The following is a 115343-nucleotide window of genomic DNA, read 5'->3' as shown; positions in this document are numbered from 1 at the left end:
AGCAAGACTTATTGTTTTCCAGCCAAGTTGATTTAATGAGTTTGGTAGTGTGTGGAATTCAGAAATCGGTTCATGCAGCCTACAAAGCAAGAGCTGCGAACTTAATAGTGAGTAGTACTGCACTATATAAAAAGCTCTCTGGCGTGGAACTGGGCGTGAGTCAGGCGTTAGTTAGACAAACAGCAAGCCAATTGCAGTTGCTCATTCAAAAAATGGCAGGAGAACAGCCAAATCCACTACCGGGATATCAACACAGAATTGTTGATGGGACTTGTCTAGGTGCCACAGACCATCGACTAGATGCAATTCGGTTATTTGCAGCTAAGGCTCTACCAGGGAAAGCGATAGTTGTGTCAGATCCACTGTCAAAGCTAGTAATAGATATTTTTCCCTGTGTTGATGCTCATGCCCAAGAGCGTAGTTTATTTGATGATGTACTTTTGAGTGTCAAAGCAAATGAAGTTTGGAATGGAGACCGAAATTTTTGTACAGCCAAGTTTCTGTTTAGGATTGCAAACCAACAAGCTTTTTTTGTGGTTCGTCAACATGGGTCGTTAGGTTATCAACAACTCTCGCAATTAAAAGCTGTAGGTCACACAGATACAGGCAATCTATTTGAGCAGGAAATCGAAATTAATTACGACGGTAATTTGCTGAAATCTCGCCGGATTTTGCTGAAATTGTTCAAACCAACCCGAGACAAGGAATGGGAAATCGCCATTTTGACCAATTTACCCTCTCATGATGCGGATGCTGCAAAAATTGCTGAATTGTATCGTAATCGCTGGAGCCTGGAGACTCTTTTTCAAACTGTAACTGAGAATTTTCACGGCGAAATTCAAACCTTAGCCTATCCCAAAGCAGCTTTATTTTCATTTTCGATGGCATTAACAACATACAACATTCTTGCTACTCTCAAAGCTGCCTTAGGATCTGTACATGGAGTCGGTAAAATTGATGCTAGCTTGTCAGATTTCTATTTAGTTGATGAAATTACTGGCACTTACCGGGGAATGATGATTGCAATTCCAGCCGTCCATTGGCAAGCATTTGAGACCTTTTCTCTTGAGCAAATGGTGTTGGTTTTGCAAGATTTAGCAGCCAGAGTCGAACTTAAATGTTTCCTCAAGGCGATTCGAGGGGTAAAGAAAAAGCGAGAACCTTTAATAGTTGACAGCAAACATCGTCACGTTTCTACTGCGCGACTTTTAGATACCCATCAGAATACTCAAAACAAAAGCTAATATTTCTGGTTTTGACTTAAATCGCCTGGAGGATAATTCAATGCACTTTCATGTCTGCTGCAAACGGCTTTATGCTTTAGAAATTAGTCAGGGTAAGGCTTTTATTAATTATCTCTTACTAGTTCATTTGTTCGCGTTGAAAGGGCTGGGTGGGCATTGCCCACCAGATGAGGGTTTCGGTGAGCATTGCCCACCCTACTCGCTCGCTTTTAATCTTTAATTTGTAAGATTGGTAGCACTTTTTGCTTTAACAATTTAACTAAAGCTGGTTCCATATATTCATATTCATCCGGAATATTCAAACAGATAACTCGCTTATCTTTGAGAAAGGGCTGAAAATTTTTGGCTAGTTTTTGTTTATGGGTTTTTTCCATCACAAAAATGATATCAGCCCATGCGATCGCTTCTGTGGAAACTGGTACTTCTGCATAGCGATCTAACCCTGCTGAGTCTGTTTCTAGCCCTTCATATTCAGAAAACACAACCTCAGCAGTAGGGCTGCGCAATCTATTTTGGCTACATAAAAATAAAAGCTTCTTCATTAATTAATATTTTAAACCACTATAGCAGCCATGACAAAGACTTCAGGCTATTGCTGCTCAATCATTTAATTTAAAATCAGAAATTCAAAATGCTATAAACTATACAACAAATACTCTTGTACTCACTGGCTAACGCCAATTTATGCAAACGCTGCTGAACAATCGCTATCAAGTTATTCAGACTTTGGGGGGCGGTGGATTTGGTGAAACTTTCTTAGCAGAAGATACCCAAATGCCCTCCAAACGTCGCTGTGTCATTAAACAACTCAAACCGATTCATAACAACCCGCAGATTTACCAACTCGTACAAGAACGGTTTCAAAGAGAAGCAGCAATTTTAGAAGACTTGGGCGGTTCTACTGACCAGATTCCGACATTGTATGCTTATTTTCAGTCAGAAGGGCAATTTTATGTAGTTCAAGAGTGGGTTGAAGGGCAAACTCTTACAGTCAAAGTGCAACAGCAAGGATTGTTAAGTGAAAGTGCAGTTCGAGAAATTTTATTAAATTTGTTACCTGTTCTAGAGTATATTCACTCAAAGCGAATTATTCACCGTGATATCAAGCCGGATAATATTATCTTGCGTTCTCGAGATAACAAACCTGTCCTCATTGATTTTGGTGCGGTGCGGGAAACAATGGGAACAGTATTTAATTCCCAAGGTAATCCTACCAGTTCGATTGTGATTGGTACGCCGGGATATATGCCCAGCGAACAAGCAATGGGTAGACCTGTTTTTTCCAGCGATTTATATAGTTTAGGAATGACAGCAATTTATTTGCTGACTGGGAAACAACCCTCAGAACTCGAAACAGATCCGCGTACAGGAGAAATTATCTGGCATCAACACGCTTTAAGTGTAACTCCGACCTTTGCAGGAGTTATAGATCGTGCGATCGCCTATCATCCCCGCGATCGCTTCGCCAGCGCTAGAGAAATGCTACAAGCCTTACAAGTAGGGGCAAATATCTTTCCGCCTACAGTACCTTATAACCAGCCACCTGTAGTCAATACTCCAGTACCACCAACTGAACACACAATTCCCGTCAGTCCAGGCCCAGTTCATCAACAAAATACCATTCCTGTCAGCCCAGCCCCAGCTTATCAAACTACTAATCAAGCAAATAATGGGCAAAAGGGAGTCTTTATTGCCAGTTTAGTTGCAGGTGGTTTGATCGGCAGTGCGATCGTTATTGGTTTTGCACTCAACAATAACAAACAATCTCAACCAATAGCAGAGTCTACAAAGTCATCAAATCAATCTGCAACAATCCGCAACGAACCACAGGAGACAGCAACACCGATAACAACGTTTATTCCTAGTCCAAGGGTGACAGATTATTCTCCTACACCAGTTCCTAGCCAAACTCCATCTCTGCAAGCTTCTCCCGCAACATCAACGCCAGTCGATCGACCATCGCCAGAACAAGCCGTACAAAATTATTACGCAAATATCAATCAAGGCCAGTTTCAAACTGCTTGGAATCAGCTGTCGCCAAGCTTACAAAATAATCGCAAGCTTCACCCTAATGGTTATCTTTCTTATATAGATTGGTGGGGAAATCGGGTGCAAAGTGTAGATGTTCAACAAGTTAATTTAGTACAAGCAAACGCCGAAACTGCAAATGTCAATGCGCGTTTGCAATACTTATTAAAAAATGGCAAAACTGTCCCCAGTTCCGTAAATTTTCTGTTGTTATGGGATGCTGAAAATCGCAGATGGGTTGTTGGCGATGCTAGATAGTTTATAAACTTTATCTCTAACTACAAACCTGAAAGTAGGACAGACAAAATCAACCAAAAATGGATGAACTCTGATTAAACTTAGAAAATTGGCTGGCACAGCACCTCCCCGAAGTGCTTGCAGACCTTAACCCTGGATGTTCTCATCAAGAAATCAATGAGTTAGAAGATAGCTTAAATTGTCAACTACCCGAAGATTTTAAAACTTTTTATCAACGTCATAATGGGCAAAAAGGTAATAGCACAGGGTTATTTTTTGGTTTACCTTTTTTAAGCATAGTTAATCTCTTTGAAGAGTGGTCGGCTTGGCGCGAACTAGCTGACGATGATTTTGCAATGGATATTACTGGTGAATCTTACCCGAATGGTGCAATTAAAACTATCTACATTAACCTCAAATGGATTCCGATAGCAAATGATGGAAGTGGAAACCACATTGGAATTGATTTAGATCCAGATGATGCAGGTTTAGTAGGTCAAGTAATTAACTTTGGACGCGATGAGAATAATAAGTTTGTGCTTGCGCCTTCACTTGCAGATTTCATCGCTTGGATGCTTGCGCAGTATCAAGCAGGCAATTATCAAAGTAATAAGCGTTCGTTAAATATCAAACAACCAGCATTCGATCATTTTTTGGATGCTGTGCCATTGCTGTTTGGCAGATCTTAATTCTTTTTTTAAACATAAGTTTAATCAAGCCTTTCTAGGTGTGGCTTTGCTTTGAGTAGCTATTTCGATAATATAGGCGCTGCAAGGATCTTTTTTATATTATAAAAATTAACGAATGGGTTGTTTATGCCGTGCTGTACTAGTGGTCTATCGCATTAGTTTTGATGGGTAAAAAACGAACCGCGAAGACACGAAGTACTCGAAGGAAGAGAAAAGAAGAAAAAACTTACCCCACAGAATTAATGAGACAAAGCACTAGTAGTCTGCCAAATAAATTATGAGAGGTCATAGATCCCCGACTTGTTCAAAAAGTCGGGGATCTGAACAATGTAACCTATCAAAATCAATCGGGTGGAGTACTAGGTAAACGCACCTGAAATTGTTGTGCCGTAATCAAGACAGATAAAACATCTTAATATGCCGATGCAATGGCATAACAAGCCGATGCAATGGCATAACAAGTCGATGCAATGGCATAACGAGTCGATGCAATGGCATAACGAGTCGATGCAATGGCATAACGAGTCGATGCAATGGCATAACGAGTCAATGCAATGGCATAACGAGTCGATGCAATAACATAACAAGCCGATGTAATGGCATAACAAGCTGATGCAATGGCATTACTTCCCAAAGAAAACCGTCCCGTATTTACCGCACAATAGACGAATCCAATTCGCTAAGGTATGGCTTTCGTTTGTGTAGCGATACCCAGCTAGAGTATTGCGATATTTTTGTTGATTACAAAAATTAATAGAGAACTCCGTAAAAACTAGTAAAAATGGAATATAAAGCATCAAAATTTCTGTTTTCCTCGGTTAAATCTACTTATAGTCCGTAAAAATACGTTTATATAAGAACCGTAGCGGATAAAACTATGACAACGCCGACCATCTTAAACAATCGCTACCGGGTAATTAGTTTATTAGGATCTGGTGGGTTTGGAGAAACCTTTTTAGCAGAAGATACACATATGCCTTCAGAACGCAAATGTGTAATTAAGCAACTCAAGCCTGTAGTTAATCAGCCGCAGATTTACCAGTTAGTCAAAGAAAGATTTCAAAGAGAAGCGGCAATATTAGAACAACTGGGCGATCTTAGCAACCAAATTCCCAGTTTGTATGCTTACTTCTGCTTAAACGGGGAATTTTATTTAGTTCAAGAGTGGATTGAAGGGGAAACATTAACAGAAAAAGTTCAAAAGCAGGGCGTACTTAGTGAAAGTGCAGTCAGGGAAATTTTAGTAAATTTATTACCTTTACTGGAGTACGTGCATAATAAGCATATTGTGCATCGCGATATCAAACCAGATAACATAATTGTGCGTTATCGGGATAACAAACCCGTACTGATTGATTTCGGTGCAGTACGGGAATCGATGGGAACAGTGATGAATTCCCAAGGCAATCCTACGAGTTCAATTGTGATTGGTACGCCTGGATATATGCCCAGCGAGCAAGCTATGGGTAGACCAATATATGCTAGCGATATATATAGTTTAGGCATCACAGCAATTTATTTATTAACTGGGAAACAGCCGCAAGAAATAGAGACAGATCCGCGTACAGGCGAGATAATGTGGCATCAGTATGCTAAAAATCTTAGCCCAACAATGAGAGCAGCGATTGATAAGGCGATTCAGTACAGTCCGCGAGATCGCTATCCCACTGCACAAGCGATGTTAGAAGGATTGCAGCCTAGTTCGAGTGGCGTTCCTCAGACTGTACCCGCGCAACAACAGCGATCGCCATCTGCACCTGTAGCAAAAAAACTGGGGAAAAACATAATTGCGATCGCAGGCGGTAGTATCTTTGCATTCATTGTCTTATTAATGGCGATCGCAACGCTTTTTCAACCCAAGCCGCAAGTCGCAACTAACAACCGACCAAGCACAACATTACCTAATTTCAATGGCTCAAAAAGAGCAGTAAATCTTCGCCCTACTCCTAGAGTCATAGCACCATCGCCACCAACCATTAGCTCAACAGATCCATTCAATATCGCTCCCAGAAGTAGGATTAATGGCGTTATCGAACAACTTACCGAACCAAATGCTTTTATTAACGGAGTTTGGCGGCTACAGTTTAGCAGTGGTGCTACCCGTCATGACGGCGTACTGTTGATGAAAGGTAAGGCGGGACTGATGAGTATTCGTTATTTTAATTCTCAAACTAATCGCACAGAAACTGTATTGCAAAGGATGAGACTTTGGTCGTCTACTCAAGGATTAATTTTAAGAGGACACAATCCCATAGATAGTCAAACTAGACGACCTCATCCTACTTATTCGCCTGACGAATTTTTCTTTCAACGCCGACCAGATGGTACATTATATGCTGACAATTGTGATGCTGCTGGTAATTGTTCGGCTGTCAGAGTCCAGTTTGTATCGCAAAGTCTGAACCCCAATGCAAGTTCAACAGAATTGGAAACCCGCTAGAAACAATCCCGGTTAACTACCCAGAGTTTGCTGAAAAAGTCTGATGGCGAGGATAGGTTCCCCGTTAATACTTTTCTTTATTTGTACTTGAGCGAATAGCTTTATCTAAATCTTGCAGTAATTCTTCTTCCTCATCCCGTTCTTGCTTGAGTTCTCGAACCATTTCCTGACTGGAGCCAATCAACAAGCCAGCAACTCCACCGATGATGGCGTATTTCTCAGCCAAATCTTTATACATTGGACTCGTATAGGGAGTAGGAAGTAAATAAGCAATAATAAAACCAATTCCTGCACCCAATAATGCAGTCACAATACCAGAGAAAGCGATCAGTTTGCCGTTCATTTGCTTTACTCCGATGCTCAATACCCTGCTAGACGATGAGGGTACACTTTCATTCTCTCAATGGATTTCTAACTCGGAGCTTAATCTTTAAATCTTTTAATATCAAGCAAAAAGCAATTCAAAAGCCAGAATTCAGATTATTCTAAATTTTGGCTTGGACATTTTATTATCTATAGCAGCAGTTATCAATGGCATAGAATACATACCATTCGTAGGGGCACAGCATTGCTCACCTGTGTAAACTTAAGCTGAAAGCTAGATCGGACAAGCGTTGTACAAATCCTCCACGCCCTCATCCCCTAACCCCTTCTCCCACAGGAGAAGGGGAATTTAATCTCTATCTCCCCTCTCCTGCGGGAGAGGGGCTGGGGGTGAGGGCAGAACGTTGTCGCCAAGCGGGTATCACGTTAAGTTGACACCAATGAGCATTGCTGTGCCCCTACCGTGTATTGCATCCAAACAAGAACTGCTATAAATAGAATTCAGGAGTCAGTCGCCAGAGTAAGCGCATGAATTCTGTGCGTAGGCGTGAATGAATAAGTGGGTTTAAGACCTCCGCTAAATTGATTCTGCATTGTTCTTCAATTAATGCATTGAATCATTCGGCCCGCGATCTTCACCAGTGCGTGTCCCAACCATCGCTGGTGCTTGTTCGTTCTCCTGTCTATCTGAGGTAGGTGGTTTGGTTTGATGAGAAGGTTTGCGCTTTAAGAAGCGTTCTTCCAAATTTTTGATAATTACGTACAACACCGGAACAATCAGCAAACTCAAAACTGTTGCTACCAGTAATCCTCCAAACAACGCCGTTCCCAACGACCAGCGCGAGGCTGAACCCGCACCTGAGGCGATGACAAGAGGGAAAAATCCCAGCAATGACGCGGATGAAGTCATTACAATTGGTCGAAATCGTTCTTGGGCGGCTGTCAAAGCGGCTTTGGGAATTGTCATTCCTTGTTCAAAGGCTTGGTTAGCGAACTCGACAATCAAAATTGCGTTTTTCGATGCAAGCCCGATTAACATTACCAACGCTACGTTGGCGTAGACATCGTTCACCAAACCGCGTAAAGATAGCGCACTCAACGCCCCTAACAACGCTAACGGTACGGTTAACAAAATAATAGCCGGGTCAACATAACTTTCATACTGAGCAGCCAAGGTGAGGAACACCATAATAATCCCGAAGCCAAAAATCAGAATCCCCAAGTTACCTGCGGATAATTCTTCGCGGGCGGTTCCTGTCCAATCGCTACCAACGCCTGGTAATGCGGTGGCGGTTACTGCTTGCTGCATAGCTTGAATTGCTTGTCCGCTACTGTAACCTTGTGCTTCTCTACCTTGGATACTAATGGCGCGGAAACCGTTGTAGTGAGAAATCACGGCTGGGCCTGTAATCGGTGTGAGTTTTGCTACTTCGCTCAATCGCACCATTTGGTCGTTTGCCGAGCGCACATACAGCTGATTTATATCATTTGGCGATCGCCGAAAGTTACCCTCGGCTTGCACATAAACGCGATAGCTCTGCTGTCCCAAGGTAAAATCGTTGACATACTGCGAGCCAATCGCCGCGCCTAATGTGTTCACAGCTTGCTGAAAATCGACGTTGAGTGCTTCTAGACGATTGCGATCGAAGTCGATTTGAAACTGAGGTGTACTGGCGGTAAACTGCGTAAACACGCCACCTGTCAGTGATGGTTGTTGGTTTGCTTGGGCAATTACTGCTTGCGCATTGGCGAAAAAGTCATCAATGGTCAATCGCCCATTGGTGCGGTCTTCCAACTGTAACTCAAATCCACCCAAGGTACTAAAGCCTTGAATCGGTGGCGGATTGACTGCGGTGAGAATAGCATCTGGGATTGTTTGAAATGCACCATTAATTCGCCCTAAAATTGCTGACGCGCTTTGATTGGGTTGAGTGCGTTCCTCCCAAGGTTTCAGCTTGGCAAAAAATACACCGCGATTTGAGCCGCTACCTGCAAAGCCAAACCCGGAAGTCGCAAAAACGTTCTCAATTTCTGGTTCTTTTTGGAGAATTTGTTCGAGTTTTGTAATTACTCGATCGGTATAAGCTAGAGAAACTCCATCGGGAGCTTGAATAATCCCTAAGACAATCCCTTGATCTTCATTGGGTACGAATCCTGTGGGCACATGGGTGAACATAAAATATGTCCCAGCTAAACCCACGACAAATAAGGCGACCACAGCGTAACGCAAGCGAATCAAAAAATTAACGATCGCTAAAAACTTTTCAATAATCCATGCCAAAATCTGATTAAATTTGTTAAAAAACCAACCCAAGGGGCCGCGTTTGGGTCTGGGCGGACGTAGCAAAATCGCCGCCATACTCGGACTAAAGGAAAGGGCGTTAAACGTCGAGATAGCAATGGAGAACGCAATCACTAACGCGAACTGCTGATACATTTTTCCGGTAGAACCTGGGAAAAATGCCACGGGAATAAACACCGCCATCAATACCAGCGATGTTGCAACTACAGCACCAGTCAGTTCCTCCATCGCTTCATAAGAGGCTTGTAGCGGTCTGACTCCTTGTTCAATCTTGCGGGCGATCGCTTCGACAACGATAATTGCGTCATCAACTACTAACCCTGTGGCTAAGATTAATCCAAATAAAGTTAAATTATTGAGTGAAAATCTAAATACGTAAGCAAATGCTAAAGCACCGATCAGCGAAACCGGAATCGCCACAATCGGAATAATTGTGGCGCGCCAGTCTTGGAGAAACAGAAAAATCACCAACACAACCAAAGCGATCGCTTCGGCTAGGGTTTTCACTACTTCTTCTAGGGAAGCTTGCACAAACCCAACAGTGTCGTAAACGACCTGGGTTTTTAATCCTGGTGGAAAGTCTTTGCTCAGTTCGTCCATCTGCGCTTCAATGTTTTTCGCCACATCTAACGCATTACTTCCCGGCGACTGATAAATTGCCATCCCGATCGCAGGCTTCCCATTATTTTTCGCATTGCTGGCGTAAGTCTCTGAGCCGAGTTCCGCACGCCCTACATCTCTAAGCTTAATTAAATTGCCATCACTCCCAGCTTTAATAACGAGGTTCTCAAACTCGGATGCATCTTTGAATTGACCATTAACCCGCAACGGAATTTCATAGGTTTGACCGGGGGGTACTGGTGCTTGTCCGATAGTTCCGGCTCCGGCGAGAATGTTTTGCGATCGCAGTGCTGTTGCCACATCTGCTACAGTTAATTGCCGACTCGCCAAAGCATTGGGATCGAGCCACAGCCGCATGGCATAGCGCTTTTCACCAAAAATCGTCAGATCGCCGACTCCTGGTGTTCTGAGGAGTTGATCGCGTAAATTCAGGTCAATATAGTTACTGATAAATAGCGGATCGTACTCGTTATTTTCCGCATAAAACGTATAGACCAACAAAATGCTTGTGGAAGCTGTTTGTGCTGTCACACCCAGCTGTTGTACGCTTGTTGGTAAGCGAGGTGTCGCCCTTGCAATGCGGTTCTGCACGTTTACTTGATCAATATTTTTATCCGTCTGCGCCCCGAAATATACTGAGATTTGACTGCTGCCTGCGGAACTGTTCGAGGTCATGTATTGCATACCCTCGACACCGTTAATTTGGCGCTCCAGGGTTGTTGTAACTGCACTTTCAACAGTGGCAACATCCGCCCCTGTATAGTTAGCTGACACCTGAACGCGAATCGGGGCAATATCGGGCAAATAATTGAGTGGTAGTAGCGGAATACACACGCATCCCACAATCAGAATCACTAAAGTACAAACGGTAGTTAGCACCGGGCGTTTGATAAAGTTGTTCGCGATCGACACGATCGGGTCTCCTGAATTTAGGATTGTGGTTGAATGGGTGTGCCTTCTCTCAGTTTGAGAATGCCAGAGGTGACAATGGTTTCACCGGGTTTGAGTCCATCGAGAACTTGATAATTAGGCCCTTGAATATCGCCAAGGCGCACTAAACGCTGATGCACGATTTGCTGTGGTTTGCCGTTGACGGTTGTGTTTTCTGTGACAAAGACAAAACTTTGTCCGCCAATCCGAGATATCGCGACGGTAGGAATCAATATTCCTGGTTGTCGGCTCCAAATTATCCGCCCTTGAACGTATTGCCCATCGCGCAATCGCCCTTGGGAATTGACAAAGCGTGCTTTACTCAAAATCGACTGCTGATTAGCACTGACTGTTGGAGAAATATAGTTAACCGCACCTGTACCTATGACTTTCTGCGTCGTCGGATCGATTAACTGCACAGGCAATCCAATTCGCAGTTGCTTTAATCTATTTGACGGTACAGAAAGATTTAGATCCAAGGCATTGTTTTGGACGATCGTAGTGATGGTTTGTCCAGTATTGACATAATCTCCAACTTTCACAGGAAATTCACCGACTACGCCAGTAATCGGTGCTACCACTCGTTTGAGATTCACGTTAACTTGGGCAGCAGCCGTACCTGCTTGGGCTTGACGTACACTGGCTTGGGCTTGTCGCACTCCTGCACCAGCTGCCGCAACTTGTTTATCTGCGGCTTGCAAATCCGCGATCGCAGTTTGTAAATTATTTCGCGCTACATCTAACTCTTGTCTGGCTTGTGCGCCCTCAGCTACTAATTGTTGGGTGCGATTGAATTGGGTTTGCTGAAGCTGAACGTTGGCTGCAACTTTGGTACGTTGCGCCTGGGCTTGTTGTAGCTGGGCTTGAGCCGTTTTTAACCCCGCTTGGGCTGCACTGGCTGCTGCAACGGAACTAGCAACATTTGCCTGCGTTTGATCCAAACTCAAAGATGCGATCGGCGTTCCTTTTTGCACTCTTTGACCGCTAGACACCAGAATTGCTTCAATTCGCCCCTGAATTTGCGGTTGCAGCGTCACTTTTTGCTGTGCTTCTAATGCTCCCACAAAATCGGAACTTTCTTCAGTCGTACTCGTACCAACTTGCTGAACTTGCACTGGCAATGCTGCGTTTCTAGCATTTGCTGCGGGAGCATTTTGATTAGGAGTAGCCGAACGCTGATTTCCAAAATAGGAAAATATAGCCATCCCACTGATAGCTAAGACAAGACCCAGCCCTAACCCTAGCAACAGCCCTTGCTGTCCTGAAAGCTTTCTTAAAGCAGAACTATCAATTTTAGGAGTTTCTTTAGGAGTTTCCATAAGCGCACCCTCCAACTGCCCAGGCAGAATCAACTAAACGTAAGGTAGTAACTTACTTGTTAGCTAGGGCTGAACAATAAATTATTAGCTAGGGCTGAACAAATAATCTTCCAACCTGAGTAGGAGAATTGTCTCTCAAGTCTGGACAGCAGACCTCGCTCTTGTCCTGTTAATAAGTGCATCTATACTTCAAACATCTGATGAGCCTCTGGCTAAACCTACAAATATGCGCAAAATTGCATAAATATAGGGCGAATATTTCCCCAAAAATGCATCCATGAATGAATCCCTCTCATTTTCAACTAATAATTTCTGCAAAAAGCTAGCGTTCGCCAAGCACGTACAATAATGGTCGGTTCTTACGAATCTCAATCGGATTTTTATTCGTCAGAATGTAGTGGAGCAATTTATTGCACTGTTGCAAAAGCTAAACACAGAGGTAAACTATGTTTCCTTTTTGGGGTAATTCCTGTTATGGAAGCCAACCCATCTCGCACAAAGCTAGCTTAGAGCGCAAATTAAAATTCTTGATTTGGATGCGAGATGATTTAGAGTCTAAACTGGCTGGCATTAATGCTTCTATTGAGACAATTCGGCAGCAAATAGAACGTTCGGATTCAGTTGCTTAGAATTTAGTTCTTATAGATGTTTGTAGTTGAGCCGATTGCAACTACTTTGTGACTGGGCGCTGTATAAAGGCTGCACTAGTGTTCTCAGTCTTTTTACAGCGCTCTGTCGCTAATTAGCACGCCCCAGAGACGATTTAATGTCTCTCGATAAATTTTTTGATGTTGAAATAAGTAGAAACTAAATATATTAATGCCTAAAAATAAGGCTTATACAGGCTTTACATTTAATTAAAATGACTTGCGTTGGTCGTAGCTCATGATTACTTCTGATACCATCGACTGAGATCAATAAAGTAAATTTCTCACCAAGCTCTGACTTTTGTTAGAGGGATAATTAGTTTTTTCTAGTTAGTCTGGATTTGTAATCAAAAGAGACAATTGGCTGCAAAATGATATATCCATCACTCCATTTATTAGGTTAATTACAAGCTAGAAACTAAATTTGGTTTCTCATGTTATTAGCCAAATTTGGAGTGAGCCAATGAAATCTCGAAAATTTGCAAATATCGAGAATGTATCAACGGAGTATTGGGATGATAAATTCGATTTCTAACGCGATCGCTCGCATCGGTTCTTTGCTGAAGGGATTTCAAGTACAACGCTTTTTCGCTGTTGCCTTGGTTGGTTTGATAGTACTGACCACCAATGTTTATGATGGCCGCAGTAGCAGAGAACTGCGCGACCAAGCACGGCAACAAGTAGAGCAAAATGATGCTCAAAGACCCAAAACAATCGGACAATGGAATAAAGAAGCGCGGGAAACCAAAAACGCTCCTGGCGAAAGACTTCAGCGCATTGGTCAACAATCAGCAGAAGCTTTTAAAGAATTTGGCTCTGGCTACGTAGAAGGTGCTAAGGAAACTGCTGGTGGCGTTAAGGATAGCGCAACACAAGCTGGTAGAGATATCTCTAACACCGTAAAACGCTAAGTTGCTGATTGCGATCGCACACAAGTTTCTTTTAGCAAATTGTAGTTGAATTTCTGAATCTGCACTGTGTAGGATCGGTGCAGATTTAGCTTATGTGAATAATTTCGCCGTTATCCTAACCACTCAGGATTCTTAGCTGTACTATCAAATTGACTAGTAGTTTTAAACGGCTCATACTGACCTTTTAACGCCACTTGACGAGTACGATTGAGCAATTCCCTGACTTGTTGTTGGCTCATTGGCTGAAATGTACGTACTGCCTCAAACGCTTGGTTAAGGATTTCCATACTTTCAATACCTGTAATCACCGTTGAAGTCGGCAGATTCATAGCGTAATGCAAGCATTCGATGGGTTTAACTGTATTACTCTTAAGAATATTTTGGTCTCCCATCGATTTCATTCCCAGCACGCCGATTCCATCTTTGACCAGAATAGGTAAAACTTGACGTTCAAAACTCCGGAAGTGGGCATCCATTACATTCAATGGCATCTGTACTGTATCGAAACGGAAGTTATTTTGCGCCGCAGCTTCCAGCATCCTTAAGTGAACGAGAGGATCTTTGTGTCCGGTAAACCCAATGTAGCGAATCTTACCTGCTTTTTGTGCTTCTAATACAGCCTCCATCGCCCCACCAGGAGCAAATACTCGGTCTGGGTCTTCCATGCGCAGGATTTCATGATGCTGTAGCAAATCAATCCGATCTGTCTGTAAGCGTTGAAGAGAATCGTTAATTTGCTTAGTAGCTGCTTCTTTCGTGCGTCCGTCTATTTTAGTCATGAGGAAGGCCTTTTGCCGATAACCGTCTTTGAGAGCCTTACCCATGCGGATTTCGCTACCTCCGTTATGGTAGTCCCAGCTATTATCCATGAAATTAATGCCGCGATCGATAGCTGTACGGACAAGGCGGATACCTTCTTGCTCATCTTTTGGTCTGCCAATATGATGACCGCCTAAACCTATTAGAGATACTTTTTCTCCTGTGCGCCCCAAGGTTCTGTAGATCATTTCGCCACTTCTAGTCTGAGTTGTAGCGGGTGTATTTTGCGCTGAGACTTGAGAAAATAAAGCTTCCCCACCTGCTAATCCAGCTGCAACCAAACCAGAAGTAGAAACTACTTTTAATAAATCCCGTCTGCTGATATCCACAAATTTATTTTTCCCAAAAATTGTCATGCCTTGCTTTCATAGCGTTGCATGACGCAAAAGGTGGTACATCTAACTGTTGAGATAAAACAGGGTATAAACAGAGGTATATATTCTAGGTTGCTCGGTAGCGACTTTTCACAACAATGGCATTAATAACCGAGAAATTCTTACAGCTAACTTAAACCACAGAGGTTTTTTATAGTATTCAGCAAAATCAACAGCAACCGAAACTGCTAAATCATCCTTTAACATTTTCTCCACACTGTCCACAAATTGGGGTGCAGCTACAAAACCCATGACTTCAAAGTTGAGGAAGAATGAGCGATTATCTAAGTTGACTGTTCCTACGCCTGCTAAATCGTCATCAATGAGGATAATTTTTTGATGCATAAATCCATGTTTGTAGCGATATAGCTTAATGCCAATAGCTTCCATTTCGCTATAGTAGGAAAACGAACAGAGGTAAACAAATAAGTGATCTGGGCGATTGGGTAAAATAATTCTTACGTCTACGCCTCGCATTGCTGCTAGTTTCAACGCTGTCAAAGTTGCCTCATCTGGCACAAAGTAAGGAGTAGCAATCCACAGGCGAGTTTGAGCTTCATTAATTGCATTCACAAAGAAAAGATTACAAGCTTTAAACTTATCTGCGGGGCCTGTAGGAAGTACAAATGCAGTTTGATTAACTTCTCGGTTAACTTTAATTTCCCAGTTTACATCAAGAAATTTTCGCGTTGCCCAGTACCAATCCTGCAAAAATGAAGCTTGCAAACTTTGGACAGTTGGGCCTTGCAATTTCATGTGAGTATCGCGCCAAGGACTCAAGTGAGGATTCTTTCCTAAATATTCGTCACCAATATTTAAACCTCCCACAAATCCTATTTCACCATCTACTACCAAAATCTTGCGATGGTTGCGAAAGTTAAGTTGGAAGCGATTACCTTTTCCTTTTGTGGTGTGAAATGCGCTTACTTGAATGCCATATTGGCTGAGAGATTGGATATAGGAGCGAGATAGTTTATTAGAACCAATTTCATCGTAGAGAAAATAAATTTTTACTCCTTGCCTGGCTTTATCAATCAAAGCCTGTTTAAATTCATCACCTGCTTGGTCATCATTTACAATGTATGATTGCAGCAAAATATAATTTGTGGCGAATGCGATCGCTTTCAACATCGCCTCATAAGTTTTTGCCCCGTCTATTAGCAATTCGGCTGCATTACCTGATGTGAAGGGAACTCCCGTAAAAGCCTTAGCTAGTGGTTGCAACTTGGCTAATTTTTCCGGTAGTGCAACCTGAAATTGCGCAATATCATTGTATGTTTGCCGAGCCAGCTGATAGTGTTGGGCATAAACTAAGCGTAGGGCTTCAGCATATCCATGAAATTTAGTTCTGCCGAGAATCCAATACAATGGAATCGCTAGCCAAGGAAAGGTAATTAAAGAAATTCCCCAGGCGATCGCTCCTTGCGAAGAACGCACATTCATCACTGCATGGGCTGCATGGACAATTCCTAAAGCATGAACAACAACTGTAGCCGTACTATAAATAGTTAGAGCAACACCACTATCTACAAGCATCTCAAATTTTATTGATTATTTAATATAAGAAAATTCTGCCAATAATGGCTTGTGATCGGATGAACAAATATGTTCTAGGACTTTAGCGCTGGCTTTATGTTCACTGAGTCCTCGGTAAAATATATAATCTAAAGGAGGTGATAGCAAAAAGCGTTTAATTTTCTTACTATGGTGAGGTGCAAAAGCTACTGGCATTAATCCCAATCGAGTCACAGTCTTGTAGAGAAATAATGCCCTTTTGCGATTCCAGGTATTGAAATCTCCTGAAAAAATAATTGGCCCTTGATGAGTTGATAGTGCTAGCTCTAACTCCTGCAATTGAGTTTTAAATTTATGAATATTGACAAAATTTATTAAATGACTATTGATAGTTAAGAGACTATCTTGGTTGTTTGATAAGGGATATTCAGCCATTAGAGAAACTTTAGGAGTCTTAATAATTGGTTCATAATGTTTAGTAATGATGGCTCTTTTATGAAGAGGACTAATTTTAGCTGCTGTTAAAATGCCCGAATAAGTCTGCTGATGAGCATCGATAAAGTTAGGTGCGAAGTTCCAACTCATATCTATCAAATCTACTAAATTCCCTGCCTCTACATCTAGACGGAATTCTTGGAGAAAAATTAGATCTGGTTGGTATTGCTCAAGAATAGTTAAAAAATCTCGCACCCAATTTTTGTCATCACTCTTCTTGGCAATATTCCAGTTTAGGACTTTGATTGATGCACTATTTAGTTCGGTTTGCAGTATATGGCTGCGATCGATTGTCGATTCTTGGGTACGCAGAAATCGATAGGACGGAACAAATTTTCTAGCAAGAATGTCTACGCGCTCTTTGATAGCAAGCATTATTAACAGCAATCTGGACTTTACATAGCTTAACTCTAAATTGGAGTGTGGGTGTGACAAACGCGGTCAATGCTTGAGCGATAGGATTTTCGAGAATGCTTTGAAGAGTGCGATCGCCTACTGTCCAATAATTGGGATATACTGCTTTATACTCAAGCCTGGAAGCTTCCACCTCTGCGTTTCTATCAAGAGTCAAGCTTTGGTTCGCTCAAAGTTTCAGGAATTTCAGCCAATCAAGCACTTATGCTCTAAAAGTTATGTCCAGCAATGAATTGGCTGTCCTTGGATTTTCTTTACGAATCAACTCTTAAGCATCCAGACAGTGATATATTCCTACTACCCGACCGCAGTGATGCCAAAATCATCAGAGCAAATAGACATACTCAGGATGAATAATGAATTTTGAAGAAGGATTAAAAGTTTTAGATGCAATCGTCTTTAACAAAATCAACAGACACCTGAAAGATGTAGAAATTATTGTTCTGAAAGGCTCATGGCAAGGACTAAATTATGAAGAAATTGCCACTAATGAAGGTTATGCAGCTAAGTATCTTCGGCAAGATGTAGGTTTCAAACTATGGAAATTACTTTCAGAAGCCTTAGGGGAAGAAATTAATAAAACTAATTTTCGTGCAGCAGTTGAACGTTCATACTCTAGAGATAAAAATCACCTACCAACAGAAGTAGATCGAGATGGTTCCAGTACTATCAAAAATGAATTTGTGCCAGAATACCCAGAAGGTTCAGTGCCACTGAATTCTAGATTTTATATTCAGCGATCGCCAATCGAAGAACGTTGTTATGAAACCATCCTTCACCCCGGTGCTTTAATTCGGATTAAAGCTCCTAATCAAATGGGTAAAACATCCCTAATGGATAGAATTATCGCTTACTCAAATCAGCAAGAATATCGCACAGTACGTCTAAACTTATTACAAGCCGAAACAACAGTTTTTAGTAATTTAGATAAATTTTTGCGCTGGTTTTGTGCTTATGTAAGCCATAAATTAAAATTACCTTCTTTGTTAAATGAATCTTGGGATGAGTATAGAGGTAGCATTGTTAATTGCACTACCTATTTTGAAGATAATATATTACACCAAATTAATAGTAATTTAGTTTTAGCATTAGATCAACTAGATAGAGTTTTTCAATATCCAGAAGTTTATCAAGGTTTTTTTGCCATGTTACGTACTTGGCACGAAGAAGCCAAAACTGTAGATATTTGGGAAAACTTACGATTAATTGTTGTCCATTCTACTGAAAATTATGGCTCATTAGATATAAATCAATCACCATTTAATGTTGGCTTAGTGGTTGAATTAACTGAGTTTACCCAACCACAAATAGAAGTTTTAGCTCATCATCACCAACTTAATTATAATCCAGCTCAATTTCAGCAGTTAATTTCTCTAATTGGCGGACATCCATATTTAATTAGATTGGCACTATATCACCTTGCACTTGGACATATAACATTAGAGATTTTATTACAAAATGCTCCTACAAATGCCGGAATTTATGAAGAACATTTTCGTAGATTTTTAAATATCTTTAAAGTAAATCCTCCTCTAACTGAGGCATTTATGCAAGTAGTTATGGCAACAGAACCAATTGGGATTGCAACCATGCCAGCATATCAGTTGTACAGTATGGGATTGGTTAAGAGAGTTGGCGATAAATTAGTCACGCGCTGCCAGTTATATCAACAATATTTTCGCGCACATTTAAAGTTTTAAAAAAGCGATCGCAATAAAATTGGCCCAAAAGTAGATTGGGCCAACATATAGAAATAGTAGCTATCTAGCTAAAGTTAAAAACTGAAAGTCGCGGAAATATCACCACGCCATGCGTTATCATTGGAACTCCAAGTACCTGTCATACTTTGTCGATCGGGTGATAATGTACCTTCGTAGATACCTACTGTTTGGCCTCGATAAGAAAAAATTACTTGATCCCCATCTGCCTGTTCTAGAATGACTGTACCTTCGATAACTTCATTTTTGCTACTACGCCAAGTAGCTTTATAAGTCCTTGACTTACCAACTCGTACCCAAGTGCCTACCCAAGTGTTACCATCACTACCAGTTTCACTAGTTCGGACAGTTTTGGGACTAAATGTTTTAGCTTCAGCCAGCAAGGTTTGGGAGGAATTTTGTAATAAAGTAGGAGAAGCCAAGGCTTGAGAAGCTAACCCATTAATTAACAAAATAGAGCTAGAAATATATCCAATTAACAGCATATTAGATGTAGTTTTCAACATGACTAGTTTCCTTTGTATTTATGAGTGCGATCGCTTTCCTTGAGTATTAAGATTGTGGCGTGGTTCAAACTCTACAACCCTGTGATGTGACTCCATCCAGAGGCAAAACCGCTGAGGCTGCCAACAAAGGTATAATTACCCGTGTTGTCAATTCGGGCAGTTGCACCATCACCTGTTGAGGCATTGTAGAAGAGTAGGGCACCATCGCCAGTGCTGCTAATGCGAGTCCAACCTTTGGCAAAGCCAGAAATACTGCGAACAAAAGTGTAATTACCAGCGCTGTCGAGTCGGGCGGTTGCACCTTCGCCCGTCGGCGCGTTGTAGAACAGGAGACTACCTTGGTTGGCAGACACGATGTGAGTCCAGTCTTTGGCGAAGCCGGAGATAGAACCAACGAACTGGTAGTTACCGCCGTTGTCGAGTAGGGCGGTTGCACCTTCACCCGTCGTAGCATTGTAGAAGAATAAGCCGCCATTTTTATTACCGACAATATGAGTCCAGCCCTTGGCAAATCCAGAGATGGAACCGACGTACTGGTATTTTCCGGCGTTGTCAATTCGGGCGGTTGCACCTTCGCCTGTCCTAGAGTTGTAGAACAGGAGACTACCTCGATGGGCGGACGCGATGTGAGTCCAGCCTTTGGCGAATCCAGAGATGGAACCGACGTACTGATATTTTCCGTTGTTGTCAATTCGGGCGGTTGCACCTTCGCCTGTCGCCGCGTTGTAGAAGAATACATCGCCATTGTTAGTGCCGACAATATGAGTCCAGCCTTTGGCAAATCCGGAGATGGAACCGACGAACTGGTATTTTCCGCTGCTGTCAAGCCGGGAGGTTGCGCCTTCGCCTGTCGCCGCATTGTAGAAGAAAAGCACAGGAATTGAGCCGAACGGGGAAGGCCCGCTTGACTGTTCGGGTACGAGGATCTCGTCTTTAGCCAGAATCACATCTGACGGAAATGTCAAAATCACTGCTTGCTGGTTGGGAGATTGAATGTTACTAATAACAGGCTTCTTAGCAGCAACAGGAAGTGTAGTTAAACCTAATAAAGGTAAAGATAAAGCAACATTAAAAAAAGCTTTGTATTTCATGGTGTTTTCTCTTGGCGATAGTGCGTGCAAAAGATTTGTAAATACTGGCAAGGCGGCAATTGTTAAGCGTTGGAACTTGAGTTATTTAACTTTCATAAAATTTTATTTAGATTTTTAAGTGCGATCGCAAACTGTTGATTAACTAAGATTATGTAATTTTATTGAATTGCTGTCTATACATATAAGATCGGTGTTTTAAATGCATAAATTTCAGCCAAATATCAGGTTGAAATCAAAAAATCAGTAAATGTCATAAAAAGTTAGGCAAAGGTCGTTTCAGCTTACCTGACAATACCGATCGGATGCTTTTTGGAATTCCTGACATTTTCTGGAGCGACAACCAGAAGATTACAGTGCATAATTCAAATCAAGAAAAATAAGTTTTCTTTACAAGCAGCTAGTTTTGGTAATAACCAATTACTGTGTGCTTATAATTACTAGCGTATGGATAAGATGTATCAAAATGGTAGATTTTCAGCGCGTTAGTTGCGTCACAATAGCGAAATTAATCAATTGACTAGTAATTCATTGAGTTAATTATGAAAGGGAAGAAAACGAACCGCATTCGGCGGAAGGCTTAAAGAGTGCGAATTTGGAGAAGGAATAAGCAGAATTAAAAAGTTAATTTAACTAGCAAAAATAATGCGATAGATTGACAGGAAACCTCACTTATAACAACACTTGTTTTGAAATTATGAGTCTTTTTATGAAACGTCGTCAAATGATAATTAATTCAGGAATTGCTTGTTATAGCAGTTTATTATCGACCACAATACCATCTATAGTAAAGGCTCAAAATGTAAAACCCACTTTCTATACTAGAGGTCGATATCTTTACAATAGATTTGGTGAGAAGGTAATTCTGAATGGCATAAATTTACCCTTATTGGATGACTGGGATTTTCCTGAAAGCGATAAGTTAACAGAACTAGTAAAAACAGGAGCTAATGCAGTCAGAATTCAATGGTATAAAGATTATGGTCAATCCGATCGCCCTAGTTATTCGATTTCTGATTTAGATAAATTTCTCACTCGCTGTCAGCAAAATCGAATTATTCCCATCGTCATGTTATCCGATTTGACTTGTAATAGCGATGCAAATTTGTTAAATACTCAGTTAATTCCTTGGTGGATAGATAATGATGTCCTAAAGGTACTTAAAAAACATGAATCTTATCTAATTATTAACTTAGCCAATGAGTTAGGCTTTTATCGGTGGGCAGATAATCAAAAAGCCGCTTTAAATAGTTTCAAGAATGCTTATAAAAGTGCGATTAGCAGTATCCGCCAACACTTACACTTACCAATTATGATTGACGCACCAGATTGTGGTACATCAATTGAAGCTTTTTCTTTGATTGGACAGGAATTAATTGCTAGCGATCCAGATCGTAATCTCTTATTCAGCGGTCATGCTTATTGGGCTGATTATGATGGTATTTCACACATTGAAACCATTATTAAAGCTAATCTTCCCCTCGTTTTTGGTGAGATTGCTAACAAGCAAGATGAAAATATTAAGGGAACAACTCAGTATTGCTATTATGACCTTGATGGTACTAGAGAGAATCACTCACCTAGCAAAACTTTTACTTACCAAAAATTATTGCCCCTTCTCAAACAGAAGCAAATTGGTTGGTTAGCTTGGTGCTGGTGGAAAGATAATTGTACCAATCGTCAAATGACACCGAACGGAAATTTTTCTCATCTCACACCCTATGGAGATGATTTAGTAAACAATCCTATTTATGGGTTGAAAGTAATTGCTAAAAGAACGCGATAAAGCATTTTTATAATTTTAATTATAAAACAAACCAGTGAAATAATATGACACATTTTAATTACTATAAATTAGGAGGAAGCCTAGAATATCAACACCCGACTTATGTTGTGCGACAAGCTGATGCTCACCTTTATCAAGGGTTGATAAATGGTAACTTATGTTATGTTTTCAATTCTCGTCAGATGGGTAAATCAAGCTTGCGAGTACACATCACAAAACAGCTTAAAGAGCAAGGAATTAAATGTGCTTCCATTGATTTGACAAGAATTGGCAGTCATGTCACGCCTTTGGAATGGTATGGCGGATTTGTTTCTGAGTTATTACGCGGTTTTGGTTTATCAAAAAAAGTAAATTTTGGAGCATGGTGGCGACAACATGAATTTTTACCACCAAAACAACGATTGAATGAATTAATTGATAACGTGATTCTAACAGAAATTTCTGGAAAAATTATAATTTTTATTGATGAAGTTGATAGTATTTTAGGAATAGATTTTAAAGATGATTTTTTTGCTTTTATTCGAGCTTGTTATAACCAAAGAGCAGATAATCCAGAATATCAACGCCTGAGTTTCTGTTTGTTGGGTGTAGCAACTCCTTCTAATCTAGTTAATGATAAAAATCGTACGCCTTTTAATATTGGAAAAGCTATTGAATTAACTGGATTTCAACTATCAGAAGTTGCAGTTTTAATTAGAGGCTTGGAAGGAATAGTTGCAAGACCAAAAGCGATAATTGCAGAGGTGTTAAAGTGGACTGGAGGACAGCCATTTTTAACGCAAAAACTTTGTCAACTAATATGTATTTCTCAAAATTCTTTTCCCGCCGATCGCGAAGGAGAATGCGTTGCGCAATTAGTACAAACGCAAATCATCGAAAATTGGGAAACGCAGGACGAACCAGAACATTTACGAACAATCCGCGATCGCCTAACCCAAAATGCAGAGAATCAAACTGGGCGGTTGTTAGGATTATATCAGCAAATTTTAAACCAGGGAGAAATCCTCGCAGATGACAGTCCCGAACAAACACAACTACGTCTGACAGGATTAATTGTTAAGCAACAAGGAAAACTACGAATTTATAATCAGATTTATGCAAAAATTTTTACCCAACAATGGCTCGATAAAGTATTCCTAAATATTCGCCCATACTCTCAAAGTTTAAATGCTTGGGTAGCTTCCAAATTTCAAGATGAGTCGCGTTTATTGCGCGGGAAAACTTTACAAGATGCTCGGATTTGGGCAGCAGATAAAGGTTTAAGTGATTTAGATAGAAAATTTTTAGATGCTAGTCAGGAATTAGAAAAGCGGGATGTTCAGAAGCGATTGCAAGCAGAAGCAGAAGCATCAAGAATTTTGGCAGAAGCGAACGAAGTCTTATTAGTAGCCAATCAAAAAGCCAAACGACAAATTAAAATAGGCACAATAGTATTAGCCATCACCCTAGTTGCAGCAATTATTGCTGGAATTTGGGCAAATAACATGGTGAAACAGATACAACTAGAGAGAATAAAATCTTTAACTATATCTGCCAATGCTTTATTAAACTCCAATAGAGAACTTGATGCTTTAGTTGCTGCACTCAATGCAGCTATTCAATTGAGGTCAGTAAAGGCAGATGCTAACACTCAAGAAACAGTAAGATTAGCATTACAACGTGCAGTTTATAAAGTTAGAGAACGAAATCGCTTAGAAGGACATAGTGATGTAGTTAGAAGCGTTAACTTTAGTCCTGATGGTCAAAATATTGTGACTGCTAGTGAAGATAATACAGTGAGGCTTTGGAGTGTTGATGGCAGAGAAATCAAAAAAATTCTTGTTCCAAATCATATTTTTACAAGTGTAATGTTCAGCCCCGATAGTAAGATGCTGGCTGCGATCGCTACAAATAACACTGTCAAAATTTGGGGTATTGATGGTCAGGAAATTATCACCTTAAAAGGGCAAAATAACGAGCAGTTTATCAGTAATATTTGTTTCAGCCCTGATGGTAAAATAATTGCCGTTCCAAGTCAAGATAATACAGTCAAGCTTTGGCATATTAAAAAGCAAGAAATTCAAACTCTCAAAGGACATAATGATTCTGTTTGGAGTGTGAGTTGCAGCCCAGATAATAAAACTATTGTCACCGCCGATCGCGGGGGTGTCATCAAAATTTGGCATATTGATGGACGAGAAATTAAAAGCTTTAAAGCCAGCGAACAATCTATTTTTGATGTGAGTTTTAGCCCAGACGGTAAAGCGATCGCAACTGCGGGAGGCGACACCACAGTTAAATTGTGGAATTTAGAAGGTAAAGAAATTAAAACCCTTGGCAAACATGACAATTATGTAATTAGCGTCAGCTTTAGCCCGGAGGGTAAAATCGTTGCTTCTACCAGCGCTGACAAAACAGTTAAATTGTGGAGTGTTAATGGAAGAGAACTTAAGACTCTACAAGGTCATAACGATGCTGTTTTTAGCGCCAGTTTTAGCCCAGATGCTCAAACTATCGCTTCAGCAAGTGCAGATACGACAGTTAAACTATGGCATATTGGCGATCGCGAACCCAAAACTTTCATTGGACATCATGATTCTCTGTGGAGTGTGAGTTTTAGTCCGGATGGTAAAATTATTGCCTCAGCCGGAGATGATAAGACGATTAAATTGTGGAATGTTGACACTCAAGAACTGACATCAATAAAAGCAGATAGCGATAGTGTCTGGAAGCGGATTTGGAGTCTTAATTTTAGTCCTAACGGCCAGATAATTGCTACGGCTAGTTCTGACAAAACAATCAAACTTTGGAACTTAAATGGTGAAAATATTAGAACATTTTCAGGACACAATAACGAAGTTATAGAAGTAAATTTTAGTCCTGATGGTCAAACTCTGGTGAGCGCTAGTTATGATGGGACAGTCAAACTATGGGATATCAACGGTCAAGAACTCAGAACTTTAGACGCAGATGCGGGTAAAGTTTTCAGTGCGAGTTTCAGCCCCAACGGTCAGACAATTATTTCTGCTCATAATGATGGAACAATCAAACTGTGGAACTCGCAAGGACAAAACTTCAAAACTTTCAAAGCACATAATAGTTATGTTACGAATGTGCGTTTTAGCCCCAATGGTCAAATCATTGCCTCAGCCAGTCAGGATAAAACTATTAAAATTTGGAGTTTAGAAGGAAAGGAACTTAAAACCCTAAAAGGTCATCATGCTGAAGTTACCAAACTTAGCTTTAGTCCTGATGGCAAAATCCTTGCTTCTGCTAGTGCTGACGGTACAATCAGACTTTGGCAAATCAGAGATGGTCAAGAACTAAAAACTATTTATGGACATGGTTATGCTTTTTGGAACCTCAACTTTAGTCCTGATGGCAAAAAAATTGTCTCTGTCAGTGATGATGGTCTTGTTGAACTTTGGAATGCTGAAGATACTTTAGATTTTGATCGGCTAATAGTTCGGGGTTGTTCTTGGTTACAGGATTATCTGAAAAACAATCCCAGCGTACAACAAACAGATCAACATATTTGCGATCGCATTTCTATCCCGCTTCCATCACTTTAGTAGTCTGTTATGCATGGAAGTAGTCTCCTGATTGATGGAAAATGAAAAAGCTCCCATGTAAAGGGAGCTGATTGTCAATTATGGAGATTTATGAAAGTAACGCCAAGCAATAGTCGCTCAAGCAAGGTTACTAACTAGCGTGTCAAAGATGTAATTGATTCCAACGAATTTCTGATTGCAGAGTTGAACCAATGACGCCAGTTGCGATCGCCAACGATTTTTTCGTAGACTGCTTCATAGCCGTTAACCATTTGGGTAACGCTAAATTTATTCTCTACGTGTTCGCGGCATTTTTGGCGATCGAGTTTTAAGGCTTTGGGAATCATTGTCGCCATTTCTTCGTAACTTTGGCAGACATAACCTGTCTCGCCATTAGCAATTACTTCGGAGACAGATCCCATATTCATGGCAATCACAGGTGTACCCGTCGCCATAGATTCCGCCATCACCAAGCCAAATGGTTCGCACCAGGTGATAGGAAAGAGCGTAACCGCTGCATTCCCCAACAGTTCGGCTTTTTGCTCGTGGTTAACTTCACCTAAAAACTCTATTTGTTTCCCATCTATATGGGGAGCAATTTCTTTTTCAAAAAACTCCTTGTCTACAACATCCACTTTACCCGCCATCTTCAAGCGCCAACCTGTCTGCTTGGCAATAGCAATGGCGTGTTGCGGCCCTTTTTCTGGCGAGAAGCGGCCTAAAAATGCCAGATAGGGTGGATCTTGAGGTTCAGCAAAGAAGGGAAACTTCTCAACGCTGATGCCATTGTAAACTGTCGCAACATAATTAATGTTTAACAGCCGTTGGGCATCGCTAATGCTGATGTATGGTTGCGTGCTGTATTGTCTAAATACTTTGTTGTTATCGCGAGTAAAGATACCATGTAAGGTATGCACTGTTGGTGTTGAAACCACACTAGCTAAAGGTAACGACCAAACCCCTACGTGGGAGTGAATAATATCAAATTCGCTAGCGCGTTGATAAACGTTACCAACATGCATGAGTTCGTACATTATCGGTTCTTGGATATCTTTATCCAAACGCAATGCACGCGGACTCCCAGCTTCTAAACGAGCTAAAGTTTGGGAATCACCCGAAGCGAATAGCGTGACATCGTGACCTCTACGTACCAGTTCATCGGTCAAACGACTCACAACTAACTCAGTTCCTCCATAGGTAACAGGCGGAACTCGTTCCCACAGGGGTGCGATTTGTGCGATTTTCATAGTGTATGGGGTTCAGCGGTCAAAAGTCCCTGTCACTTGGACTTTTATTTCAGATACAGGAAAACGATTTTCCTTCATATCTGCAATCGACTTTCACCTTGCTTGCCGCAAACTGCGCCCAATTAGGTGAACCGAACCGGAAACTCATCTCCAGTGAGTGTTAAGTTGACTTCACATTTCCAATCTTGCAGACTGAGTAATATTACCGCATCTATCTAAAGACAGTTTTTTTTCTCTGACTCAACAGTTATATAGTTGGGTTTGGGCAAAAAGCCTGCCAATTTAAAAAATATTTAAAGGGGATGAGAAAATGATACCAAGCATTAGCGTACTTTTACAGAAAAGCTATGCGGTGTGTCTTGCAGAGAAGGTATCGCTTTTGCCATAGGTTAGGTTGAGGCAAGGAAATTCATCATCTAAATACTTCAACACGATTCCCAAGTACTTCAGCACGACTTCCAAGTACCTCAACACAACTTTCAAGTACTTCAATACGACTTTCAAGTACCTCAACACGATTAGCAAGTACCTCAGTACGACTTTCAAGTACCTCAACACAATTACCAAGTACTTCAATACGATTCCCAAGTACCTCAGTACGACTTTCAAGTACTTTCACACAACTTTGAGGTAGCTATTGATTACTTGTAGCAGATAAATTCTTTGTAGGGAACACCCATAATCTTTTGGTAAGCACCTAAACAAAAATATTTACAGTCATTGCGAGCGAAGCGTTCGCTGTTCGGCGGAGCCGTTCCCGTTCGCGTCAGCGTCTCCAAAGGAGAAGGGTAGAGTAGGGTAGGGAAGCAATTGCATAGGCCTTGTGATTGCTTCGTTCCACTACGTTCCACTCGCAATGACATATCGCAACTAATACCATTTCTTTAAATTCGGACTACGGGTAATTCTCCCCCTGCTGCCTATGTGTATCCTTATTTTGGAGAATTGGTATAATTTAGCGGACATGAGATCATTCGTCGCATTCTGTTTTCAAAATGGTTTTATTTGACAAATGCGATCGCAAACACCTTGGCTTAAAGTACCTACATCGTAGCCTTTGTTACACAGAAGGCTGTGCTTGTTCAGGGGGATGTAGGCGCAGTCTACGTTCAAATGCTAAACCAACAGGAAATCGTTTTTGTCAATGAGTTTGAAGTTGACTCCATTCAGGTAAGCCAGGAACTTACCTGTGCTGGTGATGCTAATGCGAGTGCGCGACCCATCTTGCACAATAGTCAGGTCGTCAAAGGTCAACCCACCTACCAAGCCAATCTTGTCGCTATTATTCTGGAAGTCCGCAATTGTATCAGTACCCTCACCTGCTGCCAGGATAAAGATATCGCGGCCATTGCCGCCATAGAGAGTGTCGTTGCCTAAGCCACCGCGCAACACATCCGCACCGTTGCCGCCATGCAGAGTGTCATTGCCTGCACCGCCGAACAGCTTGTCATTGCCGTTGCCACCATTAAGGCGATCGTCCCCAGCACTGCCGTTGAGATTATCATTGCAATTGCCGCCACTCTGAGTTTTGCCGACGGAGATAGTGAAGGTTTGGGTGAAGGAGTTTTGTCCACCGTTGGCAGTGCCGCCATTGTCGCGTAAGGTGACTGTGACTGTGGCGGTGCGGTTGGTAAGATTGGGGCTGAGGTTGGGGTTAGGGGTGTAGGTGAGGGTGCCGTTTTTATCTATACTCGGTTGTACGCGGAACAGCTTGTTATTGTCATTGGTGACAGTAAAATTGAGAGTTTGTCCCGCTTCGTTGGCTGGCCCAGCTGAGAGGTTGGTTGCCCAATTTGGCACAGTTTGCGCCCCAGCATTTTGATTCACTGTCAGGTTAGCACCTTTACTGAAGGTGGGTGCATCATTGACTGGGTTGATGGTGAGGTTGACGATAGCCGTGGCGGTGCCGCCTTTGCCATCGCTGACGATGTAGGTGAAGGAATCGCTGCCGTTAAAATTAGAGTTAGGGGTGTAGGTGAAGTTGCCATCAGAGTTCAACACCAAAGAGCCGTTGCTGGGGCTGGTGCGTAAAATCGCTGTGAGGGTTTTGTTATCGAGGTCTTTGTCGTTGGTGAGGATGTTGCCTGTGATGGGGGTGTCTTCGTTGGTGGTGAAGTGGTCGTTATTGGCAACGGGAGGGCGGTTAGTGACAAATTCAAAGGCACCGATGTCACTGGCAATACCTTGAGGACGGGCAATGCCGCGTTGGTCAATGATGAGGGTGGTGTTACCTATATCAATGGCGGGGCTACCTGCAACTAACGCCAGGGTTTTGGTGGGGCCGCCGTTATCCTTGAGGGTGGTGTCGAGAATCTGGTTGAGGGCAACGGTAGGGGTGATGTCGGTGCTGAGTGTCGCTACATCCGACAAGCCGCTATCGCCGCTGAAACCAAACAGGTTGTTGCCACCAGAAATCGCTGGGGAAACAAAGTAAATTTCCCTGCCAAATGCGGCAGTATTGCCTGCCACAATGCTGTTGCTGACACTCGCCTTGCCAGTGTAGTTGAAAATGCCGCCACCAGTATCTGCGGAGTTGCCAAAGATAGTGTTGTTAGTTGCTGTCAGCGTGCCATAGTTTGAAATGCCACCGCCTAATCCAGCAGTGGAGTTGCCAAAGATAGTGTTGTTAGTTGCTGTCAGCGTGCCATTGTTGTAAATGCCGCCACCGCTATTTGCAGAGTTGCTAGAGATGGTGCTGTTACTCAATGTCAGCGTGCCGTTGTTGTAAATGCCGCCGCCGCTATCTGCGGAGTTGCTGGAAATGGTGCTGTTGCTCAGTGTCAGCGTGCCGTTGTTGTAAATGCCGCCGCCGAGTAACCCACTACTGTTCCCGCCGCTGATTGTCAGCCGATTCAAGGCAGCGGCTGCGCCAAAGTCCACTTGCAATACTCTTGTAGCACCGCCACCGCTAATTGTTAATCCGCTAACATTGCTACCGTCGATTTTCGTTTCGGCTTTGTCGGTTAATACCAGTTCGCTCGACAAGGTGATGGTTGAGTTGGCAGCCAGGTTAAAGGTGATGAGATCTGCACCTGCATTGGCATTTGCCAAATTCACTGCTTCCCGCAGAGTCGTTGTGCCGTTGGTGGGGTTGCCATCATCGCTGTCCCCTAGGGCGTTGACGACGTAGGCTGCTCGCGCAACTTCAAAGGCACCGATGTCACTGGCAATACCTTGGGGACGGGCAATGCCGCGTTGGTCAATGATGAGGGTGGTGTTGCCTGCATCAATGGCGGGGCTACCTGCAACTAGCGCTAGGGTTTTGGTGGGGCCGCCGTTGTCCTTGAGGGTGGTGTCAAGAATTTGGTTGAGGGCAACGGTAGGGGTGATGTCGGTGCTGAGTGTCGCTACATCCGACAAGCCGCTATCGCCGCTGAAACCAAACAGGTTGTTGCCACCAGAAATCGCTGGGGAAACAAAGTAAATTTCCCTGCCAAATGCGGCAGTATTGCCTGCCACAATGCTGTTGCTGACACTCGCCTTGCCAGTGTAGTTGAAAATGCCGCCACCAGTATCTGCGGAGTTGCCAAAGATAGTGTTGTTAGTTGCTGTCAGCGTGCCATAGTTTGAAATGCCACCGCCTAATCCAGCAGTGGAGTTGCCAAAGATAGTGTTGTTAGTTGCTGTCAGCGTGCCATTGTTGTAAATGCCGCCACCGCTATTTGCAGAGTTGCTAGAGATGGTGCTGTTACTCAATGTCAGCGTGCCGTTGTTGTAAATGCCGCCGCCGCTATCTGCGGAGTTGCTGGAAATGGTGCTGTTGCTCAGTGTCAGCGTGCCGTTGTTGTAAATGCCGCCGCCGAGTAACCCACTACTGTTCCCGCCGCTGATTGTCAGCCGATTCAAGGCAGCGGCTGCGCCAAAGTCCACTTGCAATACTCTTGTAGCACCGCCACCGCTAATTGTTAATCCGCTAACATTGCTACCGTCGATTTTCGTTTCGGCTTTGTCGGTTAATACCAGTTCGCTCGACAAGGTGATGGTTGAGTTGGCAGCCAAGTTAAAGGTGATGAGATCTGCACCTGCATTGGCATTTGCCAAATTCACTGCTTCTCGCAGAGTCGTTGTGCCGTTGGTGGGGTTGCCATCATCGGTATCGCCTAGGGCGTTGACGACGTAGGTTGCTAGCACATTTTCATAGGCAGACTGTGCCCAAGGTGCTAAGTTATCTAAGGCTTCAATGCTGCCCGTGCTAAATTCCAATTCCCAATCGCCGCCCTGAGCGCTACTACCTGTTAAGTCTGTGGAGGCGGCAACATCCGCCCCAGTGAGGGCGGCAATCTGGCTGACAAATGCTTGTCCGGCACTATTGGCTGCTAGGTTACAACCATAAAATAGCAGGTCGCCTGTTTCGCTCAGGGCGCTTGACCAGTACTGTAAGGTATCGGCATAGTCGAGTAATGTGTCGCTGTTCAGATGCGTGTTGCCTAGTTGCAAGGCTGCCTCGCTGCCGTGGGAGAAGATTTGCACGCTAGCGAGGTTGCTGTAGCCTGCTAATACCTGGCTGATTTGTCCCAGTCCATCGCTAGCGGGGTCGAGCAGATAGATGGCTGTGTTGGCACTTAACCCATCCACCAGGGTTTGATAGTCAGGGAGGGCGGCATCGACAAAGGCAACCGCAGCGTGCAATGGAGTTAAGCCATCACTCACTACAGGGGCTGTTGGGTTGAGAATTGTCACTGGCGAAGCGATCGCAGGCAATGTAGCTTCACAACTTAGCATTTAAAGCTCCTAAAATTAAATTCATTTGTAGTTTCGTAGGGTGTGTTGCGCTGTGTGACAACGCACCTTAAACACTTTTGTTTAGCTACTTACAAAAATTTCCCCAAACCAGCATCCCGATCGCGTAAACGTCTGCATGAAGCGATCGCCGCACACCTGAAACAATTTCTGTAACAGCGAATCCATGTGCAATGTAGTATATTTGCCGTTACAAATCAATAATAGCTGCCGTAAATTTACTGTTATTTCAAACTAAGTTTGTTAAAAATTTATACAGTAATCGCTATTACTTATAAATCTTTAATCTATATGGAAATTTATATGATTCGGGTTTGATTTATGAAAAAATTAAAAGCTTATATTTTAGCACCAAACCCCCATAACACTTTTTCCCTGGATTAACTTGGTTTTGCGATCGTATCTTGAAAAGTGAGTCAAAGGGCGATCGCACATTTAGCAAAGACTTATAGTTGAATTCTATTTATGATACCTTTCAGTGCGTTAGTGAAACTGACCAAAGGTATCGCCTTTGCCATAGGTAGGGTTAAGCTAGGGAAACTCATCATCTAATACTCCAACATGGCTTGAAAGTACCTCAGTGCGATCGCCTTCTTATTTTGAGGAGCGATCGCTTTCTGATTCTCTTGAGCGATCGCTCATAGTTGAGATAGTTGTAAGCGATCGCAGTAGGACGGGCGATCAAATTTGAGGAAATGGGAGAACAGCGATCGCATAGTTGGGAAAAAGAGCGCTCGCTCATAGCAGGGTGCGCTACTATCGATTTAGTCAGTTGTTAGCTCAGAATTAATTGTGGCTACACCACTCAACATAAACGAAGCTTTACTACAAGAGGCGTTGGCACTTGATGACCAGGTGAGCATTGATTCCCTGGTGGAAACAGCACTGCGCGAATATATTCAACGTCGCAAGCGGCTGAAAGTGTTAGAACTCTTTGGTACTATCGATTATGACGAAGGCTATGACTACAAACACCAACGTCAGCAAACATGAGTGTAATTGTTGATACTTCTGTTTGGTCACTGGCTCTGCGTCGGAGAACGCCACCTGATTCTTCCCCTGCGATCGCAATATTGCAGAATTTAATCACTGATGACCAAGTTGTAATGCTTGGCGCAATTCGCCAAGAAATTCTGTCTGGAATTCGCAATTTTGAACAGTTTACCCGTCTGCGAGATTACCTGCGAGCTTTAAGAGATTTAGAACTCATAGCTGAAGATTACGAAATCGCCGCAGAGTTTTTCAATACCTGCCGCAGCAATGGTATCCAGGGTTCAAATACTGATTTTTTGATTTGTGCAGTTGCTCATCGTCGCAGCTACAGCATCCTCACCACTGATAATGATTTTCACACTTTTCGGACACATATTCCGATTATTCTATTGCCCGTTGACGCTTAGACAACAGCTTGACAAACTTTTTGGGGAAAACGAGCGATCGCTGAAGCAGGATTGAGGGAGGCACAGACTTCTTTACTCAGTGCGATCGCCTTCACTGTAGGTTAGGTTAAGCTAAGGAAACCCATCATTTAATACTCCAACACGATTTCAAAGTACCTCAACACCACATTGAAGTACTTCCACACGATTTCAAAGTACCTCAACACGACTTTGAAGTACCTCCACACGATCTTCAAGTACCTCAACACGACTTTGAAGTACCTCCACACAATCTTCAAGTACCTCACTACAACATTGAAGTACTCGCACACGATGTCAAAGTACCTCTTTACGACTTTGAAGTACTTGCACACGATGTCAAAGTACCTCTTTACGACTTTGAAGTACTCCCACACGACTTTGAGGTATCAGTCGCTTTTAAATGTAGTATTTTTAACATTTTTAGCTAGTATAAACAATTAAAAATAATCTGTTCGATGTCTATTGGAATATCATTTTTCCGAATTATTTCTCAGAGAGGTTTATTGTTGCATTAGCTACAGTACATACAGTAATCCTATAAATTTTTTGAGGAGTGCATCTCATGGTACGACTAAAACGCGGTTCACCTACTCTCCAAAAAGCTCTACGGCGAATTGCCAGTATGCGATCGATTAGCTCTACACTCGACTTTGGCAAGGGATTTAGTTTGGCAGAATACGACAGTCGTATCCAAACCTTGCAAACTGAGCTATCAACCTACAATACTTTACTTTCGACGTTGGATGAAATGGCAGGTCGCATCTCTCTAATTGAAAAAGAGTTAAACCGCTATTCTGAAAATATGTTAATGAGTGTGGCAACCCATTACGGTAAAGACAGTTTGCAATATACCCAGGCGGGAGGCAAGCCACGTCAAAAATCTTCACGCCGTTCGAGTAAAACCGAGTCTTCAACTGAGGGTACAGCTACACCTGTGAATGAGGTGAATTACAACGGTAAGGAAGCCTCTGTTATTTTACCTTAATCTTTTAACTGCATGATGCTGGCGATCGCTCTTTTAGCTGGGGGGCAAATGAAGCGATCGCTTCCTCATTTTTGCTGAGATAAATCCATCAAATTCGCTAATTTATACACAATTCGCGCCCCAACATTACCATCCCACTCAGCATCGCCAACTTCGCAGACATCAAAGCCAATAATTTTTCTGCCACTCTTCACAAGTTCGCGGAACAGACAATAGGCTTGTTCTAATTCCAAGCCACCAGGAACAGGAGTACCCGTACTCGGACAGAGTTTAGGATCTAAACCATCGACATCAAAGCTGATGTGCACGAATTCTGGTAAGCCAGCGATAATTTCTTGGCACAAATCAACCCAAGTTGTTCCCGCATAGAGTTTTTGTTTAATCGCTGGGTCGTAATAAGCGATGATACGGCCATGAGATTCGTCAATCATTTGCACTTCTTCATGGCAAATATCGCGCAAACCCACCTGCACTAACTTGGAGATTTGCGGTATTTTCATTGCATTGAACATAATCGACGCATGAGAAAATTCAAAACCTTCATAAGCATCCCGTAAATCTGCGTGGGCATCTATGTGTAAAATGCCGTAATTAGGATACTTAGCTGCTAAGGCTTGAAAATAACCTAAAGGCGAACTGTGATCGCCACCAATGACTGCAACTCGCTTCCCATCGTTCATGGCTTTTTGACAATTTTCAAACAGCCATTGATTCACCTGTTGCGAAGCCCGATTAATTTCCGTGAGGACAGGTGTTAAATCTGGCGCGTCTGTCAGCGCTTTCCCTTGGGCGAGGCGATCGATAATTTTGGCGGCTAAAGCGCGATAGTATTCACTTTTTTCTAAAATATCTTGGGGAATTTCCATCATAAAAATTCCCTGTTTCCAACCATCTGGATTATCAAAATCGAACAAATCCAATTGAGTGGATGCATCCAAAATCTGCTGCGGGCCGTTGGCGGTTCCTGCACCATAGGAAACCGTAACTTCCCAAGGTACCGCAAATACAATCAGGTTTGCAGACTCGTAATCGAATGGTAAACCCAAGAGATTGCCATTGATTTCACCAACGCCGCTGGGGTTGTAGTCTAGGAGGGGGTTAGTCATAACACCTGATTGTGTAAAAGAATAATAACTATGCTACGGATTGAGCTTTAATAGCTTAACGCTCCGTAGATAGGTTTTCAATGTTGGCATGAGAGTTGCCGTAAGCATAATCGGTTGTTGCAAAAATCATCATCCTTGACGCGCCCATTTAGCTTAATTGCTTTTGGTACAATGGTTTCAAGGTTAGCTGTAAAAGTTTAATATCAAGTTAGGCAGCGATAAAGCCCATATTAAGGAGCTTGTGTTGATGACAGCATTCTTCAAAACAATAGGACTAATTTTTGTCTTACTCGCTGTTATCTCTGTATTGATTGTCATTCCAGCCTTGTGGTTAGGAGTAGCAAACAACACCAAGGTAATTTTTTTAGCAATTAGTTACTTCTGTTTCTTTCTAGGTACTATTTGGCGAGTAATTCGGTATGGAAAACTAGCCAGTCGCGAGGAAGACCGTCAAGTTAAAGTTACTTCTGGACGCATTGCTTCACTAGTCACAGTCATTGGGTTATTGGGGGTACATTGGCTAACGCTGTACACCTTTTCACTCCAGACGCAAGATATTGGTCAAACGCTTGATTGGTTATTTAGTGCGATCGCTATTAGTTTGATTAGTGCAGCAATAATCATCAGCCAGATTGCTATTAGAACCTTAGGCAAATTTTTCGATCGTCTTACCATCAAATCAGATCATCACTTAGTTACTGACGGCATCTACAGCGTTGTTCGCCATCCCATCTATACAAGTTATATTCTGTTATTTATGGGATTTTGTTTAATGCTGCAAAGTCTATGGGGTTTGAGTTTGCTATTGGTAGTGTGCCTTATTTGGTTTGGCAATCGAATTGAAATTGAGGAGAAAATGCTCGAAGAAAAGTTTGGTGAAGAGTACCAATTTTATTGCCAGGAAACCAAACGTTTATTTCCATACATTTATTAATGTATTTCTTCTAAGCAAGAATTAACTTGGTTTGTCGTTAAATCTAATCTTTCAAAATCAACGTCCACTGATTATTGTAGACATAGAAGCAGAGTAGATTAGGCAATGGATAAATTAACCGAGTATCCCAAGCTAATCCACCGTATCCTCACAGAATATGTAGAATTATGCAACCGCAGTCCCAACCGAGACATTGAGACATTTTTGATTGTGGATGAGTCAAAAGGTCATTATATCTGGATGAACCTTGGTTGGCAGAACAGCGATCGCATTACTGGTATGACTGTCTACGTTCGGATTCGGGATGGCAAATTCTGGATTGAGGAAGATTGGACTGAAGATGGTATTGCAAATGATTTAGTTCGTGTGGGTGTTCCTAAAGAAGACATTGTGTTAGCATTCCATGAGCCTAAAATGCGACAGTATACAGACTTTGCAGTAGCATCATAGTGATGAATCTGAATGAAAAATTGGCGATCGCACCAGCATAAATATCAGCTTTGAATAGCAAAATCAGCCGGATCGATTCCCCAATTTACCCAGCGAATCGCTTCACGGGCAGAACTGATATCTGGTGGAACTCGCAACACATGAATAAAGCCTGTACTGGGACAAGTCATTTTCAGTAAATGTATTGGTTCAACGTCAACCTCAGACTCAATTTGTAGTAAAGTATACTCCTGCCAGCGATCGCATTCCTTGGCTTGCAATTCTTGACAAATGCGTTCATAGCCAATGCCTTGAATCAAGACGCGCCGCAATTCAGCATTCCGTTGTTCCAGTAGCCACTCAGCGCGCCAATTTGTTGGGTGAAGCTTACCATACTTTTCTGGCAGATTAATTCCTCGATAGGCATAGACACCAAAGCCGTCAGGAAACTCAATTGCCGGAATTCCTTCTCCATGAATTTCGCCTGCACTGTTCCAGCAAATTTGAGGACGCAAAATTGCGATCGCCACTCCTTCATAAGGAAACATCCAACCAACCTGTTGCATATAGTTGCAAAACAGATTGTATTTGTCTTGTTCGAGTGGAACTCCTAGCCGATGTGCTGCGGCAAACACAGCTGCCCAGGAAATGCCCCATTCTGGTAATAAACAATCTGCTAAAAAATCTCCTAAAACCTCCGTTAATCCATTCAACATAATCCTTTGAAAAGAACGTTCCCATAGCTCAGACAAAGGATTTTTGATGCGTTGGGTTAATTCTGTTTGTAATGTTCCTATGCTACGAGAGAGGGAGCGCCACAAATCTTCGCGTAAAACTTCCCATAACTCAGCTAACATACAGTCAGACTGCATACTTTCTTGCTCAATCTGCTTTCTTGCCGCTGCTGGACTCTCAAAAAACTGGACTTCTGGTTGCGTCAATCCGGCAAATTTATACAATGCTTGAATTGCGATTGTTGCTTGCCCTAAATTTAGGGGCGTGTTGCTGATATTCCGCCACTGAGATTCAGTTTGAGAGATAATGAGTTCTTTTTCTGACATACTATCTCCTAAAAGCAGGCAATAAGACATTTGCAGTGAGCCAGGTAGAGATAGTGGCAAAGAAGGGGCTAGTTATCAATGCTACAAACACCCATATACCCAGCCATGCTATCCCACCCATTGAACCAGATTCAGCAGGTGGCTGGTTGAAATTACTTATCCATTCGAGTATTCCCGTAACGAACATTGCCACGATCGCCCCAAGGAACAACCCAACTACCCAGGCGATCGGTAACAATAGCAACATCCACGTCCAGCCAAATCTCATAAATGCCTGATAGCCAATCCATAGAGATGGCCCCAAGAACAGCAGCAGTAATGTAATGATTACACTTAAATGCATAGGTATTTTAATAAGTAAGGTTGCGTTCTTGACAAATCCCCAATGACTAAAACGCACTGCAATAGCAGTTAAATTGTTCTTTGTGTTCGGCACATTGAAACAGCAACCAGACATTATCAGTCTCATATTGCAATCCAAGATAGCCTTCGTATTCAATACCCTCACCGAGTTGGTAGAAGAGTTGCATAGGTTGACCGCAGATTTGACAATACTGATGCTCTACAGATTGTCCCCAGTAGCCCCACCCCGAAAGCTTATCTGCTGTTCGATGCCAAGCTAGTTGAACATCTATTGCTGTAGGTCTGTCGGGGTCGTCTTCCTCGTAGTATTCACAATCCTGCTCATCAACATGAAAGATCAACATTTCTTCGTATTCAGTGTATTCTGTGCCATAGGTTTCCTGTGCTTCCTCATAGAAAGGATAGTCATCAAAGGGTTGCCATCCGACAATTTGCAGCATATAGCGACCATAAAAGTCATCAATGCCACTGGTTTGAATTACATAAGGTGTCCATTGACTGAGGTTTGCGGCATCTTCTGCACTAATTTCCGGTGCTGATGGTGTTGAATTTGCTGATTCAGGAAGCGCCACAATTTGAGGAAATTGTTTATAGCAAGACAAACAGGTAAACAGTTGAAATAGTCCAGTGCCAAATTTGCCTTGCAAGCTTTCAGGTAATTCTTGCAGATTAAGTTGAAAATGAAAGTTTAGCGCACCTCCACAGCTAGAACAATGAGGATGAGTTGCACCAGGACTCAGCCAAGGTTTACCTAGATATTTAGATGCAAAGGGAGCATCAAGAGTAGGTTTCATCAAAGGTTTCCAGCCAGTGCGCCGGAGATGATTTAACCGAGCCAAGCGGCGATCGCCTCGCGAAATTGGTTGCTTAGTGCGATCGCCTTTGTTTGCGCATTCGTAGCCCTTCTTCAGCTTAGAATTAACGAGTTTGGTCACTTCTGCCTGCGCTTTTTGGGGAGTATCATAGGCTGTGACAGTTGTTTTGCCTGCATCTCCTATTCGCCCGTAGCGTACCGTTACTTCTACATCGTTGATTGTTACTTCATAGAACTTGTGCGACTTCCCATCCGAAAGCTCTAGATATGTCGTTTCCGTTCCCATATGACTGCTCCTTCTAAAGGAAAGATGATGGTGGACTGGCTTGAGCAGCTACTTTGCTAGTCTGATACTCTAAGTAATTTTTCTAGAATAACTTAATAGAGTGAGTAGCTTTGTTTACAAAGAAATTCTGGCTGTTCTGTTATAACCAACTCCAATGCTTTTTAGTAAAAGAAAAATATCCAAGATTGGAGAAGTTGGTTGTTGCCTTGCTACTACTCAATATCAAATGAAAGCGATCGCAAAAATCATACTAAAGTTGCAGTCTGTTGTAGTACATCAGAATTAATGAGATTGCTTCCCTATGCTCGCAATGATAGATATTATCTTTGCAACTTGGTATCAATAGAATTTGGCAATCAACAAGGGCACTATAACAGCATAGATGCATTCAACTTTTCCTATGCCAGATAGCCAACAACCTACAGAATTCGATGCTGTTTTAGGGGGTCATTCCCCTTTACCAATGAGTGCAGCTGTTTTAGGTGGAATTGAAGGAGTGATACAAAGATTAGCCAGCCCTTTATCTACCGAACAATACACTGCACTTCAACAATTTATGCAGAAGTGTAGAAAATCTGGACTGGAATTAATAAAGCAAGCATTAGTGGACGAAACAGAATATCTTCAGCGATTAGCTTATATGATATTGCGACAACAACCACAACCAGAGGTTCAAGAGTTTCTGCTCCAGAATATGCCCTATCATTTGTTTGAGCCTCTGGTGAAAGTTGAAGGTAGTTACAGCGCACATGGAGGTTTGTACGAGGCTGAGTTTGCCTTTATGCCCAATAGTCAACAGTTACTAACTGCTTTGTTTGATAACAGCGTCAAGATATGGGATTTGAGAAGCGGTGAATTAGTAAAAACTCTAACAGGATTTGAAGACAGATTTAGTACAGCGATCGTTGCCAGTCCTGATGGAAAATCTTGCTATGTCGGCTACTCCGATGGCAAAATTCGTCAGCGAGATTTACAAACAGGAGAAATTATCCGGACTTTAAAAGGGCGATCGACTTATGTAGAGTCACTTGCTATCAGCAAAAATGGTGCAACTTTAGTCGTTGGTAGCAAAAAAAATAGCCCAGAAATCGAGACTTGGAATCTCCAGTCTGGTCAATCCTACGCTTTCGATGGTTCTGCCTGGTATAGCCATGTTGATGTTAGTGCCGATGGTCGATATGCCATCAGTTATATTCATGTTCGCGGCGAGGTCAAAGTTTGGGATTTACAGCAAAGAAAACAACTCCACACGCTCACCTGTCCGCGTGTCGGTCACGCATTGATTAGTCCCGATGGACAAAGAATCATTGCTCAAAAAGGAAGTCAGTTCCAAACGGGACGTCTGTTCGCAGAGTGGAGTATCGAAACTGGGGAAGAATTGCATTCTCTAACTCTTAACTCCTTTTTACTGTATAAAGCTCTCACCACCGAAATAACTAGTCAACCCCAACAGAGAATTCGTCTGTGGAATCCTCGAAGCAATAAGTTAATTAGCGAATTCTCAGATGGTGACTACTGTTTGCCTGGTGTTTTCAGTCCCGATGGACACTTGGCTGCATTTAACTCGAAATCACAACAAGAGTTTGCGATTAATGTTGTCGGTATTTGCGCGATCGCATAAAAAAACAACTTATCTATTCAACACTATTTTTTCATTGGAGATTTAACAACTTTAGTATATGGTTGAACTGTTAAAACTTGTCAGAAATTATCAGAAGTTTTGAGTGTAGCTTGATAACAATAAGGGTTTAGCAATGCTAAACCCTCTAAACTCAAAAATTCCAAAATATTTCAGCGAACTCAATTTCAGTATCTAAGCCAGAATTTTCTGCACGCCTAACCAGCCTGCTAAGTTTTCTTGCTGAACGGAATCAGAATTATGTAAGGAAATAACTTGGTATTTTACAGCACGTGGACTTGCTAAAGTTACACTTACAGAACGGAGTAAGTCTTGGTGGAAAACTATTACTTGAATAGTATCCTTAGGTTGGAAATCCTTCAGGCGATCGCTTAAATTATTTGCTGCTACCTTAATACCATTAATAGCTAGCAATTCATCACCAGGATCGATTCCGGCTTGTTGTGCAGGTGAACCCGCCTCAACAAACTTAATTATCTCCCGTCCATTCTCAGTATTTACCTTTACCCCTAAATAAGGTTCTTCTTCCGATTCTGCCGCTAATTGTAAGCCAAAAGGTGCCAAGTATTCATTAAAAGGTAATTCTTCTGTACCATGAAGATAACGTTTAAAGAAATCTCCTAAATCTATTCCTGCAACCGATTCAATTACTGCTTGTAACTCTTCTGGAGTAAAGCCAATTTCTGCTTTTCCAAATTGCTGCCACATTTGCCGCATGACATCATCTAAAGAGTATTTATTGCCATGCTTGGCGCGGATTAATAAATCTAGCAGCAATGAAACCATTGCTCCTTTTAAATAATAAGAGATTTGCGAATTCCCACTATTAGCATCTGGACGATAGAGTTTAATCCAAGCATCAAAACTTGATTCAGAAAGCGGTTGTATTTTTCTGCCTGGGGTTGAGAGAAATCTGGTAATTTCCTTACTCAAATGATTTAAATACGCCTTGGCGTCATAAATTCCGGCTCGCAAAGGAATCAGTAGATCGTAGTAACTGGTAGTTCCCTCAGAAAACCACAAAGAAGGTGTATAGTTCTCTTGGTCATAATCAAAAACTTCCAAAGCTTTCGGACGAATGCGCTTGACATTCCACAAGTGAAAGAACTCATGGGCTACTAATTGCATAAAGCGCTCGTACTTATCCTGAGTGCGAAAGCCAAAACGTTGATAAATTAAAGAACAGCTATTTTTGTGTTCTAATCCACCGTAAGCTTGGTGAAATAAATGTAGTAAAAACACATATTTTTCATAGGGCAAACCCCCAAACATTTGTGCTTCTACTTCAATGACTTTTTTGATATCAGAAATAACTTTTTGAGGTTGAATATTTCCCTGTCCCCAAATTGCAAGTTCGTGGGGTTTACCTAAAGCCTCAAACTGATATAACTGGTGGCTACCAATTTCAAAAGGACTATCAACAAGGGTGTCGAAATCAGCAGCATAAAAAGTATTGCTGACTTCAGCATCTACAGGTAGAGATGTTGTTACTTGCCATTCTGGGTATGGAGGTACAATAGTAACGCGAATTGGTTGCTTTTCCCAACCTGGTAGCCTGAAAAACAGCGCCGCACCATTAAAATAGCCGTGAGTAATATCCAAGTGATTTGTGCGTACCGACAATTCATTAGCAAACACGCGATAGCGTATTGTTAATTCGGAAACATTAGTTTTATCTACTTGCCAATGATTTTTACTTTTTTTCCACCAGCGTAAAGGTTGATTATCGGCAAAAGCAGCAAAATCTTGTAAATTTTTAGCATATTCACGTACCAAGTAGGAACCTGGCGTCCAGACAGGCAATTTCAAATCGAGAATTGGTGATGGGTAGCCTACAAGCTGTAAAGTTACCTCAAACAGATGTGTTTCTGGTTGAGGCATTGCTACTTGATAATGTAGAGTTGGTAGGCGTTCTTGAACACGGCTATCTGTACGAGGTGCTGTTACTTCAGTCATCTTGAGTTCTAAGTTCTGAAAGCTACTATATTTAAAGTAAATCTAAATCTGTAGAATGGCCTTAAGGGTATCATGAGTGAAGCAACGCCTAACCGCCTCGATCGCATCGAAGCTATCCTTGAGCAAGTAGCCCAGCAACAAGCAGCCAATACTACAGCAATTGCGCAACTGACTGTTAACGTTGATGGACTGACAGAGAAATTTGATGGATTAACTGAGAAAGTTGATGGGCTAACAGAAGATGTCACCAGCCTTACAGATATTTTGATGCATTCGCTCCAAAACGCTGAAGCCGATCGCGCTCAAATGTTAGAGAACCAAGCGGAAATCCGTCGTATCTGGGAATATCTGTTAGGACAGCAGCGTAATGGAAATGGCAGTACTGGCAGTTAAGCGCCTTCTCAAAACCAGTTTAGACTTCAAGCCATATAAAATACACATAAATTATAGGTAAGGGTGCAAAAATATTTGTCCCCTTACCCAGCTGTCATATTCGTTGTGCAAATTGGTATAAATTTTAAACACTGGCTAATATTGGGTTCGCGATAAAAACTCTTCTGAGATTTTCTGGACTTGTCGCCGCCACATATTGCTCTGCCATTTCTGGTGTGAGTAGTTCTAACATCACTGTGTTCTCTAACCAAAACTCAATGACATCGAAGAAAGAATCACGGTTACAGCGCAACACCCGCCAACCTTCACGTTTACCAATTTCCTCTATTTCTTCTTGGCTGCTAGGAACCGAAATAGCTGCATGGGTAGCTGTCATCCCATTAAAGTTATTAGTTTTGACAAATTGGTACTGCTCATCACCTTCACCCGGTGCTAGCTTAATTTCTGATGGATAAACTTCAATTGCTGTACCATGTTCATCCATCGCAAACACCATATAGCTACCTGGGTGAGGAAAAAACGGGTAAGCTTCTCCCTTCATAACTTTCGCGATCGCTTGAGCAACGCGCAGGGGGTTTTGAGCAGCAATAGAAATGTGGTGAAGCATAATCTAAATTTCCGTGGATATCAATAATGTGTAGATGGAAGCAGATTCTGCAATAATCTTGCTCTGAAAAATCAAGTGGCTGAAATTTTGATTATTCTAAGCTTCAAATCTCAGTTGCCAGATTTCGGATTTTTTATAAAAAAAAGCCATGCTATCTATTAGCAGGATATTTGCTAGACTTTCGAGTAGTGTTTGTGCTTGTAATAACTGTAAATATTTTCCTAACGAAGAACATTAATTCACAGCGAGCCAGTAACCGACAAGAAACAGAAAAGCACCGAACTAGAGAATAAATTTGTTGGAACTTGGGAGAGCAAAAGGAATTGTAGGGCTGTAAGATAGCAAGTTAGACAGACAGGCGATCGCATTTCCATCATCACCACATGTGAGCCAGTTCAATGTGCTGGCTGCTTTTGGCTTATGCGATCGCTCTCAGGTTTTGAGCTAGGCTAGTAGTAGTCCGATATAGCTAAGTATTAAAACTTTTTCCCCTTAGCAACTTGCTAGAGACTGATACGGCCAATGTGATTTGCAATTAAAATTCCTCCTTTGTGCCAGCTTAATTCATCCTTTTTTTCGTTAAAATATTAAATATATCTTGCTAATCAAGTTAAATAATTTATTTCTAGAGATTTTTATCATCATAGTCTTATTAACTATATTTAATTTTTTTATAAAAAAACTTGGTTTACAAGATAAATATGAAATCAAAATTTTGCTGTTAACTACTTTTAAATTTTTTATTTTTGGCTATGATTTCAAGAATGCGTAAAGGTCTTTCTGCTGTATTGGGTGTCGGAACTGCTGTAGGTGTAGGTTTAACTTCGCTTCCCCCAGCTAATGCAATTCCTTGGGGTCAGCTTATATTTAATGGTGTGCAATTGTTGCAACTTTCCAACGTTTCACCACAGCAAACAGTCGCTCTCGGAAAAGATATTCACCAGCAGGTAAAACAAAATTATCGACTTGATTCTAGCTCTCAAACCAATGCTTACGTTAACCGTGTTGGTCAACGCTTGGCTAGAGCTAGTAACTGCTCTCAAATTCCTTTTCACTTTTATGTAGTTCGCGACTCTAGTATTAATGCCTTTTCCACCACGGGTGGTTATGTATATGTCAATACAGGGCTATTAAATACTGTAGATAATGAAGACCAATTGGCAGCTGTGATGGGGCATGAAATTGGTCATATTTGCAACAACGACCTGATCAAGAAAATGAAGCAAACCCAACTTGCTCAAGGTGCAGCCTCGCTTGCTGGTTTGGATCGAAGTGCTGTAACCGCCATAGCTTATAAGCTGGCTGTGGATTTACCTAATAGCCGCGAAGCAGAATTTAATGCCGATGACAAAGGATTGCAATATATGAAACGCGCTGGCTATAACCCAAAAGCTATGCCTGCATTCTTGAGGAAATTACTTAAGCAATCTTCTCCACCATCATTTTTAAGCGACCACCCAGGAACCCAAGAACGGATTTCTGTAATCGAAAGAAAAATTGCTAATGGTAGGTAAGCTCAAAATCTTCTGACTCTAGAGAGTGGACGGCAGCTGTAACAAGTCAGCGAACACTGCCGTCCAATTCATAATCTGTGACAAATCATCGCTTACCCTGCTTTGAGATGTGCTTTACTAAACACTGGCGCAATATAAGTTCGTATAAGCGTTATTCAGCAGGGATTCTACTAGGAAGTGCAATGTCTGGGATACTTAGGCATTTTTCTTGGCTGTCAGGAATAGGGATGATTCTGGGTAACGCAATAGTTTTGAGTGCAAATAGCTCACTTGCTCAAATTACCCCAGATAGTACTCTACCAAATAATTCCAATGTGAAATTGGATGGTAATACGTTCGTTATCACAGAAGGAACTCAAGCAGGTAGAAATTTATTTCACAGCTTTAAAGAATTTTCTGTGCCTACTGGCTCTACAGCTGTATTTGATAATTCTCAAAATATTCAAAATATTCTGACGCGAGTTACAGGTAGATCTGTATCTCAAATAGATGGTCTAATCAAAGCCAATGGCACAGCTAACTTGTTTGTGATTAATCCTAATGGCATTATTTTTGGTCAGAATGCCAAATTAGATATTGGCGGTTCGTTTGTGGCTAGTACTGCTAGCAGTTTGAAATTTGGTGATGGCTTTGAGTTTAGTGCTACTAAACCTGTGTCTACACCTTTATTGACAATAAATGTGCCTATTGGTTTGCAGTTTCAAGGGAATTCCGGAAATATAGTAGCGTATGGCAGCGGCTACGATTTATCTGTTCAGGCACCACTATTCTCCGCTGTTACTTTAGGTAATAACTCAACTGGTTTGCGGGTGCCATCAGGAAAGACTCTAGCTTTGGTAGGGGGTAATCTAGACTTACAAGGCAGTACGCTGACCGCAGAACAAGGACGAATTGAGTTAGGTAGTGTAGGTGAAGGACAAGTCAGCCTCAATCCCATTTCTTCAGGCTTTGCTTTGAGCTACCAAAATGTACAAAGTCTGCGAGATATTCGCCTCTCGCAACAAGCTTTGGCATACGTTAATGGAGTTGGTTCTATTCAAGTTCAGGGTAATAATGTATCGCTCGCTGATGGCTCATTGATTCTGAGTCAAAATCAAGGTAAGGAGTCTGGGGGAAGTATCAGCGCCAATGCTACCCAGTCTTTAAAAGTGAGTGGAACCAATCTTAATGGTAGTTTGAATGGTGGTTTGCGGAGTGAAACTGCTGGCAGTGGCAAGGGACGTGGAGCTAATATGGCGATCGCTACCCAGCAGTTAATTGTTCAAGATGGAGCAGGAATAATTACTCGCTCTTTTAGTCCGGCTCAGGCGGGTAATCTCACTGTGGCTGCTGATTCTGTGGAAGTGATTGGAGTTGCACCCGTTAGACCTACTGTGATCGGCTCTATTTCTGCTATGACTTTTAACTCTGGAGATGCGGGAGATGTCACCGTATCAACTAAACGCTTAAGTATCCGCGACGGAGCAGCGATCTCATCTGCAACCTTGGGAGCAGGTCGTGGAGGACAGGTGACACTCAATGCGCTTGACTCTATAGAACTCATTGGAATGTCAAGCCTTTTTGCACCAAGTGTTGTAAATGCTCTAGCCACTAGTACAGGAGATGCCGGAAAAGTCACAATTAACACAAATTCCTTAATACTTCGTGCTGGAGGAACAGTCAGTTCTGCTACCTTTGGGACTGCTAACGCAGGTAGTCTCACCATTAATGCCAAAGAGTCTGTAGAAGTTAGCGGTACAGTGTTAAACTCTCCTCGACCCAGTTCTATAGATTCATCTGCCCCAATAATATCTAAGACCTTACAACGATTTTATCGACTACCCCCTATACCCAGCGGATTTTCTGGAGACGTAACAATTAATACTGAGACTTTGAGAGTAACTGATGGTGCAACAGTTGAAGTCAGCAATCAAGGGCTAGGCAATGCTGGGATGTTGCGGGTTCAGGCAAACTCTATTTTTCTAGACAGTGGAGGAGCGATCGCCGCATCAACGACATCCGGTGAAGGTGGCAATATTGAACTACAGGTAGGAGATTTATTGCTATTGCGCCGTAACAGTGAAATAACTGCCTCGGCAAAAGGTAGCGGTAATGGTGGCAATATCAACATTGATACTCCTTTAATTGTCTCTCTAGCAAGAGAAAATAGCGATATTACTGCCAATTCTATTAATGCTCGCGGTGGTAATGTAAATATTAATACTTCAGGAATTTTTGGTGTCCAGTTCCGTACCCAAAACACGCTATTAAGTGATATCACTGCTACTGGGAAAAATTCTTCTCTAAATGGCACTGTACAAATTAACATTCAAGATGTTAGTCCCACCTCTGGATTAGTGAATTTGCCAGATATTCCGATAGATGTTACGCGGCTGATTACACAAGCCTGTCTGGCAAACAAAGACAGTTCATTTATTATTATTGGACGTGGGGGCTTGCCACCCAATCCAACAGAATTTCTTACGAGTGATAATATTGCGGTAAATTGGATTACTCCTGAGTCTCAGCAGCCCAACAGGGCTATTAAGCAGGAAAGAAATACAATCGTAAGTTTACCAAAAGTTGATTCTGTCAATTTCCCCAATCAAATCGTAGAAGCGCAGAGTTGGGCTGTCGATCGCAATGGGGATGTAATGTTAGTTGCTCAACCAGCCACCACCAATCCTCACAGTCCCTTATTTAACCCTAATTTTTGTAGCGGTTAGCGCGCTACGATCGCTCCGAAAAGTGAAAAATAAGTAGGTATGTAAAGAGATACTGAGTTCAAACTGCGGCAACAGCCAAATCCTTGGCTAGCTTACCATCTTCCATGTGAACGATGCGATCGGCAATGTCTAAAATCCGGTTGTCATGAGTCACCATGAGAATAGTACAACCTTGCTCTTTGGCTAGCTTTTGCATCAGATTCACGACATCTCGACCAGATTTACTATCAAGCGCCGCAGTCGGTTCATCGGCTAAGACAATTTTTGGACGACTGACTAAAGCACGCGCGATCGCAACTCGTTGTTTTTGTCCGCCAGATAAATCATCAGGATAATAATTGAGGCGATGTCCTAATCCTACTTGTTCTAGCATTTCGGCTGAACGAGTTTTCATTTCTTGCGGTGAAATATCTTTGTGCAGTTCTAATCCCATTCTCACATTCTGAAGTGCTGTTAAGCTACCATGCAGGTTATGTGCTTGGAAAATATAGCCGTGACTGCGCCTGGCTTCAGTTAATTGTGCTGCATTCGCACCGCAGAGTTCTGTTCCTAATACTTGCAAACTACCAGATTGAGCAGAACGCAACCCTCCCACCAAAGTTAATAATGTGGTTTTACCAGAACCCGATGGCCCGGTCATGATGATAATTTCGCCAGCATTAATTTCTAAGTTGATATCAAATAGGACTTGCTTTTTAAGTTGACCTTGACCAAAATAATGGTCGAGATTTTGCACAGAAATAACTGCTTTGCTATTCATAGTAAGTAAGAATGAGGGGACAAGGAGGAAAAATGACTTTTGACCCTTGACTTTGAACTCTTGAACGCCAGTTCACTCAACGGAGGAAACCTCCGCACGTGACTGGCTCCTCTTGACATTTAAAACATATCCGCAGGATCGGCAGATTGAACTTTACGAGTTGCGATCGCCCCAGAAATCATACACATAATCATGGTTAAGACTTGTACTTGAATGGCTCTTGCCAAAGTCATGTAAAGTGGTAAATTTGTGGCGTTTCTAGTTAGTGCATAAAGTCCGAAAGATACGCCGAAACCAGGTAGAAAACCTAATATTGCCATAATCACTGCTTCTTCAAATACGATACCTAATAAGTAGAGATTGTTGTATCCCATAGCTTTAAAGGTAGCGTATTCTTTCATGTGGGCATTGACATCTGTAGACAGGACTTGATAAACGATAATTACGCCGACCATGAATCCCATCGATACACCGAGGCTGAAGATAAAACCAATCGCGGTGTTTGTTTTCCAGTATTCTTTTTCAAAGTCAATAAATTCGGATTTGGTTAAAACTTTAACATCTTCACCCAGATGAGATTTTAAGGTTTCGGCTGTTTGTTTGGGTTCATAGCCTGGTTGCAATTGAATTAAACCAAGACTGAGGCTGCTAGCATCGCGGCGGGGAAATACACGTAAAAAGTTCTGGTCGCTGGTGATTAATGTACCATCAGCAATGAAGGATGCACCAACGGAAAACAAGCCGTTAACGCTAATTGTGCGGCGATCGATTTCTGTGGTGATAGGTTTTCCTTTGTCGATTTGCGCGATCGCTTGTTGATATTCTCCTCTGGCGGCGCGATCAAAAAGCATGGTATCTGGTAGCTTCACAATATCTTGTTGGCGGTTTACTTCTGGCAAGTCAAATACTTGCTTGTCAGGATTGAATCCGATAACTAACACTGCTGTTTTTTTATGTGTTTGCGGATTCTTCCAATCGCCAAAGTTAATATAGACTCCTTCTGCTGACTTGATTCCTGGTAAGTCCATTGCTTGATAAAGTCGCCGTCTGGTAAAGCTAGACATATTTGCCAAGTTCCGCGCTTGGGGACTGACAAGCACAATGTCTGCTTGCATACTGCGATGCAATCTAGTATTACTGTCATACAAAGCAGTCTGAAACCCCAGCTGCATAAACATCAGCACATCTGCAAAAGCAATACCTGAGAGTGCAACTAATAAACGGCTTCTTTGATGACTTAATTGCAACCATCCTAAAGGTGTACGTCGCTGTAGTTGGGAGATAAATCCAATCATTGCTCAATTACCGCCTTGACTTGCAAATTGGTAAATTGGGCGGCTTTGGCGCTGGATGCGGGATCTAGCTTGACATGAACTTCTACAATCCTGGCATCAATATTACTAGAGGGATCGGCGTTTATTACGTTTTGTCGTTGTACTTGCATCCCAATCCAATCAACGGTTCCCTGCAATTCGCTAGGTAGAGAATCGCTGCTGACTCTTACCCGTTGCCCTGGACGCACTTTATGAATATCACTTTGGTATACTTCTGCTACTGCATACATCCGATCGGTTTGGCCTAATTCCACAATTCCATCGTTACCAACGGTTTCTCCAGCACGTGTATGAATTTTGAGAATTTGCCCAGCTTTGGGAGCGCGAATATATGCTTGATTGAGTTGTGCTTGAATTTTCTCTACAGTAGCTTGGGCGCTGTCTACTTCGGCTTGGGCGTTGGCGATATCTGTGGGACGCACTTCAGCTGTTTGATCCAGGGTGGCTTTAGCTTCGTTAATTTGCTGTTGCAAAGTTGCGATCGTTTTGTCGCGGTTAGCTTTGGCTTCAGCAATTTGCTGTTGTAGGGTGGCGACAGTTCTTGTCTTTGTGGCTTGGCTTTCAATAAATTGCTGGGTGGATGTTTCTGCACTCAAACGTCTGCGATCGACTTCTTGACTGGAAATTGCGCCTTCTTTGTATAAACTCTCGTAGCGTTGTACGTCAGCTTGGGCATTGCGTTTCTCGGCGGCTACACGGGCGACGGTAGCTTGTAAACTTTGTTGTTGTCCTTGCAATTCTGCTTCTAGACGATTAATTGTCGCTTGTTGGGTTCTAATACTTCCTGCTAGTTCAACTTGCAATCGGTTAACAGTAGCTTGACGCGCTGCAATTTCTCCTTGCTTTGCACCAGCTTTTACTTGCGCTAGCCGAGATTTAGCTACTTGCACTTGTCTTTGCGCTTCACCCAAACTCGCCTGCAAGCGATCGCGACTATCCATTATTGCAATTATCTGTCCAGCTTTGACGCGATCGCCTTCTTTCACCAACAATTGTTCTACTCGATTTCCTTCATTAGTCGTTGGTGCAGATAGCTTGATTACTTCACCATTGGGTTCTAAGCGTCCTAAGGCTGTGACAGTTTTTACCACTGGCTGGATAGGCGTTGCTATTTCTGGCTTCTTTCCAGAATCAGTCTGAAACTTATTTACCGTGTAAACACTAGCTCCTGCTGTAACTAAAGCTGTAATTATTGCCAGGATGGTAGGCGACTTAAAAACAGTTTGGGAAGCTCGAAAACCTGCTAAATTCCAGTTTTGCGCCATAGTATTCCCCTCTTTTTGGCGGCATTTTAAACTAAACCGTCCAGTTCAATTTATGCTAAACTAAACTGATTAGTTTAGTCAAGAGGAATTTAACTATTCAAGTTGAGAGAACAACTCGTCATACACTGGAGGTAAATTTGAGAGACAATCTTGGAAGATGCAAACCCCTACCGAGAAAGAAACTGGACGGATAGAAGCCTTTAGCGATGGAGTTTTTGCGATCGCTATTACCCTACTAATTTTGGAAATCAAAGTCCCGAATCACAATACAGTAGAGACATCCGGACTAACAGCCGCGTTGCTGTCCCTATGGCCGAGCTATTTGGCATTTATCATCAGCTTTGTCACCATTCTTGTGATGTGGGTAAATCACCATCGTATCTTTAGTGTAGTGCGGCGGATTGATAACACGTTCCTTTATTTGAATGGACTCTTACTACTGTGTGCGACATTTGTACCTTTTCCTACGGCTGTACTTGCAGAGTATTTGCTGCATTCCCAAGGAAAAGTCGCCGCTAGTTTCTATGCTGGAACATTTTTAGCGATCGCCCTGGCATTTACAGCATTATGGAGATATGCATCACGGGATGGAAAGTTACTATTTCCCGGCGCACCGCGCGAGGTAGTGGAAGGAATTACTAAGCAATATAGTTTTGGCCCGCCATTATACTTAATTGCCGTGTTACTATCATTTTTTTCTGTAGCACTAAGTTTAGGTCTGTGTATGTTATTGGCTGTATTTTTTGGGTTTCAAAACCGTTTATCAAAGTAGTAAATAACTTAATTGCACAATATGTCTGAAAGACAAGAATTGCGTAGAGTATTGGGAATTGTCTATAAGATTGTTTATCAGAAAGGTTAATTGATCAATGGCACGTATCAAAATTGACGAAGTAGAACGGGATAGTTCCGTTGATAAAGTAGAACAAATTCTGCAAGGAGCGATGCAGGAGTTTCTGCAACATGGCTATGCTGGTACAAGCATGGATAAAGTAGCGGTAGCCGCAGGTGTTTCTAAAGCGACAGTCTACAGCCATTTTCAAGATAAAGAAGGACTCTTTAAAGTACTGATAGAGCAGCTAGCACGCAAGAAATTTAACTCTATATTTGGTACACAACCTCCAGAGGGAGAACCAATAGTTGTTCTGCGTCAGTTAGCAATCAAAGCATTAGAGCTGATGGCTATAGACCAAGAACATTCGGCATTTATGCGCGTATTAATTGGCGAATCTGGTCGTTTTCCAGAGTTAGCTCAGGTTTGTGTCCGCGCCATGATTAAACCAGTGGTAGAAACTATGACTCAATACATCGCTAGTCATCCAGAACTTAAGATCGATGACCCAGAAGCGCTTGCCAGAATTCTTTTAGGGACATTAGTTCATTATCATATTGTTCAAGATGTGATGCATGGTAAGGAAATTGTACCAATGGAGAGCGATCGCCTAATTGATACCATGATCGACTTGATTATCAATAACGCCAAGTAGATCGGGTAGCAGGACTATAAAATACCTAAAGAATGCTTTTCATCACCACCTGTCCTACAGGATCTGAGTTAGTTGGGGATGATTCTAGGGTAATAATTAACCCTGATATATCTGAATAAAGGTCAGGGGGAATAGAAAGTTTGTCTAAAACCATGAATTGCGGATGAGAGCTTAACTGTCCGCAAGGTATCTTTTCATTGTCAACTACTGCCCAGAGCCGATAAACACGTCCCACAGGCGCAGCAGGAAGATTTTGGATAAATACAGCGATTTTTTGTTGTTCGGGATTCATGACAATCCTGCCGGAAGCTGTATTTGCTATGTCCATACCTCTCAGCGAGAAAAGACGAGTTTCAGAACTTTCCAGTAGTGTAGTAACGTTTTGGGCAATACTCAAATCTTGGCGCAAGCGATAATTTTCCCAGCCTAAAACCAGAACCAACAGCGCGGCAATACTGGCAAAAATTTTACTCCAGGGCAACGGAGAGCGTTTGACTACTGGAGTAGGGTTAGCTGGAATTTCAGCAGTTTCGAGGATAGCTGAACGAAGATGTGGCGGAGGCTCTACTTCATTTAGCCCATAAACCAGCTGTCCCATTGCCTCCTGTAGATGGTTCACCTCTGCGAGCAATTCCGGATTTTCTGCGAGCAGTCGCTTAAATTCCTCAGCTTCTTCGGGGTCGAGATCGCCTACTACATAACCTGCTGCTAATTCTTCTAAGTTCTCAGGAGTTGAAGATTTATTCATAGTGCAACTATCCAATTGAATCTCGTAGGATTTGCTTCAGTTTCAGCAGACCCTGACGGGTTCGAGTCTTGACTGTCCCAAGAGGGATATTTAGTTTTTGGGTGATTTCCGATTGGCTCAGTCCTTCGTCGTAAGCCATCTCTAATACCTGACGTTGTTCTTGGGGAAGTTGTGCTAAGGCAGAGCGAACGTGCTGGGAACGCTCTTGATAGGAAGCCTGCTCAACAGGATTAGAAGAGTCTGTTTCTTTGTGTTCTATTTGACCCCAGCGTTCAAGAAGTTTTAAGTTTCTTCCACGAGAACGAAGTTTATCAATCGCTCGCGAGCGAGTCATGGTAATTAGATATCTAATGAAATAGTTATGGTCGAGATTGTAGTTAGGATTACGCCACAGAGCCAGAAAAATTTCTTGGGTCAAGTCTTCTGCTTCTTGAGAATTTTTTAAGACTTTGAGTGCTACCCCATATACAAGACTACCGTAGCGATCGTAAAGAATAGCCAACGCCGAAGCTTGTTTGGTTTTCAGTGCCTGAAATAGCTCTGCATCCGTTAGCGGTGGGGGAGCTTGAGGCTTGTCATGAAAAGAACTAGGCTCCATGCGTTTTCGATAATAAACCTGAGCAGGTAATTTCAGAGTCGCTTCCAATACTTGTTTCACAGCGTCTTTCTCAAAACATAACGGAATTCCCTTTATCTCTTAAGACGACTGCCGGAGTAGATTGGATTTATCTCAAACTTGCCTGAATAAATACTACCAAATAATTTCAATCCAATTTAAATCCAAAATCCCAGCACCTTCGTCTTTAAAGATAGAGATAAATAAGTTGAGTTAACTGAAAGTTTTATCTAGGTTTCAGTTAACAGCTTGGCTAATACAAATTTAACTACCTAACTCCTACTTTATTTAAATAGGAAGTTGAGCAATGAAACAATTTATTCTAGCTGGATTATCAGCTGTGTTGATGTCCGCAGCTATCGCACCTGCTGTCAATGCTCAAACGCTAACGCAGCCTCAGTTAACGACATTTAACCCTAACGTAGCAGAAAAAGCTTCTACCAGTCATTTAACACCTTTCGATCTGGTTTATCTGGCTTATTGAGGTTACTTCCGCACCCAAGATATTCCTAGTAACAATTCTCTGATCTTTGCTCATCAATTGGGGAGAATTAGCGCCAAAGATATTGTTCGGGGTGCAGTCAATGCTAATCGACTTCCCGAACAGACTCTAGCCGATCAAAGCTATCTCAGAGCAGTTGAAGAGTATCTGACGATGCTCGATCGAGACTAGAGAATCGATTTTTTAAAAGTCCTTTGGGGAATAAAGAATCCGGTTGATCGGTTGAGGTTTTTTCTTTCCCCACTCTTTTATAGGAGTTTGCCAATGAAACGAGCTTTTCGTAAATATCATCGCACGATCGCGATCGCAGTTTTTCTACCTTTGACTGTTTCTGTCGTGACTGGTATCAGCATGACATTAACAGACCAATGGTTCCATCAACCAGAGTTAACCGGATTTCTTCTCAAAATTCATACTGGCGAAATCTTCGGGCTGGCAGGAATTTATCCCATATTGCATGGATTAGGATTAATCGGCTTAATCATGACTGGTCTGAGTATGACTGGTTTATTTCCTCAACTTTATAAGCCAAAAAAAGTAGGCGATTGACTAAAAGGTATTGCGCTTTTAGGGCAATAATCGCTCACCCAATTTACTTAATTATCAACTATGAAATATCGTTCATACATACTAGTTGCAGTTGCTTCTGCGGTACTAGTGACTTTGTTACATCTCTATGGTTGTAACCCTAAATCACCACAAACTCTAAATCAACCAAAGGTAACAATTAATCAATCTTTAGCAACAGAAAAAGTAAGTACCCAAAAAGCAAATGCAAATGTCAAAATTCACAATTTCAAATTTGAACCGACAACCCTAAAAATTAACGTAGGTGAAACCGTGAAGTTTGCCAACAGCGATGAAGAACCACACACCGTCACGGCAACAGATGGTTCCTTTGATTCCAAAGCGCTTGATACAGAAGAGGCTTGGACGCATACATTCACTAAGTCTGGAACCTTTCCTTATATTTGTGCTATTCATCCCTTCATGAAAGGGACTGTTACTGTAACTTCAGCCGGAGGCAATGAGAGGAAAAAATGAAACGTAGAAACTTCATGAATCATGTCGGTTGGACTGGTCTTGGTATCCTCTGGGCCGTTGGTAGCAATGGCTTATTAAGCTCGTGTAATATCAGCGAAACTACAGATAAAAAACGCTTAAATACCGCTTCGCTATCATTCGTACAAATTAGCGATACTCACATTGGTTTTCATAAGCCAGCAAACGAGCATGTTACAGAAACGCTCCTAAAGGCAATCAATGCAATCAATTCATTACCGACACCACCAGCATTTGTTGTACATACAGGTGACATATCTCACCTTTCTAAGCCTGCGGAGTTCGATCTAGCTAAACAAATACTTTCACAATTGAAAGCACCACTATTTACGCTACCAGGAGAACACGATACGATAGGCGATCGCGGTAAAGCTTACTCGGAAGCATTTAGCCAAAAGGATAAAAAAGAAGGATTGCAGTCTTGGGATAGCTCTGGCGTGCATTTTGTATCGCTGACTAACGTACTTGATTTTGGTGAAACCGGAAAAGGCAAACTTGGTCAAGCACAACTAGACTTATTAGCCAAAGACCTTGCAGCACAAAACCGCGACACTCCTTTAGTTATATTTAGTCATATTCCCCTTTATGACCTTTACCCCAAGTGGGGTTGGGCAACAGCAGATTCGGCTAAAGCACTTTCGTTATTGTCTCGGTTCTCATCTGTAACCGTACTGAATGGTCATATCCATCAAGTCATTCAGCATTCCGAAGGAAATATCCGCTTTTCTACTGCTGCATCGACAGCTTATCCCCTACCTGCTCCCGGAAATGGAGAACAGCCTGCTCCCGTAAAGTTACCAGAAAATAACTTGCTGGCGGCGCTGGGATTCCGCACAGTGGAATTTGCTCCTGGACATAACATACAAGTTGACCAACATTCTCTAGCTTAGGCAAGATCGGGGGGATAGGGTTGGTATTTCCCCGCCTTTTTTTGACGATGCTCCCGATCTCACCATCATTAATTGAATCGGTATATTTACCAAATCCAGATAATTCGTAGATTAGTTTGGATTTGTTTTTATATCAGGTTAGGGCAAATTGTTGCAGATTAGGAGATTAAAAGACTTGAATTATCCTGGTATGACATTATGGTTTACAGGGTTAAGTGGTGCGGGGAAAACTACGATCGCCTTAGGAGTATTGCATGAGATCAAAGCTAGAAATTATCGGGTAGAAATGTTGGATGGTGATGCGATACGCTGTCATTTATCAAAAGGTTTAGGCTTTAGTAAAGAAGATCGCGATACTAATATCCGCAGGATTGGCTTTGTTGCCAGCTTACTGAGTCGCAATGGTGTGGTAGTAATCGTAGCAGCAATTTCTCCCTACCGCGAGATTCGCGATGAAATTCGCTGTAATACGACTAACTTTGTGGAAGTTTATGTGAAAGCACCTTTAGAAGTCTGTGAAGCTAGGGACGTTAAAGGTCTGTATGCTAAAGCTAGAGCAGGTAAAATCCACAACTTTACAGGAATTGACGATCCATACGAAGCACCACTTAATCCAGAGATTATCTGCTATACAGACTCAGAAACAGTTGAAGAAAGTGTTGCTAAAGTAATTACGGCACTAGAAAAGCGGGCATATATTTTCACACCACAAAACTCAGCAGTTGATACTAATTAGTGATTGCTATAAGCGATAAATTCGAGCATTGAAAGATTCGATATTGTCCAATGCCCCATCCCCCATAAAAAAATTGCCCCCTGAAATCAGGAGGCTTCATTTTTAATTAAAAGCAGTTGGCTTTTAGCTGGCAACATACTCTTTGACATTGGCTCGACGACGACGTAGATGAGCTAGTGCTTGATGCTCTAACTGGCGGACGCGTTCGCGGCTGAGATTTAATCTCTCACCTACTTTCGCCAAAGACATTTCATTGCCATCTTCTAAACCAAAACGCAGGGCTAACACTTCTCGCTGTTGAGGAGTTAGTTCTGCCAACAAGGTGTTCAGGTCTTGGCGCAAGAATTCCTGAGTGGTGTAATACTCTGGTGAAGGGCCGTCATCTTCTAGCATTTCTTGCAGCTCGGTATCCTGATTGTCACCGACGCGCACATCCAAAGAAACTGGCTGACGTGCCATATTCAAGTACTCGCGGATTTGCACGGGTTCTAGCTCTAGTTCTTGAGCAATTTCCGCCGGATTTGGCGATCGCCCTAATTTTTGTGCTAGCTCTCGCTGTACTTTCTTGATTTTGTTCAGTTTCTCGGTGATGTGGATTGGTAAACGGATTGTCCGCCCTTGTTGCGCGATCGCTCTAGTGATTGCTTGGCGAATCCACCAATAAGCATAGGTAGAAAACTTATATCCCCGTGTCGGGTCAAATTTCTCTACACCCCGTTCTAATCCTAGAGTTCCTTCTTGGATTAAATCCAGAAACTCCATATTACGCTTTTGATATTTTTTCGCAATAGCGACTACTAAGCGAAGGTTCGCTTCAATCATCTTTTGCTTTGCCCGTTTACCTTGGGCCACTGTCTGTTTCACCTCAGTTTCCGAGTGGCGAACGTGATCGGCCCACTCTGACAAACTCGGTTCGCGGTGCAGTTTTTTCGCCAAAGCCTCTTTAGCGTCCACTAGCGTCATCATTTGTTGCACCTGCTTCCCGAAAACAATCTCTTGCTCACGGGTTAAAAGTGGCACACGACCAATTTCCCGCAGATAGGTTCGCACCATATCAGCCGTGAATTTGGTGTTTAGGTTTTCGGTTTGGGTGTTAACAGTAGGCATTGGTGCGTTATCCTCTACTCCGTAAACACAATGAATCTTTAATAATTAAGTCGGATTTGGAAAGGAAGTACATCTATCACGGAACATAGGGAGCTAGCATAAGTATTCAATTTATACAGCCGTTGAGAAGACGGTGCATCCCTGAGATAGGTTCCCCTACCCTTCCTAAATTTTGCTGTTTCTTAGAAATACACTGGCTGGTTGTCAAGAATTCTTCTTGTCAGTCACTGGCGGTAACTGTAAAAATATGAAGTCAGTATGAGTTCTACTTCTAATATGATACGACAAATCTCTTGGATAGTAAAGTAGGTAAGATAAATCTTCTAATTATAGGACAAAGTTGTATGTTTGGCAAAAAATTGAACTTCCTTTGAGTGCTAACTATATCTATAGTGACGTTAAAACCTCCGCTTCTGTTGCCGAGGAGTGGGGAGATAACCGAACTGATTTTTTGTTGTGATGGTGGGATGTTACGAAAGAGAGGCAGGGTGCAGGGTGCAGGGGGAGACAAGGGAGTGTGGGGAGTGTGGGGAGAAATGACAAATGGCTATTGCCTTTTGACAGTTGACTCTTGACTCTTGACCAATGACAAATGACTAAAACCCTAAATCAGCCCTAGCTAATTCAGCCGCGGCGAATAATTCTTCGTCTGGTTTTTCCTCCCAAGCTGGGTCGCCAATTTCTGCATAGAAAGTTGCATCATAGGGACGGGTACGCACTACAACTGGCATGGGGACGGCGTGACCCAAAATCAAGGCTTGTTGCTTAGAATCTAGCTTTGCTAATACCGATCGCAGACTGCCAGCACCAGAGACTCCTGTGAAAATCGCGTCAATGTCTTTTTCGTCGTTGAGCAAAGCGGTGATGCGAGTCCCAATTTGGGACATAACTTCATTATCTATGCCGGACGGGCGTTGATCAACTACCAAAAGTGTTACGAAATATTTCCGCATTTCTCTGGCGATTGTCCCAAATATCGTACTTTGCACAATTGCCGGGTCAAGAAAACGGTGAGCTTCTTCTATAGTAATTACTAATTGCGTCGGGCGATCGCTCGCATTGCCACTGTGCAGGAATCGTTCGGCTTTGCTGACATAATGCCCGTGGATTCTTCTGGTGATCATATTTGTCACCAGCATATAAGAGAGCATATCCGATTGGGAGCCAAATTCCACAACTACATGCTTCCCAGCTTCCAGCGATCGCAAAATTTGGTTGATGTAGTTCTGCGGACAAGCGGCTCGCATATACTTCAAGTTATCCAAGCGCAGGAGTTTGCGCTGCAAAGACATAATTGAGCCTTGGTGTCCCCGCTTCTCTTCGCAGAACAGCTTGATTTCTTCGTTAGTCATGTTCAAAAGTTGAAGAATCCAAGCTTTGCCATACTCAGCGTAAAGAATATTCGCATTATCTAAGGCAGCTTCCGACAAGCCTAAATCGCGAGAACATAATTTAACGTCTTCAACTTCTATTTGTTCGTAACTGAGATAAAGTTCTTGCGCATCTCGCACGCCCCGGCGCTTTGTCGATTCTGGGTCGAGGGTATAAACTTCTACTTTCCCAGGAAATAGCTGTTTTAAACCTTTAACTGTACTATATTGCTTTCCTTCACAGACAGCTTGCCATCCATACTCGGAGTGCATATCAAAAATTAAATTTACTGCCGCATTTTTACGGACTATCCCGGCTAAAACTAACCGTGTCAAGAAGGATTTACCAGTTCCCGATTTGCCAAAAACCCCGTTACTTCTTTCTACAAAGCGGTCTAAATCAATACACACCGGCACATCCATATCCAAAGGTTTACCGATGGAAAAGTTTTTTCTGTGGGTATCGTCTTCCCAACCAAATACTCTGCGAAAATCTTCTTCGCTAGCTTCGTAAACTTGACTAAAGTGGCTGGGAATCGTTTTAACTGGAAGCAATTCCATTGTGGTACTAGTTTGGGGTTGAAATGATGCCAAACCAGTCATGGAAGGTACAAAAGGATTTACAGATTTACCATTTGTAGGCGAGAAAGATTCTTCTACTTCTGGGGTAAACATTAACATCGGCGCGAGATTAATTGTGCCGTATGTCCCGCTTCCCGCTAAAACTTCGCGTAAAAAAGTATCTTCCCAATTAGGAGGATCGGCGATAATGCGTGCATTTGCAGTTCCCAGCGCCACATCTGTCAGCATACAGAAAAAGCGCGATCGCATCCCTTGCACAACTAAAAATTTCCCCACCCGCATATCTTCAACAGAAATATCAGGGTGTAGTCTTACTTCTAACCCACCAGTTAGAGAGCCTTGAGTGACTGAACCTAAAGGTTGTCCAGAATTCATTTGATTAGTTACATCAATGTTGGGTTGAGCTTATGTTGCATTTTAGTTGTAGAGTTCAAACTTGCGACGAAATTCTAGCACAAATTGTCATTGGTCAAAAGTCATTTGTTATTTAATCAATGACCCTTGACCAATAACTAATTAGTCAATTTGGATTGAAGTTGGTCTGCTTGCTGATGGAGAAGTTCCAATTAAGGGTTTACGGAATTGAGCATAAAGGCGATCGCGCCACTCAAAAAAGAGTGCATAATCGGGATTATCTGCTAAACCAGGCACTCCTTTACCTTGCAGACCTGCTGGTAAATCTAAATAAGGGCCATCAGGAAACTTTAGCAATATTGATAATCCTGCTACTGCCAAGTCAGCTAAACTTGGTTCATCTCCCAACAAATAGGGACTATCGGCTAACAGCAGCGTGAGTGCTTCTAAGTCTTGTTTTAAATCTGCGATCGCAGACTTGATGACATCTGGACTATAACCTACCCCAAAACCTAACACTGTTAATAAATCACGGGGTACTCCTTCCACCAAAGTTTTGAATATATCTGGTGTCGAGGTGGGTAATAAAGACTTGCGAAAATTTTGGTCTTGACTAATAGCAGCAAATAGTGCTTTGCGTCCTTTAATACCTATCGACTCATCCGCCCATTCTTCTATCAATAAACACGCACCTCTTTTCTTGGGATCTTTCGGGATGAGTAGAGGTTCTGGATATTCTAAGTCTAAATACTTAGCGATTTCTGTAGAATCAACAATATATCTACTACCATCTTTTAATACTGGCACTTGTCTTTGACCAGTTAGGCGAAACAGTTCTACCTGTCCAATTCCGGGTGTAACCTCTATTTTGCGGTAATCTAACCCCTTATAATCCAAAATTAACCGCACTTTTTCGGAATATTGGGATAGTTCCCATTGATATAATTCCAGCATCTGGCATTCCCTATAACTAGTGAATTGAGCAATTTTACTAATTGTATCTTTAGTTTCAGTAATCGTTTTGCTAATTGAATTGATAGGATACTAACTTATTTACCAATCGAGTTAACTTTTTAGGTAATTTTGGGAAAGCCCACCATCTTATCAAATAATGATTTCCCGATAGATGTAAATATCAAATAATTAAATTGTTTCAGTACTTACGCATAACTTAACCTAACATCTTATTCTTTAATTTGCACTAATTATTTTCTTTTTTCCTGCTTTTTTATATTTTAGCTTAAAAGTATAAAATATTACATAAAATTATTTTTATATATAACTATTTTTAGCTTATGCTGCGATCGCATATACATTTTCTAGGAGAAACAATAAATGAGATTTTTGCAAAATCCTAGCTAATGCTACCCTATTAGGAAAAACCCGATCGTCAGCTTGCAAATTTAGGCTTCCTCAAAGCCTTCATTATTTAGTATAAATAAATACATTTTATTGTTGTTTTGCCAAAGGATTTGCAACAGAGAGAGGCAAAATTTTCGTTGGTTAGATTTCCCTAACGACCAACTGGCACTTTCTTGATGTTGGCGTTGTACAATAACTAACTTAAATCAGAATCAGCAGTATAAGAAAGTTCAATAGGTAAGTTAACTTAATAGACATTGCCTGACGCTTAAAGATAGCTTGCAACTTTGTCCTAGCATAATTTTTGACTAAATCCATCATCCCCATGCAGCATGATTTTGAATGAGTTGGAGGCAAATTTCTTACTTCTTAGGTGAGATTTTGTGCGTAGCAAAATGTTATAAGTCTTTATGTAACCTGTGCAAAATAAAAACAAACAAAATTTATGAAGGCAAATTACAGTCAATTGCTGACAAATCTGGCAGGTATAGTCGGAATAGCAGGATGCAGCCTCTTCATTGCATTACCTTCTGGAGCAAAAGAGGCTACTAATCCTAGCCCCACAATTTTTAGCGAAGCTCCTTATAACCGTACTCAACGCATTGAAGCTAACGCTAACTATACGCCTGTTCAGCTTACAGAAGATGCAGCAAAAGGCAGAACTTCAAAGAAAAATGTTGTAGCACAGAAGAAGAGGACACTTAACCCTAGTCCTAGTATTTTTAGCGAGCCTCCTTATAACCGTGGTAGTCGGGCTACAAGTGGTGAAGTTTCACCTGCGCCAACCACTGTCCCCGAATCTGCACCCACCGCACCTAGCACACCAGCCATAGAAACACCTACAGCACCTGCAACACCTACAGCACCTACAGCACCTGCAACGCCTACCAAACCTTCAACAACTGTACCTACCCAAACTCAACCAGCAGGTTCAAGCAATACTCAAAACAAGAATTTGGTAGCACTGGCTGAATCAAATGCTTCGTTTTCAACCCTAACTAAAGCATTGAAAGCAGCTGGCTTAACAGCAACTTTAGAGGGCAAAGATAATTACACCATTTTTGCACCCACCGATGCTGCTTTTTCTAAATTACCTCAAGATGCAGTCAGAGATTTGTTGAAGCCTGAGAATAAGGAAGTTTTGGTTAAGATATTAACTTACCATGTTGTACCTGGTAAGGTATTAGCCAGCGATTTGAAATCTGGTGAAGTTAAAAGCGTTGAAGGCGGTGCGATTAACATCAAAGTCGATCCTGGTGCTGGCGTGAAAGTAAATGAAGCCAACGTCACTCAGACAGATATTACAGGTTCTAATGGTGTCATTCACGCGATCGATCAAGTAATTTTACCTCCCGACTTGTAATTCGATAGCGCGAGAAAATTCTCAGCGAATTTTGGATTTAGAATTCTAAATCCAAGATTGAAAAACGGATAATTTAATGTTTAAATAAAACCCCGTTTAACGTAAGTCTGACGGGGTTTTCAATTGAGGAGATGTTTAATTCATGGTTCTATAGTTTAGCGCATAATTGGGCTACCATGATGATGAACTAAATACCATTTTCCGCCGAGAAGCTGAAACACATTTGTGGCGATTGATTGTGCTTCTAGTCTTCTACCACTAACGACTTGAAGAATATTTTCTACTAGCACAACATAAGCAATATTATCAGCTACTTCCGTAGCCATAATATCTAAATTAATTTCTATGTAAGCAGTATTTCTAAATATTTGCTCCCAAGACGATCGCACCTGCTTCCAACCCCGGAGTATACTACGTCCGGGATGAATACAAGTACTACCAGTTCCTTGCGACCATAAAGCACTCATGGCTTCAATATCTTTTTTTTCAAAAGCTCGATAAAAGGCTGTATTAACGGCTAAAACTTCAGATGTCATGGAGAATGTTAGTTATTATTGAGTTGTTTGTGAAGTCATGTCTATTTATTGATGACTCAAGACTACTTGCAAAGTTTTTAATAATTCTTGCACAGTATATGGTTTAGATAAAAATGCTGTGTGCTGAGATGTTTTATCTCTAAATACTTGTTCGCTTGTCGCTAATCCACTCACAGCAATAATAGGTAGTTTAGGATTCATATTTTGCAAATTATGAATGGTAGTTGCTCCATCCATCTTAGGCATCATCATATCGATAATTGCCACTTTAATTTTATCTTGATTCTGAGCATAAATTGCTATTGCTTCAATGCCATCGCTAGCAGATATTGTTTGATAATTATAGCTTTCAAGTGATGTTGTAGTAATTTCTCTAATAGCAGCTTCATCATCTACAACCAAAAGCAATTCTCCATTTCCACTTGGCATTTCTTGGTCTTCTGACATCTGACTTGCAACTGTATTAACTGCTGGTAAGTACACTTTAAAATCTGTATTTTTACCTACACAACTTGATACGTTAATAAAACCATTATGTCCCTGAATAATTCCCATAACTGTAGATAAACCTAGTCCAGTACCACTACCAAATTCTTTAGTAGTAAAAAATGGCTCAAAAATTTTATCTAATATTTCTTGCGGAATTCCCAATCCCGTATCCGAAACTGTCAAAACTATGTAATGACCTACTTGCGCTTCTAAATACGATTGACTATAGATTTCATCAATGTAAATATTTTTAGCAGCTATAGCGATCTTTCCACCATTAGGCATGGCATCACGAGCATTCAGACATAAGTTAACCAGTACTTGGTGTAATTGAGTACTGTCGGCGTAAACTGGTAATAAATCTGGTTCTAATTCGGTAGAAAATATAATCGTTTTAGGAAAAGTTTCTTGAATAATTTGTTGCAGTTCAAATATAAGGTGTTTAATTTGTATGACTCGGCGATCGCCTTCAATTCCTCGTGCAAAAGATAGTACTTGCTTTACTAAATCCGAGCCACGTTTAGTATTATTTTCTATGATAGAAAGCATTTGCTCAATTTGTTGGTCGTGCAGTTTGTTTTTGAGTATTTGCACTGACATTAAAATTGGCGATAAGACATTATTTAAATCGTGGGCAATACCACTAGCAAGCCTGCCAATACTCTCCATACGTTGAGCGCGTAAAAATTGCTGCTCTAATTGTTTTTTATGGGTAATATCTTCAAAAATATATAGTCTTCCAAAATATCGATCTTGGCAATCGCGAACTTGAGTAGAGAAACGCCGAATAGTACGACCATCGTTAAATGCAATCTCATCTTCAATAACGCAACGGTATTCTTCACTTTGTAGAGGTTGGCATGAAGCGGCAAAAGCTGGAACATCTACGATCGATTTGATACAGTCGGGGATGATATCCTGATTCTTCAATTCTCCATCTGCCATCGGCTCTTTTAGGTGTTCGATACCCCAAATTTCACAAAAGCGATCGTTAAAATAAAGTATTGCATCAGTGCGGTTATCTACAACATAAAATGCTAGCGGAGACACGCTAGCCATTGAGCGTAAAAGTGCTTCTTTCCAACGTAATTCTTCTTCTGCTTGTTTGCGATTGCTAATATCGTCAATTACATAAGCGAATTGTGGACGCCGATCGGTACTTTGTGCAATTGCTGAGACTGTAGCTGATAACCATGTTTGTCCTTGGAGAGTATCGTAAGAATATTCAAACCGCACAGGCGATTGGCTTTGTTCTGCTTGATGATAGTAATGCAACCACTGAACTAGATGCTTGTGTGGTACGCCCATTTCTCGCTCTAAGCGATTTTCCATTGCGCTTGGAGTGAGTCCAAAAAATTTCGCTGTCGCCAAGTTATCAGAAATATGTAGAATGTCATTGTCTACTAACTCCACAATTCCCATCATCATTGGCGCGCTATCAAAAAAACTGCGGAGAGTGCTTTCGCTTTGATGCTGTGCTTGTTGTGCCTGTTGACACTCTGTTTTCAGATTGGCTAATTCTGCTAAATTCCGCCGAATTTCGAGTTGTTTAACGACCAAGCGACTTAAAGCTTGTAATGATTCTACCTGTTTCTGGCTAATTTGATGTGGTACGCGATCGACTACACATATAGTCCCGATTGCTTCTCCTCCAGGTGCGATCAAAGGTACGCCAGCATAAAATCTGATATGAGGTTCACAAGTGACAACCTCAGAATTGGCAAATCGTTCATCTGCCAAAGTATCAGGAATAATCAAAGACTGGGATTTTTGAATACAAAGCGGACAGAAACCAATTTCTATAGGCATTTGTTCCATATCCAACCCCACCTTAGCTTTAAACCACTGACGATTAGCATCAATGAGATTAATTAAAGCGATTGGTGTCTCACAAATCTGCGCTGCTAAAAACGCTAGATCGTCAAATGCTTGTTCTGGGCCAGTGTCAAGAATATGATACTGACGAAGAACTTCCAGCCTCGCCGCTTCAGGGGTACACATTAAAAATTTCATTCAACTTTCCTACTACATAGTGAATTACAACTTACCCTCGTGTTACTCACGATTCTTGAAATTCATCAATTAGGGAAGATGTAACGATAGCAGCAGTAAAATGCTGCCTATTATGATTTTGCTTTTACTGGAGATATATACATTTGTTGATTGTTTGCCCCCATTGGTAAGTTTTCTGATATCTAATTAGCCTTGTAAGATATTGAATCTCAATGAAGCCACTGACTATGGGATGGTCTAAAAAATCTAGCACACAAATTTAATTACCTTTAATTATAGTAATCTCTCTTTAGAAAGATGACGGTGCAATTGAACCGTGAAGTAAATTTACTTATATTTAGCTACTAGAAATCTAATTTGCTATTGATTTCCACCAATTAATCCTATAAAGTAATTTGCTATAAAACCCTTAGGGAGAGCAATATCAGGCTCCTAATTTGATTTTTGTGAAGCTAGGTACACCTGTACTTCTCTTTTTTCCTGTTCCCTTCCTATGCAAGTACTTCCAAGAATCAAATTAGATTGCGATCGCAAGCAAACAACGATAGAAACATCGATAGATTGAATTAAGCTGATGCGCATCTAGTAGATTTTGTAGTTTTTCAGCGCTCTAGCGATACGATGGAAAAAGAATATTAATTTATATGAACTCTTTTGTGACAAATACACTAAACTCTCTCTTGAAACAAAGAGCCGAAGATAGCTTTGCTATTACTCTTGCACCATTATCTCTTGAAGAAATCTATAGCAGAGCTGACGATCCAGCTAATGGTGCTGTGGTGGTGATGAGTGGTATGGTTCGCAATCAAACTGATGGTAAACCTGTGGTTTCTTTAGAGTATCAAGCCTACGAACCGATGGCACTGCGAGTATTTTCGCAAATTGCAGCCGATATTCGTTCTCTTTGGCCTGATGTCAATCGCGTAGTCATTCATCATCGCATTGGACGTTTGCAAGTTGGGGAAATTAGCGTTTTGGTAGCAGTAGGTTGTCCCCATCGCAGTGAAGCGTTTGAAGCTTGTCGCTATGCGATTGACACTCTAAAGCATAACGCACCCATTTGGAAGAAAGAACATTGGCAAGATGGTTCGAGTAGTTGGGTGAATATTGGTGCTTGCGAACAAGCAGGAAAAAGTTGTTAAAATTCTTGAAATGCATCCATTCTTTTAGCTGAGTTAATAGTTATGAATATCACACTCAAACCAGAAATAGAGCAATTTATCCAAGCACAAATTGCTACAGGTAGATATGCAAATGCTGAAGATGTGATTAGTAAAGCATTGAAATTGCTAGCAGAATGGGACAAAGATTATCAGGAGTGGGAAGAAGAAACTAGTAAAAAGATTGCTGTTGGACTTGCTCAGATTGAAAGAGGAGAAGTACTTGATAGCGATCTAGTGATGGCACGACTGGAAGAAAAAATAAGAAAAGCCCGTGAGCATCAAGGGTAATGGAATATGTAATTGCTGTAGAAGCTAGTCAAGATTTAGATGAAATATTAGAGTATTTTCTCCAGCGCAATATTGATGCGGGAGAAAAGTTTATTCGAGAGTTTAATAAGAAGTGCCAGAATATAGTGAAGTTTCCAAATATTGGTAGAAGCTATGCTAAGTTTGAACCGACGCTCAGAGGAATTCCTTTAGATGGTTATATTATTTTTTATCGAGTGTTTGAGGACAGGTTGGTAATTGTGCGTGTGGTGAGTGGTTATCGAAATTTAGAGTCTTTGTTTGCAGATGATGAGTAAATTTATAGGCTTGATTTTTTTATCTCTCTTCTTTCTATTGCCTGCCTTCAATAGTAATTTATAAACCTTTTGATTTACGAAACTCCCGTACAACCTCTTTAATATCGCGTAATTCACCCTCAACTAAATAGTTTAATTGCCGCATTTCATCTGCGGTAATGCGTCCGGTAAGTTGAGCGATCGCTTTTTTTAACTGCGGATATTTTGCTAAGGTTGCTTGTCTGATAATTGGCGCAGCTTCATAGGGTGGAAAATATTGTTTATCATCTTTTAGCACCACTAAACCCAAACGAGCAATCTGCCCATCAGTAGAATTACCCGCTACCATATCTACCTGTTTTTGAATTAACGCCCGATAAATTAAACCCAAATCCATAATTTGTGGTGGTTTAGCAAAATGCAAATTGTAGGTTTTTGCTAATCCCGGAAAACCATCTTCTCTTTCCAAAAATTCATACCCAAAACCACCACGCCACTGAGGTGTATATTGAGTAGCTTCCGAGAGAGTTTGAATGTTGTAGCGTTGAGCATCTTCACCCCGGATAATGATTGCAAAAGTGTTTTCAAAACCCAAGCTGGGCATAACTTCTAAATTAAATTTTTGGGCGTATGCTTGTTTTAATTTCTCGTAAACTATTTTTGGGTCGTTAACTACTTTTTGCTTAAGAATACCTGTAAAAGCTGTACCTGTATACTCTATATAAGCATCGATTTTGCCAGCAGTAATTGCACTATGACAGACAAAAGAACCACCCAAACGAGGGCGACGTGCTACTTTTAAATTAGTAGTAGCTTCAATTTGTTGGGCTAAAAGTTCACCTAAAATATCTTGCTCGGTAAAATCTTTAGAAGCTACGATAATATCACCACTGCTACTGGTAGTTGCATTGGGGCTACAACTAGCGATCGCCATTACCAAAGCAAATGTTAATAGGCAAAAAACCACGAATTTTCTCATATTAATTTTCGGGTATTTTTTGATTTATAACCCCTAATTATTCAAAAAGTCAGGGTTCTGTAGAATGTTAATTTTTAACTTTTAATTTACCTTCAATCCAACCAATTACTAAATCAGCAATTAATGCAATTACAGCCGCAGGAATTGCCCCAGCTAAAATTAACTGATTATTTACTACTGCAATTCCCCTAAAAATAAATACTCCTAAACCACCAGCACCAATTGCCGCAGCAATAGTTGCAATGCCAATCGCAATTACAGTTGCTACGCGCACCCCAGCCAAAATTACTCCCATCGCTAAAGGAATTTCTACTTGGAATAACAATTGTTTATCTGTCATTCCCATACCTCGCCCAGCTTCCCGAATCGCTGGATCGACGCCAGTAATCCCTGTATAAGTATTGCGAATTATCGGTAATAAAGAATATAAAGTTAATGCCACAATTGCTGGTACTACCCCAATACCGCCAATTATAGGTACAGGAATTAATAACCCAAACAAAGCCAAACTAGGAATAGTTTGCAGAATATTAGCAATACCTAGAATTGGTTGGCGGAGTTGAGTTTGGCGGGTAATTAAAATTCCTAAAGGAATGCCTATTAAAACGGCAATTCCAATTGCAATACCCACCATAAATAAATGTTCCAGCGTATGCTGAACAATTTCTGGGGCATACTTGATGAGGAAGAAGTCTTTCATAAAGTGTCTTGCAGGGAACGCAGACATTGAAGAAAAGCTAGGCTTTCGGGATGTTGCGATCGCATAAATTCATCCTTTGTCCCTAATACTACCAATTCTCCGCCATACATTAAACCAATTCTCGATGCTAAAACAAAAGCTTCTTGAATATCATGAGTAACGAACACAACAGTTTTACCTAAGTCCTGTTGCAAACGCCGAAATTCCTGCTGAATTTCTAAGCGTGTAATCGGATCGAGTGCGCCAAAGGGTTCATCCATCAATAATACAGGCGGATCGGCGGCTAAAGCCCTCGCTACACCAACTCGTTGTCTTTGTCCTCCCGACAGTTCATGGGGATAACGCCCAGCAAATTGTTCGGGATTTAAACCTACTAAATGCAACAATTCATAAACCCGCGCTTTAATCTGTCTTGGTTTCCAACCTTCTAAAGCCGGGACTAAGCCTACATTGCGTTCGACTGTGAAGTGCGGAAACAAACCAGTCTCTTGAATGACATAACCAATCTTACGCCGCAGTTTAATTTCATCCCATTCAGTTGTGGGAACCCCATCAAATAATACTTCCCCTTGGGTAGGCGCGAATAGGCGATTAATTAATTTCATCGTCGTAGTTTTGCCACTACCGCTACGTCCAAGTAATACCAATGCTTCGCCTTGAAAAATAGAAAAATTGAGATGAGAAACTAAAGGGCGGTGGTTGCGGCTAAAAGTGACATCGCGAAATTCAATGGCGATGGGATTTGTTTGTACCATAGTTAACTTATCTAGGCTTGGAAACAAGTATAGATAAGTTGGCTGAATGAGCCAAGAATCCTTCTGCTTGAGCGAAATGAATTTAAGTATTGTTAAATTTACTACCATGAACCAGTGCGTTCTAGGTAGGGCGAGAACTCCGGTTTTGACCAGCGAAGGGGGAGGCTGCCTTCTACTCTATATCCCATGTCAAGCCGGAAGCGAAGTAATCGCTCTGCACCCGTATATGTACTGATTTCCTCTCCTTGCCAAATTACCTCGGCAGTGCCCGTGAGGTATAGTAAGTTGCCTTGAGCAAAATCTACAAACAAAAGCCCTGCATGAGGATTCAGCTCTAAGTTGCCAAATGTATTAAAGTGATAATTGCCTGAGAAGTCAGGAATCGTCAGCGTATTGTCATTATCGATGCGCACGAAGCCTGGTTTGCCTCCCCGATGAGAAACATCTACGCCCGCAGTCGTCCCCGCCGACTCTGCTTGATAGGCAGTGGCAATGAAAAAGGTATCAGCAGCAGCAATCAGGTCGCGTTCTGGTTCTCCGAATACTGCGATCGCATGAATTGGTTTCGGTGATTCTGGATCGTATTCGCTTAAGTCAAACTTACGGGCTTGAATGTATTGCGGACAGTTGCCAAAGCTTTGCTTCACCTGCACCTCAAAGCCATTGGCATCGATTGCTGTGACAATGCCATTCATGCGATTACGGCGGCGAGTATGCAATTCAATACCGAGAAAGCCGATATCGATACCCTCTTTCAGGGTGGTTGCTAAAGGATCGCCAAATAGGGGTTTGGTTGCAACTCGCAAAGTGCGATCGTCTGGCGAGGATATAAAGCCTGGTTCCCCCACTAGAATAGAAGCCCACAGGTTACCCGATACATCCACAGTACCCACTATTAGGTAGGGAAGTTGGGCGTAGAACTGCCGATGCTGATCGGGCAGATACTCTCGAATTACCCGTCGTCCTTGCTTGTCCATACGGTCTTGTACCCCTAGTCGGGCTTGAATTGCCAGTTCGCCAGGGTGAAAGGGCGATTCGGTACTTGACCAGCCTGGGTTTACCATTGTGCTTTCTCTCCTTGCAAGGTCTATTCTATTGATGCTAATTTGTCGGGGCGGAGCTTTCTCTTACATCTGTAGGTTCTTCATCAAAGGGTAAGTTAGAACTCTTTTATAAACGCAGGAAGGAATCAGCTTTTTCTTTTTTGTCCCCCTCGTCCCATTTCCCGCCCCTGATAACTTCTACAGCCCTATCATTGGTATGTAGTTGGGCAATTGTTTGATGCGATCGCTCCACGCCAACAAATGATGATAGGGTGCGAGGTCAATCTTGCCATCGGGTGCTAAAGCAACGTAGGGAAAGACGGCGATATCAGCAATGGTGGGGCGATTGAACTCTAACCAGGTGCGCGTGCTTAAATGTTGGTTCAATTGAGTCAGGATATATTCGCCTTTTTGATGGGCGCGATCGATATTGATGTTAGATACTCCAAATCGATGGTAAAGTCGGGAATTTTCCAGCCCTTGACGAACTTCGCCAGCCGTCGTTGATAACCAGCGAACAACTTGTGCTAAAGATAGTGCATCTAACGGTAGCCATTGCTCGCCACCATACTGCCGTGCCAGATACACTAAAATTGCTTGAGCATCTGCGAGTTTGGTCTCACCATCGATGAGTAACGGTACTTGTCCAAAGGGGTTGAGTGCCAAATATTCTGGCGTTTTATGTTCCCCTTTCATCAAGTCAACTTTGATCCATTCATATTCAAGTTTTAAAAGTTCTAACAACAGCCTGACTTTATAACTGTTACCAGACAATTCATGACCGTAGAGTTTAATCATTGTATTTCTCTTTTTGATTACAAACTTGAAAGCGTTGCATTAAGAAGCGAATTCCAAATTGTCGTCATAATAGCTTACTTCCTACTAGTTGGATGTTAAAATGGTAAAAAAATTAACCTTTGACTAACTGTATTAATTGCTCAACTACTTGCTGAAACTGGGTTGCTCCACCGTGGACGCGAGCAACTAGCAACCCACCTTCCAACATCGCAAAAATCAAAGACGCCATCGCTTGTATGTCTCCACTAAAGCGAAAACTGCCGTCTTGACGCCCGCTATTGAGCAGAATGGCTAGCTTGGCTTCGTTAGCTTGGTAAAAGCTCCGAACGCGCTCTACGCATGGATGATTTAGGGTTGCTAATTCAGCCCCTAACATCCCATATAGACAGGCTTTATCCTGGCTACCGCTGCTGAGAGTGGCTTCAAATAGTCCGCAATATTGCCGTAGTTTTACCTCTGGCGGATCGCTAGAAGCAATAATACCGTCTAAAATCCGCAGAAAGCGATCGCTATATCGGTCAAGCAACGCCGCCAGCAAATCGTCCTTTTTAGGGAAATGCGTGTGGACACTTGCCTTACGAATGCCTACGCTCTCACTGATATCTTGATAGCTCATACCGTTAACGCCAACACGTTGGATTAGGTCTTGAGCTACATCAAGAATTAAAGTTTTGGTATCTGTTTGCTTCATGCTTGCATCCTATCAATAGGTAGGAAAGATGTCAACTATTTTGAGAAATTCAGCCAGACTTTTCTTTTATCGGTAACTTTTCCGAAATCGCCTAGCGCACCATTGTAATCATTACCAGAAAGATAAACTATAACTAACTTCTATACCTTAAAGTCCGGGGACATACCCCAACGAAAGCCCAGTGATTGTCACTGGGTTTTTGAGTTTGAGTGCGATAGCGAAGGGCGTGTGGGAAGTGTGGGGGGAAAAGGAGGAAATAACCAATGACTCTTGACTCTTGAGTAATGACAAATAAAAAAACTCAGGCATCATAATTTGCCTGAGGGTGTGAGTAATTTAGTGAGTGTGAAACTTTAAGATGCTGCTTTTTCTGTAACGTAAATAGAAGGATCTGCTGCTTGACGTAACTGTTCAGAATAAGCGTAAGTATCTGTGACGATTTGCGGACAACGCATACATGCTGCCTTACCTTCCTGTTGCCACCAACGGCAGCTAGAACGAATTTGGCAAGGAGGAAGTGCTTCTACTACAGTCGGTAAACCCTCAACAATTCGCTGTGCTAAACGACAGTTAGAACCATCAAAGTGCTGACATTTCTTCTGGGCACAAGTGGCTGCAAATCTAAAAATCTCTGTAGGAGTAACTGGTTCTGCAAGTGCCAAGAGTTCATCAGTGACTGGTTGTGGTTCTGCAAGATGGGCTAGGCGGGGTTCTTCAACCGTCCCAACTACTACTGCAAACGCCACACTATTTGCCATCTCTGGTCGGGCACTGGGGCAAAGGGGTGAATTGTTGCTATCCCTTGTATGTTCCATGTTTACAACCATCACCAATATTTTGGTGGTCTTTTGGTGTTCTAAAATGTTTCGAGTGTAGGAGCAGGATCGTAAGCAATCAGTCCAACTGTGATGGGTGGAGGGCAAGGAGGGTAGGCGATAAGTCCAACTGTGATTGGAGGATAAGCGATTTTACCAACGGTTACAGGCTCTTTAACTTCGGAATCAATTACAGGTTCTACAGGGTCTATTTGAATATCAGTCTTAGTTAGACTTGTACTTTTAGTTAGTCCTCCCATAACTTTACGAGATGCGATCGCACGTGCAACAGCAGATTTAATCGCTCCTCCTGCTTCTGGATCGATAGATGCTAATAAAGACTCAGAAGTGACAGGTGATAAATCAGAAATCGAAATTGTCATGACAATTTAGCCTCCTCAAAATTCTTGCAGGCGAACGTAGTTTTATATGTATTGCTAAAATCGAATTCTGCTCAGTGAGCTTGTTGCTTGTATGTATAATCACAAATGCTCATAAAAAAGTCTGGCCAGATTGACCAGACTTCACAAAACTTTATCTGAAATTTGTCGAGAACTAAAATTAATTACCTGTCAGTATTGCTTTTGTAGCGGATTCCCCAGCTTTTATCAACTTCCGTCGCAATTGGAAGACTAAAAAGGTCATAAAACTCCAGTAGCTAAGAATTGGGAGGAACGCTGTTAGAGGTGATAGTGACTTTCCATCTGGAGAGATTGCAAAAATTGGCCCCACTATTGAGAATAACCAGAGAAAATTATTACTTCTAGAGGAAGAGGCAAATATGGCGACCACAATTCCTGGTACAACGATTGCAGCCCCGACAGTGGCCGCAGACCAAAATATTCGATGCTGATTTTTGGAGAATAAAAGCAGTTGCGCTATGGCTGCATAGAGCATAGCTAAACTACCAGATAAAACTAGCGCAAACAGAGCATTAATTTTGTTCTCAATTGGGTATTGGGAGAGTAATATTAACGTGCTAATGGCAATGATAGCAATGGCAGCATTGATGGCGATCGCTAACAAGCCCGGACTTTTTTCGCTCCAGATTAAATCCTGAACTAAATTGTTATCAGCCAACCCTTTAGAACGAGAAGTTCGACGGTAACGCGCCCAATCTTGCAGTGCTTGACGATGAGGATTGAGAGCCGCAATTAAATATAGAAACAGCCAGAAATCTAAGAACAAAAGACAAACAAAATTTTCGGCTAGCATATAGGAACCAGGCTCAGACTCGAAAACTAATCTTTGCCAATTTGCACATCCTAAAGTAAAAAAAGCAAAGCAAGCTGTTAATAAATAACTCTGACGCTTGCTTAACATAGTGGAATTAGGATCGCGAAAGCAACGTTTTAACGATTGCCAAATAAAGTATGTTCCTAGTCCGTAAATTAGTACAGTAAAGCCAAGTGTTGTAAATAAGTTATCTCCCAGAGGCAATGCGAACCAGCGGAAATTGCTAAATCTGGAGCTAGCAGCTGTAAATGTAGAACTAATAGCTGTATTCGGAATTAAGTAACAAGGATTAACCAGCCTAGCAAAAACTAAAGGATAACTATCTGTGATTTCTGCAAGGGTTGTTCGCATAGTTACTATGAGAAAACATAGAACTACGCCACTACCCAACCAAGCTTGAAAACCTCCCAGCCAAGAACCAACTAAGCCAAATAGTAGTGCAGCACTATAGTATAAAAAGCAGGCAGCAAGCACTAATGTATAAAAGCTGAAAATCTCATACAAGGGAATTTGGCCAGCTAAAGCCGACCATAAATGCAAAGGAAGAGCTAACAATATGCCAATGTATAACAATATTGGCACACCCAACATTTTGCCCGATAAAATAGTTTGAGGCGATTGGGGACTCAAGCGAATAAAATTGAGTGTCTCACGCCGTTCTTCAGCAGTTAAATCGCTGATAATGAGATAAGTTCCTGCGACTAAAAGAGTAAAACAGCCAATAATACTCAGCCAGGTAAATAGATCCAAAGACCATGCTTGCCAGTTGATGATTACATTACCAAATTCATCACCAAGACATTCCTGCACGTTATATAATTGTCTTCCTGTACAGTATTTGTGAGAGTTATTGTATAGCAGATCGAATTTAGTTGGTAGCTGGGTTTGGAAATACATAAATAGTAGAAATTGACCCAGCGAAGATATAGCAACAGACAGCAATAAGTTGCGCGACTTCAGCCTACCTTTAAGTTCGCGAAACAGTTGCGGATTCCATTCTCCTACTTGATTAATCCAGTTCAGATTCATAGTTAAAACTCTCTATGGATGCGCTGTTGTGGATAAGAATTAGACGCTTTTAACTTGAAATACTTGAAAATTTTAATCTCTTAAGGTGAGCAATGCCCACCTTACTACTGCTTTCTTGTACTAGCGCCGTGCCAACAATGCTTTTGTCGCAGACTCTCCTATTAACCTCACCTGTTTTGTTAATTGCATGTTTAAAAATATTATGACGCCTAATTCAACTATCAGTGCTTTAAAAATTGTGATGGTTGCAGCAGATTCTAAACCAGCCCAAGGGAAAGTAGAAAATAGCCATGTTACAGGATATTTTTGGGGATTAATGCCAAGTATGCCGAGAAAAATTGGTGGTAATAATATGGCTGCGCTAACAGTACCAAATGCCCAAGCAGCACGCTTAGGAGTTTTCATCAACAGCATTAGTTGAGCTAAACTGCTGTAAATCATCATTAAGCTAATAAATAAAGCCACAGCTAAAATGGCCTTTAATCGTCCCAGGTCATTAACCCAATGTATGCTGTTGTTATGGTGAGTATTTAAAACAGGCGCAAGCACAATCCAAACTATTAGCGGCAGGGTTGCGATCGCTAAATTAATGAGCATTGCTAAGATTGCTGGACTTTTATCTTCTAAAACCCAAGCTTGTACCCAAGAATTACGCCAAAAACTTTGAGAATTAGAAATTTTTTGGTGTCGATACCTTGACCAATCTTGTACAGTTTGTCGCTCAGGTGAAATAATGCAAATGAGAACAAATAATAGCACTAGGTTAAAAAATGCTATAAACCACCAATTTTGTCCAATTTGGTAATTCAAATCATAATAGCAAACCTTAGAGCTATAATCTCTGGAATAGGGGCAGTAATTGTTATAATATTGCAGCGTAAAGCCCCAAAAGACGATTTGATAACTAGCGACTAACAGGTAACTCTGGACTTTATTGATTATTGAGCTATTAGGATTGCGAAAGCGGCGTTTCATGGCTTGCCAAGCCCAGTAGATGCCTACACTATAATTTAATAAATGTAAGCCAACTATACCTAAAATGCTTTTACCAAATGGTACATAGAAAAACTGTACTTGTTCTAGAGATGAATTATTATTACTTCGAGGAATAATGTAATTCAACATCTCAAAAGGACTTAACAGTCTCAACCAAGTACCTATATTACGAAAGTCTGCACTAAAAGCTAATGTCTGGATAGTAATTAGCAAAAATACCAGAACTAAAGCACTAGCTACCCAAGGTTTCAGAGCGCTATACCGATCGTTAACTAAGCTAAAAAATAGTCCATTACTGTAGAAGAAAATACAGCTTGCAACAAGAACTACATAGAAAGATAAAATGGGAATTAAGCCAATTTTTGCATAAATTCCAGCCCATAAATTTAAAGGTAATGCAGCTGCGATCGTGAGGTAGATGGCAATTGGTACTCCTAGCATTTTGCCTATGAGAATACTGGCTTCTGATTGGGGACTGAGACGCAAAAAATTCAACGTACCACGACGTTCTTCTTGAGCCAAGTTATTAACTAGCAAATAAGTACCAGCAACTAAAAGTGTGAATACAAACAACACACTCAGTGTTACAAATATATATTTCCAATGATCTTGCCACCACAATTGCATATTTATTTGCTCTGGCGGACAAGGCCACTGATATAAAATCCGATCGAAATTAGACCGTTCATCTGTCAGGGTTGAAAGTTGGGCTTTTAATTCTTTAATTTTCCCTATGTCGTAGTTTTTATTACCGCTATATAAATTAATTTTTTGTTGAACTTGGTCGATTTGGGTAGATAGAGAACTTAGCTTTGCCTGATAGTCTTTGCTGAGATTGCAATATGTCCCAGACATCGGGTATTTTTTACCAGGTATTTCAGTAAGTTGAAAGAGAAAAACTACGATCTGAGTAACTACTGATATTGCCAATGCAATTAGTATATTAAAAACTTTGAAACGTCCTTTAAGTTCCCGGAAAAGTTGGGGATTCCAGTCACCAAGTTTGTCTATAAAATTGAGCGTCATTGGAAAAATTCTCCAAAAGGGGAACTATTATGAAATCAAGATGCTTGTTTGTGTCCTAATTTGAGGAAGATAGTTTCTAAGTCTTCTTGAGTAGAGTGAAAATCTGTCACCGGAATATCAGCTTGAATAAGCGATCGCAATAATTCCGCACAGTCTTCCTGTGTACCAGAAAAGTTAACTCGCACGCTGTTTCTTCCTGGTAATACCTCCCACTCTTCCACCAATGGATGATTCTTCAATTCGCTCAAAAGTGCTTCTAGTTTCCCCAAAGTTGATAACATTATTTGTTGCTTGGCTAATCGCTGGTAAAGCTGTTGTAGTGAAGCACTTTCTACTAAAAAGCCAAGTTCCATAATTCCCACAGAAGTACACAGTTCTGCTAAGTCACTGAGGACGTGGGAAGAAATCAAAATTGTCATTCCAGCTTCTTGCAAAGCCTTAATAATTTCCCGAAACTGCATCCTGGCGATCGGATCAAGTCCGGAAACTGGCTCATCTAACAGCAGTAAAATCGGTTCGTGAATGATCGTGCGCGCTAAACTCAAGCGCTGCTTCATTCCCCGTGACAAGGTAGAAATTGAGCTATTGCGCTTATTACCAAGTTGTATCAGTTCCAAGACTTCATGGAGACGTTGAGTGCGTCGGGGTTCCCGCAAGCGATATAGCCGCGCAAAGTAATCTAGGTAATCCCAGACTGTCAGATCCTCATACAGGGGATAGTCATCAGGTAAATAGCCAAGATGACGCTTGAGGGTGGGGTTGCTTTTGTCACGTAGCAAGCGATCGCCATTAATATAAATCTCACCCGTAGTTGGCTCCTCTGCGGCTGCTAACATGCGAATGAGAGTTGTTTTACCTGCGCCATTCGGCCCAATCAGTCCGTATACTTCACCTGCTTGGATCTCCAAATCAACATCATTGACAGCAACGTGTCGATCGAATTGCTTGGTTAGTCCAGAGGTACGAATTGCTAATTCTTTTACCATAGCTGCTTGGTTGCGGCTTGTGATTTACAGTTAAGCTAACCTCTCTCTACACCTTTTGTCAGGTTCGTTTCAGAAATGGAAACCAAGTTTACACAAACTTCACGTTATTATGGGTTTTCACTTAAAACTATAGTATTAATTTTTACTCAAATTTAAATACTCAAATTCCCGACTTCTTCAAGAAGTCGAGAATCTAATTTTTGACATAAAAAAGTAGGTAAAGTATTATTCTTTACCTACTTTCTCATTTTTATTCTTGGGTTTTGTAGCGCAGTCTTAACTATTAATAGATGCTGGGATTATCGGATCGATTCCGTTGGGTGATAAACTGCTAACTGAATAACGATGTTCGGGAACGGGATAGCCGGCTTCGCCAAAGGTTTCACGTATAACTTTATTGGTGTCGAAGTACACTTGCCAGTAATGAGCGTTATTGCAATATGGCCGTACTGCTAGTACTGGCCCTGCCATGTTAAACTCGATAATTTCTACGTCTGGTGCTGGACTTTCGAGAACGTTAGGAATGTTGCTAATTTTGGCTTTTAAGCGTGCGATCGCATCATTATGATTAACAGTGTGATGCAGTTGGGCTACTAGGTCAACTCGACGGTAAGGATTGGCAGAAAAATTCTGGATATTGTCAGAAAAGATTTTATTATTTGCAACAATCGTCAAAACGTTATCAGGTGTAGTGATATTAGTGGTGAACAATCCTATATCTGTAACAGTTCCTGTAACGCCTGCTGCGGTGATAAAGTCACCAATGTTAAATGGTCGAAAAACAATTAAAAATGCACCTGCGGCAAAGTTTGCCAACAACCCACCCCAGGCTGCACCAATTGCTATACCTACTGCTGCTAATAATGCTGCAAAAGATGTGGTTTCAACACCGAAGAAACCGAGAATTGCCACAACTAGAACAATTCTCAGTGTGACAGAAATAATATTGAGAAGATAGTTAATCAGTGTTGGCTCAATGTTTTGGCTACGGAAAGCGCGTCGTACTAACTTCAACCCAAAGTCAATCAATCGCTGGGCGATAATCCACAATAGAATAGCGCCTATCAGCTTCAGCCCAAACTGCGTTAACAGTTGAAGAGTAACTTGACCAATTTCGCTTAGATTCATAAATTTTTCTGTTTGTGCATTGTTAAACACAACAAACATACAGGTAATTCAGTTCAAAATGCGTAGAACTAGTTTTTTTTTAACTTTTTATTCTCATGTCTAATGAAATAATAAAATATTTTCAATAAATATTTGTCAAGCATTAGCATAGCTTACCGTTGCGATCGCTCTGAAGATGACGCTAGTGTGATAATAGATGTAAACGCTGTAAACCCTTGTTTGGTAAAAGTTTTAGTACAAATAAATCCTGTATTAACCATTAAGCGTGTTGATATTTCCTGAGATGGTAATAAAAGTGTTTTCCGAATTTTTTCCAGTATTTCAATATCTTTTTATACAAAAACTTATTTTGTGGAGTTAGACTGATAGCAACTTTATTAGTGTGGGGCTTTGATGAATGGATATGACAGCAGTGATATATAAAGTCGTTAAATTCTTAATAAAAATCTAGATATGGTGGGCATCACCCACCATATTTTTGTTTGTCATGTATTCAATCAGCAATAGTATTGAGAGCATTGATAATAGCAATCACATCATCACTTTCAGATTTTTTTATCAGATCTAGTGCTCTATCAAAAGTACGGCTAGGATTGGCGATCGCGCATCCTAAAAATGCTACTTTACTATCAATTATTTTGACGATCGCTTGTTGTATATCAGGAGTTTGGTAAGCCAAGATTTTCGCATTATTCCAAGCTTCCTGACGAGCCTTGCGAATGCTAAAATTGAAAATAACTTCATCTTTTTTACCGCCAAACTTATCTAAAATTTCAATTAAAGGCGACAGTTGCCCTAGAACCAACTCGACAGGCTCAAGCAAATCGCTAAGAATAGCGTTAATTTTAATAAAGTCATCTTGTAAAGTTTGTAGTTTATCCCCAGGACAAAGTTCAGCAGCTACAATACCTAAATCTAAATTAATATGAGCATTAATTGCTAATAGTAAGTGTTGCGCAATTAGTAACTCTGATTTTTGCACTGCATCGAATGTGCTTTGCCAGCTTCGCGTTGATTTGATATTTTTTTGGTAATCATCCCAAGCACGAAAGTAACGATTAGCAAATTGTGTAGTGAACTCTTCCATTCTGGCCGCATTGTCAAAAAAGCCATGTTTAATGCCTATCTTCACTTTCAAAGTTACTTGACGATAAAGTGCAGCAAAAAATCCTCTACGGCTACGTTCTTCTATAGCTTCAGCAATAATAGCGTCTAAGTACTGGATAACTTCGTCAGTATTGTTAGCTAGCATAATATTCTCTTTATATATAGATAAACTTGATTCAGACTGGCAGGGACTGAAATGCTATTTATGCGATGTCCGATCGCAAGCTGGTTTGCAGCTACGCATTTCTGATGTTTGGGATCAAACCCAAGTTATTAGTACTTTGTAAAAAAGTTAAATCATCCACCCTGTATATTTATCTGTCAGGGATCAAGAATTTATGCAAGTTTAACTCAGCAAAATCTAAATACTTAGATTTTTGGCTTCTTCAAGAATTAGGGCATCTTCTAGCTATATTGTTAATACTTTTTCTGGAAATGTTAAATGAATGATTGAAGTAACTATATAAATGAGATCTAGCTGAATAGAGATGCTTCAGATCTAGAAAGAAAGGGCAGTTAGCTAAATTGTCACTCCGATAATATAGATATTCGTTTTAAGTAAGGATTTTCACTTATAAAGTAAGTGCGTTCTGATTTGCCGTATCCCTGCGGGGAAGCAAGCTACGCGTAGCATCTCCAACAGCAGAAGACATCGCACAGCCTGACAAATTTATCGAGTCAAACAGGCGATCGCTTTCCTCTGTAGTAAGGACAGCTTGTTATAGAGTATGAAAGGCGGATATTTAACGACAGCCTACAAAGCAGCTACGCATTGAACATCATCATCAAACAGGGTATGACAAACGCAACTTTCTCTAACGGTTATGCATTACTTATTGGCGTAGGCGCAGATTTAGCTGTCACTGTCAAAGATGCAACAGCCTTAAGAGATGTATTGATCGATCCGAATCGCGCCGCTTATCCCCCAGCACAGGTGACGCTGCTAACCGAAACCGCTGCAACTCGGCAAAATATTCTCGCAGCTTTTGACCAAATCATCACTCAAGTACATCAAAATCCCGATGCAACTGTCATCATTTACTACTCTGGTCATGGTGGACGCATCAAGCGCACCAATGAATACTTCCTTGTACCGTATGGTTACGACCCCAGCCAACGTGCAAATACTGCTATATCAGGTTTAGAATTTACCCAAAAAATTGAAGCAATTACACCTCGTAAGCTGGTAGTTTTATTAGATTGCTGTCACGCTGGCGGCGTTCCGGCGTTGAAGGAACCAGGGGAAGTGTTTGTCAAATCACCTTTACCCCCAGAATTGTTGAATGTGCTGGGAACAGGAAGCGGTAGAGTTGTGGTTGCTTCCTCACGAGAAGATGAATATTCTTACACGGGTCAGCCTTATAGTGCTTTTACCGATTGCTTGTTAGAAGCCTTGCAAGGAAAAGCCGCATTTAATCAAGATGGCTATGCTCGAATTTTGGATATTTTAGTGTACTTATTTGACCAAGTACCGAAAAGGGCTTCGGGGCCACAGCACCCCTTTGTGAATAAAGTGCTGGATTTGGGTGATAATTTCCCGCTTTGTTACTACGCAGGTGGAAGTAAATTTTTACCTGGTGAAAGTGTAACTAGACAAACTACCCCAATTTATTTAGGTTTAACTGCTGGACAACGCAGGCGATCGCAACAGAGATTATATGCACTGCAAGCAGAATGGAATCTTCGCAATGAAAAAGTAAAGCAGATGCGGCAAGCTTTAGCAATTGAGGCTGGAACAGCAGTTAAGTTTCAATTAGAACAGCAGCTACTTAATGAAGAGGCAAAACTGGCTCATCTAGGCGATGAACTCGATCGGCTTGAATCAGAATTACAGTAATCGGCACTGAAATGTTTAAATACAGTTAATCAGTGTTGATTTATACTATTTCCAGTTTTTAGAATGGTTATACTCGATTCTAGGTTCTACCTGGGAATTACGAAGTGGCTTTGCCACTTCTTTTTATGTAAATGGTAGCCTAAAAAATAATTAAAAACAAAATCCAAAATTTTACAGTAATTTCAAACCTAATATGCAGGTTTGGACAATAGGGGGAGTGAGGAACAAGAAGGGTGTGTGGGGAGTTTGGGGGACAAATAACAAATTACCAATTAGACACACATTAAATTAGTCATTAAGTGCATCTCGCCATTTATCGCGATTATCTCTAGCTTCTTCATCACGCAGAGAACGCACTTGTTGCCAACTTCCCCAATATAGGGCTGTTTGTCTTTCTAGATGGTTGATAAACTGTACGATCGAGCGATCTGCTTTTATCGGAGTTTTCAAATTAAACTGCATTTTCTCAAACAGCTTTGCATCACCTGTAAGAAAAATTTGACCCAAGATATTAGCTAGCCATAGCACAATTTGATTACATAACCAACCAAAAATTCCCTGACGTTTTTTAATCATCAATATAGTACGTCCTTCAGTCTTTCCTCCTTCTAAGAGGCGCAGAGTAAACATAATATGCAAATGCAGGAAATCAGGTCCCAATGTTACTATGCTAGTGCCGCCATACCAATAACAAACATTATAAGTAATAGCATTTTTGTAAAAAGGACGAATAAGCTTGATCAAAAGAGAACCTTCTCTACCTCGTGTTGTATTGCTGAAGGTAATAGCATTTTGATTTAGCTCTTGTTGTTCAAAGATAATTTCTAATGGCAGTTTGTGAACTGTATTGAAATGTTGAGTATCGATAGCGTTAACAATTACTACATGGGGATGAGAGTTAGTAACAAAATGAGAAAAAATAGCGACATCACATTCTTTTTGTTCTAACTCTGGTATAAAAGGCAGAGGTTGTAGTGGAATTTCCCCAGTCCATACCCAAATCATCCCGTATTTCTCTGCGGTAGGCCAAGATTTTAACTTGATCGGAAGCGGTTCATCTAAACAGGGAATATCAATACAAAATCCTTCACGATCGAATTTCCAATGGTGGAAGAAACAGCGTAGTTCATTACCCTCAACTTTACCATCGCCTAAATGAGCGCCCATATGTGGACAGTAAGCATCAATAGTAACAGCTTTTCTATCTTTACCTCGATACATTACTAGATCCCTACCTAATAAAGTGATAGACTTAACTTCACCTACCCGTAGATTATTAGCAGGCATTGCCCAATACCAACCTTCGATAAAACGCTCTGGGTTATTAAAAGTTTTAGACTTACGGTTTGAGCTAACGTTCTGCGATTTGAAGTTCATTTTTAGGTTTCACTGAAAGTGAAGGGCTTCATTATATAGTTCCTATTCAGCAGCCCTAAAAATGTAATGAGAGTTACTCCTAAAATCTCCCGATCGAATGAATTGATAAACTCTATTTGCTGGCTCAATATTTTTTACATTTTTCTCACCCTAATTGCAGAGTTAGGAAGGATGAAATCTTGAGCATGAGCTTGTCTGAAAAATGCCTGAGTAAAATTAAAAAAAAATTTGTGTTCGTTTTTTCTCACAAATTTCAGTAGATGAATGGTGCGTTGCACTTTGCGATAACGCACCCAACAACTACAATCCTGCAATGTTCGTAAATATTTAATTATTTCTACTGGTAGTCGAGAGTCCTTCTACTATGAGGGAGGGAGTGTAACAAGAACCATTCCAATCAGCATCGCCACCTAGGGTTACTAATTGTTTGAGAGCTGAGTAGATATTACCCGCAACCATTGTATCTTTAACGCGTCCAATTACCTGACCATTTTGTACGCGATAGCCTAAATCAATATTGATAGAAAAGTCACCAGAAATACCGCCACCTCCACCTAGCATTTGATCGACAATCAAGCCATCATCTATTTGTTGAATCAGATCTTGTAGTGATGTAGAACTCGGCTGAATCAAAAAATTAAATAAACCGGGAGAAGGATAACTACCCAAACTGGGGCGAAAACCATTACCCGTGCTACCAATACCTAGTTGACGTCCGGTAGTGCGATCGCAATAAAAATTTTGTAATACTCCATTTTGGATAAATACTAGAGGCTGGGTAGGAGAACCTTCATCATCAAAAGGACAACTGTAAGGCCCGGCTTCGGGGTCTTGGTAGAGAGTGAGGCTAGGTGCAACGACTGGCTTACCCACGCGTTCCGCCCAAGGCGAAGCTTTTTCCAGAACGCGTTTGCCATTCAAGGCTGCTTGCACCGTACCCCAGAGCATATCAGCAGCTTTAGATGTGAATAAAACTGGAACGCGACCGCTAGGAGGTGAGACGTTTTCTCTAGCCCAAATTAACCGTTGTAAAATTTGGTAAGCAAGTTTTTCCGGGTCGAGTTCGTCCCGTTGAGTTTGACCATCAGAAACGCTCAAAAAATCATCGCCTCGTATCCATTCAGCTGACATATAGCAGCTGAGGGTTGTATCTGTGTAGTAACAATCTAGACCTGCGGTATTGACAAGTCTAGTGTTTTCCACATCACATTCCCAATCGCTATTGCAAAGTACATCTGGATAAGCATCTCGAACCAGAGCGATCGCTTCTTTACCCCAGTTGACCAAAACCTCTATCGGCACACTTTTTCCTAAGTCTGGATAGGATGGCTGAGAGTTAGTTCCCAACTCCACTGGTTCTGGTTGATTAAGTTGACTCAAGGCTAGAGAGCGTTCTACCATCGCTTGCGGTTCTACGGAACCGTAAGCCACAGTGAGTCCGGGGCGGCCATTACGCCACAACCGCAGTGCTGTACCTTCAGATTGGCTAGTTTCGAGCTGCTTGAGGCGGTTGGCCTCAAAAAATATTGGTCGAGAAAGCGATCGCGACTGATACACTTCAGCGGCTTCTGCTCCAGACTTAATGGCTAGCTCCAGCAGATGTTCTGCTAGCGTATCTTGTGACAAATTTTCAGAACCCATGACCCTTGGTAAATTATGGATTGTGGATTTTGAACCGCAGAGGAACGCAGATCATTATCTCAAATCATCGACATTTATCAGCCCTTACCCTTTTGGCTTATTTACAAGTAATTAGCCAATAATGACCAGTCATTCGTCAAGGTGCTTCTTACCCTTGCCGTTGATCCTCATACCGATTCCCCCACTACTCTGCCAATACTTTACGGCAGATTGACCTCTTGCAACAGCCAAAATCCAGCAAAAGATTCTGCTTGAGGATCGGACTGTACGCCGATAAAATGCACTCCATTAGCTTTTTGCTTGGCTGCTTCAAAACCTTTGGCTTCAGCTAAAGTTTGAGGGTTTTTGATATTGGCCAAAATCCAGCTTTCTGTCACACCAGTTTCTAACAGTAATCTTGCACCAACACTCGTGTCAAATTTTAAGTAAGCTAAATCTAAACCAGACATCCAGCCTGCGATCGGCAAGGCTCTAGGTGAGAAGATCAAAACACCAGGAATGCGGGTTTCAAGCGATACTTGCACCAAGTCTAGAGGAAAAGCTTCACCAAAACCAATTTCCCACTCTGGCATATCCATCAATTCTGAAGCTTCTAGGGAAACAAATACCCATTTATTTCCTTCTAAAGCATCTGGTAAACGTTGAGGCAAAGGATTTTCCAAGCGCACTGAAGGATTAGTTACCGCTTGATAGCCTGGTTCCTGAGGATAAACTTCCTCCATTCGCTGTTGTAGCCATTGGTTCATCACTAAAGTATGACGGCTAGCTTGAGCAGGAATCCCTACATCTTGGCAGGCTTTAGTAATCATATTATTCATTTGGCGGCGGAAAAAGCGGATTTTGATTGGCGCTTCTTGTGCTTGGTCAATGGCTTCTTGTAACGCCGTCCGCAACCAACCTGAATTTACTTGAGTACTGGGGCAATATTTAGCATAGCGAAACAAAGAATCTGTTTTCGCGCGGACATCCAACGGACTTTCGCAGACTAAGACTTCCCAAACTTTTTTTTGGTTTTCGTCCAGAATCGGACGGGAGTAAAAATCGAGTTCCCAAATACTGCCCATGTTTTACGGTAAAAATCTGCCTGTTAATATGTTCCTATTCTTTTCGATCATACGAGGGTTGGGGCAGCAACGGGCCGCGATCGGCAGAAGTAGTGAAAATCCAACTGGAGTTCCCGATTCTGGTAAAAAAAGTTCTCACCTTCTGAGTATGCGAGAACCTAGAGAGCGATCGCTCTCTCAATTATTATCCCTAGAAGTAAGTCCTCCGTTACAATCAGTTCTTTAACTGAACTATATTGATTGCGTTTTCAAGGTGTTCATCGATAATGAAAGTTTGGAATTAAGCTGTACGACAAACTCATCTTGCTGAAACTAAACACAGGAGGTAAGCTCGCGATGAAAGATCGGCAATTATTTAGTAATCGTGTAGCAGTACTGGCGACGATGCACCAAAAACAGAGAGTTATTGCCCCAGTCTTGGAGCCGGAGCTAGGTATTAAAGTTATAGTACCGCAGGATTTTAATACTGATATATTCGGTACATTTACTAGAGAGGTAGCACGTCCTGGAACTCAAATTGCAGCAGCTAAATTAAAAGCGACAAAAGCAATGGAACTAACAGGAGAAAATTTATCTCTTGCCAGTGAAGGTAGCTTTGCACCTCATCCATCTCTACCATATATTTATTCAAATCGAGAAATAGTCATTTTATTAGACCGAGAAAACGACCTAGAAATTATTGGTGAAGAACTGTCTCTAGAAACTAATTTTAACCATCAGGTCGTGGAGAATATTCAACAAGCTGATGATTTTGCGAGAAAAGTTGGTTTTCCAGAACATGGGTTAGTTGTCAGTTTTCATCCAATAGGTAAAGATAACCATGAGATATTTAAAGGTATTAATACTGAAGAAAAATTTTTAGTAGCTTTGAATTTGGCGTTTAGTAATTCAGCAGATGGCAAAGCGCATCTTGAAACCGATATGCGCGCACTTTACAATCCCACACGAATGAAAAATATCGCCAAAGCTACCTATAACTTGTTAAGCAAGATTAAAAGCCAGTGTCCGCAATGTTATATGCCTGGTTTTGAAATTAAAGAAAGAATCAGAGGATTACCTTGCGCAATTTGTGCTTCGCCTACTACTTTGGTTCATTCTGTAATTTATGAATGTCAAAAATGTGGTTGCAGCCAAAAAAAATTATTTCCTGATGGTATAGAGTTTGCCGATCCTGGCCAATGTATGTACTGCAATCCCTAACAAGCTGTAACCCTGAAAATTAACTAGACAACTTTCATAAAAAAGCCCCCTTGCCATTGACAAACAAGAGGGTAACAGTATGGTGTGAGGAGCAAACTCAATGTTTGCTTGATATTAGTCTAACAAGTAAATGTGGCAATTACATAAAAATAATATGAAAATCATGCGATCGCTGTATGAATGTACGTAGGTTGAATATATTTTTGCTGAAATTTTATCGATGTAAATTTTATATTTGGCAACTTACCCTAAATATGGTGACATTGCCAGTCAAAAGACGCGATCGCAATCTTTTTGGGATTGCTACTCTCCGAATTTTTATGTAGAGGAAGCCCAACGGCGAACTCTACAGTAACAGCAACGCTTATTTAAACGGACGCGATATTATTGATTGCTTATAAATAGTGCTTGCAAAGCCCAACAGCAGCTAAAAAGACTAGTAGATGCATTGGCAATTGAAATTTCCTACTCTTGTTAAATTATTCATGCTCTAGCTTCTGCTTGCGTTTAATCCACAATCCCATCAAACCAGCAACCAGCATCCCACCACAAGATAGCGGTTCGGGAACTTGAACAGTCACTTGATTAAATTTTGATTCTCTAATACTTAAAACAGTATCTTCAGTAAAAGTTCTAGAATAAGTACCTCTAAAAATAGCAGATGCATATTCTTGCATTCCACCAAAATTCCGATCGAAAATCGTAGAATTTGGGTCAAAGGTTAGACTTGCACTACTGTAACCATTTAAAAAATCATTATTATCAACAGTTGATATATTTCCGAATAGATAAAGGTAGTCTAATACCTCTCCATTAGCTTGATTCACTACTTCAAATTTGATATTTCCATTAGCATTAGCAGTTTCGTGTGGCGAACTATCTATTGATGTTAGTAAATTAAGTACTCCATCAAAATCGAAAGAAAAAGTGGTATCTTTAGCAATTTTGAAGTTATAAAGTCCAATTTCAGCCAAGCTTTTTGCTGTACCAAAATAGTTGCCGGATTCGCCTGTTGCAGAGCTATCAGAATTATTAAAAGCACTAGTGGAATTAGCAAAAGCAGTTGGTACAGCCGTGGCCATTACTTTACCACCTGTTGAAGATACATAAGTATCAGCATCAGCATTAGTATAATTTGCGATATCTGGGCTGTTATAGCTAAAGTTACCAACGAAAAATGCTGCATTCGATGCAGCTAGAGTAGCAGCTTGAGAAGGTTTGGAACCGAAAGTAGCCAAACTCAGAACTAGGCCTGCGGTCACAACGACCCTTTTTTTAGTTGTCAACATAGGTTTTACTTCAAGTTAATGTACCTTGAACAAGAATCTGAATATATTTACAGCCATCACTGCTAAAAATCCCTAAAGATTTTGTAAATTAATCGCGAAGTTTCCTGTAGACAGCGTTGTAACTGCGCCTAATCAAGATGTCTCTAAATAGATATAAACAGAGAATAATTGGGCGATCGCATCATCTGAAGATAAATCGATGCTGGCCAGCAAAGCCGATTCAGTGTGATGTCAATGATGCAAAGTGGTAAATCATAGAACAGACATTCACGATTTGCTTGAGATGAAAACTGCTGCTAAAACTTCATTTATTCGCTTGATAGGCATTTACAAAAATCGTCTAAAATACCCTCCAAAATTAAAATTACTAAATTTATATTTCTCAACACTACAATTTGATTCAAATAGCTTATTTGAAAACAAGACATTATTTCAGGATTCTTACATACAAAATTAGTAAAAGAATCTCAAAATATTAAAAAAGGTAAACTCTTCAGAAATTAAGTAAGTAATAGCTTAGTGTTTTAAACAAACTTTATTTTTATTTGGTATGTATTCGGAGAATTTCATCTATTTATAACTTAAAACAGCCTTGAATATAGCCAAAATGCCTAATGTTAGCTAAAACTTCATAGTTATGAGGTATTTTTATGAAATTGTTATAATTATCGATTACATACTTAAGTAGAGGCAAAAAATTTTGATACTCAGCAAACTTTCTCCTAGTTGGCAAACAGTACTGTTGGAAGAGTTTAACAAACCATACTTTAGTAAGCTTCAAAGTTTTTTAGTAGAAGAACGCCAAGCACACACTGTATATCCACCTGAAGAAGATATATTTTCCGCTTTTGAATTGACACCTTACGAAAAAGTAAATGTCCTGTTACTTGGTCAAGATCCTTACCACGATGAGAACCAAGCGCATGGATTATGCTTTTCTGTCAAGCCTGGTATCAAGCCGCCTCCATCCCTGAGTAATATCTTTAAAGAACTCCAAAATGATGTTGGGTTTAATATCCCGAATCATGGCTATTTAGCATCATGGGCGAAACAAGGGATTTTGATGCTAAATGCAGTGCTAACTGTTAGGGCACACACACCTAATTCTCACAAAAATCAAGGTTGGGAAACTTTCACCGATGCGGTAATTAGCAAAGTCAATCAAAAGCCAGATCCTGTGGTTTTTGTATTGTGGGGTGGATATGCACAGAAGAAGCTGAAATTGATAGATACAACGCGACATCAAGCGATCAAATCAGCGCATCCTTCACCACTTTCTGCACGTAATGGCTTTTTTGGTAGCAAACCTTTCTCAGCTATCAACTCAGCCTTGCGTTCTGTTGGTAAACCAGAGATTGATTGGCAACTTCTTGATTTTGATTAGCCGCCTTGACTAAATTCTCCAGTAACTAGTAGCCAAATTCTTGATGGGAAATAACCCTGTACGGGATTTTTCTGAAGTGATTTTGCCAAAATTGCTCCTAATAGCCCTCGACGAACTTCCGAATCTGTCACACCTGATATTGCTTGCGCTCTAGAAAAATTAATAATTGCTGTATCATAATCATCTTGATTTGCAGCAGCCTTAATTGCTATGCGCATCAATCGGGCATACTCTAAACCATAGTTGGGGTTAATCCACAGCCCATTGGGAATACAATCTCCTGAGAATAAATTACCTGGTTTACCAGTTATTTGACTGATGCATTTGGTATCATCTTTGGCAGCGAAAACTGGAAGATTAATTGCGGTGAAAGTAGTAATAGCAGCTACTATTCCTACTAAACCCTGATTGAATAGTTGTCTCACCTAATATTTAGTTAAATTTGGATTTAGTGTTTTTAGAAAATAATTTTTGTTTTAAAGGTAGTCCTCATACCAAGTTGCAATCAAAGATAGTATCTGAGATTGCTTCCCTACGGTCGCAATCTCATTAATTTTGATGTACTACAACAGACTGCAACTTAGTATCAATTTTGGTTTTAAATCGTCTAGATTTTACACCAGTTTGCTCTATTCTGGAAACCAGAGTATGCGACTGGCTCCAAATAAATTATTTGCTAGGAACATTCCTACCCAGATGTTGTATTGTTTTTTCAAACTGATATTACATTTATCGGGCTGGCTGTAAACTACAGAAGAAACTTTTTGACTCACCATACATGGTTGAATTTCTGCCAAGTTTTCCGATCGCTTTCTTTATTGGGTTGAAAGTGCGGATATAAATAAACGATCGCTGTTAAGGAAAATGCGATCGCCAACAATATCCCGATCGTTCGCCAGAAATTTTTTGGCAGTTTCTCAAGGGTTTGTTTATTTGTCCTAGGTTGAAAAATCGTGCTACCATCCCGTGCTGTTTGTCCGGGGCGGGGTTGATAGATTGTTCCACCATCTGGTGTTGGTTGACCAGCTTGTCCAGATGGACGGGGTTGATAGATTGTTCCGCCATCTGGCGTTGGTTGTCCAGCTTGTCCAGATACAGGACGAGGTTGATAGATTGTCCCGCCATCGGGTGTAGGTTGGGGTGTGGGGCGTGGTTGGAATAATGTCCCCTCTGATGCGGCTTGTTCGCCTTGGCCGGATGCAGGGCGAGTTTGAAAAATTGTCCCTTCTGGGCTGAATTCAGGATTATTCGCAACTAAATTTTGATTAGTTTCTAGATTTGCTGCTGGCCGTGGTTGAAAAATCGTGCCGTCTGGTTGCTGTTGGGGAATAGGTTGCAGAGGTCGCGGTACTGTTTCCCCATCCGAACCTCGATCTGGCATGGGTTGGGGGCGAGGTATGGTTTCATCTTGTCCTTGCTGTTGAGGAATAGGTTGTAGAGGTCGCGGTACTGTTTCCCCATGTGAACCTTGATGTTGTCCAGGCCGTGGTTGAAAAATTGTGCCTTCTGGTTGGCTTTGCTCAATTGGTGTCAGGGGTCGCGGTGTGGTTTCTTGGTCTGAACCTTGCCGATATAAGGGTTGAGGACGAGGTATGGTTTCATTTTCCCCTTGACTGTACTCAATCGGTGTCAGGGGTCGCGGTGTAGTTTCTTGGTCTGAACCTTGATGATACAAAGGTTGGGGACGAAGAATCGTATCTTCTTCCCCTTGGCTTGGCTCAACAGGGGTCAACGGTCGGGGTATGGTTTCTCCACGATGCAGAGGCTGAGATGGAGGTATGGTGTCCTCAAGTTGGCTCTGCTCAATCGCTGTTAACGGTCGGGGTATGGTATCAAAATTCCTAGCAGGTCTGGGTACTGTGGGATGGAGCGCGATCGCTTCTTCATCCTCAACGCTAAAATTAAGAGCAATTGGTTTAGCGGCAGACTGCAAAGCTCGATCCAGTTCTTCTACACTGGCAAAACGGTTATTGGGATTCTTTTGCAAGCATTTGAGCACCACAGCCTCTAGTTGCTCGGACAAATATTCACATCCAGGTTGCGATCGCAATGGTTTCGGCGGTTCATAGGCATGGGCTAATACCCAAGAGGCTTCGCTGATATTATGAGCTTTAACGCCTAAACCAAAAGGATCTACTCCACTCAGCATTTCGTAGAGAATCAGTCCCAAGCTGTAAATATCTGCCCTGGCGTCTAGGTTTTTATCGCTTTGAATTTGCTCTGGTGCGGCGTAGCGAAATGTGCCAATAAATGTATTAGTAATATTAGTTTGTTCTGAAGATTCATGGCGGATTTTTGCCACACCAAAATCCAAAATCTTTACCCATTCTCCCAAATCCGTCGGCACTAGAAATATATTGTCTGGTTTGAGGTCGCGATGGATTACCTGAATATGCTCAGTGCTTTTACCACCATCTCGTTGTAAAGTTACTCCTTGATGTGCTAGCTGCAAACCTTTACAAACTTGAGCGATAATACCTACAGTGCGCTCTACGGATAACCGCTTTTCACGCAGTAGTAATTGCCTCAGTGTTTGCCCGCGCAGATATTCCATTACGTAAAATGGAAATCCTTCTTCTGTGACGCCACAATCACTGATTTTAACGATGTGGTCGCTTTGCAAAGCCGCACACACTGCTATCTCCCTCTCAAAGCGCTTTCGCATCTCTTTTGAGGGTACTAGCGTATCTTTCAATAACTTTAATGCTACCTGCTGACCTACACGGGTATCCATTGCTAGGAAGACTTCACCCATGCCACCACCAGCTAACCGTTTGTCTAAACGGTATCGCTGATTATCACCTATAAAGCGCCCATTCCAAGAATTTGAAGATGGTGGGGATGTCATCTGCTAGAACCCATCCTAGTTACTTTAAAGTTTGACCTTGCAACAAAAATATATATTACTTAAGTGGCAATTTTTTTTGCCTAATTATATTTAGGTAATAGTAATTTTTATTACTTGTGTTTATTAATTTATTTACATTCAGCTTAACATATTAATAAGTTTAACCAATGCTGGGCATTTAATACAAATGCTTAATAAAAGCTTAAAGGCACGACTTAGGGTAGTGTCAATTTGTTCCGAATGTTAAATTTATCGTGAATTCGAGCGCAGCTTTGTTAGCTTAATTAGGAGCTATTGGCCATATACCTGAATTTATTGACCGACTCGACACATCAAAGTTTCATTCTTTGATACACAAACTTAGGGAAAACCCGTAAACCCCGATTTAGCGAGCAATACCTAACTATTTGGACTCCAAAAAATCAGCTATGAATGCTCTAGCAAAGGTGCATTTTACTCAAGGTTTTATTGAATGTATCAATAGATAGTTGACAAAATTAACTAGTTTGCTTGTATAAGTTTTATCTAGAATTACCGCGAAGCAGAATGTTTTGAGAATTTCGTCCGATCGGTGCTAGTAGCGTGAGGAATCAGAATGAGTAATGCACTCTCGATAGCCGCTGTGACAGCAGTGCTGAAAGACTTGCTGGAAAATGGTCTAGTCAGTGACTCGATTACTGCAAGTGTTGGTGATGTAATTGTGACTGCTTTACCACCAGATCTAATTACAGTGGGAACTGATGAGCGCGCTCAACTCAATTTATTTCTCTATCAGGTGACGCAAAATCGTAATGTTGATTGGGTATCTCAAGAATTTCGCAGTAAGAATTTACGTATAAATAAAAACCCACGCTCTGCAAATCCGCCACTAGCTTTAGACTTGCATTACTTACTGACAGCTTACGGAGCAAAAGATTTTCAGGCAGAACTGTTATTAGGGTATGCAATGCAATTGTTGCATCGCACGCCTGCGATCGCAACTAGCGCCATTGAAAATGCATTGAGGAACGCAGCTACACGCAGTACTGCTAATGTTTTTGCTCAGGCTTTAGTTGGTATTTCTGTCTCTGATTTAGCCGAACAAATTGGGCAAATTAAACTTTCGCCAGAGTTCTTTAACATGGAAGACACTTCTAAACTCTGGTCTGCGCTACAAACTCATTATCGCCCCTCGGCTAGCTATCAAGCATCAATGGTCTTGATTGAGAGCGATGACACTCAAAAAGCTGAGGGGTTATGTATGATGTCCTTGTCGCAACCAAGTATTGAGCAAGTTCTCGCCCCCACGGAAACAGAGCAATTAATTGTTGTAGACAGTACTTTAGTAATTCGCGGTAAGCGATTACGGGGGGAGATTACCAGAATTAGAGTAGACAATACAGAGAAATTGCTAGTCCCAGAAGATGTGAAAGACACACAAATTAGTCTGCTAGTACCGCCAGATTTATATGCAGGTGTCCAGGGCGTGCAAGTTGTCCACCTGAAAATGGGCGATGCTGGACAAAAGCAGCAAATTGAATCGAATGTTGCGCCTTTTGTCCTGCATCCCAAAATCGTAGCAGCGATCGCGCAAGTAGAGAAAAGTGGTGAGAATTTACGCTCAGGTGCAATTACGGTGAAATTTCAGCCGAAAGTTGGCAAGACGCAACGAGTAGTTTTACTACTGAATGAAATCTCTAATAAAAGTCCTGTTATCTACACTTTTCCTGTATCAGTAGACAATGAAGACACCGATGCGATAACAATTCCAATCGACAATATCAAGCCAGGAACTTACCTTGTCAGGGTGCGAGTAGATGGGGCGGAAAGTCCCTGCAATATGAATCAAGCTGGAGAATACGATGCACCACAGGTAATAATTACATGAATACTCAAACAATAATTAATAATTGGCACGATGCCAACCAGCGTTATTTATCAGCAGCTTTAGCCGTAGTCCGTGGTGCTTTAGAACGTTATACAACAACTTCGCCACAGCCGAATGAACTAGAAAATCAGGAAAATGCGCGACAGCAAGCTTTAAAAGAAGCAGCTGCGGCTATGCCTACACCATCGGCATTAGATAATCTCTGCCGGATGTTTAGTCTCTCAGGCTTTGAGCGCAACTTGTTGCTATTATGTGCAGCGATGGAATTGAGTGGAGATTTTGCACGGTTATGTGCGATCGCTCAAGGTGATGCACAACGAGCTTATCCTACTTTAAGTTTAGCTTTAGCTGCGTTACCTAACGTTCATTGGGATGCGATCGCTCCTAATGCACCTTTACGTCGTTGGCGATTAATTCAAGTTGGGGAAGCTCATGCTTTAACCCTCAGTCCGTTGAGAATTGACGAACGGATTTTACATTATTTAGTTGGGATTCAATATCTTGACGAACGGCTGGCGGGTATTATCGAGCCATTATCAGGTGGTGGGGATTTAGTACCATCACACCAAGCTTTAGCAGAGCGAGTTACAGCAGTTTGGCAGCAAACTTATAAAGGAAATAATTTACCCATCGTTCAGTTGTGTGGCAACGAAACTAGTAGCAAACGCGCCATTGCAGCTACAATTTGTCAACTGCAAAATTTACATCTGTGGGTAATGCCTGCACAAGTCATTCCCTTATTACCAGGGGAATTAGATAACCTGATTCGCCTGTGGACGCGGGAGACAATTTTAAGTAAAAGTGCTTTACTGATAGACTGCGACGAACTCGATACTAATGATGCTACCCGAATAAATGCGATCGCTCATTTTATCGAACGCACAAATGGCTTTTTATTCATCAGCAGTCGGGAAAGAATGCGTTTGCCACAACGCTTGGTAGTAAGTTTTGACGTGCAGCAACCCACAGCTAGAGAACAAGGAGCAGTTTGGCAAGAAGCCTTATCGGAAATTGCACCCCAACTCAACGGACAAGTCAAAATTTTAGTAGATCAGTTTAACCTCAGTCCTGCAACTATTCATGCAGCCTGTGCAGAAGCCGCCGGACAATTAGCACAGCCACAATCAAACAACCTCACTGATATTTTATGGGATGCTTGCCGCTTACAAGCACGACCGCGCTTAGATGAGCTAGCACAATGGATTGAGCCTGCTGCTGACTGGGAAGACTTGGTATTACCAGACAACCAGAAAGATATTCTCCGCGATCTTGCGGCTCATGTTCGGCAGCGAAGTACTGTATATAACACCTGGGGATTTGCTGCTAAAAGTGCGCGGGGTTTGGGAATTAGCGCTTTATTTGCAGGTGCTAGCGGTACGGGGAAAACCTTAGCAGCGGAAGTACTAGCAAATAAATTGCGTCTTGACTTGTATCGCATTGATTTATCATCGGTGGTGAGTAAGTATATTGGCGAAACAGAGAAAAATCTGCGTCGGGTGTTTGATGCTGCCGAGCAAGGCGGAGTAATTTTATTATTTGATGAAGCTGATGCCTTATTTGGCAAACGTAGCGAAGTTAAAGATGCGCGCGATCGCTATGCCAACATCGAGGTAAGCTACTTATTGCAACGGATGGAATCTTATCCCGGTTTGGCACTGTTAACAACTAACCTGAAAAGTGCCATTGATACCGCTTTCCTGCGCCGCATTCGCTTTGTCGTGCAGTTCCCCTTCCCCGATGCAGCGCAACGAGCCGAGATTTGGCGGCGGATTTTCCCACCCAACACGCCAACAGCCGACTTGGATGTAGTAAAACTGGCACGCCTCAACGTAGCTGGAGGTAATATTCGGAACATTGCCTTAAATGCAGCATTTTTAGCGGCTGATGCTGGGGAAGCTGTGCAGATGAAGCACGTATTACGAGCAGCGCAGACAGAATACGGCAAGTTAGAGAAGCCGCTAACAGAAGCAGAAATTGGCGGGTGGAGTTGATTTCAGAAATATCAACACTAAATGATTACACAGGTAAGGGCACGGCACCGATAAAATGTCGGTTTTCCCGAAAGTCTGTGGATGCCGTGCCCCTACGACGTATTGCATCTCAGCTTAACTGAACTGTATTGTTCCATAATGTGGGTTTAAAAATATAAACCTAAATCTAATTGTTCGTATGGGTGATGCGAAGGGTTTTCTTCGTCCTCTGCCCACTGCAAAGGATTATTGATAATATATTGGCGAACATTATCCAATCCATCTTCGCGGATAATCCTTTCGTAATAATCGCGTTGCCAAACGGGGGGATATGGAGTTTTTCGCATTAGGTTAATTCGTTTAGTGACAGCAGATTTAAAAGAACGAATAACTGTAGGAATAGAACCAGAAACAGGTTTACCAAATTGTTCTGTTTTACGAATATTTGTATTCTGTAGGGGCACGGCATCAGTAAAGTTTTCAACTGATGGAAAGGATTGTGGTTGCCGTGCCCCAGAATCAGTGATGATGAGAATACCATGCACATGATTTGGCATGACCACAAAAGCATCTAATTGAATGTGAGAAAACCGACGCGGAAGAGCCTGCCAAAAGTGGTGAACAATTATTCCCAATTGATTATGTAGTATTTCCCCATTAATTACATCGCCAAACCAACATTGCTTTTTATACGTACAAATTGTTGTGAAATATGCAGCGATTTGAGTATAGTCATATCCTGGTAAACGAATAGAACGACGATGATGTTGTTTGGGGTTATATGGCATCCCAATTATATTAAATAATAGTCGCTAATTATATGTATATTATATTGTCAGATAAAATATCTGGTAGGTAAGGGCACGGCATTAACAATATTTTGGACAAGCATTTAATCCACTCATGCCGTGCCCCTACAGTAAAATCGAAATGTTTTGCGATCGCACTTATTCATCTCTAGAGTAAACACAGCATACTCAGTCTACTTGAGTAGACTTGAGCTATTAGCCCGCAATTTATTGCAGGGCGGGCTAATAACGAAGTGAATATGTGATGTATTTAGCTTCGGAAGTGAGCGACATCAGCAATTTACTTGGTTATTTGTGCTTTGAGCTTGAAACTTGAGCCTTTGAGGGTAAACGTTGCACCTTTGAGCCTGGCGGTTGCGGCTTTTATCCTCGAAGTTGCACCTTTGAGCCTGGCAATTGCGGTTTTTATCCTCGAAGTTGCGGCTTTTATCTCGAACATTGCAGTTTTTATCTTGAACTTTGCGGCTTTTATCCTCAACATTGCGGCTTTGATGCGGAAAATTGCGGCTTTTATCTTCAACGTTGCGCCTTTTTGCTTGAAAGCTGAGAAAATGAGCAAGAGCGATGCCTGCGGCGGGCTACGCCTACGCACTTTGATGGCGGCTGATGAGTGAATTAGCAACAGTGATGATGATGGGAAGGAAATTAAAACAGGCGATCGCCTGACACTTGACTATATTTAACTGTGCAAAATCAAAAGCCAGGAAACACAAAAGCGTTGTCTCCTGGCTGTTCTAGCTTAAATTGAATTGTTTATACCATCAATGCTTGACTTTCGTCTGCGGTGACTGATTCTTCACTAGTTTGTTTTACCCTTTCCAACCATTTCTCAGCTTTAGAGTAATTATCTTTTTGCACCTGTTGAATGGCTTGCTTGAAGTTGAGTTGCACGCCCCAAACGTCAGTATGGAAACGGTGTTCTTTCTTCATAGTGTCGAAGAATTCTACTGCTTCGATGTGCGAGAGGTTGCCAACGGTTTTGGCGATCGCCATAAATACTTCAAATACATCATCTGCCATCTTGGCATCACCACAGACGTAGTAATGACACTGCGGATGACTCAGCATTTGCCAAAGTTCTGTGGCTTTCTCTTGCATCAAGCCTTGAACGTACAGCTTTTTATCGGTGAGGCGGGAAAAGGCAACTTCTAACCCAGTTAACACGCCTTGGTTTTGCCAAGCGGTAAGTTGGGTTCCATACAGAAAGTCACTGTGATTGCGGCAGCCAAAGTAGAGACACGCCTCACCTAACGGTGTTCCCTGCTGTTGTAATGCTTCTCGATATTGTAAGAAAGCAATCAGCGGCGAAACACCTGTTCCCGGCCCCACCATCAGCATCGGGGCTTGAGAATCAGCAGGGGGACGGAAACCAGAGGTGCGGACTCCAATGCGCACTTGCGCTCCCGGTTGCATCCCAGCGAGATAGTTAGAGCAAAGCCCTTGGCGCACCTTGCCTGCATCGGTTTTGATTTGCAAAACTCCGACTGTGATTTGAATTTTTTGGGGATGCAGCAACGGACAGGAGGAAATGGAGTAGAGGCGCGGCTTTTGCTTGGGTAAAAGTTCTAGCAATGCTTCTAAGGTGACGGGTGCTGAGGGAAATTCATCAAACAAATCCGCAATACTCGTAAAGTTGTCGGTAATCGTTTTCTTGAGCGTGATGCTATCTGGATGCTCTTCACCTTGGTGCAAAATCTCTAGCCATATTTCTAAGCGCTGCTTTTCTTGCGGATTTTGCACTGCTGAATAAAGGTATGCTAGCAGGTCGTTAAATGGCTCCCGTAAAGACAAGTCGAGTTCTTCAGACAACAATTGCTGCACGGTTATGGGAACAGCAACAGGCGGTTGGTCATCGGTTACTGTGCCGTCGGGTGTAACATAGTTCGCGGTAAAGTAAGCGTTTGCAGAAGTGCCGATGCGCGTACAAAGGCGATCGACTAATTCCGGTGGATTGCAGGGGTAAACAGCAACGTGATCGCCCGTTTCGTACTGCAAGCCTGTATTCGCAATGTCGAACACGATATAACGAGTGGAACGACTGCCGGGAATGACTTCTTGCAGCAATTCATCATTGGCGACAACCGGGACAGGAAGACCGCGATCGCCTGTTGGTGCAGGTAGGGTTGGCAGATCTGCTTCATTGAGGTAGGTGACTGTGAGTTTGGGAGCCGTCATGCTGGCTGCATCCGCAGTTGTGGCATCTTCGCCCAACACTCGCGCAATCAAACCCAACCATTGTTTGAAGGTGTCTGCTTGACCCTTGATTTCATCGCCTTTATGCAGGGGTACAACACAGTTTGCACCTGCTTTTGCCAAAGCTTTATCTACAGCAATGCCAGCAGCACAGAAATGTTCGTAAACGGTGCTGCCGATGCCTAGGACGGAATAATTCAACCCATCGAGGGAACTGGCAGGCTGTTGTTTTAGCCATTGCAGGAATTGTTTGCCGTTACTCGGCATTTCCCCATTGCCAAAGGTAGAAGTGACAATCAGCAGCAACTTTTCATCAGCTAGGGTTTCAACTGTGTATTCATCGAGTGCCATGACTTTGGGACGGAAGCGCTGCAACTGTCGCGCAGCTTTCCGAGCAAAGCCTTCTGCTGTGCCAGTTTCCGAAGCATAAAGAATTAGAATCCGGTCTTGCTTATCGCCGTCTTCGTCAGCAACTGCGGTCAGTTTTTCTAACTCTATACCGTCTTCGACTGCCCAGCGATCGGCTGAGTGGTGGTAGGCAGGCTCTAGGTAGAAATCTCGCATTTGGTGATGCCAAACTGGACAAGTACTACCTCCGGTTGCGGGAACTACCCAACCCCAGTCGCCAGGACATTCTCTTCCGGCTTTCTTTTCGCGCAAGTCGTGAATCAAAAACTGACGAGAGGCGGTTTGGTGATCCACCATTGTCACCTTGGCTTTCTGGAACGAGTAGAGGATGGCAACGTTCAGCTTCAGCGCCACTTCATCGCGCCACAGCGTTTGCTCGGAACTGGTATCTAGCTTCAGGGCTTTGGCAATTTCCTCCATCTTGTTGTAGCGGTACTCATCGAGAAAGTCCCGCATGATTTCGGTATCCATGTACCAGCCGTTGAAGGGCATACAGCCGTAATGAATGCCGCCAATATGCACTGCGAAATTGCTAATGGCAGGAATCGCATACCAGCGCATTCCCAATTCTTTAAACTCTGGAATGGTGGGATGCTCAATCGGTACTTCCAGCACTTCCTCTGGTTGCCAGTGGTACATTTTCGGCTCCTGTCCGGGAACCTCAATCACCACAGGTAGAATGTCATATGCGGTGCGCGGTGCGGGCGGTTGCCAGCCAAACTGGATAATGGCATTGGTCAATTCTAGATTTGCCGGATCGCCTAAAATGCTGCCATCGGGTTGCTCGTAGGCGGCATAGCGGTAGAGTTGAGAATTCCAAAAGCGAGGGCCCCAGCGTTCTTTTGGCAGCCTGGGACGAAAGACCGTCATTGTAATCTGGAGATTACCGCCGTTGGTAGCAAACTTGACGTGTTCTTGGCATTCGCGGAACATTTCATCAGGGTCACTCACATGACGGCGATCGCGCACTACCATATTATTCCAGGCGATGCGCCCCACACATTTTGAAGCATTGCGCCACGCTACCTGAGTGCCATAGGCAAGTTCTTCATAGGTGTGGGTATAAGTTCCCGTCGCTTTGATTTCGTCACGGATTTCTTTCCAACGTCGCTCTTTGTCTTCTGGTTCCCATGCTTGTTCTGAGGAAATCAAATCGAGAAACTGCTTGGCTTTTTTCAGCAATCGCTCCTGATTGAGCATGGGCAATTTAATCACGTTGACGACGCGATCGAATAATATTTGCCACGCCTGCCGCAGTTCTGGGGTGAAGTTAGGCGAATATTTCTCGAACAATACAAACATGGTGTCCGAGACGGCTGGATAGGCGCAGGACGGTACATCTGCAAAACTGTGAACTTGTCCCAAAAACCGCAGTTCTTGCAGCATATTGTCGCTGCTGCCCGTCCGCAAACAGCGCACCAGAAATTCTACTGCCTGGAATAGATGGAGCGAGAGATAATCCATATCTGCTCGGCCAAAAATCGGCAGCACAAACGGATATTTCTCAAACAAAATCTGGTAGAACTCCATGCCCATCTGCTGCTTATTCTGGCTAAACACTTCCCAGCAATCTGCCATTTGTTGCAACATTTGGGGTGGCAAAGCATTCTCATAACGCTGCACCGCCTCCGCCATTGGCAGAATCACATAGGTATTGAAGAACTTGTAGAGGGCAGAGTTTGCGCCTTTATTCAGGTCTTCGCGATCGTATTCTTCCAGATAGGGAATCGACGGCAGCATCCACATCCAGACTTGCCGCGCTTTTAGCCAGTGCTGCGGACGCAGACCCATATCTGCAAATAACGCTCCATACTCCTCAACTGTATCGAAGCTGTCTCCTTTCTCCGGCGGCACTCCTGTTAATGGTTCAGCAATAATATTTTGAGTTTCGGGTTGCAGCTTGTGGATAGCACAATCAAACAACTCATAAAAAAAGTCGCTGACGCAGTCAATTGCTTCGCCAAACAAATACTCAAGCTCTGGTTCTTCTAATAACAACCGCTTGAAAAATTTCTCCATCTGCAACTCTTTCCAAGACCGCAGCTTGTTCCACACGTCTTTGACGATCACTTCTTCTTGGGGAGTCAGGGGTGTGGACTGAGGCAAATCCACCTCTGCTTTTTCTGCTGTATCTTGAGTCCGGCGACGCGAAATCGATTGCTTGCTGAAGACTGTTACTGTGCTACTACTGCCCTCATCAGCGCTTTCCGTGAGGCGTACTTTCAGCTTCAGTTGCGGCGCTTGTTCCCAGGTGTGAATTGGCAGTTCCAAATCGGCATTGCGATCGCCTTTCAAGTAATCCTGAGTAGCAAAGGTGACAGTTCCCGCATCCTGCCAGGGCTGAGTAATATCGCCTTCGCGGTAGCAAAGCGTCAGCGCGATCGTGCAGTCTCCTTTATTCTTCAACTCGACTAACCAGCTTGGCTGCATCCGAGCAAATAAATCCTTCTGCAACAAAGTTTCGCCTTGATGAGAGATAATTTGCACTCGGCACTTATACTTGTAGCGGCTAGAGACAGGAAAGTCGGTAGCAGAAACTTCGGTTAAGTGTATAATTCTTTCACGGCTGGAGGTTTGAAAATTAAGCATCTTAAAGTTTGGAAAGGAGCAGAGAAACCGGACAGTTGAGGATTACACTCAAAAAGTTATGATGTAATCTATCGCAAGATGTAATGTATCGCAATGACAACGAAAGTGGCAGATGCGCTCTATGTCTCTTAATATTTCTCAGCAGGTAAATCCCAAAGATGGCTGTCACCTGATATTTGCTTTTTGAATTGCTGTCAATCGTTCTCAGCTAGTGCAATTACATTGAGCAATACTGCGATCGCACTTATCCATCTCTAGAGTAAACACAGCATACTCAGTCTACTTGAGTAGACTTGAGCTATTAGCCCGCAATTTATTGCCAGGCGGGCTAACAACGTAGCAAATATGCGATGTATTTACCTTCAGAAGTGAACCAAATCAGCAATTTACTTGGTTATTTGTGCTTGAAGCTTGAAACTTGAACCTCTGAGAGCGAACGTTGCGCCTTTTAGCCTGGCGGTTGCACCTTTTATCCTCGAAGTTGCACCTTTGAGCCTGGAGATTGCGGCTTTTATCCTCGAAGTTGCAGCTTTTATCTCGAACATTGCAGCTTTTATCTTCAACGTTGCGTTTTTTATCCTCAACATTGCGGCTTTGATGCGGAAAATTGCGGCTTTTATCTTGAACGTTGCGGCTTTTTGCTTGAAAGCTGAGAAAATGAGTAAGAGCGATGCCTGCGGCGGGCTACGCCTACGCACTTTGATGGCGGTTGATGAGTGAATTAGCCACAATCATGGTGATGGGAAGGAAATTAAAACAGGCGATCGCGAAAATCGCGGATTGTTTTGCAACGCTAGCCATGACAATTGTCTAACCGGACTCGATATTATCCCCATTCACCATAACTGGCTCAAACAGAATCCCCATTTCTGAATTACGAATTACTCTTTTGGAACTTGTAACCGCAAAAAATGCACCTTTCCCGATCTCTCTCCAGCAGAAACTCTCACCCCATCAGGTGCAACAGCACAGCAATATATTGGACTTTCTCCTGTGAAACTAGCAATTACTTCTCTAGGTTGCCAATTCCAGACTTTGAGAGTGTGATCAGAAGAAGCAGAAATCACATAATTGCCATCTGGAGTGAGGGCGATTGCATTTACCCAGCCGCTATGACCTACTAGGGTACTTACTTCTTCGCCAGTTTGCCAATTCCAGACTTTCAGGGTGGAGTCACCAGAACCAGAAATCACGTACTTGCCATCTGGAGTGAGGGCGATTGCGTTTACCCAGCCACTATGGCCTACTAGGGTACGCAGTTCTTTGCCAGTTTGCAAATTCCAGACTCTCAGAGTGTTATCAGTAGAACCAGAAATCACATATTTACCATCAAGAGTCACGGCAACTGCATTGACCCAGTGATTATGACCCTTAAGGGTGCGTGGTTCTTCACCAGTGCGCCAATTCCAGATTTTGAGGGTGTAGTCAGAGGAACCAGATATCACATACTTGCCATCAGGAGTCAAAGCAACTGCATTTACTGAGTAAGTATGACTTTCAAGGGTATACACTTGTTCACCAGTTTGCCAATTCCAGATTTTGAGGGTGTAGTCAGAGGAACCAGATATCACATACTTGCCATCTGGGGTAAGGGCAACTGCTTTTACCCAGTAACTATGACCCGTGAGGGTACGCAGTTGTTCACCAGTTTGCCAATTCCACACTTTGAGGGTGTTGTCCCAAGAACCAGAAATCACGTAGTTGCCATCAGGAGTCAGGGCAACTGCATTTACTGAGTAAGCATGACTCTCAAGGGTACGCAGTTGTTCACCAGTTTGCCAATTCCACACTTTGAGAGTGTAGTCAGAAGAAGCAGAAATCACATACTTACTATCCGGGGTAAGAGCAGCTGCATTTACCCAGTAACTATGATCCTGAAGGGTACGAATTTCTTCTCCAGTGTGCCAATTCCACACTTTGAGGGTGTTGTCAGCGGAGCCAGAAATTACGTACTTGCTATCAGGAGCCAGGGCAACTGCATTTACATAGGAAAAATGACCAACCAAGGTACGAATTTCTTCTCCAGTGTGCCAATTCCACACTTTGAGGGTGCTGTCACCGGAACCGGAAATCACGTACTTACCATCTGGAGTCAAGGCAACTGCATTTACCAAGTAACTATGACCTGTGAGGGTACGCAGTAGTTCACCAGTTTGCCAATTCCAGACTTTGAGCGTGTTGTCATGGGAAGCAGAAATCACGTACTTACCATCTGGAGTCAAGGCAACTGCATTTACCCGACCAGTATGACCGAGCAAAGTACACAGTTGTTCGCCAGTTTGCCAATTCCAGACTTTTAGAGTATTGTCAGCAGAACCAGAAATCACGTACTTACCATCTGGAGTGAGGGCAACTGTATTTACCCAGTAACTATGACCCGTAAGAGTACGCAGTAGTTCACCAGTTTGCCAATTCCAGACTTTGAGCGTGTTGTCATCGGAACCAGAAATCACATACTTATTATCTGGAGTGAGAGCAACTGCTTTCACTGAGTTACTATGATCCGTTAGGGTACGCAGTAGTTCACCAGTTTGCCAATTCCAGACTTTTAGAGTCTTGTCAGCAGAACCAGAAATCACGTACTTGCCATCAGGAGTCAGGGCGACTGCTTTTACCCAAGCACTATGACCCGCTAAAGTACGTACTAAGGAACCACCTGAGGAAGTCAAGCTTGCTGTTTGGGGAAGTAAGCCAGGCGTTTTGCATTGCTGCACTTGAGTTAACAATCTTTGAATTTCTTCTCTTTCAAAACCCAGCAACCGACCTAATAATTGCCCTGGCAATTGCTGTTTATCTTCATTCAAAATATGTGCCGATAGCCTCAAAGCACCTTGAATTAACTGTAAATTCTCATCCTCCGGCAAAAAATCATAATCTGCTATCAAAGCATTAATATTGATGTTCTCCAACTTTGCCTGTAACCAGCGAAAATCACACAGCAGTTGTTGTAATTCTCCTTTCCTTCCCCCCGCTTGCAAGTGATAGGCTAAATTCTGCAAAATATAACCGTCATTTTCTAAACTATGCCAGCTTTGGGGGTATTTTTCGCTGTAAGCGTTTAAAAGCTGGGCGTGCAATTCTGCCAAATTTGATACTGTACCCCGCAAGTACATGTATTGCAAGTCATGCAGTTCTACTAGACGTTGAGGAGATTTACCTGTAGTGCGGAGTAAGGCTTTGCGCGCTAGATTCGTCAGTAATTGACGAGCCTGATATTCTGTTAATCTATTGCTATGCGACCAAATTTTGACAATAGCCGCTTCCGGTACAGGTGTATCTTCTGGGAAAACTGCTAGTTCTAAATAGTTTTGTACTTCTTGTGGTGGCAGTGCCTCAATGCTAATCTTAATTGATTTCAAGATGCTGCCATGAGGATGTTCAAAAAACTCTAAATCAGCTTCCTTGAGTGCTTCTAACAAATCTGACCACGGTGTACCATCCCTAACCATTGCACCATTGAGGGACAGTGCCAACGGCAAATACCCACATTGCTGTGCTACCTCTGTTGCGGTCGTTGGTAACTCTGCTACAGGCTGATTTGCCCAATCTGCCAACAGTTCTAACGCCTGTTGTTTACCTAAAACCGCCAGCTGATATTCTTCTCCTCCCAACGCCGTGACTATCGCCGCATCACGGGTAGTAATTAACATCTGACAGCGTTCGCCCAACACATCAAACGCCGTCGCATCCTCTAAATGCCAGATATCATCCACAATCAGTAAGCAAGCTTTCTCGGCAAACAACTCCCGCAACCGTGCTTTCGCTACTCCCACCTCAGTAAACGCCGCTTGCTTCTCGCCCAACGCCGAAGCCAGATAGGATTGCCAAGTTAAAATCTGAGGCGTTTGTCCCAATGTTATCCAAAATACCCCATCAGGAAACGCCTGTCTAACTTCATCATCCCGCGCTAGATCTGTAGCTAAGACTGTTTTACCAATTCCACCCATACCTTGCACGCCAACACGGCGACTTTTGCCTGTAATCCCCACAGGTTGTTTTGTTGAAGATAATACTTTGTCTTTTAAGGGTGCAAGTTCTTCTTCACGGGATAAAAAGTGCGGTGGTAATTCTGGAACGTTGCAAAGATTCCCTAACAGTTGGCGATTAGGGACAACATCATCAACTACTTTTTTTTTAATTCTTGGGCTAAATCCTCTCGCCCAATCTCAATCAAAGCTGATTCTAATTCACCAAGTCGATTTCTTTGCTCTAACCACTCCCAAATACTGTGAGGTTCTCTTCCCGGTTTGAAACCAGCACGTTCGTGTGGTTGAATCTCAAAATAATCGGCTAAATCTTGCCAGTCTTGCGTCAACCTACGGCAAATAAAAATCTTAGTTTGTCCGGGAATTTGTTTATTAGTAGGTGGTTCCACAACTGGTAAATTAGGTGTTTTATCTATAATATTAGGCTTTTTTTTAAGTTCAGGAATCGACTCGCCAGACACGCCAGCTAACTCAATGGCATTCCGGGCAATATTAAAAGCAAACTCTACAGGCGAACCTGAATCGTATTCCCTATTGTAAGCCGCAAGTGCATCGTAAAAAGCCACAACAAATTCAATCGCGGCTTTGTCGTCAATTGCATCATTCATCCCAATTACATAATTAATGTGCTGAACTATGGCGTTTGCTTGCACTTCCGAATAGCAAGCATTCAATAGCACGCATTCTACTTGGTTAGAAAACTGCCCAAAAAGACCAGCTAATGCTTCTCCTGTAACTAACTGTTCTTTTCCCGTTTCATCCTCAAAGCTTAATCCTTTTACCCCCACTCCATGCCCAGAAAAGTGAATAATATTTGGTCGATAATCCAAAATAGCGCGGCGAATATCTCTAGGACGGACTGCTAAATCGTAGCGGAGGTCAAAGTTATCCCGATTCAGCGACCTTTGTAAGCCTTCTTTTATATCACGCAGTTCTTCATCCAGGCGCAATCTTACCGTCTGCTTGGGATTTGCGGCTAATATCAGGATTTTTTTGGGTTTCATTGAGAGATCGCGGCTTTGATTCTGGTCTTCTTGTGATGGAGCGATCGGAGGCTGGGCAAAATTTGGCTGGGAAGAAGTTTGCTCGACTGTAGTGGAGAGAGTTTGCTCAATGTTATCTAATTCTTGCTCTAAGCGTTTGAGTTCTGTTTCCTCAGCTTGGATTTGTTGTTCTAGCTGAAATTTAACAGCAGCCCCAGCTTCAATTATCAGCGCACGCCGCAACTGCGTTAACTTCTCATTTCTCAGATTCCACTCATCTTGCAGGGAATCTCGTTGTCTTTCCAATCGCTGTTTTTGGTTGATATTCACTTTCGAGCAACCCTACTGTCAGCTTTTTGATTAGCTTCATGGATAATTTTAGGCATTTTTCGTCTTGCAGTTCATGCCTTTTACTAAAATCGCATCGGCATTGCGCTGATGTGCCCAATCTGACGGCAGAATTATACTACACTTGTGCGGCAGAATCTAGTTGTCATGGTGAAACGGCGATCGCCATCTGTGCGATGAGATCCAACTTCACAAGCGTATTAGTCAAATTTAGACCTTAGTCGAAAGCGCTGACAGTTGCACAAGTTGTAATATTGATCAATTCGCAATGTGGTGGCACTAAAAAAATCGCATAGCCAAGAGGAATAGTGAGATGAGCGATCGCATGATTGGGCGCAAGAAAGCAGGGATATCCACTTCTTCAAATCCATCGCTGGTCTCACCAACAACACCAACGCTGGCGAACCCAACAGGCGGTTTTGCGGTAACAAATCATGTGCCAGTGCAAACAACAACTCAGGTAGGAAGTGACTTTCAAGAAGCGCAGTCTGCTAGCGAGCAATTATCGGAACCAGATGCGATCGCAGAAAAACTTCCCGGTCACGACATTAGTCGAATATCGCTGTTTTCTCCTCAAGCCAAACTCTCAACCCAACTAGAAACAACTCATCAGCCGTTTACCCCAGAAGTCGTGCAGCGTAAATGTGCTGCTTGCGAACAGGAAGAAGAAGAACTGCAACGCACAACAGACGCTACGTTAATTCAACGAGATCAAACCAGCAGTTTACCACCTGTTCCCAACTACCAACTCTCGCCCCCTTCACTGCTGCAACCTCCCGACCCTGCTTCACGCTATCGGTTGGGTATGGATATGCATTTGCAACTCGATCCCCAGTTGCAAGCAATGGCAATGCAGTATATCCAGCAACAGCTAGATCCGGCAACGGTTCTACCTGCACTGAACCAGATCGATTTAGGAGTTTTACCAAATCAAACCAGCCCTAACACGCTAAATCCATTTGCCACCCCAACGCCACCGCCTGCTTCGCCAGTTGTACCTGCGGGTAAGGGGCCGGAAACTCCCCGAACTGCCACAGCCGGAGATTTGCTGTCAGCGATTATGGCTGTGCCTGGAATCGATCGTGCTTTAACTTCATTGCAAACCCAAGCAAGCGATCGCATCTCTCAAGACTGGGGAAGGTTAAGAACTGGCGAACAGGTTGCTGTGGTCAGCACTACTGTATTAATTGGTGCAGGCGCACTCGCAGGAGTGCTTTCCGATCCCAACGCTCGCCAATTCGCACTAGATAAATTGAATGGCAAAACCATACCTGTACCTGGATTGAAATGGTTGCGCTTAGAGATGAATACAGGCGGCGACAACTTAATGTTAGGGATGCACGTTGATGTCGGGAGATTGTTACCACCGAGTTTAGGATTTGGGCCATCTTCTCCCAGTGCAATTGGCAGGCCGCCCCAACCTGAGATTCAAAGATTTGCAGATGTTCCACAAGCAAATTCTGAACCATCGATTGGGCAGCGCATTCAACAGGCAGCATCTAGCGGTGGTAGCAGTTTAGACAAAGGCGTTCAACAGCATTTAGAGCAGAGTTTAAATACTGATTTATCTGGAGTCAAGATTCACACTAACACTGAAGCCGATCGCTTGAATAAATCGGTAAATGCGATCGCCTTTACTAGCGGTCAAGATATCTTTTTCAGTGCGGGTAGTTATAACCCTAGTTCTTCTGAAGGTCAGCATTTAATTGCCCATGAAGTCGTGCATACAGTGCAGCAAGCCAACGGAGCAGTCGCAGGGACGGCTACAAATGCAGGCGTTTCCATCAGCGATCCGTCAGATGCATTTGAACAGGAAGCAGAACAAGTAGCCGATCGAGTCATGCGAAAGCCAAAAGAGGCGATGCCTGCGGCGGGCTACGCCAACGCAAATCAACAATCTCAGCCAATATCTCTGACTCACAATTTCAGCAATATTTCGATTCTTGCCAAACGTCAGCCTAATGATGCTGCAAACCTTACAGATGACAACCAACAGCCAGCACCTTTGAATGCTGCCAACTCAACAGATAATCCTGTCAACATTCCTCAAATTACAACTGAAGAAAAGGTTGATGATACTGCTGTATCTCCTAAAATAGCTCCAAAAACTACTCCTGATGAGGCAAATTCTCACGCCGCACCTCAAGCTGCTGCTGAAGTGAAACCAGTAGCTAAATCAACTCCAGAGAGTAACAAGGGAGAGGCTGTATCTGGAGCGAAAGACGGTCAGACTATGCCCAGTAGTGGCGACATAGGAACTACGCCACCACCAACCCCCGCATTAGATACCAGCAGTTCTGAAGGATTGCTGCAATCTTTGGCAAATACCCCCGCTAGTGCCTTTAGTCAGAGTTTGACAACTGCCAAAGCTGCGAGTGCGCAAATTCAAAACCAAGAAAAAGCCACCTTGGAGACTAGTTTTCCAGAAGTCGATCAGCCAACAGGTTTACCACGCAAAGCTGGAGCAAACAAAGCTCCATCTGTCACCTTAGAAACAGGTCAAGTTCCCCAACTCAAAGTTACTGGCGGAGGAAATCCAACTCAGAATGCTGATATTCAGCATGAAGTAGCTCAAGGCCCGTTACCAGGGAGTCAAGTTTCTACAGCTGCTTCCGAACCGAAAGATGATGAAGGTGGTAGTTGGTGGAATTGGCTATTTAACCGAGTGCGTAATTTTCTTGGCTCTCTACCGACAAGCGATCCGGGTTTATCAACCTCAGCAGGCCCGCGCGAGCGAGTTGACCTGAGTGGAGAAGCCGATCCCAATCAGAATTTACAATATCAACAAGAATCCGATCGCGAAGTTAGTAGTCGTAAGACACAAGCCGACGCCGCAACAACCGCAGATTTTGGCGAGAACAACATTTTCCCCACCGTACCCACTCAAAAGCTCCGACCGAACTATAAACCAACTGCTGCTCAAGGGGCAAAAGCTGGTAGTGCTTTGAATCCGCCTGCGATTCCCGATGATATGCGGATGAGCTTAGATCGAGATGCTTCTCCCTTGCTACAGGGAAAAGTCAACGAGCAGCTAGAAGAACATCGCTTGAATCAAGCAGCCTATCAAAAGGAATCTCAACAGGCGCGTGCAGACGGACAACGTCGGATTGCTGAAGAAACTGAACAGACGCGATTGAAGCAAGAAGGAATGCGACAACAGGCGCGAACCGAGGTGAATGCAGAACGGCAAAGATGGCAGGATGAAAACCTGAAAATTCAAGAGAAATATGCTTCTCAGTCAGATGCGAAGCGCTTGGAAATCGATCGCCAAATTCACGAGAAAGTTCAGACCACAGAACAACAAGCCGATCAAAAATTTACAGAAGCAGAAACGAAAGCTGATGCTGCACGCCAACAAGCAGAAGCGCAAGCAGCAGAGAAAAAACGAGAGGCAGATAACAGACCTCGCAGTTGGTGGGATCGAGTTAAAGGTGCTGTATCAGATGTATTTGACGGCATTCGCTCGGCAGTAAATGCCATCTTTGACGGTCTGCGCAAGATTGTGAAAGGCATCATCGATGCTGCCAAAGCAGCAGTACGCATACTAATTGATGCAGCGCGAAGTGCGATCGTTGGTCTAATCAAAGGATTTGGGGAATTTGTCAAAGGTCTAGTTACTGTTGCCTTATTTGCCTTTCCCGAAACCGCCGCCAAAGCCAGAGCTTGGATTGATGACAAAGTAGACAAATCAGTTGAGGCTGTCAACGCCGCAGCGGAAGCCCTAAAACGGGCTACAGATGCGATTTTAGATGCAGTTGGTTTAGCCTTAGATACAGCATTGTCGGTAGTTCAAGCTTCCTTCAATTTGATGCTTGATGGACTAGAGTTTCTAGCAAAACTTCCCTTCGAGGCGATAGAAGCTTTAGCAAAACTCTGGGAGTGGTTGAAAGAACACAGTCATTTCTTAGAAGGAGCGCAAAAACTTTATGATGACCCCAATTCGGTAATTGAGGGTATCAAAGCAGCTTTGGGTGAGAAGCTTGCGGAAGTTCCCGGCCAAGCCTATGCCTCAATTGACGCTGAAGGGCAAAAGCTAGGAGGGTCTGCTCAAAAACACATTAAAGGGATTTTGCGCCATTTAGACAAGGCACTGGAACATCTCAAAAATCACTGGTGGGAAGAGGTCAAAAAAACAGGTTGGAACCTACTCTGGCCTTGGCCTGCGGTTTGGAAAGATTTGAAAGAGATTTGGGCACAAATCAAGTTAGGTGTTGCTAGCGCCAGCAAGCTAGAAATTAGCAACGCCATTGACTGCTATCTCAAAATGAGTCAATTGATGAATGGCGTTTTAGGCAACCTTTACGGCTGGTTCTTCATTGGCTCAGTCTTAATTGGCGCTATTATTGGTGCTTTCTTCGGCGGTGCGGGTGCGCTCCCTGGAGCCTTAGCCGGAGCCGCTTTTGCAGGTGAAGTCGGACAGGGATTAGTGATTGCCTTGGTAGCAACCGAAGGAGCCGTCATTGCCAAGTCTGTATATGACCTCAGTGCTGGAGAAAATACCCCACAGCAAGACGAGGAAGACTACAGTCACATTGCTGGTAGTACTTTAACACTAGCTATTACTGGAGCGCTCATGCTCATTGGCGAGCTGGCTGCTAAACTGGCTAAATCTATTTGGGAGGGAGCGAAAAACTTATTTAAGGGTGGTGAAGCACCCGAAGTTAAAGTTGGCGGCGAAGTACCAGAAGTCAAAGGTGAAACTCCTGAAGCTAAAGGCGAAACACCAGAAATTAAGGAAGAACCGACTCCGACAGAATCTAAAGCTGATACCGAAACTCCAAAATCAGAAGGTGAGTCACAATCAAGTACAGAGAAACAACCGACAGAAGCAGAATCGAGTACCAAAGTTGAAGTTGACGAACCTAGCCTTGATGGTCAGCGAGAAGTACAAGTTACCGAAGATGGTGGATGCCGAGTTTGTGCATCACCCTGTGACAAAATACGTCGTAAATATAGTGAAGAGCTTGAACAACGTCCCGATCTGGAAAAACGGATCAACGATATAGAAGCTTCTGTTGATTCTAAATCAAACAAAGCAAAGCAATATCGAGAGATTGAACAACAATTAGCAGATCTTCGGAAAGCTAATCGACTTGCTGATGAGCCTAGAAGGCTCCGCCAGGAGTATGCTGAAGAACTGAACGATCCAGCTAATAAAGTTATTAAAGATAAAAATATTAAAGAACGGCTGGATGCAGCAGAAAAAAACACCGATCCAGTAGAGAAACAAAATGAACTAACTCAGATCCAACGAGATTTGACAGAGGCTAGACACTCTGGAAAACAGGGAGCCTATCACGGGCCGAAACCAGACTATACAAATCCAGGACATCACGACCCCTCCAGTCCTAACTTTAGAGGTGGAGGTTCTATGACAACACCTTTGCCGGAGGATGCTGCTAGTGTTTACAAAACAGCAATTCCTGATGAACAAGGGAAAAATTGGTATGGACAAAATGCTGATGGCGAAATTTATCGATATCAGCCAAATGGAGGTAACGATCCAGGTGTGCATTGGAATGGTAGAGAAAATTCTCCACGTGGATTAGAAGTGCCATCATATATTAGAAAACGATTTGCAGAAATTAATAATAAATAGCCATGATTTTTGGTTTACAACAACGTTTTGCCATTGAAAGTGAGCTGGATAGTTCTACACCACAGTACTTGTTTGGCAAAATTTGCCTATGGTCTAGCAGTATGCGTTTAGGTAATTACGATCAAGTTGTGCTATTACCACCTGTTGCCAATTTTTTCCAAAAAACTCTTCGTTTTCAAGGCAAACGAACCGATCAGTTATTAAGTACTAGTAGTGCTGGAGA

93 protein-coding genes and 2 pseudogenes (2 of these 95 cut by a window edge) are annotated in these 115343 nt (G+C 42.2%); 41 read left to right on the top strand and 54 right to left on the bottom strand.

Translation table 11 applies throughout. The features are described from left to right. On the top strand, positions 1-1244 hold the 3' portion of the coding sequence (locus AACU33_RS03750) for a transposase (protein ID WP_096587106.1). The gene continues 133 nt to the left of window position 1, outside the view; 1244 of the gene's 1377 nt are visible here — the last part of the coding sequence; its start codon lies beyond the left edge, outside the window; its stop codon occupies positions 1242-1244. 209 nt (positions 1245-1453) lie between these two features. On the opposite strand, the gene AACU33_RS03745 is transcribed toward AACU33_RS03750, so the two are convergent. Next, positions 1454-1786: a low molecular weight protein tyrosine phosphatase family protein gene (locus tag AACU33_RS03745; RefSeq protein WP_096587104.1), complete on the bottom strand. Its 333-nt coding sequence runs from the start codon at positions 1784-1786 to the stop codon at positions 1454-1456. A 142-nt stretch (positions 1787-1928) separates the two neighbouring features. Between AACU33_RS03745 and AACU33_RS03740 the strand changes: the two genes are divergently transcribed. The 4 genes from AACU33_RS03740 to AACU33_RS03725 all read left to right on the top strand — a co-directional run bounded on the left by AACU33_RS03740 (position 1929) and on the right by AACU33_RS03725 (position 6638). Continuing rightward, positions 1929-3530: a serine/threonine-protein kinase gene (locus AACU33_RS03740; protein ID WP_096587103.1), complete on the top strand. Its 1602-nt coding sequence runs from the start codon at positions 1929-1931 to the stop codon at positions 3528-3530. A gap of 113 nt (positions 3531-3643) precedes the next feature. Further along, a complete protein-coding gene (locus tag AACU33_RS03735) occupies positions 3644-4198 on the top strand; it encodes an SMI1/KNR4 family protein (RefSeq protein WP_339375741.1) in 555 nt (184 codons plus the stop codon). Between the two features lie 423 nt (positions 4199-4621). Next, positions 4622-4777: a hypothetical protein gene (locus tag AACU33_RS03730; protein WP_339375740.1), complete on the top strand. Its 156-nt coding sequence runs from the start codon at positions 4622-4624 to the stop codon at positions 4775-4777. A gap of 298 nt (positions 4778-5075) precedes the next feature. After that, complete coding sequence (locus AACU33_RS03725; RefSeq protein WP_096587101.1) at positions 5076-6638, top strand: serine/threonine-protein kinase; 1563 nt, start codon at positions 5076-5078, stop codon at positions 6636-6638. Positions 6639-6702: 64 nt separating this feature from the next. Here the strand turns inward: AACU33_RS03725 and AACU33_RS03720 are convergent, their stop codons facing one another. The 3 genes from AACU33_RS03720 to AACU33_RS03710 form a co-directional block, all read right to left on the bottom strand. Further along, complete coding sequence (locus AACU33_RS03720) at positions 6703-6981, bottom strand: hypothetical protein (protein ID WP_096587100.1); 279 nt, start codon at positions 6979-6981, stop codon at positions 6703-6705. A gap of 585 nt (positions 6982-7566) precedes the next feature. Then, on the bottom strand, positions 7567-10797 hold the full coding sequence (locus AACU33_RS03715; protein WP_096587099.1) for an efflux RND transporter permease subunit: 3231 nt from the start codon (positions 10795-10797) through the stop codon (positions 7567-7569). 17 nt (positions 10798-10814) lie between these two features. Then, positions 10815-12134, bottom strand: a complete 1320-nt coding sequence (locus tag AACU33_RS03710) for an efflux RND transporter periplasmic adaptor subunit (RefSeq protein ID WP_339375739.1) — start codon at positions 12132-12134, stop codon at positions 10815-10817. 446 nt (positions 12135-12580) lie between these two features. Here AACU33_RS03710 and AACU33_RS03705 point away from each other — a divergent pair, with 446 nt between their 5' ends. Together AACU33_RS03705 and AACU33_RS03700 are read left to right on the top strand one after the other, a co-directional pair. Continuing rightward, positions 12581-12763: a hypothetical protein gene (locus tag AACU33_RS03705; protein ID WP_096587098.1), complete on the top strand. Its 183-nt coding sequence runs from the start codon at positions 12581-12583 to the stop codon at positions 12761-12763. 533 nt (positions 12764-13296) lie between these two features. Continuing rightward, a complete protein-coding gene (locus AACU33_RS03700) occupies positions 13297-13692 on the top strand; it encodes a hypothetical protein (RefSeq protein ID WP_096595116.1) in 396 nt (131 codons plus the stop codon). A 110-nt stretch (positions 13693-13802) separates the two neighbouring features. On the opposite strand, the gene AACU33_RS03695 is transcribed toward AACU33_RS03700, so the two are convergent. From AACU33_RS03695 to AACU33_RS03680, 4 genes are all read right to left on the bottom strand, one after another. Continuing rightward, positions 13803-14840: an aldo/keto reductase gene (locus AACU33_RS03695; protein ID WP_096595115.1), complete on the bottom strand. Its 1038-nt coding sequence runs from the start codon at positions 14838-14840 to the stop codon at positions 13803-13805. Between the two features lie 135 nt (positions 14841-14975). Beyond that, a complete protein-coding gene (gene cls / locus AACU33_RS03690; RefSeq protein WP_096587097.1) occupies positions 14976-16421 on the bottom strand; it encodes a cardiolipin synthase in 1446 nt (481 codons plus the stop codon). Positions 16422-16436: 15 nt separating this feature from the next. Beyond that, the gene (locus tag AACU33_RS03685) at positions 16437-17270 is read right to left on the bottom strand and encodes an endonuclease/exonuclease/phosphatase family protein (RefSeq protein ID WP_096587096.1); all 834 of its coding nucleotides are present in this window, start codon (positions 17268-17270) and stop codon (positions 16437-16439) included. Beyond that, positions 17233-17466 (bottom strand): hypothetical protein, encoded by a 234-nt coding sequence (locus tag AACU33_RS03680; protein WP_339375738.1) that lies wholly within the window; start codon positions 17464-17466, stop codon positions 17233-17235. The genes AACU33_RS03685 and AACU33_RS03680 overlap by 38 nt, the downstream gene beginning before the upstream one ends. Positions 17467-17665: 199 nt before the next feature. Between AACU33_RS03680 and AACU33_RS03675 the strand changes: the two genes are divergently transcribed. After that, positions 17666-19009, top strand: a complete 1344-nt coding sequence (locus AACU33_RS03675; RefSeq protein ID WP_096587095.1) for an AAA-like domain-containing protein — start codon at positions 17666-17668, stop codon at positions 19007-19009. Between the two features lie 74 nt (positions 19010-19083). On the opposite strand, the gene AACU33_RS03670 is transcribed toward AACU33_RS03675, so the two are convergent. Both AACU33_RS03670 and AACU33_RS03665 read right to left on the bottom strand, forming a co-directional pair. Beyond that, positions 19084-19533 carry a hypothetical protein gene (locus AACU33_RS03670; protein ID WP_339375737.1) on the bottom strand — a complete coding sequence of 150 codons (450 nt, stop codon included), beginning with the start codon at positions 19531-19533 and terminating at the stop codon, positions 19084-19086. Between the two features lie 71 nt (positions 19534-19604). Continuing rightward, entirely contained in the window at positions 19605-20624 is a 1020-nt protein-coding gene (locus AACU33_RS03665; RefSeq protein ID WP_096587093.1) for a hypothetical protein, read from the bottom strand. Positions 20625-21330: 706 nt separating this feature from the next. Between AACU33_RS03665 and AACU33_RS03660 the strand changes: the two genes are divergently transcribed. Beyond that, positions 21331-22407, top strand: coding sequence for a cellulase family glycosylhydrolase (locus AACU33_RS03660; protein WP_096587092.1), 1077 nt, complete (start codon positions 21331-21333; stop codon positions 22405-22407). A 44-nt stretch (positions 22408-22451) separates the two neighbouring features. Beyond that, entirely contained in the window at positions 22452-25958 is a 3507-nt protein-coding gene (locus AACU33_RS03655; protein WP_096587091.1) for an AAA-like domain-containing protein, read from the top strand. Positions 25959-26092: 134 nt separating this feature from the next. Here AACU33_RS03655 and AACU33_RS03650 read toward each other — a convergent pair whose 3' ends face one another. The 4 genes and pseudogenes from AACU33_RS03650 to AACU33_RS03640 all read right to left on the bottom strand — a co-directional run bounded on the left by AACU33_RS03650 (position 26093) and on the right by AACU33_RS03640 (position 32666). After that, positions 26093-27184: a glycosyltransferase family 4 protein gene (locus AACU33_RS03650; RefSeq protein WP_096587090.1), complete on the bottom strand. Its 1092-nt coding sequence runs from the start codon at positions 27182-27184 to the stop codon at positions 26093-26095. Between the two features lie 1116 nt (positions 27185-28300). Beyond that, positions 28301-29320: pseudogene (locus tag AACU33_RS37530) on the bottom strand (Ig-like domain-containing protein); the annotation flags it as partial. Positions 29321-29395: 75 nt separating this feature from the next. Continuing rightward, a pseudogene (locus tag AACU33_RS03645) lies at positions 29396-31906 on the bottom strand (DUF4347 domain-containing protein); the annotation flags it as partial. Between the two features lie 595 nt (positions 31907-32501). Next, positions 32502-32666, bottom strand: a complete 165-nt coding sequence (locus AACU33_RS03640; protein ID WP_339375736.1) for a hypothetical protein — start codon at positions 32664-32666, stop codon at positions 32502-32504. Between the two features lie 50 nt (positions 32667-32716). On the opposite strand from AACU33_RS03640, the gene AACU33_RS03635 reads away from it, so the two are divergent. From AACU33_RS03635 to AACU33_RS03625, 3 genes are all read left to right on the top strand, one after another. After that, the gene (locus tag AACU33_RS03635; protein ID WP_053455630.1) at positions 32717-32917 is read left to right on the top strand and encodes a type II toxin-antitoxin system VapB family antitoxin; all 201 of its coding nucleotides are present in this window, start codon (positions 32717-32719) and stop codon (positions 32915-32917) included. Then, entirely contained in the window at positions 32914-33324 is a 411-nt protein-coding gene (vapC, locus tag AACU33_RS03630; protein ID WP_096587087.1) for a type II toxin-antitoxin system VapC family toxin, read from the top strand. Before AACU33_RS03635 ends, vapC begins: the two co-directional genes overlap by 4 nt. 583 nt (positions 33325-33907) lie before the next feature. Beyond that, positions 33908-34330: a hypothetical protein gene (locus AACU33_RS03625; RefSeq protein ID WP_096587086.1), complete on the top strand. Its 423-nt coding sequence runs from the start codon at positions 33908-33910 to the stop codon at positions 34328-34330. Positions 34331-34395: 65 nt separating this feature from the next. On the opposite strand, the gene speB is transcribed toward AACU33_RS03625, so the two are convergent. Beyond that, positions 34396-35436: an agmatinase SpeB gene (speB, locus tag AACU33_RS03620; protein ID WP_096587085.1), complete on the bottom strand. Its 1041-nt coding sequence runs from the start codon at positions 35434-35436 to the stop codon at positions 34396-34398. A gap of 247 nt (positions 35437-35683) precedes the next feature. Here speB and AACU33_RS03615 point away from each other — a divergent pair, with 247 nt between their 5' ends. Beyond that, on the top strand, positions 35684-36370 hold the full coding sequence (locus AACU33_RS03615; protein WP_339375735.1) for a methyltransferase family protein: 687 nt from the start codon (positions 35684-35686) through the stop codon (positions 36368-36370). Positions 36371-36475: 105 nt separating this feature from the next. Then, on the top strand, positions 36476-36820 hold the full coding sequence (locus tag AACU33_RS03610) for a XisI protein (RefSeq protein WP_096587084.1): 345 nt from the start codon (positions 36476-36478) through the stop codon (positions 36818-36820). Between the two features lie 44 nt (positions 36821-36864). Here the strand turns inward: AACU33_RS03610 and AACU33_RS03605 are convergent, their stop codons facing one another. The 3 genes from AACU33_RS03605 to AACU33_RS03595 are packed head-to-tail and all read right to left on the bottom strand — an operon-like array spanning position 36865 to position 39323. Next, positions 36865-37860, bottom strand: coding sequence for a DUF6745 domain-containing protein (locus tag AACU33_RS03605; RefSeq protein ID WP_096587083.1), 996 nt, complete (start codon positions 37858-37860; stop codon positions 36865-36867). A 1-nt stretch (position 37861) separates the two neighbouring features. After that, on the bottom strand, positions 37862-38203 hold the full coding sequence (locus tag AACU33_RS03600; protein WP_096587082.1) for a hypothetical protein: 342 nt from the start codon (positions 38201-38203) through the stop codon (positions 37862-37864). Positions 38204-38249: 46 nt separating this feature from the next. Beyond that, a complete protein-coding gene (locus tag AACU33_RS03595) occupies positions 38250-39323 on the bottom strand; it encodes a WGR domain-containing protein (protein WP_096587081.1) in 1074 nt (357 codons plus the stop codon). Between the two features lie 382 nt (positions 39324-39705). On the opposite strand from AACU33_RS03595, the gene AACU33_RS03590 reads away from it, so the two are divergent. Next, a complete protein-coding gene (locus AACU33_RS03590) occupies positions 39706-40944 on the top strand; it encodes a hypothetical protein (protein ID WP_339375734.1) in 1239 nt (412 codons plus the stop codon). A gap of 192 nt (positions 40945-41136) precedes the next feature. Here AACU33_RS03590 and AACU33_RS03585 read toward each other — a convergent pair whose 3' ends face one another. Next, on the bottom strand, positions 41137-42918 hold the full coding sequence (locus tag AACU33_RS03585; protein WP_096587079.1) for a M61 family metallopeptidase: 1782 nt from the start codon (positions 42916-42918) through the stop codon (positions 41137-41139). Between the two features lie 72 nt (positions 42919-42990). On the opposite strand from AACU33_RS03585, the gene AACU33_RS03580 reads away from it, so the two are divergent. Beyond that, positions 42991-43311: a hypothetical protein gene (locus tag AACU33_RS03580; RefSeq protein WP_096587078.1), complete on the top strand. Its 321-nt coding sequence runs from the start codon at positions 42991-42993 to the stop codon at positions 43309-43311. 124 nt (positions 43312-43435) lie between these two features. On the opposite strand, the gene AACU33_RS03575 is transcribed toward AACU33_RS03580, so the two are convergent. Then, positions 43436-43918: a hypothetical protein gene (locus AACU33_RS03575; RefSeq protein ID WP_096587077.1), complete on the bottom strand. Its 483-nt coding sequence runs from the start codon at positions 43916-43918 to the stop codon at positions 43436-43438. 752 nt (positions 43919-44670) lie between these two features. On the opposite strand from AACU33_RS03575, the gene AACU33_RS03570 reads away from it, so the two are divergent. Then, positions 44671-45432 carry a M48 family metallopeptidase gene (locus AACU33_RS03570; RefSeq protein WP_096587076.1) on the top strand — a complete coding sequence of 254 codons (762 nt, stop codon included), beginning with the start codon at positions 44671-44673 and terminating at the stop codon, positions 45430-45432. A gap of 182 nt (positions 45433-45614) precedes the next feature. Then, complete coding sequence (locus AACU33_RS03565; protein WP_339375733.1) at positions 45615-48137, top strand: two-partner secretion domain-containing protein; 2523 nt, start codon at positions 45615-45617, stop codon at positions 48135-48137. A 58-nt stretch (positions 48138-48195) separates the two neighbouring features. Here AACU33_RS03565 and AACU33_RS03560 read toward each other — a convergent pair whose 3' ends face one another. The 3 genes from AACU33_RS03560 to AACU33_RS03550 form a co-directional block, all read right to left on the bottom strand. Beyond that, positions 48196-48897: a DevA family ABC transporter ATP-binding protein gene (locus AACU33_RS03560; RefSeq protein ID WP_096587074.1), complete on the bottom strand. Its 702-nt coding sequence runs from the start codon at positions 48895-48897 to the stop codon at positions 48196-48198. 119 nt (positions 48898-49016) lie between these two features. Next, entirely contained in the window at positions 49017-50192 is a 1176-nt protein-coding gene (devC, locus tag AACU33_RS03555; RefSeq protein ID WP_096587073.1) for an ABC transporter permease DevC, read from the bottom strand. Beyond that, positions 50189-51496, bottom strand: a complete 1308-nt coding sequence (locus AACU33_RS03550) for an ABC exporter membrane fusion protein (protein ID WP_096587072.1) — start codon at positions 51494-51496, stop codon at positions 50189-50191. The genes devC and AACU33_RS03550 overlap by 4 nt, the downstream gene beginning before the upstream one ends. Before the next feature lie 157 nt (positions 51497-51653). Between AACU33_RS03550 and AACU33_RS03545 the strand changes: the two genes are divergently transcribed. Together AACU33_RS03545 and AACU33_RS03540 are read left to right on the top strand one after the other, a co-directional pair. Further along, positions 51654-52268: a TMEM175 family protein gene (locus AACU33_RS03545; RefSeq protein ID WP_096587071.1), complete on the top strand. Its 615-nt coding sequence runs from the start codon at positions 51654-51656 to the stop codon at positions 52266-52268. A 97-nt stretch (positions 52269-52365) separates the two neighbouring features. Next, positions 52366-52983, top strand: coding sequence for a TetR/AcrR family transcriptional regulator (locus AACU33_RS03540; protein ID WP_096587070.1), 618 nt, complete (start codon positions 52366-52368; stop codon positions 52981-52983). Between the two features lie 25 nt (positions 52984-53008). On the opposite strand, the gene AACU33_RS03535 is transcribed toward AACU33_RS03540, so the two are convergent. Together AACU33_RS03535 and AACU33_RS03530 are read right to left on the bottom strand one after the other, a co-directional pair. Then, positions 53009-53731: an anti-sigma factor gene (locus AACU33_RS03535; protein WP_096587069.1), complete on the bottom strand. Its 723-nt coding sequence runs from the start codon at positions 53729-53731 to the stop codon at positions 53009-53011. 7 nt (positions 53732-53738) lie between these two features. Continuing rightward, complete coding sequence (locus AACU33_RS03530; protein ID WP_339375732.1) at positions 53739-54389, bottom strand: sigma-70 family RNA polymerase sigma factor; 651 nt, start codon at positions 54387-54389, stop codon at positions 53739-53741. Positions 54390-54654: 265 nt separating this feature from the next. Here AACU33_RS03530 and AACU33_RS03525 point away from each other — a divergent pair, with 265 nt between their 5' ends. The 6 genes from AACU33_RS03525 (at position 54655) to cysC (ending at position 57537) form a co-directional block, all read left to right on the top strand. Next, positions 54655-54831: a hypothetical protein gene (locus tag AACU33_RS03525; RefSeq protein WP_339375731.1), complete on the top strand. Its 177-nt coding sequence runs from the start codon at positions 54655-54657 to the stop codon at positions 54829-54831. Between the two features lie 57 nt (positions 54832-54888). Then, complete coding sequence (locus tag AACU33_RS03520) at positions 54889-55020, top strand: hypothetical protein (protein ID WP_339375730.1); 132 nt, start codon at positions 54889-54891, stop codon at positions 55018-55020. A gap of 93 nt (positions 55021-55113) precedes the next feature. Next, entirely contained in the window at positions 55114-55398 is a 285-nt protein-coding gene (locus AACU33_RS03515) for a peptidase (RefSeq protein WP_096587068.1), read from the top strand. Positions 55399-55458: 60 nt separating this feature from the next. Beyond that, positions 55459-55893: a cupredoxin domain-containing protein gene (locus AACU33_RS03510; protein ID WP_096587067.1), complete on the top strand. Its 435-nt coding sequence runs from the start codon at positions 55459-55461 to the stop codon at positions 55891-55893. Next, the gene (locus AACU33_RS03505; protein WP_096587066.1) at positions 55890-56801 is read left to right on the top strand and encodes a metallophosphoesterase family protein; all 912 of its coding nucleotides are present in this window, start codon (positions 55890-55892) and stop codon (positions 56799-56801) included. The genes AACU33_RS03510 and AACU33_RS03505 overlap by 4 nt, the downstream gene beginning before the upstream one ends. A gap of 175 nt (positions 56802-56976) precedes the next feature. After that, positions 56977-57537 (top strand): adenylyl-sulfate kinase, encoded by a 561-nt coding sequence (gene cysC / locus AACU33_RS03500; RefSeq protein ID WP_096587065.1) that lies wholly within the window; start codon positions 56977-56979, stop codon positions 57535-57537. Positions 57538-57660: 123 nt separating this feature from the next. On the opposite strand, the gene AACU33_RS03495 is transcribed toward cysC, so the two are convergent. From AACU33_RS03495 to AACU33_RS03485, 3 genes are all read right to left on the bottom strand, one after another. Beyond that, on the bottom strand, positions 57661-58644 hold the full coding sequence (locus AACU33_RS03495; RefSeq protein WP_096587064.1) for an RNA polymerase sigma factor, RpoD/SigA family: 984 nt from the start codon (positions 58642-58644) through the stop codon (positions 57661-57663). A gap of 596 nt (positions 58645-59240) precedes the next feature. Next, positions 59241-60971 (bottom strand): helicase HerA domain-containing protein, encoded by a 1731-nt coding sequence (locus AACU33_RS03490; RefSeq protein WP_096587063.1) that lies wholly within the window; start codon positions 60969-60971, stop codon positions 59241-59243. A 141-nt stretch (positions 60972-61112) separates the two neighbouring features. Then, positions 61113-61904: a glutathione S-transferase gene (locus AACU33_RS03485; protein WP_096587062.1), complete on the bottom strand. Its 792-nt coding sequence runs from the start codon at positions 61902-61904 to the stop codon at positions 61113-61115. A gap of 853 nt (positions 61905-62757) precedes the next feature. Here AACU33_RS03485 and AACU33_RS03480 point away from each other — a divergent pair. Further along, positions 62758-63675: a fasciclin domain-containing protein gene (locus AACU33_RS03480; protein ID WP_096587061.1), complete on the top strand. Its 918-nt coding sequence runs from the start codon at positions 62758-62760 to the stop codon at positions 63673-63675. 155 nt (positions 63676-63830) lie between these two features. Here AACU33_RS03480 and AACU33_RS03475 read toward each other — a convergent pair whose 3' ends face one another. Both AACU33_RS03475 and AACU33_RS03470 read right to left on the bottom strand, forming a co-directional pair. Further along, positions 63831-64211, bottom strand: a complete 381-nt coding sequence (locus AACU33_RS03475) for a nuclear transport factor 2 family protein (RefSeq protein WP_096587060.1) — start codon at positions 64209-64211, stop codon at positions 63831-63833. A gap of 45 nt (positions 64212-64256) precedes the next feature. After that, the gene (locus AACU33_RS03470; protein ID WP_096587059.1) at positions 64257-66713 is read right to left on the bottom strand and encodes a hybrid sensor histidine kinase/response regulator; all 2457 of its coding nucleotides are present in this window, start codon (positions 66711-66713) and stop codon (positions 64257-64259) included. Positions 66714-67357: 644 nt separating this feature from the next. Between AACU33_RS03470 and AACU33_RS03465 the strand changes: the two genes are divergently transcribed. The 3 genes from AACU33_RS03465 to AACU33_RS03455 are packed head-to-tail and all read left to right on the top strand — an operon-like array spanning position 67358 to position 68460. Continuing rightward, positions 67358-67855, top strand: a complete 498-nt coding sequence (locus tag AACU33_RS03465; protein WP_096587058.1) for a molybdenum cofactor biosynthesis protein MoaE — start codon at positions 67358-67360, stop codon at positions 67853-67855. 42 nt (positions 67856-67897) lie between these two features. Then, a complete protein-coding gene (locus AACU33_RS03460; RefSeq protein WP_096587057.1) occupies positions 67898-68164 on the top strand; it encodes a ribbon-helix-helix domain-containing protein in 267 nt (88 codons plus the stop codon). Continuing rightward, positions 68164-68460, top strand: a complete 297-nt coding sequence (locus AACU33_RS03455; RefSeq protein WP_096587056.1) for a type II toxin-antitoxin system RelE/ParE family toxin — start codon at positions 68164-68166, stop codon at positions 68458-68460. Before AACU33_RS03460 ends, AACU33_RS03455 begins: the two co-directional genes overlap by 1 nt. A gap of 58 nt (positions 68461-68518) precedes the next feature. Here the strand turns inward: AACU33_RS03455 and AACU33_RS03450 are convergent, their stop codons facing one another. The 13 genes from AACU33_RS03450 to AACU33_RS03390 form a co-directional block, all read right to left on the bottom strand. Continuing rightward, positions 68519-69418 carry a glycine betaine ABC transporter substrate-binding protein gene (locus tag AACU33_RS03450; protein WP_096587055.1) on the bottom strand — a complete coding sequence of 300 codons (900 nt, stop codon included), beginning with the start codon at positions 69416-69418 and terminating at the stop codon, positions 68519-68521. Positions 69419-69485: 67 nt separating this feature from the next. Next, complete coding sequence (locus AACU33_RS03445) at positions 69486-70118, bottom strand: ABC transporter permease (protein ID WP_096587054.1); 633 nt, start codon at positions 70116-70118, stop codon at positions 69486-69488. Then, positions 70115-70873, bottom strand: coding sequence for an ATP-binding cassette domain-containing protein (locus tag AACU33_RS03440; protein ID WP_096595112.1), 759 nt, complete (start codon positions 70871-70873; stop codon positions 70115-70117). The genes AACU33_RS03445 and AACU33_RS03440 overlap by 4 nt, the downstream gene beginning before the upstream one ends. 101 nt (positions 70874-70974) lie before the next feature. Then, complete coding sequence (locus AACU33_RS03435) at positions 70975-71937, bottom strand: pyridoxamine 5'-phosphate oxidase family protein (protein ID WP_096587053.1); 963 nt, start codon at positions 71935-71937, stop codon at positions 70975-70977. Positions 71938-72114: 177 nt separating this feature from the next. Next, the gene (locus tag AACU33_RS03430) at positions 72115-72714 is read right to left on the bottom strand and encodes a glutathione S-transferase family protein (RefSeq protein ID WP_096587052.1); all 600 of its coding nucleotides are present in this window, start codon (positions 72712-72714) and stop codon (positions 72115-72117) included. Positions 72715-72826: 112 nt separating this feature from the next. Beyond that, entirely contained in the window at positions 72827-73405 is a 579-nt protein-coding gene (locus tag AACU33_RS03425; RefSeq protein WP_096587051.1) for a TetR/AcrR family transcriptional regulator, read from the bottom strand. 353 nt (positions 73406-73758) lie between these two features. Continuing rightward, entirely contained in the window at positions 73759-74220 is a 462-nt protein-coding gene (locus tag AACU33_RS03420; protein ID WP_096587050.1) for a nitrogen fixation protein, read from the bottom strand. 41 nt (positions 74221-74261) lie between these two features. Further along, positions 74262-74603 (bottom strand): hypothetical protein, encoded by a 342-nt coding sequence (locus AACU33_RS03415; RefSeq protein WP_096587049.1) that lies wholly within the window; start codon positions 74601-74603, stop codon positions 74262-74264. A gap of 178 nt (positions 74604-74781) precedes the next feature. Beyond that, complete coding sequence (locus AACU33_RS03410; protein ID WP_096587048.1) at positions 74782-76485, bottom strand: hypothetical protein; 1704 nt, start codon at positions 76483-76485, stop codon at positions 74782-74784. A 120-nt stretch (positions 76486-76605) separates the two neighbouring features. Then, positions 76606-78507 (bottom strand): ABC transporter permease subunit, encoded by a 1902-nt coding sequence (locus AACU33_RS03405; RefSeq protein WP_096587047.1) that lies wholly within the window; start codon positions 78505-78507, stop codon positions 76606-76608. A gap of 35 nt (positions 78508-78542) precedes the next feature. Next, entirely contained in the window at positions 78543-79493 is a 951-nt protein-coding gene (locus tag AACU33_RS03400; RefSeq protein WP_096587046.1) for an ABC transporter ATP-binding protein, read from the bottom strand. A 276-nt stretch (positions 79494-79769) separates the two neighbouring features. Further along, entirely contained in the window at positions 79770-80621 is an 852-nt protein-coding gene (locus AACU33_RS03395; RefSeq protein WP_096595111.1) for a mechanosensitive ion channel domain-containing protein, read from the bottom strand. Positions 80622-81114: 493 nt separating this feature from the next. Beyond that, the gene (locus AACU33_RS03390; protein WP_096587045.1) at positions 81115-81873 is read right to left on the bottom strand and encodes a DUF5995 family protein; all 759 of its coding nucleotides are present in this window, start codon (positions 81871-81873) and stop codon (positions 81115-81117) included. A 651-nt stretch (positions 81874-82524) separates the two neighbouring features. Here AACU33_RS03390 and AACU33_RS03385 point away from each other — a divergent pair. Then, positions 82525-83565, top strand: a complete 1041-nt coding sequence (locus AACU33_RS03385) for a caspase family protein (RefSeq protein WP_096587043.1) — start codon at positions 82525-82527, stop codon at positions 83563-83565. Between the two features lie 288 nt (positions 83566-83853). On the opposite strand, the gene AACU33_RS03380 is transcribed toward AACU33_RS03385, so the two are convergent. From AACU33_RS03380 to AACU33_RS03370, 3 genes are all read right to left on the bottom strand, one after another. Then, the gene (locus tag AACU33_RS03380; protein ID WP_096587042.1) at positions 83854-84942 is read right to left on the bottom strand and encodes an aromatic ring-hydroxylating dioxygenase subunit alpha; all 1089 of its coding nucleotides are present in this window, start codon (positions 84940-84942) and stop codon (positions 83854-83856) included. Between the two features lie 327 nt (positions 84943-85269). Then, on the bottom strand, positions 85270-86583 hold the full coding sequence (locus AACU33_RS03375) for a TldD/PmbA family protein (protein WP_096587041.1): 1314 nt from the start codon (positions 86581-86583) through the stop codon (positions 85270-85272). A 200-nt stretch (positions 86584-86783) separates the two neighbouring features. After that, entirely contained in the window at positions 86784-87647 is an 864-nt protein-coding gene (locus tag AACU33_RS03370) for a Tab2/Atab2 family RNA-binding protein (RefSeq protein ID WP_096587040.1), read from the bottom strand. Between the two features lie 58 nt (positions 87648-87705). Here AACU33_RS03370 and AACU33_RS03365 point away from each other — a divergent pair, with 58 nt between their 5' ends. After that, complete coding sequence (locus AACU33_RS03365) at positions 87706-87873, top strand: hypothetical protein (protein WP_339375729.1); 168 nt, start codon at positions 87706-87708, stop codon at positions 87871-87873. 110 nt (positions 87874-87983) lie between these two features. After that, positions 87984-88847 (top strand): DUF6671 family protein, encoded by an 864-nt coding sequence (locus tag AACU33_RS03360; protein ID WP_096587039.1) that lies wholly within the window; start codon positions 87984-87986, stop codon positions 88845-88847. A gap of 479 nt (positions 88848-89326) precedes the next feature. On the opposite strand, the gene AACU33_RS03355 is transcribed toward AACU33_RS03360, so the two are convergent. Then, the gene (locus AACU33_RS03355) at positions 89327-90136 is read right to left on the bottom strand and encodes a PEP-CTERM sorting domain-containing protein (protein ID WP_096587038.1); all 810 of its coding nucleotides are present in this window, start codon (positions 90134-90136) and stop codon (positions 89327-89329) included. Positions 90137-90836: 700 nt separating this feature from the next. Between AACU33_RS03355 and ung the strand changes: the two genes are divergently transcribed. Beyond that, the gene (gene ung, locus AACU33_RS03350; protein WP_096587037.1) at positions 90837-91520 is read left to right on the top strand and encodes a uracil-DNA glycosylase; all 684 of its coding nucleotides are present in this window, start codon (positions 90837-90839) and stop codon (positions 91518-91520) included. On the opposite strand, the gene AACU33_RS03345 is transcribed toward ung, so the two are convergent. From AACU33_RS03345 to AACU33_RS03335, 3 genes are all read right to left on the bottom strand, one after another. Further along, positions 91517-91945 carry a hypothetical protein gene (locus AACU33_RS03345; RefSeq protein ID WP_096587036.1) on the bottom strand — a complete coding sequence of 143 codons (429 nt, stop codon included), beginning with the start codon at positions 91943-91945 and terminating at the stop codon, positions 91517-91519. The two genes, ung and AACU33_RS03345, sit on opposite strands and share 4 nt — an antisense overlap. Positions 91946-92149: 204 nt before the next feature. Then, the gene (locus AACU33_RS03340) at positions 92150-92296 is read right to left on the bottom strand and encodes a hypothetical protein (protein ID WP_339375728.1); all 147 of its coding nucleotides are present in this window, start codon (positions 92294-92296) and stop codon (positions 92150-92152) included. Continuing rightward, positions 92290-94368 (bottom strand): serine/threonine protein kinase, encoded by a 2079-nt coding sequence (locus tag AACU33_RS03335; protein ID WP_096587035.1) that lies wholly within the window; start codon positions 94366-94368, stop codon positions 92290-92292. Before AACU33_RS03335 ends, AACU33_RS03340 begins: the two co-directional genes overlap by 7 nt. 595 nt (positions 94369-94963) lie before the next feature. Between AACU33_RS03335 and AACU33_RS03330 the strand changes: the two genes are divergently transcribed. Both AACU33_RS03330 and AACU33_RS03325 read left to right on the top strand, forming a co-directional pair. Beyond that, positions 94964-96235, top strand: coding sequence for a DUF4255 domain-containing protein (locus AACU33_RS03330; protein WP_096587034.1), 1272 nt, complete (start codon positions 94964-94966; stop codon positions 96233-96235). Beyond that, positions 96232-98226, top strand: a complete 1995-nt coding sequence (locus AACU33_RS03325) for an ATP-binding protein (protein WP_096587033.1) — start codon at positions 96232-96234, stop codon at positions 98224-98226. Before AACU33_RS03330 ends, AACU33_RS03325 begins: the two co-directional genes overlap by 4 nt. 146 nt (positions 98227-98372) lie before the next feature. On the opposite strand, the gene AACU33_RS03320 is transcribed toward AACU33_RS03325, so the two are convergent. After that, positions 98373-98993, bottom strand: coding sequence for a transposase (locus tag AACU33_RS03320; RefSeq protein WP_096587032.1), 621 nt, complete (start codon positions 98991-98993; stop codon positions 98373-98375). A gap of 326 nt (positions 98994-99319) precedes the next feature. Between AACU33_RS03320 and AACU33_RS03315 the strand changes: the two genes are divergently transcribed. Next, on the top strand, positions 99320-99628 hold the full coding sequence (locus AACU33_RS03315; RefSeq protein WP_339375727.1) for a hypothetical protein: 309 nt from the start codon (positions 99320-99322) through the stop codon (positions 99626-99628). A 139-nt stretch (positions 99629-99767) separates the two neighbouring features. Here the strand turns inward: AACU33_RS03315 and AACU33_RS03310 are convergent, their stop codons facing one another. Continuing rightward, a complete protein-coding gene (locus tag AACU33_RS03310) occupies positions 99768-104204 on the bottom strand; it encodes a nitric oxide synthase oxygenase (protein WP_096587030.1) in 4437 nt (1478 codons plus the stop codon). A gap of 411 nt (positions 104205-104615) precedes the next feature. Between AACU33_RS03310 and AACU33_RS03305 the strand changes: the two genes are divergently transcribed. After that, positions 104616-104924 carry a hypothetical protein gene (locus tag AACU33_RS03305; protein ID WP_096587029.1) on the top strand — a complete coding sequence of 103 codons (309 nt, stop codon included), beginning with the start codon at positions 104616-104618 and terminating at the stop codon, positions 104922-104924. A gap of 161 nt (positions 104925-105085) precedes the next feature. Here AACU33_RS03305 and AACU33_RS03300 read toward each other — a convergent pair whose 3' ends face one another. Both AACU33_RS03300 and AACU33_RS03295 read right to left on the bottom strand, forming a co-directional pair. After that, positions 105086-108193, bottom strand: a complete 3108-nt coding sequence (locus tag AACU33_RS03300; protein WP_096587028.1) for an NB-ARC domain-containing protein — start codon at positions 108191-108193, stop codon at positions 105086-105088. Positions 108194-108327: 134 nt separating this feature from the next. Then, complete coding sequence (locus AACU33_RS03295; protein WP_339375726.1) at positions 108328-109503, bottom strand: CHAT domain-containing protein; 1176 nt, start codon at positions 109501-109503, stop codon at positions 108328-108330. A 331-nt stretch (positions 109504-109834) separates the two neighbouring features. On the opposite strand from AACU33_RS03295, the gene AACU33_RS03290 reads away from it, so the two are divergent. After that, a complete protein-coding gene (locus AACU33_RS03290) occupies positions 109835-115120 on the top strand; it encodes an eCIS core domain-containing protein (protein ID WP_096587027.1) in 5286 nt (1761 codons plus the stop codon). A gap of 2 nt (positions 115121-115122) precedes the next feature. Next, positions 115123-115343 carry the 5' portion of an Imm42 family immunity protein gene (locus AACU33_RS03285; RefSeq protein ID WP_096587026.1) on the top strand. The gene runs 547 nt beyond the window's last position, so only the first 221 of its 768 coding nucleotides appear in the window; it begins with the start codon at positions 115123-115125; the stop codon falls past the right edge of the window.

It is taken from the genome of Calothrix sp. NIES-2098 (assembly GCF_963875125.1).
Classification (GTDB): Bacteria; Cyanobacteriota; Cyanobacteriia; order Cyanobacteriales; family Nostocaceae; genus Aulosira.
Note: the sequence above shows the minus strand (reverse complement) of the source record. Positions and strands in the feature narration are given on the sequence as shown.

Excerpts from the sequence above, each read along its gene's own strand:
- AACU33_RS03745 (WP_096587104.1), bottom strand. The coding sequence starts at position 1,786 with ATGAAGAAGCTTTTATTTTTATGTAGCCAAAATAGATTGCGCAGCCCT.
- AACU33_RS03740 (WP_096587103.1), top strand. The coding sequence starts at position 1,929 with ATGCAAACGCTGCTGAACAATCGCTATCAAGTTATTCAGACTTTGGGG.
- AACU33_RS03730 (WP_339375740.1), top strand. The coding sequence starts at position 4,622 with ATGCAATGGCATAACAAGCCGATGCAATGGCATAACAAGTCGATGCAA.
- AACU33_RS03725 (WP_096587101.1), top strand. The coding sequence starts at position 5,076 with ATGACAACGCCGACCATCTTAAACAATCGCTACCGGGTAATTAGTTTA.
- AACU33_RS03720 (WP_096587100.1), bottom strand. The coding sequence starts at position 6,981 with ATGAACGGCAAACTGATCGCTTTCTCTGGTATTGTGACTGCATTATTG.
- AACU33_RS03710 (WP_339375739.1), bottom strand. The coding sequence starts at position 12,134 with ATGGAAACTCCTAAAGAAACTCCTAAAATTGATAGTTCTGCTTTAAGA.
- AACU33_RS03705 (WP_096587098.1), top strand. The coding sequence starts at position 12,581 with ATGTTTCCTTTTTGGGGTAATTCCTGTTATGGAAGCCAACCCATCTCG.
- AACU33_RS03700 (WP_096595116.1), top strand. The coding sequence starts at position 13,297 with ATGATAAATTCGATTTCTAACGCGATCGCTCGCATCGGTTCTTTGCTG.
- cls (WP_096587097.1), bottom strand. The coding sequence starts at position 16,421 with ATGCTTGTAGATAGTGGTGTTGCTCTAACTATTTATAGTACGGCTACA.
- AACU33_RS03685 (WP_096587096.1), bottom strand. The coding sequence starts at position 17,270 with ATGCTTGCTATCAAAGAGCGCGTAGACATTCTTGCTAGAAAATTTGTT.
- AACU33_RS03675 (WP_096587095.1), top strand. The coding sequence starts at position 17,666 with ATGAATTTTGAAGAAGGATTAAAAGTTTTAGATGCAATCGTCTTTAAC.
- AACU33_RS03670 (WP_339375737.1), bottom strand. The coding sequence starts at position 19,533 with ATGTTGAAAACTACATCTAATATGCTGTTAATTGGATATATTTCTAGC.
- AACU33_RS03665 (WP_096587093.1), bottom strand. The coding sequence starts at position 20,624 with ATGAAATACAAAGCTTTTTTTAATGTTGCTTTATCTTTACCTTTATTA.
- AACU33_RS03660 (WP_096587092.1), top strand. The coding sequence starts at position 21,331 with ATGAAACGTCGTCAAATGATAATTAATTCAGGAATTGCTTGTTATAGC.
- AACU33_RS03655 (WP_096587091.1), top strand. The coding sequence starts at position 22,452 with ATGACACATTTTAATTACTATAAATTAGGAGGAAGCCTAGAATATCAA.
- AACU33_RS03650 (WP_096587090.1), bottom strand. The coding sequence starts at position 27,184 with ATGAAAATCGCACAAATCGCACCCCTGTGGGAACGAGTTCCGCCTGTT.
- AACU33_RS03640 (WP_339375736.1), bottom strand. The coding sequence starts at position 32,666 with ATGAGCGAGCGCTCTTTTTCCCAACTATGCGATCGCTGTTCTCCCATT.
- vapC (WP_096587087.1), top strand. The coding sequence starts at position 32,914 with ATGAGTGTAATTGTTGATACTTCTGTTTGGTCACTGGCTCTGCGTCGG.
- AACU33_RS03625 (WP_096587086.1), top strand. The coding sequence starts at position 33,908 with ATGGTACGACTAAAACGCGGTTCACCTACTCTCCAAAAAGCTCTACGG.
- speB (WP_096587085.1), bottom strand. The coding sequence starts at position 35,436 with ATGACTAACCCCCTCCTAGACTACAACCCCAGCGGCGTTGGTGAAATC.
- AACU33_RS03615 (WP_339375735.1), top strand. The coding sequence starts at position 35,684 with ATGACAGCATTCTTCAAAACAATAGGACTAATTTTTGTCTTACTCGCT.
- AACU33_RS03610 (WP_096587084.1), top strand. The coding sequence starts at position 36,476 with ATGGATAAATTAACCGAGTATCCCAAGCTAATCCACCGTATCCTCACA.
- AACU33_RS03605 (WP_096587083.1), bottom strand. The coding sequence starts at position 37,860 with ATGTCAGAAAAAGAACTCATTATCTCTCAAACTGAATCTCAGTGGCGG.
- AACU33_RS03600 (WP_096587082.1), bottom strand. The coding sequence starts at position 38,203 with ATGCATTTAAGTGTAATCATTACATTACTGCTGCTGTTCTTGGGGCCA.
- AACU33_RS03595 (WP_096587081.1), bottom strand. The coding sequence starts at position 39,323 with ATGGGAACGGAAACGACATATCTAGAGCTTTCGGATGGGAAGTCGCAC.
- AACU33_RS03590 (WP_339375734.1), top strand. The coding sequence starts at position 39,706 with ATGCATTCAACTTTTCCTATGCCAGATAGCCAACAACCTACAGAATTC.
- AACU33_RS03585 (WP_096587079.1), bottom strand. The coding sequence starts at position 42,918 with ATGACTGAAGTAACAGCACCTCGTACAGATAGCCGTGTTCAAGAACGC.
- AACU33_RS03580 (WP_096587078.1), top strand. The coding sequence starts at position 42,991 with ATGAGTGAAGCAACGCCTAACCGCCTCGATCGCATCGAAGCTATCCTT.
- AACU33_RS03575 (WP_096587077.1), bottom strand. The coding sequence starts at position 43,918 with ATGCTTCACCACATTTCTATTGCTGCTCAAAACCCCCTGCGCGTTGCT.
- AACU33_RS03570 (WP_096587076.1), top strand. The coding sequence starts at position 44,671 with ATGATTTCAAGAATGCGTAAAGGTCTTTCTGCTGTATTGGGTGTCGGA.
- AACU33_RS03565 (WP_339375733.1), top strand. The coding sequence starts at position 45,615 with ATGTCTGGGATACTTAGGCATTTTTCTTGGCTGTCAGGAATAGGGATG.
- AACU33_RS03560 (WP_096587074.1), bottom strand. The coding sequence starts at position 48,897 with ATGAATAGCAAAGCAGTTATTTCTGTGCAAAATCTCGACCATTATTTT.
- devC (WP_096587073.1), bottom strand. The coding sequence starts at position 50,192 with ATGATTGGATTTATCTCCCAACTACAGCGACGTACACCTTTAGGATGG.
- AACU33_RS03550 (WP_096587072.1), bottom strand. The coding sequence starts at position 51,496 with ATGGCGCAAAACTGGAATTTAGCAGGTTTTCGAGCTTCCCAAACTGTT.
- AACU33_RS03545 (WP_096587071.1), top strand. The coding sequence starts at position 51,654 with ATGCAAACCCCTACCGAGAAAGAAACTGGACGGATAGAAGCCTTTAGC.
- AACU33_RS03540 (WP_096587070.1), top strand. The coding sequence starts at position 52,366 with ATGGCACGTATCAAAATTGACGAAGTAGAACGGGATAGTTCCGTTGAT.
- AACU33_RS03535 (WP_096587069.1), bottom strand. The coding sequence starts at position 53,731 with ATGAATAAATCTTCAACTCCTGAGAACTTAGAAGAATTAGCAGCAGGT.
- AACU33_RS03525 (WP_339375731.1), top strand. The coding sequence starts at position 54,655 with ATGAAACAATTTATTCTAGCTGGATTATCAGCTGTGTTGATGTCCGCA.
- AACU33_RS03515 (WP_096587068.1), top strand. The coding sequence starts at position 55,114 with ATGAAACGAGCTTTTCGTAAATATCATCGCACGATCGCGATCGCAGTT.
- AACU33_RS03510 (WP_096587067.1), top strand. The coding sequence starts at position 55,459 with ATGAAATATCGTTCATACATACTAGTTGCAGTTGCTTCTGCGGTACTA.
- AACU33_RS03505 (WP_096587066.1), top strand. The coding sequence starts at position 55,890 with ATGAAACGTAGAAACTTCATGAATCATGTCGGTTGGACTGGTCTTGGT.
- AACU33_RS03495 (WP_096587064.1), bottom strand. The coding sequence starts at position 58,644 with ATGCCTACTGTTAACACCCAAACCGAAAACCTAAACACCAAATTCACG.
- AACU33_RS03490 (WP_096587063.1), bottom strand. The coding sequence starts at position 60,971 with ATGAATTCTGGACAACCTTTAGGTTCAGTCACTCAAGGCTCTCTAACT.
- AACU33_RS03485 (WP_096587062.1), bottom strand. The coding sequence starts at position 61,904 with ATGCTGGAATTATATCAATGGGAACTATCCCAATATTCCGAAAAAGTG.
- AACU33_RS03480 (WP_096587061.1), top strand. The coding sequence starts at position 62,758 with ATGAAGGCAAATTACAGTCAATTGCTGACAAATCTGGCAGGTATAGTC.
- AACU33_RS03475 (WP_096587060.1), bottom strand. The coding sequence starts at position 64,211 with ATGACATCTGAAGTTTTAGCCGTTAATACAGCCTTTTATCGAGCTTTT.
- AACU33_RS03470 (WP_096587059.1), bottom strand. The coding sequence starts at position 66,713 with ATGAAATTTTTAATGTGTACCCCTGAAGCGGCGAGGCTGGAAGTTCTT.
- AACU33_RS03465 (WP_096587058.1), top strand. The coding sequence starts at position 67,358 with ATGAACTCTTTTGTGACAAATACACTAAACTCTCTCTTGAAACAAAGA.
- AACU33_RS03460 (WP_096587057.1), top strand. The coding sequence starts at position 67,898 with ATGAATATCACACTCAAACCAGAAATAGAGCAATTTATCCAAGCACAA.
- AACU33_RS03455 (WP_096587056.1), top strand. The coding sequence starts at position 68,164 with ATGGAATATGTAATTGCTGTAGAAGCTAGTCAAGATTTAGATGAAATA.
- AACU33_RS03450 (WP_096587055.1), bottom strand. The coding sequence starts at position 69,418 with ATGAGAAAATTCGTGGTTTTTTGCCTATTAACATTTGCTTTGGTAATG.
- AACU33_RS03445 (WP_096587054.1), bottom strand. The coding sequence starts at position 70,118 with ATGAAAGACTTCTTCCTCATCAAGTATGCCCCAGAAATTGTTCAGCAT.
- AACU33_RS03440 (WP_096595112.1), bottom strand. The coding sequence starts at position 70,873 with ATGGTACAAACAAATCCCATCGCCATTGAATTTCGCGATGTCACTTTT.
- AACU33_RS03435 (WP_096587053.1), bottom strand. The coding sequence starts at position 71,937 with ATGGTAAACCCAGGCTGGTCAAGTACCGAATCGCCCTTTCACCCTGGC.
- AACU33_RS03430 (WP_096587052.1), bottom strand. The coding sequence starts at position 72,714 with ATGATTAAACTCTACGGTCATGAATTGTCTGGTAACAGTTATAAAGTC.
- AACU33_RS03425 (WP_096587051.1), bottom strand. The coding sequence starts at position 73,405 with ATGAAGCAAACAGATACCAAAACTTTAATTCTTGATGTAGCTCAAGAC.
- AACU33_RS03420 (WP_096587050.1), bottom strand. The coding sequence starts at position 74,220 with ATGGAACATACAAGGGATAGCAACAATTCACCCCTTTGCCCCAGTGCC.
- AACU33_RS03415 (WP_096587049.1), bottom strand. The coding sequence starts at position 74,603 with ATGACAATTTCGATTTCTGATTTATCACCTGTCACTTCTGAGTCTTTA.
- AACU33_RS03410 (WP_096587048.1), bottom strand. The coding sequence starts at position 76,485 with ATGAATCTGAACTGGATTAATCAAGTAGGAGAATGGAATCCGCAACTG.
- AACU33_RS03405 (WP_096587047.1), bottom strand. The coding sequence starts at position 78,507 with ATGACGCTCAATTTTATAGACAAACTTGGTGACTGGAATCCCCAACTT.
- AACU33_RS03400 (WP_096587046.1), bottom strand. The coding sequence starts at position 79,493 with ATGGTAAAAGAATTAGCAATTCGTACCTCTGGACTAACCAAGCAATTC.
- AACU33_RS03395 (WP_096595111.1), bottom strand. The coding sequence starts at position 80,621 with ATGAATCTAAGCGAAATTGGTCAAGTTACTCTTCAACTGTTAACGCAG.
- AACU33_RS03390 (WP_096587045.1), bottom strand. The coding sequence starts at position 81,873 with ATGCTAGCTAACAATACTGACGAAGTTATCCAGTACTTAGACGCTATT.
- AACU33_RS03385 (WP_096587043.1), top strand. The coding sequence starts at position 82,525 with ATGACAAACGCAACTTTCTCTAACGGTTATGCATTACTTATTGGCGTA.
- AACU33_RS03380 (WP_096587042.1), bottom strand. The coding sequence starts at position 84,942 with ATGAACTTCAAATCGCAGAACGTTAGCTCAAACCGTAAGTCTAAAACT.
- AACU33_RS03375 (WP_096587041.1), bottom strand. The coding sequence starts at position 86,583 with ATGGGTTCTGAAAATTTGTCACAAGATACGCTAGCAGAACATCTGCTG.
- AACU33_RS03370 (WP_096587040.1), bottom strand. The coding sequence starts at position 87,647 with ATGGGCAGTATTTGGGAACTCGATTTTTACTCCCGTCCGATTCTGGAC.
- AACU33_RS03360 (WP_096587039.1), top strand. The coding sequence starts at position 87,984 with ATGAAAGATCGGCAATTATTTAGTAATCGTGTAGCAGTACTGGCGACG.
- AACU33_RS03355 (WP_096587038.1), bottom strand. The coding sequence starts at position 90,136 with ATGTTGACAACTAAAAAAAGGGTCGTTGTGACCGCAGGCCTAGTTCTG.
- AACU33_RS03340 (WP_339375728.1), bottom strand. The coding sequence starts at position 92,296 with ATGGTGAGTCAAAAAGTTTCTTCTGTAGTTTACAGCCAGCCCGATAAA.
- AACU33_RS03335 (WP_096587035.1), bottom strand. The coding sequence starts at position 94,368 with ATGACATCCCCACCATCTTCAAATTCTTGGAATGGGCGCTTTATAGGT.
- AACU33_RS03330 (WP_096587034.1), top strand. The coding sequence starts at position 94,964 with ATGAGTAATGCACTCTCGATAGCCGCTGTGACAGCAGTGCTGAAAGAC.
- AACU33_RS03325 (WP_096587033.1), top strand. The coding sequence starts at position 96,232 with ATGAATACTCAAACAATAATTAATAATTGGCACGATGCCAACCAGCGT.
- AACU33_RS03320 (WP_096587032.1), bottom strand. The coding sequence starts at position 98,993 with ATGCCATATAACCCCAAACAACATCATCGTCGTTCTATTCGTTTACCA.
- AACU33_RS03310 (WP_096587030.1), bottom strand. The coding sequence starts at position 104,204 with ATGCTTAATTTTCAAACCTCCAGCCGTGAAAGAATTATACACTTAACC.
- AACU33_RS03290 (WP_096587027.1), top strand. The coding sequence starts at position 109,835 with ATGAGCGATCGCATGATTGGGCGCAAGAAAGCAGGGATATCCACTTCT.